Origin of the sequence: Acidovorax sp. Root70, assembly GCF_001428225.1 — a bacterium.
In the GTDB taxonomy this organism is placed as follows: Bacteria; Pseudomonadota; Gammaproteobacteria; order Burkholderiales; family Burkholderiaceae_C; genus Acidovorax.
Window position 1 is genome coordinate 55,807 of the sequence record NZ_LMHQ01000032.1, and the last position, 109,647, is coordinate 165,453.

At 65.0% G+C, this 109,647-nt stretch carries 114 protein-coding genes, 1 tRNA gene and 1 riboswitch (1 of these 116 only partly in view); of the genes, 67 read left to right on the forward strand and 48 right to left on the reverse strand.

The window, feature by feature from the left end; all coding sequences use genetic code 11:
* From ASD94_RS21870 to ASD94_RS21885, 4 genes are all read right to left on the reverse strand, one after another.
* Positions 1 to 293: the 5' portion of an RNA polymerase sigma factor gene (locus ASD94_RS21870; protein WP_056647829.1), read on the reverse strand. It extends 259 nt beyond the left edge of the window; 293 of the gene's 552 nt are visible here — the first part of the coding sequence; its start codon is at positions 291 to 293; its stop codon lies beyond the left edge, outside the window.
* 10 nt (positions 294 to 303) lie between these two features.
* On the reverse strand, positions 304 to 507 hold the full coding sequence (locus tag ASD94_RS21875; RefSeq protein ID WP_056648342.1) for a DUF2892 domain-containing protein: 204 nt from the start codon (positions 505 to 507) through the stop codon (positions 304 to 306).
* A gap of 119 nt (positions 508 to 626) precedes the next feature.
* Positions 627 to 1,601, reverse strand: a complete 975-nt coding sequence (thiL, locus tag ASD94_RS21880; RefSeq protein WP_056647832.1) for a thiamine-phosphate kinase — start codon at positions 1,599 to 1,601, stop codon at positions 627 to 629.
* 36 nt (positions 1,602 to 1,637) lie between these two features.
* A complete protein-coding gene (locus ASD94_RS21885; protein ID WP_056647835.1) occupies positions 1,638 to 2,555 on the reverse strand; it encodes a LysR family transcriptional regulator in 918 nt (305 codons plus the stop codon).
* A gap of 112 nt (positions 2,556 to 2,667) precedes the next feature.
* Here ASD94_RS21885 and ASD94_RS23805 point away from each other — a divergent pair, with 112 nt between their 5' ends.
* Together ASD94_RS23805 and ASD94_RS23810 are read left to right on the forward strand one after the other, a co-directional pair.
* On the forward strand, positions 2,668 to 2,889 hold the full coding sequence (locus ASD94_RS23805; RefSeq protein WP_158274169.1) for a hypothetical protein: 222 nt from the start codon (positions 2,668 to 2,670) through the stop codon (positions 2,887 to 2,889).
* Positions 2,871 to 3,269 (forward strand): tautomerase family protein, encoded by a 399-nt coding sequence (locus tag ASD94_RS23810; RefSeq protein ID WP_056647838.1) that lies wholly within the window; start codon positions 2,871 to 2,873, stop codon positions 3,267 to 3,269. Before ASD94_RS23805 ends, ASD94_RS23810 begins: the two co-directional genes overlap by 19 nt.
* 40 nt (positions 3,270 to 3,309) lie before the next feature.
* On the opposite strand, the gene ASD94_RS21895 is transcribed toward ASD94_RS23810, so the two are convergent.
* The 4 genes from ASD94_RS21895 to apaG form a co-directional block, all read right to left on the reverse strand.
* Entirely contained in the window at positions 3,310 to 4,434 is a 1,125-nt protein-coding gene (locus tag ASD94_RS21895; protein ID WP_056647842.1) for a YbdK family carboxylate-amine ligase, read from the reverse strand.
* Positions 4,424 to 5,683, reverse strand: coding sequence for a cation:proton antiporter (locus ASD94_RS21900; protein ID WP_056647845.1), 1,260 nt, complete (start codon positions 5,681 to 5,683; stop codon positions 4,424 to 4,426). The genes ASD94_RS21895 and ASD94_RS21900 overlap by 11 nt, the downstream gene beginning before the upstream one ends.
* Positions 5,684 to 5,842: 159 nt before the next feature.
* Positions 5,843 to 7,861 carry a site-specific recombinase gene (locus tag ASD94_RS21905; protein ID WP_056647850.1) on the reverse strand — a complete coding sequence of 673 codons (2,019 nt, stop codon included), beginning with the start codon at positions 7,859 to 7,861 and terminating at the stop codon, positions 5,843 to 5,845.
* Positions 7,862 to 7,943: 82 nt separating this feature from the next.
* Complete coding sequence (gene apaG, locus ASD94_RS21910) at positions 7,944 to 8,351, reverse strand: Co2+/Mg2+ efflux protein ApaG (protein WP_056648345.1); 408 nt, start codon at positions 8,349 to 8,351, stop codon at positions 7,944 to 7,946.
* 89 nt (positions 8,352 to 8,440) lie between these two features.
* On the opposite strand from apaG, the gene rpe reads away from it, so the two are divergent.
* Positions 8,441 to 9,124: a ribulose-phosphate 3-epimerase gene (gene rpe / locus ASD94_RS21915; RefSeq protein ID WP_056647855.1), complete on the forward strand. Its 684-nt coding sequence runs from the start codon at positions 8,441 to 8,443 to the stop codon at positions 9,122 to 9,124.
* 71 nt (positions 9,125 to 9,195) lie between these two features.
* On the opposite strand, the gene ASD94_RS23410 is transcribed toward rpe, so the two are convergent.
* Genes ASD94_RS23410 through ASD94_RS21940 form a run of 6 tightly spaced genes read right to left on the reverse strand, consistent with a single transcriptional unit; the run spans position 9,196 to position 15,303 of the window.
* Positions 9,196 to 12,216: a pilus assembly protein gene (locus ASD94_RS23410; protein WP_158274168.1), complete on the reverse strand. Its 3,021-nt coding sequence runs from the start codon at positions 12,214 to 12,216 to the stop codon at positions 9,196 to 9,198.
* 20 nt (positions 12,217 to 12,236) lie between these two features.
* Positions 12,237 to 12,758 carry a PilX N-terminal domain-containing pilus assembly protein gene (locus ASD94_RS23415; protein ID WP_082576976.1) on the reverse strand — a complete coding sequence of 174 codons (522 nt, stop codon included), beginning with the start codon at positions 12,756 to 12,758 and terminating at the stop codon, positions 12,237 to 12,239.
* Positions 12,759 to 12,764: 6 nt separating this feature from the next.
* Positions 12,765 to 13,859: a PilW family protein gene (locus tag ASD94_RS21925; protein WP_233247217.1), complete on the reverse strand. Its 1,095-nt coding sequence runs from the start codon at positions 13,857 to 13,859 to the stop codon at positions 12,765 to 12,767.
* Complete coding sequence (gene pilV, locus ASD94_RS21930; protein ID WP_056647861.1) at positions 13,856 to 14,398, reverse strand: type IV pilus modification protein PilV; 543 nt, start codon at positions 14,396 to 14,398, stop codon at positions 13,856 to 13,858. Before pilV ends, ASD94_RS21925 begins: the two co-directional genes overlap by 4 nt.
* On the reverse strand, positions 14,395 to 14,886 hold the full coding sequence (locus ASD94_RS21935; RefSeq protein WP_056647863.1) for a GspH/FimT family pseudopilin: 492 nt from the start codon (positions 14,884 to 14,886) through the stop codon (positions 14,395 to 14,397). Before ASD94_RS21935 ends, pilV begins: the two co-directional genes overlap by 4 nt.
* Before the next feature lie 9 nt (positions 14,887 to 14,895).
* Positions 14,896 to 15,303, reverse strand: a complete 408-nt coding sequence (locus ASD94_RS21940; protein WP_056647866.1) for a type IV pilin protein — start codon at positions 15,301 to 15,303, stop codon at positions 14,896 to 14,898.
* Between the two features lie 238 nt (positions 15,304 to 15,541).
* Between ASD94_RS21940 and ASD94_RS21945 the strand changes: the two genes are divergently transcribed.
* The 3 genes from ASD94_RS21945 to ASD94_RS21955 all read left to right on the forward strand — a co-directional run bounded on the left by ASD94_RS21945 (position 15,542) and on the right by ASD94_RS21955 (position 17,952).
* A complete protein-coding gene (locus tag ASD94_RS21945) occupies positions 15,542 to 16,417 on the forward strand; it encodes a DUF6502 family protein (RefSeq protein ID WP_056647868.1) in 876 nt (291 codons plus the stop codon).
* Between the two features lie 186 nt (positions 16,418 to 16,603).
* Positions 16,604 to 16,888, forward strand: a complete 285-nt coding sequence (locus ASD94_RS23900) for a hypothetical protein (protein WP_056647870.1) — start codon at positions 16,604 to 16,606, stop codon at positions 16,886 to 16,888.
* On the forward strand, positions 16,885 to 17,952 hold the full coding sequence (locus ASD94_RS21955; protein WP_156391498.1) for a DUF5666 domain-containing protein: 1,068 nt from the start codon (positions 16,885 to 16,887) through the stop codon (positions 17,950 to 17,952). Before ASD94_RS23900 ends, ASD94_RS21955 begins: the two co-directional genes overlap by 4 nt.
* A 260-nt stretch (positions 17,953 to 18,212) precedes the next feature.
* On the opposite strand, the gene ASD94_RS21960 is transcribed toward ASD94_RS21955, so the two are convergent.
* Both ASD94_RS21960 and ASD94_RS21965 read right to left on the reverse strand, forming a co-directional pair.
* A complete protein-coding gene (locus tag ASD94_RS21960; RefSeq protein WP_056647876.1) occupies positions 18,213 to 20,411 on the reverse strand; it encodes a HAMP domain-containing sensor histidine kinase in 2,199 nt (732 codons plus the stop codon).
* Positions 20,408 to 21,106, reverse strand: coding sequence for a response regulator transcription factor (locus ASD94_RS21965; RefSeq protein ID WP_056647878.1), 699 nt, complete (start codon positions 21,104 to 21,106; stop codon positions 20,408 to 20,410). The genes ASD94_RS21960 and ASD94_RS21965 overlap by 4 nt, the downstream gene beginning before the upstream one ends.
* A 228-nt stretch (positions 21,107 to 21,334) precedes the next feature.
* Between ASD94_RS21965 and ASD94_RS21970 the strand changes: the two genes are divergently transcribed.
* From ASD94_RS21970 to ASD94_RS21980, 3 genes are all read left to right on the forward strand, one after another.
* Positions 21,335 to 22,681: an SPFH domain-containing protein gene (locus ASD94_RS21970; protein WP_056647879.1), complete on the forward strand. Its 1,347-nt coding sequence runs from the start codon at positions 21,335 to 21,337 to the stop codon at positions 22,679 to 22,681.
* 2 nt (positions 22,682 to 22,683) lie between these two features.
* Positions 22,684 to 24,204: a hypothetical protein gene (locus ASD94_RS21975; protein ID WP_056647880.1), complete on the forward strand. Its 1,521-nt coding sequence runs from the start codon at positions 22,684 to 22,686 to the stop codon at positions 24,202 to 24,204.
* Positions 24,205 to 24,282: 78 nt separating this feature from the next.
* A complete protein-coding gene (locus ASD94_RS21980) occupies positions 24,283 to 24,993 on the forward strand; it encodes a phosphoglycolate phosphatase (RefSeq protein ID WP_056647881.1) in 711 nt (236 codons plus the stop codon).
* Positions 24,994 to 25,039: 46 nt separating this feature from the next.
* Here the strand turns inward: ASD94_RS21980 and ASD94_RS21985 are convergent, their stop codons facing one another.
* Together ASD94_RS21985 and ASD94_RS21990 are read right to left on the reverse strand one after the other, a co-directional pair.
* A complete protein-coding gene (locus ASD94_RS21985) occupies positions 25,040 to 26,689 on the reverse strand; it encodes a methyl-accepting chemotaxis protein (RefSeq protein ID WP_056647883.1) in 1,650 nt (549 codons plus the stop codon).
* Positions 26,690 to 26,976: 287 nt separating this feature from the next.
* Positions 26,977 to 27,564, reverse strand: coding sequence for a chalcone isomerase family protein (locus ASD94_RS21990; RefSeq protein ID WP_056647886.1), 588 nt, complete (start codon positions 27,562 to 27,564; stop codon positions 26,977 to 26,979).
* Positions 27,565 to 27,926: 362 nt separating this feature from the next.
* Between ASD94_RS21990 and trpE the strand changes: the two genes are divergently transcribed.
* The 8 genes from trpE (at position 27,927) to ASD94_RS22025 (ending at position 33,830) form a co-directional block, all read left to right on the forward strand.
* Complete coding sequence (trpE, locus tag ASD94_RS21995; protein WP_056647889.1) at positions 27,927 to 29,426, forward strand: anthranilate synthase component I; 1,500 nt, start codon at positions 27,927 to 27,929, stop codon at positions 29,424 to 29,426.
* Positions 29,423 to 29,770, forward strand: coding sequence for a chorismate mutase (locus ASD94_RS22000; RefSeq protein WP_056647892.1), 348 nt, complete (start codon positions 29,423 to 29,425; stop codon positions 29,768 to 29,770). Before trpE ends, ASD94_RS22000 begins: the two co-directional genes overlap by 4 nt.
* A complete protein-coding gene (locus ASD94_RS22005; protein WP_056647895.1) occupies positions 29,767 to 30,354 on the forward strand; it encodes an aminodeoxychorismate/anthranilate synthase component II in 588 nt (195 codons plus the stop codon). Before ASD94_RS22000 ends, ASD94_RS22005 begins: the two co-directional genes overlap by 4 nt.
* On the forward strand, positions 30,351 to 31,022 hold the full coding sequence (locus ASD94_RS22010; RefSeq protein ID WP_056647898.1) for a LysE family translocator: 672 nt from the start codon (positions 30,351 to 30,353) through the stop codon (positions 31,020 to 31,022). Before ASD94_RS22005 ends, ASD94_RS22010 begins: the two co-directional genes overlap by 4 nt.
* 17 nt (positions 31,023 to 31,039) lie before the next feature.
* Complete coding sequence (gene trpD, locus ASD94_RS22015; protein WP_056647900.1) at positions 31,040 to 32,077, forward strand: anthranilate phosphoribosyltransferase; 1,038 nt, start codon at positions 31,040 to 31,042, stop codon at positions 32,075 to 32,077.
* A gap of 20 nt (positions 32,078 to 32,097) precedes the next feature.
* Positions 32,098 to 32,250: a hypothetical protein gene (locus ASD94_RS23905; protein ID WP_200954264.1), complete on the forward strand. Its 153-nt coding sequence runs from the start codon at positions 32,098 to 32,100 to the stop codon at positions 32,248 to 32,250.
* Positions 32,240 to 33,043, forward strand: coding sequence for an indole-3-glycerol phosphate synthase TrpC (gene trpC / locus ASD94_RS22020; RefSeq protein ID WP_056647904.1), 804 nt, complete (start codon positions 32,240 to 32,242; stop codon positions 33,041 to 33,043). The genes ASD94_RS23905 and trpC overlap by 11 nt, the downstream gene beginning before the upstream one ends.
* Positions 33,044 to 33,113: 70 nt before the next feature.
* Entirely contained in the window at positions 33,114 to 33,830 is a 717-nt protein-coding gene (locus ASD94_RS22025; RefSeq protein WP_056647906.1) for a uracil-DNA glycosylase, read from the forward strand.
* Between the two features lie 16 nt (positions 33,831 to 33,846).
* On the opposite strand, the gene ASD94_RS22030 is transcribed toward ASD94_RS22025, so the two are convergent.
* On the reverse strand, positions 33,847 to 34,758 hold the full coding sequence (locus ASD94_RS22030) for a LysR family transcriptional regulator (RefSeq protein WP_056647909.1): 912 nt from the start codon (positions 34,756 to 34,758) through the stop codon (positions 33,847 to 33,849).
* Between the two features lie 150 nt (positions 34,759 to 34,908).
* Between ASD94_RS22030 and ASD94_RS22035 the strand changes: the two genes are divergently transcribed.
* A complete protein-coding gene (locus tag ASD94_RS22035; protein WP_056647910.1) occupies positions 34,909 to 35,892 on the forward strand; it encodes a tripartite tricarboxylate transporter substrate binding protein in 984 nt (327 codons plus the stop codon).
* 147 nt (positions 35,893 to 36,039) lie between these two features.
* A complete protein-coding gene (locus ASD94_RS22040; protein WP_056647912.1) occupies positions 36,040 to 37,641 on the forward strand; it encodes a gamma-glutamyltransferase family protein in 1,602 nt (533 codons plus the stop codon).
* A gap of 84 nt (positions 37,642 to 37,725) precedes the next feature.
* Here ASD94_RS22040 and ASD94_RS22045 read toward each other — a convergent pair whose 3' ends face one another.
* From ASD94_RS22045 to ASD94_RS22060, 4 genes are all read right to left on the reverse strand, one after another.
* Entirely contained in the window at positions 37,726 to 38,631 is a 906-nt protein-coding gene (locus ASD94_RS22045) for a DMT family transporter (protein ID WP_235510734.1), read from the reverse strand.
* The gene (gene queA, locus ASD94_RS22050) at positions 38,628 to 39,791 is read right to left on the reverse strand and encodes a tRNA preQ1(34) S-adenosylmethionine ribosyltransferase-isomerase QueA (protein WP_056647913.1); all 1,164 of its coding nucleotides are present in this window, start codon (positions 39,789 to 39,791) and stop codon (positions 38,628 to 38,630) included. The genes ASD94_RS22045 and queA overlap by 4 nt, the downstream gene beginning before the upstream one ends.
* Positions 39,792 to 39,881: 90 nt before the next feature.
* Positions 39,882 to 40,838, reverse strand: a complete 957-nt coding sequence (locus ASD94_RS22055) for a 1-phosphofructokinase family hexose kinase (protein WP_056647921.1) — start codon at positions 40,836 to 40,838, stop codon at positions 39,882 to 39,884.
* Positions 40,839 to 40,841: 3 nt separating this feature from the next.
* Positions 40,842 to 42,122 carry an HD-GYP domain-containing protein gene (locus ASD94_RS22060; RefSeq protein WP_056647923.1) on the reverse strand — a complete coding sequence of 427 codons (1,281 nt, stop codon included), beginning with the start codon at positions 42,120 to 42,122 and terminating at the stop codon, positions 40,842 to 40,844.
* 111 nt (positions 42,123 to 42,233) lie between these two features.
* On the opposite strand from ASD94_RS22060, the gene recG reads away from it, so the two are divergent.
* The 5 genes from recG to ubiA all read left to right on the forward strand — a co-directional run bounded on the left by recG (position 42,234) and on the right by ubiA (position 49,010).
* Positions 42,234 to 44,393 carry an ATP-dependent DNA helicase RecG gene (recG, locus tag ASD94_RS22065; protein ID WP_056647926.1) on the forward strand — a complete coding sequence of 720 codons (2,160 nt, stop codon included), beginning with the start codon at positions 42,234 to 42,236 and terminating at the stop codon, positions 44,391 to 44,393.
* Between the two features lie 38 nt (positions 44,394 to 44,431).
* Positions 44,432 to 45,397, forward strand: coding sequence for a LysR substrate-binding domain-containing protein (locus tag ASD94_RS22070; protein WP_056647929.1), 966 nt, complete (start codon positions 44,432 to 44,434; stop codon positions 45,395 to 45,397).
* Between the two features lie 156 nt (positions 45,398 to 45,553).
* Positions 45,554 to 47,293: a dipeptidase gene (locus ASD94_RS22075; RefSeq protein ID WP_056647932.1), complete on the forward strand. Its 1,740-nt coding sequence runs from the start codon at positions 45,554 to 45,556 to the stop codon at positions 47,291 to 47,293.
* Between the two features lie 184 nt (positions 47,294 to 47,477).
* On the forward strand, positions 47,478 to 47,996 hold the full coding sequence (locus tag ASD94_RS22080) for a Dps family protein (protein WP_056647935.1): 519 nt from the start codon (positions 47,478 to 47,480) through the stop codon (positions 47,994 to 47,996).
* A 120-nt stretch (positions 47,997 to 48,116) separates the two neighbouring features.
* Positions 48,117 to 49,010: a 4-hydroxybenzoate octaprenyltransferase gene (gene ubiA / locus ASD94_RS22085; RefSeq protein WP_056647938.1), complete on the forward strand. Its 894-nt coding sequence runs from the start codon at positions 48,117 to 48,119 to the stop codon at positions 49,008 to 49,010.
* Between the two features lie 43 nt (positions 49,011 to 49,053).
* Here the strand turns inward: ubiA and proC are convergent, their stop codons facing one another.
* From proC to ASD94_RS22100, 3 genes are all read right to left on the reverse strand, one after another.
* A complete protein-coding gene (gene proC, locus ASD94_RS22090) occupies positions 49,054 to 49,899 on the reverse strand; it encodes a pyrroline-5-carboxylate reductase (RefSeq protein WP_056647941.1) in 846 nt (281 codons plus the stop codon).
* A 195-nt stretch (positions 49,900 to 50,094) separates the two neighbouring features.
* Positions 50,095 to 51,588 carry a glycerol kinase GlpK gene (gene glpK / locus ASD94_RS22095; protein WP_056647943.1) on the reverse strand — a complete coding sequence of 498 codons (1,494 nt, stop codon included), beginning with the start codon at positions 51,586 to 51,588 and terminating at the stop codon, positions 50,095 to 50,097.
* 20 nt (positions 51,589 to 51,608) lie between these two features.
* Positions 51,609 to 52,373, reverse strand: coding sequence for a DeoR/GlpR family DNA-binding transcription regulator (locus ASD94_RS22100; protein WP_056648352.1), 765 nt, complete (start codon positions 52,371 to 52,373; stop codon positions 51,609 to 51,611).
* A 235-nt stretch (positions 52,374 to 52,608) separates the two neighbouring features.
* On the opposite strand from ASD94_RS22100, the gene ASD94_RS22105 reads away from it, so the two are divergent.
* The 25 genes from ASD94_RS22105 to ASD94_RS22225 all read left to right on the forward strand — a co-directional run bounded on the left by ASD94_RS22105 (position 52,609) and on the right by ASD94_RS22225 (position 69,577).
* On the forward strand, positions 52,609 to 53,700 hold the full coding sequence (locus ASD94_RS22105; RefSeq protein WP_056647945.1) for an ABC transporter ATP-binding protein: 1,092 nt from the start codon (positions 52,609 to 52,611) through the stop codon (positions 53,698 to 53,700).
* Between the two features lies 1 nt (position 53,701).
* The gene (locus tag ASD94_RS22110) at positions 53,702 to 54,778 is read left to right on the forward strand and encodes an ABC transporter ATP-binding protein (RefSeq protein WP_056647948.1); all 1,077 of its coding nucleotides are present in this window, start codon (positions 53,702 to 53,704) and stop codon (positions 54,776 to 54,778) included.
* The gene (locus ASD94_RS22115; protein WP_056647951.1) at positions 54,775 to 55,671 is read left to right on the forward strand and encodes a carbohydrate ABC transporter permease; all 897 of its coding nucleotides are present in this window, start codon (positions 54,775 to 54,777) and stop codon (positions 55,669 to 55,671) included. The genes ASD94_RS22110 and ASD94_RS22115 overlap by 4 nt, the downstream gene beginning before the upstream one ends.
* Positions 55,664 to 56,476 (forward strand): carbohydrate ABC transporter permease, encoded by an 813-nt coding sequence (locus ASD94_RS22120; RefSeq protein ID WP_056647953.1) that lies wholly within the window; start codon positions 55,664 to 55,666, stop codon positions 56,474 to 56,476. Before ASD94_RS22115 ends, ASD94_RS22120 begins: the two co-directional genes overlap by 8 nt.
* Before the next feature lie 12 nt (positions 56,477 to 56,488).
* Entirely contained in the window at positions 56,489 to 56,797 is a 309-nt protein-coding gene (locus ASD94_RS22125) for a DUF2160 domain-containing protein (RefSeq protein WP_056647956.1), read from the forward strand.
* A 113-nt stretch (positions 56,798 to 56,910) separates the two neighbouring features.
* Entirely contained in the window at positions 56,911 to 58,641 is a 1,731-nt protein-coding gene (locus ASD94_RS22130; RefSeq protein WP_056647959.1) for an ABC transporter substrate-binding protein, read from the forward strand.
* Between the two features lie 186 nt (positions 58,642 to 58,827).
* The gene (locus ASD94_RS22135) at positions 58,828 to 60,420 is read left to right on the forward strand and encodes a glycerol-3-phosphate dehydrogenase/oxidase (protein ID WP_056648356.1); all 1,593 of its coding nucleotides are present in this window, start codon (positions 58,828 to 58,830) and stop codon (positions 60,418 to 60,420) included.
* 194 nt (positions 60,421 to 60,614) lie between these two features.
* Positions 60,615 to 60,983, forward strand: a complete 369-nt coding sequence (gene rplN, locus ASD94_RS22140; protein WP_007861702.1) for a 50S ribosomal protein L14 — start codon at positions 60,615 to 60,617, stop codon at positions 60,981 to 60,983.
* A 9-nt stretch (positions 60,984 to 60,992) separates the two neighbouring features.
* Positions 60,993 to 61,313, forward strand: a complete 321-nt coding sequence (gene rplX / locus ASD94_RS22145; protein WP_008906524.1) for a 50S ribosomal protein L24 — start codon at positions 60,993 to 60,995, stop codon at positions 61,311 to 61,313.
* Between the two features lie 9 nt (positions 61,314 to 61,322).
* Positions 61,323 to 61,862, forward strand: a complete 540-nt coding sequence (rplE, locus tag ASD94_RS22150; protein WP_005793632.1) for a 50S ribosomal protein L5 — start codon at positions 61,323 to 61,325, stop codon at positions 61,860 to 61,862.
* A gap of 8 nt (positions 61,863 to 61,870) precedes the next feature.
* On the forward strand, positions 61,871 to 62,176 hold the full coding sequence (gene rpsN / locus ASD94_RS22155) for a 30S ribosomal protein S14 (protein WP_015016017.1): 306 nt from the start codon (positions 61,871 to 61,873) through the stop codon (positions 62,174 to 62,176).
* 20 nt (positions 62,177 to 62,196) lie between these two features.
* Complete coding sequence (rpsH, locus tag ASD94_RS22160) at positions 62,197 to 62,592, forward strand: 30S ribosomal protein S8 (RefSeq protein ID WP_005793636.1); 396 nt, start codon at positions 62,197 to 62,199, stop codon at positions 62,590 to 62,592.
* 25 nt (positions 62,593 to 62,617) lie between these two features.
* Complete coding sequence (gene rplF, locus ASD94_RS22165; protein WP_056647962.1) at positions 62,618 to 63,151, forward strand: 50S ribosomal protein L6; 534 nt, start codon at positions 62,618 to 62,620, stop codon at positions 63,149 to 63,151.
* Positions 63,152 to 63,162: 11 nt separating this feature from the next.
* On the forward strand, positions 63,163 to 63,528 hold the full coding sequence (gene rplR / locus ASD94_RS22170; RefSeq protein WP_005793639.1) for a 50S ribosomal protein L18: 366 nt from the start codon (positions 63,163 to 63,165) through the stop codon (positions 63,526 to 63,528).
* 17 nt (positions 63,529 to 63,545) lie between these two features.
* On the forward strand, positions 63,546 to 64,064 hold the full coding sequence (rpsE, locus tag ASD94_RS22175; protein WP_015016014.1) for a 30S ribosomal protein S5: 519 nt from the start codon (positions 63,546 to 63,548) through the stop codon (positions 64,062 to 64,064).
* A gap of 14 nt (positions 64,065 to 64,078) precedes the next feature.
* Positions 64,079 to 64,261 carry a 50S ribosomal protein L30 gene (gene rpmD, locus ASD94_RS22180; RefSeq protein WP_005793644.1) on the forward strand — a complete coding sequence of 61 codons (183 nt, stop codon included), beginning with the start codon at positions 64,079 to 64,081 and terminating at the stop codon, positions 64,259 to 64,261.
* 10 nt (positions 64,262 to 64,271) lie between these two features.
* Positions 64,272 to 64,703: a 50S ribosomal protein L15 gene (gene rplO / locus ASD94_RS22185; RefSeq protein ID WP_015016013.1), complete on the forward strand. Its 432-nt coding sequence runs from the start codon at positions 64,272 to 64,274 to the stop codon at positions 64,701 to 64,703.
* A 24-nt stretch (positions 64,704 to 64,727) separates the two neighbouring features.
* On the forward strand, positions 64,728 to 66,047 hold the full coding sequence (gene secY, locus ASD94_RS22190) for a preprotein translocase subunit SecY (protein WP_056065391.1): 1,320 nt from the start codon (positions 64,728 to 64,730) through the stop codon (positions 66,045 to 66,047).
* Positions 66,048 to 66,185: 138 nt separating this feature from the next.
* Positions 66,186 to 66,299 (forward strand): 50S ribosomal protein L36, encoded by a 114-nt coding sequence (gene rpmJ / locus ASD94_RS22195; protein ID WP_005793651.1) that lies wholly within the window; start codon positions 66,186 to 66,188, stop codon positions 66,297 to 66,299.
* A 23-nt stretch (positions 66,300 to 66,322) separates the two neighbouring features.
* Entirely contained in the window at positions 66,323 to 66,688 is a 366-nt protein-coding gene (gene rpsM, locus ASD94_RS22200; protein WP_008906516.1) for a 30S ribosomal protein S13, read from the forward strand.
* Positions 66,689 to 66,704: 16 nt separating this feature from the next.
* Complete coding sequence (rpsK, locus tag ASD94_RS22205) at positions 66,705 to 67,109, forward strand: 30S ribosomal protein S11 (protein ID WP_005793662.1); 405 nt, start codon at positions 66,705 to 66,707, stop codon at positions 67,107 to 67,109.
* Between the two features lie 92 nt (positions 67,110 to 67,201).
* Positions 67,202 to 67,825, forward strand: a complete 624-nt coding sequence (rpsD, locus tag ASD94_RS22210) for a 30S ribosomal protein S4 (protein ID WP_008906515.1) — start codon at positions 67,202 to 67,204, stop codon at positions 67,823 to 67,825.
* 113 nt (positions 67,826 to 67,938) lie between these two features.
* The gene (gene rpoA, locus ASD94_RS22215; protein ID WP_056647971.1) at positions 67,939 to 68,931 is read left to right on the forward strand and encodes a DNA-directed RNA polymerase subunit alpha; all 993 of its coding nucleotides are present in this window, start codon (positions 67,939 to 67,941) and stop codon (positions 68,929 to 68,931) included.
* Positions 68,932 to 69,085: 154 nt separating this feature from the next.
* Complete coding sequence (gene rplQ, locus ASD94_RS22220) at positions 69,086 to 69,478, forward strand: 50S ribosomal protein L17 (protein WP_008906513.1); 393 nt, start codon at positions 69,086 to 69,088, stop codon at positions 69,476 to 69,478.
* A gap of 22 nt (positions 69,479 to 69,500) precedes the next feature.
* Positions 69,501 to 69,577: transfer RNA gene (locus ASD94_RS22225), tRNA-Met, on the forward strand.
* A 144-nt stretch (positions 69,578 to 69,721) separates the two neighbouring features.
* On the opposite strand, the gene nhaR is transcribed toward ASD94_RS22225, so the two are convergent.
* On the reverse strand, positions 69,722 to 70,618 hold the full coding sequence (gene nhaR, locus ASD94_RS22230; protein WP_056647978.1) for a transcriptional activator NhaR: 897 nt from the start codon (positions 70,616 to 70,618) through the stop codon (positions 69,722 to 69,724).
* A gap of 151 nt (positions 70,619 to 70,769) precedes the next feature.
* Here nhaR and ASD94_RS22235 point away from each other — a divergent pair, with 151 nt between their 5' ends.
* Entirely contained in the window at positions 70,770 to 71,318 is a 549-nt protein-coding gene (locus tag ASD94_RS22235; RefSeq protein WP_056647979.1) for an Rrf2 family transcriptional regulator, read from the forward strand.
* A 90-nt stretch (positions 71,319 to 71,408) separates the two neighbouring features.
* Here the strand turns inward: ASD94_RS22235 and ASD94_RS22240 are convergent, their stop codons facing one another.
* The 5 genes from ASD94_RS22240 to ASD94_RS22260 all read right to left on the reverse strand — a co-directional run bounded on the left by ASD94_RS22240 (position 71,409) and on the right by ASD94_RS22260 (position 74,044).
* A complete protein-coding gene (locus ASD94_RS22240; RefSeq protein WP_015016008.1) occupies positions 71,409 to 72,002 on the reverse strand; it encodes a MarC family protein in 594 nt (197 codons plus the stop codon).
* Positions 71,999 to 72,412 (reverse strand): VOC family protein, encoded by a 414-nt coding sequence (locus ASD94_RS22245; protein ID WP_056647980.1) that lies wholly within the window; start codon positions 72,410 to 72,412, stop codon positions 71,999 to 72,001. Before ASD94_RS22245 ends, ASD94_RS22240 begins: the two co-directional genes overlap by 4 nt.
* Positions 72,413 to 72,463: 51 nt before the next feature.
* Positions 72,464 to 72,838: a hypothetical protein gene (locus ASD94_RS22250; RefSeq protein ID WP_056647982.1), complete on the reverse strand. Its 375-nt coding sequence runs from the start codon at positions 72,836 to 72,838 to the stop codon at positions 72,464 to 72,466.
* A gap of 63 nt (positions 72,839 to 72,901) precedes the next feature.
* Positions 72,902 to 73,273: a TraR/DksA family transcriptional regulator gene (locus ASD94_RS22255; RefSeq protein WP_056647985.1), complete on the reverse strand. Its 372-nt coding sequence runs from the start codon at positions 73,271 to 73,273 to the stop codon at positions 72,902 to 72,904.
* Between the two features lie 123 nt (positions 73,274 to 73,396).
* Positions 73,397 to 74,044 carry a glutathione S-transferase gene (locus ASD94_RS22260; RefSeq protein WP_056647988.1) on the reverse strand — a complete coding sequence of 216 codons (648 nt, stop codon included), beginning with the start codon at positions 74,042 to 74,044 and terminating at the stop codon, positions 73,397 to 73,399.
* Positions 74,045 to 74,166: 122 nt separating this feature from the next.
* On the opposite strand from ASD94_RS22260, the gene ASD94_RS22265 reads away from it, so the two are divergent.
* The 6 genes from ASD94_RS22265 to ASD94_RS22290 all read left to right on the forward strand — a co-directional run bounded on the left by ASD94_RS22265 (position 74,167) and on the right by ASD94_RS22290 (position 80,445).
* Positions 74,167 to 74,532: a DUF2946 family protein gene (locus ASD94_RS22265; protein ID WP_056647991.1), complete on the forward strand. Its 366-nt coding sequence runs from the start codon at positions 74,167 to 74,169 to the stop codon at positions 74,530 to 74,532.
* Between the two features lie 80 nt (positions 74,533 to 74,612).
* A complete protein-coding gene (locus ASD94_RS22270) occupies positions 74,613 to 76,943 on the forward strand; it encodes a TonB-dependent receptor (RefSeq protein ID WP_056647992.1) in 2,331 nt (776 codons plus the stop codon).
* Between the two features lie 14 nt (positions 76,944 to 76,957).
* Positions 76,958 to 77,518: a YcnI family protein gene (locus ASD94_RS22275; protein ID WP_056647996.1), complete on the forward strand. Its 561-nt coding sequence runs from the start codon at positions 76,958 to 76,960 to the stop codon at positions 77,516 to 77,518.
* A gap of 56 nt (positions 77,519 to 77,574) precedes the next feature.
* Positions 77,575 to 78,060: a copper chaperone PCu(A)C gene (locus tag ASD94_RS22280; RefSeq protein ID WP_056647999.1), complete on the forward strand. Its 486-nt coding sequence runs from the start codon at positions 77,575 to 77,577 to the stop codon at positions 78,058 to 78,060.
* Between the two features lie 105 nt (positions 78,061 to 78,165).
* A complete protein-coding gene (locus ASD94_RS22285) occupies positions 78,166 to 79,035 on the forward strand; it encodes a PhaM family polyhydroxyalkanoate granule multifunctional regulatory protein (protein ID WP_056648000.1) in 870 nt (289 codons plus the stop codon).
* A 75-nt stretch (positions 79,036 to 79,110) separates the two neighbouring features.
* Positions 79,111 to 80,445, forward strand: coding sequence for an FIST N-terminal domain-containing protein (locus tag ASD94_RS22290; protein ID WP_056648359.1), 1,335 nt, complete (start codon positions 79,111 to 79,113; stop codon positions 80,443 to 80,445).
* A 54-nt stretch (positions 80,446 to 80,499) separates the two neighbouring features.
* Here ASD94_RS22290 and ASD94_RS22295 read toward each other — a convergent pair whose 3' ends face one another.
* Positions 80,500 to 81,825, reverse strand: a complete 1,326-nt coding sequence (locus ASD94_RS22295; protein ID WP_056648001.1) for a hemolysin family protein — start codon at positions 81,823 to 81,825, stop codon at positions 80,500 to 80,502.
* Positions 81,826 to 81,906: 81 nt separating this feature from the next.
* Positions 81,907 to 83,082: a rhodanese-like domain-containing protein gene (locus ASD94_RS22300; RefSeq protein ID WP_056648002.1), complete on the reverse strand. Its 1,176-nt coding sequence runs from the start codon at positions 83,080 to 83,082 to the stop codon at positions 81,907 to 81,909.
* 222 nt (positions 83,083 to 83,304) lie between these two features.
* Here ASD94_RS22300 and ASD94_RS22305 point away from each other — a divergent pair, with 222 nt between their 5' ends.
* Together ASD94_RS22305 and ASD94_RS22310 are read left to right on the forward strand one after the other, a co-directional pair.
* Positions 83,305 to 84,519 (forward strand): sulfite oxidase, encoded by a 1,215-nt coding sequence (locus ASD94_RS22305; RefSeq protein ID WP_056648007.1) that lies wholly within the window; start codon positions 83,305 to 83,307, stop codon positions 84,517 to 84,519.
* Position 84,520: 1 nt separating this feature from the next.
* Positions 84,521 to 84,859, forward strand: a complete 339-nt coding sequence (locus ASD94_RS22310; RefSeq protein WP_056648010.1) for a cytochrome c — start codon at positions 84,521 to 84,523, stop codon at positions 84,857 to 84,859.
* 53 nt (positions 84,860 to 84,912) lie between these two features.
* Here ASD94_RS22310 and ASD94_RS22315 read toward each other — a convergent pair whose 3' ends face one another.
* Positions 84,913 to 86,232: a D-amino acid dehydrogenase gene (locus ASD94_RS22315; RefSeq protein WP_056648011.1), complete on the reverse strand. Its 1,320-nt coding sequence runs from the start codon at positions 86,230 to 86,232 to the stop codon at positions 84,913 to 84,915.
* Between the two features lie 95 nt (positions 86,233 to 86,327).
* Positions 86,328 to 86,439, reverse strand: a riboswitch (glycine riboswitch).
* A gap of 228 nt (positions 86,440 to 86,667) precedes the next feature.
* Here ASD94_RS22315 and ASD94_RS22320 point away from each other — a divergent pair.
* Positions 86,668 to 87,450 carry a 2-keto-4-pentenoate hydratase gene (locus ASD94_RS22320; RefSeq protein WP_056648013.1) on the forward strand — a complete coding sequence of 261 codons (783 nt, stop codon included), beginning with the start codon at positions 86,668 to 86,670 and terminating at the stop codon, positions 87,448 to 87,450.
* Positions 87,451 to 87,492: 42 nt separating this feature from the next.
* On the opposite strand, the gene ASD94_RS22325 is transcribed toward ASD94_RS22320, so the two are convergent.
* The 7 genes from ASD94_RS22325 to ASD94_RS22355 form a co-directional block, all read right to left on the reverse strand.
* Entirely contained in the window at positions 87,493 to 87,936 is a 444-nt protein-coding gene (locus tag ASD94_RS22325; RefSeq protein ID WP_056648016.1) for a YXWGXW repeat-containing protein, read from the reverse strand.
* A gap of 194 nt (positions 87,937 to 88,130) precedes the next feature.
* Positions 88,131 to 88,583 (reverse strand): YXWGXW repeat-containing protein, encoded by a 453-nt coding sequence (locus tag ASD94_RS22330; protein ID WP_056648019.1) that lies wholly within the window; start codon positions 88,581 to 88,583, stop codon positions 88,131 to 88,133.
* Between the two features lie 174 nt (positions 88,584 to 88,757).
* On the reverse strand, positions 88,758 to 89,147 hold the full coding sequence (locus ASD94_RS22335) for a hypothetical protein (RefSeq protein WP_056648022.1): 390 nt from the start codon (positions 89,145 to 89,147) through the stop codon (positions 88,758 to 88,760).
* Entirely contained in the window at positions 89,144 to 90,469 is a 1,326-nt protein-coding gene (locus ASD94_RS22340; RefSeq protein WP_056648025.1) for an AarF/ABC1/UbiB kinase family protein, read from the reverse strand. The genes ASD94_RS22335 and ASD94_RS22340 overlap by 4 nt, the downstream gene beginning before the upstream one ends.
* Positions 90,456 to 91,013, reverse strand: coding sequence for a DUF2867 domain-containing protein (locus tag ASD94_RS22345; RefSeq protein WP_056648028.1), 558 nt, complete (start codon positions 91,011 to 91,013; stop codon positions 90,456 to 90,458). The genes ASD94_RS22340 and ASD94_RS22345 overlap by 14 nt, the downstream gene beginning before the upstream one ends.
* Complete coding sequence (locus ASD94_RS22350; RefSeq protein WP_056648031.1) at positions 91,010 to 91,921, reverse strand: TetR/AcrR family transcriptional regulator; 912 nt, start codon at positions 91,919 to 91,921, stop codon at positions 91,010 to 91,012. The genes ASD94_RS22345 and ASD94_RS22350 overlap by 4 nt, the downstream gene beginning before the upstream one ends.
* Positions 91,922 to 92,209: 288 nt before the next feature.
* Positions 92,210 to 92,941 (reverse strand): helix-turn-helix transcriptional regulator, encoded by a 732-nt coding sequence (locus ASD94_RS22355; protein ID WP_056648036.1) that lies wholly within the window; start codon positions 92,939 to 92,941, stop codon positions 92,210 to 92,212.
* 133 nt (positions 92,942 to 93,074) lie between these two features.
* Between ASD94_RS22355 and ASD94_RS22360 the strand changes: the two genes are divergently transcribed.
* Genes ASD94_RS22360 through ASD94_RS23420 form a run of 3 tightly spaced genes read left to right on the forward strand, consistent with a single transcriptional unit; the run spans position 93,075 to position 99,384 of the window.
* Positions 93,075 to 93,962 carry a hypothetical protein gene (locus ASD94_RS22360; protein ID WP_056648361.1) on the forward strand — a complete coding sequence of 296 codons (888 nt, stop codon included), beginning with the start codon at positions 93,075 to 93,077 and terminating at the stop codon, positions 93,960 to 93,962.
* Positions 93,963 to 94,017: 55 nt separating this feature from the next.
* On the forward strand, positions 94,018 to 95,973 hold the full coding sequence (locus ASD94_RS22365; RefSeq protein WP_056648039.1) for an MFS transporter: 1,956 nt from the start codon (positions 94,018 to 94,020) through the stop codon (positions 95,971 to 95,973).
* Between the two features lie 39 nt (positions 95,974 to 96,012).
* A complete protein-coding gene (locus ASD94_RS23420; RefSeq protein WP_082576977.1) occupies positions 96,013 to 99,384 on the forward strand; it encodes an IPTL-CTERM sorting domain-containing protein in 3,372 nt (1,123 codons plus the stop codon).
* A 267-nt stretch (positions 99,385 to 99,651) separates the two neighbouring features.
* Here the strand turns inward: ASD94_RS23420 and ASD94_RS22385 are convergent, their stop codons facing one another.
* Positions 99,652 to 100,668: a 1-aminocyclopropane-1-carboxylate deaminase gene (locus tag ASD94_RS22385; RefSeq protein WP_056648366.1), complete on the reverse strand. Its 1,017-nt coding sequence runs from the start codon at positions 100,666 to 100,668 to the stop codon at positions 99,652 to 99,654.
* Between the two features lie 162 nt (positions 100,669 to 100,830).
* On the opposite strand from ASD94_RS22385, the gene ASD94_RS22390 reads away from it, so the two are divergent.
* On the forward strand, positions 100,831 to 101,346 hold the full coding sequence (locus tag ASD94_RS22390) for an Lrp/AsnC family transcriptional regulator (protein WP_056648055.1): 516 nt from the start codon (positions 100,831 to 100,833) through the stop codon (positions 101,344 to 101,346).
* An 18-nt stretch (positions 101,347 to 101,364) separates the two neighbouring features.
* Here ASD94_RS22390 and ASD94_RS22395 read toward each other — a convergent pair whose 3' ends face one another.
* Together ASD94_RS22395 and ASD94_RS22400 are read right to left on the reverse strand one after the other, a co-directional pair.
* Entirely contained in the window at positions 101,365 to 102,279 is a 915-nt protein-coding gene (locus ASD94_RS22395) for an EamA family transporter (protein WP_056648368.1), read from the reverse strand.
* A gap of 97 nt (positions 102,280 to 102,376) precedes the next feature.
* Positions 102,377 to 103,570, reverse strand: a complete 1,194-nt coding sequence (locus ASD94_RS22400) for a trans-acting enoyl reductase family protein (RefSeq protein WP_056648058.1) — start codon at positions 103,568 to 103,570, stop codon at positions 102,377 to 102,379.
* Between the two features lie 292 nt (positions 103,571 to 103,862).
* Between ASD94_RS22400 and ASD94_RS22405 the strand changes: the two genes are divergently transcribed.
* The 4 genes from ASD94_RS22405 (at position 103,863) to ASD94_RS22420 (ending at position 107,007) form a co-directional block, all read left to right on the forward strand.
* Positions 103,863 to 104,351 carry a YiaA/YiaB family inner membrane protein gene (locus ASD94_RS22405; protein WP_056648063.1) on the forward strand — a complete coding sequence of 163 codons (489 nt, stop codon included), beginning with the start codon at positions 103,863 to 103,865 and terminating at the stop codon, positions 104,349 to 104,351.
* Between the two features lie 132 nt (positions 104,352 to 104,483).
* Positions 104,484 to 104,969: a hypothetical protein gene (locus ASD94_RS22410; protein ID WP_369818085.1), complete on the forward strand. Its 486-nt coding sequence runs from the start codon at positions 104,484 to 104,486 to the stop codon at positions 104,967 to 104,969.
* A gap of 14 nt (positions 104,970 to 104,983) precedes the next feature.
* Entirely contained in the window at positions 104,984 to 105,835 is an 852-nt protein-coding gene (locus ASD94_RS22415; RefSeq protein WP_082576982.1) for a DUF2145 domain-containing protein, read from the forward strand.
* A gap of 119 nt (positions 105,836 to 105,954) precedes the next feature.
* A complete protein-coding gene (locus ASD94_RS22420) occupies positions 105,955 to 107,007 on the forward strand; it encodes a zinc ribbon domain-containing protein (protein ID WP_056648374.1) in 1,053 nt (350 codons plus the stop codon).
* Between the two features lie 29 nt (positions 107,008 to 107,036).
* Here the strand turns inward: ASD94_RS22420 and ASD94_RS22425 are convergent, their stop codons facing one another.
* The 3 genes from ASD94_RS22425 to ASD94_RS22435 are packed head-to-tail and all read right to left on the reverse strand — an operon-like array spanning position 107,037 to position 109,454.
* On the reverse strand, positions 107,037 to 108,446 hold the full coding sequence (locus tag ASD94_RS22425) for a diguanylate cyclase (protein WP_056648068.1): 1,410 nt from the start codon (positions 108,444 to 108,446) through the stop codon (positions 107,037 to 107,039).
* Positions 108,447 to 108,494: 48 nt separating this feature from the next.
* On the reverse strand, positions 108,495 to 109,064 hold the full coding sequence (locus ASD94_RS22430) for a PAS and helix-turn-helix domain-containing protein (RefSeq protein WP_056648071.1): 570 nt from the start codon (positions 109,062 to 109,064) through the stop codon (positions 108,495 to 108,497).
* Between the two features lie 51 nt (positions 109,065 to 109,115).
* On the reverse strand, positions 109,116 to 109,454 hold the full coding sequence (locus tag ASD94_RS22435) for a hypothetical protein (protein WP_235510736.1): 339 nt from the start codon (positions 109,452 to 109,454) through the stop codon (positions 109,116 to 109,118).
* Between the last annotated feature and the right edge of the window lie 193 nt (positions 109,455 to 109,647).

The following is a 109,647-nucleotide window of genomic DNA, read 5'->3' on the forward strand; positions in this document are numbered from 1 at the left end:
GGCTCGCCCTTGAGCCAGGCCAGCATGGGCCGCATGCACAGCCGCTGCACGATGCGCACCACCCAGCCGCCAAACGCCGCCACCTCGCGCAGTGCGCCCACGCGGCGGTAGACGATGATCAGCGCTTCCTGAACCACGTCATCGGTGGCTGTGGTGGCTGCGCAGTGGCGCAGCGCATAGCGGCGGATGTCAGGACGGGTGAGGCGCAGCAGCTGCTCCATCGCCACGGCATCGCCGCTGCGCGCGGCGGGCAGCAGCTGGGCCACGGTGAGGGACGGGGACGTTGCTGTCATGGGGCGCCGCTCACTCGACGGGTTTGCGACCCACCATGGCGCAGGCGGGACAGTAGCCGAAAGCGCCGCTCAGAATGCTGCCGACGCCCGAGGCGGCCAGGACCAAGCCTAGGGGCGAGGCGGACAGCCACCAGAGCCCCGCGGCGATGAGGGCGACCCCACCGACAGCGCGCAGCAGGCTTTCGGGGCGGGTGATGTTCTTGCGGTACAGCATGGTGAAAAGCTCCTTGGTGTGGTGACGAAGGTGCCAGCACAGGGCGCCTTCACCACCAAGAGCCGCTGTTTGCGCAAAAGGATTCATGGGTTGAAAAAATTTTTGCCGTCCACCACCCATCACCCGAAATGGTCGAACGAGGCATAGCGGTTCTCCACCACCTGCCCCAGTGCATCCACCAACTGCAGGCCGGGCTCGGCCAGCACCGTGCCAATGCGGGTGACGGGCGTGCCGCTGGCTTGCGACGCGGCAGCCACGGCATCGCGCTGCGCGGGTGGGGCGGTGAAGGCCAGTTCGTAGTCGTCACCGCCTGCCAACGTGCATTGGTGGAGCAGTTTAGCGTCGAATACGCCGGATGCGCTGGTCGAATATGCCTTTTCTGCTATCAAATCAGTAGTTAATGAGGTGTCGATTCGGGCCCCCACGCCAGAGGCTTTCAGGATGTGCGACAGGTCGCCCAGCAGGCCATCGCTCACATCCATGGCACTGCTGGCCACACCGCGCAGCGCCAGGCCCAGGGCCACGCGCGGGGTGGGGCGCTCCAGCCGCTGGCGAGCGCGGGTCAGCACCTCGGCGGGCAGGGCAATGTGGCCCAGCAGCGCCTCCAGCGCCAGCCTGGCATCGCCCAGCGTGCCGCTCACATAGAGGTCGTCGCCCGGCCGCGCACCGCTGCGCAGCAGGGCCTGGCCGGTGGGAACCTCGCCAAACACGGTGATGCAAATGTTGAGCGGGCCTTGCGTGGTATCGCCGCCCACCAGCTCGCAGCCATGCGCATCGGCCAGCGCCAGCAGCCCGCGCGAGAAGCCTGCAAGCCAAGTTTCATCCACCCGGGGCAGCGACAGGGCCAGGGTGAAAGCGAGCGGCTTGGCGCCGCAGGCCGCCAGGTCCGAAAGGTTGACGGCCAGCGCCTTGTGGCCCAGGGCTTCGGGGTCCACGTCGGCAAAGAAGTGGCGACCCTCCACCAGCATGTCGCTGGAGATGGCCAGTTGCGTGCCGGGTGCGGGCGCCAGCAGTGCGCAGTCGTCGCCCACACCCAGGGCCGCCTTGCGCACGGGGCGGGTGAAATAACGCGCAATTAGGTCGAATTCACCCATGGCAGTGGTTGGTAATCCAGAAAAGGTCAAAAGGCGTCATGGGTGTCCAGCACCGCTGGCTTGCTTAGAGAACCACGTCGCCCAGTGGTCGATACAGGCCTGGATCTTGGGCAGCCGGTGTCTGCGAGTGAGGGTGATGGCGTGGATGGGCGTGGGCTGCAGGTCCACGCAGTGGGCCAGCACGGGCGCGAGCAGGCCCTGGCGTACCAGGGGATCGGCCACCACGGTGGCCAGGCGCGCGATGCCCAGGCCCTGCAACGCCAGGCGCGCGGTGATGGCTGTGCTGCCCGAGCGCCAGTGACCCTCGGCCACCAGTACCTCGTGCACGCCATCGATCAGAAAGGGCCAGTGGTTCAGAAAGGCCACCGCGCTGTTGGTGATGAGTCGGTGCTGGCGCAGGTCGCCCGGCCGCTGCGGCACACCGTGGGCTTGCAGGTAGCCGGGTGTGGCATACAGCGCGCGGGCCAGCGTGCCCAGCGGGCGCGCCACCACGGTGTCGGTCAGCGGCGGGCCGGTGCGGATGGCGATGTCGATGCCGTCGCGCGCCATATCGGCCATGCGGTCGTCCACCACCAGCTCCACACGCAGCTGCGGGTGCTGTTGCTGCAGGCTCTCAAAGCTGGGGATGAGCAGGTATTCGGCCACCACCGAGCTGGAGGCCACGCGCACCCAGCCGCTGGGCTGGCTGCTTTGCTGGGCGAACTCGCCTTCGAGCTCGTCGAGTGCGCCGGTGATGCGGCGGCAGTAGTCCAGAAAGGTCTGCCCCTCGGCCGTGAGCGTGAGCCCGTGCGTGCTCCGATGGACCAGCCGCGCGTCGCAGGATTGCTCTATGCGCGCCAGCGCGCGCGAGACCTGGCTTACCGGCGCATCGCGCTCGCGCGCCACGGCCGACAGCGAGCCCAGATCGGCCACGCGGGCAAACAGGTGCATGTCTTCAAAGCGGATGTCGCGCATCGGGCAATGGTAACGGGGGGGCTTTGCAGCAGGCGCAAAGCCGTCTTGCACAACCCGCCGTTTCCGCCGCGCCCTGTGCTGCCTACAGTGGCTCCACCCCGAAAGGAATGCCATGAACCCCCACCTGCACCCCGACGACTACCAGCGCCTGCGCGATGCCGCCAAGCGCCACGCGCTGCAGTTGCGCCAGGAGGCGATCCGCGATGCCCATGCCTGGGTAGCGCGGGGGCTTGTGCGCCTTTACCGACGGGTTCTTCATGCGATGCAGACCCAGTCCGCACCCTCCCACCCATCCACACTGGAAGCCACGACACCATGCCCACCCTTGTCCTGAAACTGACCCCGCTGCACAACCCCGAGCGCTACCAGGCGCTGGCCAGCGCGCTGACCGACCTCACGGTTCAGCTATTGGGCAAGCGCCGCGAGGTCACGGCCGTGGTCATTGACGACTTGCCCGCCGCGCGCTGGCATATCGGCGGTGCGCCTGTGGCGCAGCCCACGGCCTTGCTGGAGATCAGCATCACCCAAGGCACGAACACCGAAGAGGAGAAGGCCGCCTTCATCACCGCTGCGTTTGCCGAGCTGCAGCGCCGGCTGGCGGGTGATGGCGCATTGGCGGCGGCCAGCTACGTGGTGGTGCGGGAGCTGCCCGCCAGCGACTGGGGCTATGGCGGGCGTACGCAGCAAGCGCGCAGATTGGCGCTGGCTGCATGAGATAGCCAGCGCGTGATGTGGCCGGCTTCGAGAGTGCGGATCAGGCCGCCGCGCCGCGAAAGCGCTGTGCCGCCTGGCGGCTCACCTCGGCCAGCAGCTGCTCTTCGCTCTGGCGCTGGCGCAGCCAGCGGGCATCGTTCTGCCCCGCCTCGACCTCGGTGCGCAGCATGTGCATGGCGCTCGATGCGCCCTGCACGGCCGCGTGGCCGGCGATCTTGTCCATGGTGCGCAGGATGTGTTCGCGCAGCGGCATGTGGTCACCCGTGGCGGGGTCCACATACACCGCGTCCATGCCAAAGCGGCAGGCCTGAAAGCGGTTGTAGGTGTAGACCAGGTAATCGTCCTCTTCGGGCATGAAGGGCTGGTCGGCCAGGAACCATGCGCCCAGCGATTGCACGTAACCCGCGAGGGCCGCAGCGCGCTCGATGGTCAGTGGCGTGTCGAACACGCGGATCTCGATGGTGCCGAACTCGGGCTTGGGGCGAATGTCCCAGTAGAAGTCCTTCATGCTCTTGACCACGCCCGTGCGGGTCATCTTGTTGAAGTAGGTGGTGAAGTCGTCCCAGGTCAGCGCCATGGGGGCGCGGCCCGACAAGGGGAACGCAAACACCGAGTTGAGTCGGGCCGAATCAAACGCCGTGTCCTGCCCCTGCACATAGGGGCTCGACGCCGACAGCGCAATGAAGTGCGGGATGTAGCGCGACATGCGGTGCAGCATCAGCAGCGCGGCATCGGCATCCGGGCAGCCAATGTGCACGTGCTGGCCGAAGATGGTGAACTGCTTGGACAGATAGCCATACAGCTCGGACAGCTCGCGAAAGCGTGGCTTGTCGTAGATGCGGCGCTCGTGCCATTGCTGGAAAGGGTGCGTACCGCCGCCCACCACCGCAATGTTGAGCTTGTCTGCGCTTTTGACCAGCGCATCGCGGATCGGCGTGAGCTGGCCCAGCACCTCGCTGGCCGAGTGGCAGATGCCGGTGGAGATTTCGATCATGCTGTTCGTCATCTCGGGCACCACGCTGCCGGGCAGCGGGGTTTTCTGCATGAGGCGCAGCATGTCCTCCGCGTAGGGCGCGAGGTCGTAGTCGTTGGTGTTGACGAGCTGCAGCTCCAGCTCGACGCCCAGCGTCAGCGGCTCGGAATGGTTGAAGGCTTCAAGACTCACGGTGGTTTTCTCCGTTGTTGCTGCGCGTCAGGGGCGCCCAGGGTTTGGAGCTTTCGCCCGCACGGTAAATGGCCACGGTGGCAATGACGGCGCCGAACACCTCCATCAACAAGATGGCGGGCAGCGCCACGCCGGCAATCACATGGCCGGTCGAAGGCGATGCAAGCACGAACTGCGAGGCAATCAGCAGGGCGATGGACGACATGGGTGTCATCGCGCAGCCCACCCAGAAGGCCTGCTTCCAGCTGGCGCCGCTGCCCACATTGCCCAGTGCCACGCCTAGTGCCTTGGCCAGCAGGCGCACGGCGATCAGGGCCAGCACCACGCCGGCCACAGGGGCGCTCCAGTCGGCCTGCGCAGCCACGGTGGACACCAGTACGAACATCAACATGGTGAGCAAGGATGACGCGTTGCCCAGCTGGCGCGGCCAGGCCCAGGGGCGGGGGTTGAGCTGCTTGAGCAGCATGCCGCCCAACAGCGCAGCCAGAGGCGCCGACCCGCCCATGTGCGCGGCCACCGCTGTGCCAGCGGCCACCAGGGCCAGGAACAGCATGGAGGTGTTTTCGCTGGTGGGGCTCATGAAGCGCAGCGCCATGCGCAGCACCAGGGCCAGTACAGCGGCCACCACAATCGATACGCCCAGCACCACCACCACGGGCGAGATGGTTTCGAGCAGCGTGAGGCTCTGGCGGTTGATGAGTTCTGCCTTGGCGCTGCCCAGCGTCAGCGCGTACAACGTGGACAGCGTGGTGAGCACAATGGCGCGTTCGGTCACCGGGCCTGCTGCGCGGGTATCGGCCACCACGCGGGTCAGCACCGCAGGCGAGGCCGCCAGTGCCACCAGAGCGAGCGGGCCCGCTGCCTGCACGGGCAAGTGCAGCCACACCAGGACCCAGTACACGGCAAAGTAGGTCAGCACCGATTCGGCAATGCTTTGCACCAGCACCATAGGGTTGTGGCGGAACCAGCGCAGCGGAATGCGCCCGCCACATTCAAACAGCACAATGGCCACGCCCAGCTCCAGCAGGAACAGGCCAATGCCCTGCAGAGGCCAGACCGCGCCACTGAAGCCTGCCAGGCCGGCCGCCGTGCCCACCAGCGAATAGCCCACTACCTTGGGAAGACCTGTGTGGCGCTGGGTTAGATAGCCCGCCATGGCCGCCACTGCCAGCAGCAGTGACCATTGCACCGTGGGCAGCCCGGCCGAGGGGCGCAGCCACTGCGCCCAAAAGCTCAGGATTTCATTCATGTCATCAAACCTCTGCGTCAGACGGGCGGTGCCCGTCGGTAGGGAGACTCCAGCACACGGGCCGTCCGCAGGCGGGACGGGGCGGGTCGGAGCATAGGTGCACCGAATTTACAGGCGGAAACACTCCACCGGTGTAGGACAGAGGCGGCGGTTGCCGCTTCACCCCTGCGCCGGCGTGCGCACCGGCTGGTGCCGTTCGGGCACAAAAAAACTCAGGGGCGCAGTGCGCAGGCGGGCGCGGATGGCCGCATAAATGCGTGCGCGGTCCACGCCGCTCACGTTCTGCGCGCGCAGTGCCAGGCTGAAGGCCAGGTAAAAGCTGACCGACACGTTCAACGCTCCCAGGAAGGGCAGTGACGCCATGGCCCACCAGAACGCGGGCAGCTGCAGCACCTGCAGACCCAGCGTAGCGCTGGCGGCGGCCATCTGGCCGGTGGAGAGAGTGACATGCCGTACGTCCAGCCCCAGCCCGAAAAACGCAGCAAACGCAGGCACCAGGCCGAGCATGAAGCCCAACGAAATGTTGGCCGCGAAGCCCGACAGGTTCTCGCGCAGGAAGCGCGCCCAGCGCGCGGCACGCTCGGCGCCCAGCAGCCTGGTGATGCGTGGGTTGTAGTGCAGGGCCGAGTCCATGCGGTGCAGCACAAACCAGTTCTCCGTCCAGCCCGCGATGATGCTGGAGGCAAACAGCAGCACCCCGGTGAAGGCGGCAAAAAACAGCGAAGGTCCCAGCAGGTGCAGGGACTCGAACACATGCTCTGCCTGTTTCTCGCTGATCGCCGGGTGGCCCGTGGCCAGCGCAATCAGCGCGGCCAATGCAAGTACCGCCGGGAACACCACCAACACGTTGCCCAGCACAGCGGCCACCTGCGAGCGCACCAGGTGCGTGATCTCGTTCACGAACGACTCGATGGCATCACCGGTGCCCAGCTCCTTGAGCTTGGCCGCCATGGCGGGCGCGGTCATGGCCGGTTGTTTGGTGGCCACTGTGAAGTGCAGCAACTGGATCAGCACAAAGCTCACGGCATAGTTGATGCCCGCCATGAAGCCGCCCCAGAAGGCCGAGAGCGCGAGCGCATACAGGCCAAACTTGATCAGGGTCGTGAAGGCCATCAGCGCCCCGCCCCCCGCTGCCTTGCGCAGCATGGAGCGGTATTCGGCGCTGGTGCGGGTGATGTAGTGCTCGCCCGTCTCGGCGCTGCGCTCGGCCACCTTGGCCGCCAGCAGCGAGGAGTTGGAAGCCAGCAGCGCGCGCAGGCTGCGCCGCTCCTGCCCCACCATCACCAGCTGTGCCATGAGCTGCGCCGCAGTGACGGCGGGCTGCGCGGACAGCAGGCAGTCGAGCAGCACCCGCACGCGCAAGATGCGCTCGCGCAACTGGCGCAAGCGGAACACCAGCCCTACCGAGATGCCGTTGTCTTCGAAATGGGTATACACCGTGGCCGCCGCCGCGCGGCAAGACTCCAGCCGCTCGCGCAGGCGTTGGGCGGTCTCGTTGAGCCGGTCGGGGGTGCGCAGCGCGTGCAGCACCTCGACCCGCAGGCTTTCCACGTCGCGGATGAGGGCGTGGAAGGGTTGTGCCTCCCGTGCAGATTCGCTCATGCGCAGCCGCAGTTCGGGTGCGAAACCGGTCGAGAGGATTTGCCCTGCGCAATAAGTGATGGCGTCCAGCAAAGCCTTGTGCCAGCGCGTGGCGCCCCCAGGGCTTTCGTTCGTGTCGTTCTCGGCCAGCAGTGTTACCAGCTGGTTCAGGGTGCTCTCGTCCAGCGCTGCCAGCCATTGGGCGTCAAAGGCGCTGGGCAGGGCCAGCATGAAGAGTTCTGACGCGTCAATGGTCTCGGGGCTGCCGGGTAAAAGCTTGGTGCGCAGGCGCTCTGCGACCTCGCTGACCAGTGCCGTGCGGGGTGCAAAGCCAAAGTCTGCGAGCAAGGTGGTGATGTCCACCTGGTCCACCAGCGTGGCCCACCAGTCCTTTAGCCGCTGCCGGATGTCGGGCCGCGCCGCGACGGCCTCCATGAAGAGCTGCACCCGCCCCACGGAGGCAGGGACGGAATCTCGCTTGCCGCGCACCCAATCCAGCAGGTGGATCAGCCACAGATGGCGATGGGCCAGGTCGGCGGCAGGGTCCAGTGCGGCCAGCAGGCTGGCCAGATCTTTGGGCTCGGCGGTCTTTTTCATCGCCGGGGGCCCCCAAGATGAACAGCGGCCCCTTCGGGGGGCAGCAACCGCACGGAGCGGGGAGAGGGGGGGCGATGGATCTTCAATGCAGGACCCGGCCGCTCAAGGGTTCGCCCGACGGGCCGTGGCTGATCGCCTCCAGCACAAACAGGGGCACTGGCGTGTTGAAAGGTTCGCCGTCTTCGGCCACGCAGTGGAAGGTGCCGTGCATGGTGCCGCTGGAGGTGCGCAGCCGGCAGCCGCTGGTGTACTGGAACGACTCGCCGGGCTTGAGCAGCGGCTGCTGCCCCACCACGCCCAGCCCCTTGACTTCTTCGGTGTGGCCGCGCGCGTCGCTGATGATCCAGTGTCGGGAGATCAGCTGCGCAGGTGTATCACCTGCGTTGGTGATGGTGATGGTGTAGGCGAAGCTGAACACCCCCGTGTCCGGGGCTGACTGCTCGGGCAGGTATTCGGGCAGCACTTCCACGTCAAACTGGTGCTTTGGCATGGGCCGCATGGTAACCGTGCCGACCGGTGTGTGGACAACTCCTCGGCGTCAAAAACCCCAGTGGCCCTGCGCTTTGCGACAATCGAGGGATGAGCCGCACATTCCAAATCGCCCCCTCCATCCTTTCTGCCGACTTTGCCCGCCTGGGCGAAGAAGTGCGCAACGTCATTGCCGCTGGCGCCGACTGGATCCACTTCGATGTGATGGACAACCATTACGTCCCCAACCTGACCTTTGGCCCCATGGTCTGCCAGGCCTTGAAACCCCACGCAAAAACGCCTGCGGGCGTGGCCGTGCCGATTGACGTGCACCTGATGATCCAGCCCGTGGACGCCCTGGCCGTCGCTTTTGCCGATGCGGGTGCGGACTACATCAGCTTTCACCCCGATGCCTCGGGCCATGTGCACCGCAGCATCCAGGCCATCCGGTCGAAGGGCGTCAAGCCCGGGCTCGTGTTCAATCCCGCTGAGCCGCTGGATGTGTTGGACTGGGTCATCGACGACATCGACCTCATCCTCATCATGAGCGTGAACCCCGGCTTTGGCGGCCAGAGCTTCATCGACTCCGCCTTGCGCAAGATCGAAGCCGTGCGCAAGCGCATCGACGCGTCCGGCAAGGACATTCGTCTGGAAGTCGATGGCGGCATCAAGACCGACAACATCCGCCGCGTGGCCGATGCGGGGGCCGATACGTTTGTGGCGGGCAGTGCCATTTTTGGCAAGCCGGATTACCGCGCTGTCATCCAAGCGATGCGTGGGCAGTTGGACGGCTGAAAGGCTTTTCCGACTTCTATGAAAAAGGGCCGACGCATGCGTCGGCCCTTTTTTCGTTGGTGCTCGCTGGATCAGCGTGCCTTCTCCTGGTACCAGTACGTGCGCTTGCGGGGCATATTAAGGTTAAGTTTTGGATTGTCGAACTCGATAGCGGCAGGCTTATTCTTTGCCGTCCCAGAGATGAATGGTGTCTGGACCTTCACCTCTGTGCTGGTTCCATCTCCATTGGGCTTGCTATAGGTCACGGTCGTAAACCCAGCAATAGGGCTGGGCGGCAATCCTCCACCAATGAACTTATTAACGGTGGGGGTCTGGCATAACAGCGGGACAGAGTAGGACTTTGCTTCGCCAAGATTTGCACTGCAGATGCCGCTTTTGGGTGGCGCGGGCATGTTGGTTCCGAAATAGGTGGTGCCAAGGAAGGTGAGTGGGGCATTGACGATTTTTTCGCCCGCTGTGCTCATGTTGATAAAGCAGCCATTGACTTTGCTGTCAGTAGTTCCCACCAGCCCCAGGTTTGACGGCACCACCGGGGTGAAGCCGCTCAAGGTTCCCTTGGTTGGGTTTTTGTCAAGCACAGTGAAGAACGCATCAGATGAGGTTTTATCCAGGGGCTTCTCGCGGTCGCCCGAGCCTGCCTGCACTGCTGCAAAGGCTTTGTACATTACGACATCGGGTGCATAGAAGAACTTGCGGGTGCCCGAGCCCTTGAGAGCTGCCAGCTTGTAGATGCCCCATTCGCTGATTGCTGTGGATGTACTGGTTTCGAAGTCAATCCGGTAGATGTTCCCACCCAGATCCACGGCATAGGCCCGATCTATATAACCGTCTGAGTCTGAATCTACCAGGGTGACATCGGCTGGTACGCTGCGGTCCGTATTGAACTGCGCAATCTTGTCACCCGTAAGTGCGTTCAACACCAAAATCGCATTCCCCATGCTGGTAGTGCCCACCGGCGTCACATCTTCTGCACTGGCATCATAGCCAGCGCCCATTACGATAACGGGGTCGGTCGATCCTTTGATTTTGGCAATGCGGGGCTCCGACCATGTTTGGCCAAGACTGCCAAATCCTGTATCGGTGTTGGCTTTTTTCCAGAGGAATTTAGGCTGTGCCGGGTCCGTGACATCCAGCGCGTACAGAAAACGTCCTCCACGTCGCATGGCAAAGTACAAATAGACTTTGGAGCTGGTTTGATATACAGAAATGGGGCCATCCACAAAGTAATCACGAGTAGTGGGCGGATTGGTTGCCGAGGAAAGTACCGTTGTGGTAGAGAGGCGTACTTCCGGGCTGTTGTTTCTCAACCGCTGGAGTTTTCCGAAATGCTCCTGCGGGATGAATCCCCACAATTCCTGACCAGCCCCGGTGCCGGATTGATTGCCATTGACTGCGCGAAGCGTGCCGTCATTGGATCCATAAAACACCACAATATTCGGAGATGCGTCGGTACCGTAGTTCACCACGGCAGGGCGGGAGTGCAGCACATCGCCATGAGCGCTGGGGCGAATGGTGGTGGTGCCTCCAGGGCCTTTTTCATCGCCGGCATTGTCGGTACCACGCACCCAGTTGATGATCAAATCACGCTGCGTACTATCGGTCGAAATGCCCGCCATGCTGCTGCTGTTGGCTGTGGTGAACTGGGTGGATGTATTTGTGGCCAAATTGGTATTGGTGCTGCAGCCGATGCAGGTATACAACTTGCGTGCAGACTGGCTAGTGGCATAAGTGGTACGAATTTGCTGCGCAATGCCGCCTTTCTCCACAATGTCCCCATCAGGCGAGTCGGACGTTTTGTCTGCCACATTGGGTGGCGTACCGAGTGGCTGATTAACCCAGAAGCTGCTGGGGGCGGTCCAATATGACACGGCCGAGGGTTTGATAAAGCCAGTGGCACTGCTGATCGCGCCGTCTCCGTTTGCGTCGGCCAAGGCAATACTGTCCGTTGTGGGGTCGTAGGTGAATTTGTACTGTTTGAGATTGCCTCTCCAACGCGGCTTGGCATCACCATCTGGGCGGAACATGCCCATAAAGATCTGATTCAAGTAGCTGCCACGTGCATTCGCGCTAACAGGCAAGCTGGCGGAAGAAAATACGCTGTTTGCCGCCTGCAACTGGCTGAACACCTCGCCCAGAGCGATGGAGAGCGCCGTTGAGTTTGAGGCCGTGTAGAAGTCTCCACCACCGACCTTGGCAATGCCTCTGAAGATTTCTGGATAGGTGGCCTTGTCACTGGGAGCACCCGTGACCGCGATGGTGTGGGTGGTTGCATAAGCTCCGTCGGCCACTGCGGTGCGATCCACGCCATTGACGAATCGCGCATATTCATCGGTCCAGTTGGCCGCATCTTTGGGGTCTACCGTGCCTGCCGCGTAGGTGATGGGTGCAACGCTGCCCCCCGCTGTGGCCAGCATCGCCTTCATGACGTCATTGGACATCTGATCGCCCTGCGGCGGTCCGTTCGCGATAATTATGAGGTAATTTCTGCCGCAATCAGAACCAGCGGGCAGCACATATTTTCCACCGCTGAATGCATTGGGGTCGTAGGGAAGTGTGCCAGCCCGTTGACCCGAGAATGGGGTTTTTTGCGAAAAATAGAGATATGCCTCGTGCATAGCCAAGGCATACGATGTGGGCGAGGGAGACTGATTCTGATCCAACGTCTTGAGGAAGTTTTTTAATTCAGTTTTCCCTGCGGAGGTTAGAGGGGTGAGCGCCTTAATGACTCGGGCACCCGTATCCACATTGGTTTCATTAAAAATCATGAAGCCAATATTGAACGGTGCAGAACCATCGGCATTCGGTTGTAACCCCTCAATGGCGTTATATATGGCGCATTGCTCCATCCCCCCTTTAGTTTGACCTTTGCTGGGAGCGCCAGTGCCGTCGCTGTAGACGCACGTGTGCTTTAGACTGGCGTTCCAGTTGGCAGAACTATCCAAAACAAAAAGTACGTTGGACGTTGACCCGGAGCCGGTGCCCGAGTAAATGTCAATATCGCTGCTGTATTGCGCCAGGGCAGGAAGTGCAACTAGTGCTGCCGTGGCGGTGATGGCCCAGCGATACAGGTTCTGTGTGATCGAATAGGACATATTGATATTTCTCCGATATTTCATTTGCACGATTCAGGCAAGAGCAATGCGGGAACACGGACACTGACACCTTGATTAACGGCTAGCTGGGCATTGCTGCGCGAGTCAGCGACTGCGGCCCGGATATTCCACTCAGTGGTAAGGCAACCCGGAATGAGGGTGGTACTTGACCGGCAGGCTGCAAGGGGGTCGGGTTCGCCTGGTACTGGGTCCGGTATGTCCGTGAGAGGGCGAACGCGTGTGCATTCAGGTGGTGGAGTCAATGTGGCTGTGTAGTCCGTAGTGCCATTTCCATCCACATCGACTTGCAGGGGTGATGCCGCCACCTTGGCTGGATTGGTGGCAAAGTCTGCGGAACTGATCGTTGCCTCCACCGCCACCTGGGCCGTTGCCAGGCTCTCCTGGCGAGCCTGGGTATTTCCCACTATGCGCAGGTTGCTGCTGGAGCTGTTGAAGGCGCTGAGGGCGAACAGGCTCATCAGGACCAGAAAGATCAGGGCCACCACCAGTGTCGCGCCGCGTTGGGAGGAAGGGGTTTTCATGGAGTGTCAGGGTGTGGAAGGAACTTCCCGGGGGCCGGCCACGTTGATCAGGCGGGCGGTGGTGGTGTACACCCGGCGTTTGAAGCCGGTGGTGTCACCACTAACCGAGGTAGGGCCCAAGGTGTAGGTTTTGCCCGAGTCGTTGTAGCCGGAGCTGGGCTCCACGGTGCGGGACAGCAGATGCAAGCGCACGGCCACCACGTTGCTCCAGTCGTTATCTCTTGCGCCTGCCGTACCGCTCAGGCCGGTGCGGAACACATCGGGCCGCCCTTTGTCGGCCGCGGATGCGGTCGCGGACGCCGGGTCGGTGGTGTCAAACCCGTATTCGAGCACCATGCTCTCAATGCCCTCTGCCAAGGGGACGGTGATCATGGCCGTGCCGCGCAGCTCAGCCATCTTGAGGGTGGGGGTGGCGTCCCCGCCGCTACCGCACTCGTTGCAGCTGGCGATGTAGTAAACGCGCGACAGGTAGGGCCGCACGGTATTGAAGCTCGTGCTTCCGCAACTGAAAGTTTTGAGATTCAGGTTACTGGCGACCCCGGACAGGATGAAGGGGTCGGCTACTGGGTCGCTGTTGCAGCGCGAGGTTTGCGCATAGGGTACATCGGTGGTACTCACAGTGGCTGGCGCCACGGCTTCCGTACCGAGCCGGTGTACAGCAAAGGCCACCGTACCGGGTTTGTAGTTGGGGATGCAGGTGGTTGGCAGCGCTGCGGCTTCCGTGGTCGACAGACCACGCACCGGTTGCGGCAAGCGGGGAGTCGAGGGTGTGGTTTTATCCCATCCCAGGTCTGCCAGCGCAGTGGCGCAGACGTCAGGGCTGGAATAGTTGGAAAGATCCCCGGGCACCTCGCCATAAAAGCCGGCCAGGGTAAGTTCGTCATGTAGCAGCTCGATCGCGTACCGACCGTTTTCGATCTGGCGAATGCTTTTTTCGAGTTCGTTGCCAGAACGACTTGTATTGGCAAACAGCACGGCTAATCCGGCGACTAGCACCATGCCAATGGTCAGGCCGACCATCAGCTCCATCAGCGAAAAACCTCGTTGCAACTGGGCACCGCGGTGCCAGCTGCGGGCACGTAAGATGGGGGATGAGCTCATGGTGCGGGAGTGTTGGCCAGGGTGCCGATTTGGATGACGACCGACGCAACGCGGCGCATGTCTTCGCTGCTGTAGGCGTTTTGGCCGCAGGTATTGGCGGGCGCGCCGGTGGCCTGCAGCCCTTGCCAGGCTAGCGCGATGAGGTACTGGTTGGCAGCGGGGGATGTGATGCAGCCTCGCGCATTGATCATGGCCCCCACCTTGGTGGTGCCTTGCGTCTCACCGGCGCCCTGGATGGCTTTGGACCACTCGCAAACATCTTTTTGGGCGATGGTCAGGGAGGGCTGGGTGCAATCACCAGGATCGGTCAGGCCGATGTTGTTGGCTACGTAGTCGGCGGCACTGGCACGGTTGAGGTTGATTCGCTCGGCCATGTCGCTGACCAGGATGAGCGCCTGGGAGCGTTGATAGCCCTCGAGATTGGCCAGAGTGGTCTTGGCTTGCAGGCCCGCGAAGCCCAGCACCCCGAAGGCCACGATTAGCATGGCGATCAGGGCCTCGATCAGCAGGACGCCTTGTTGGTGAGATCTGGCTTTCATGGGGACGGACAATTGGTGGTGGAGCTCTTGGGGCGACCGGAGGGGTCCAGGGAGATGCAGCGGCTGCGACTGGCGTTGCTATTGGCCAGTGCAAATCTCGCTACCGAGGTGGTGTTGGACACACGACCACTGGCGTCGAAGGTGACGGTTGCGGGGCCGGTGAACGTTACGCCACCACCGACGGCACTTTTGCGGCTCACGACTTCGGTGCCTACCATCACGCTCCAGCCCGACTCCCAATGGTCTTGGTTGCCCGACGTTGGGCTGAGGGTGACGGGAGACGCAAGCACACCGCGCTTGACGGCCTCGTTACGGGCTAGCGTCAGATCTGCCATCAGGTCAAAGGCTGCTGCCCGCATCCGCTGCGTTTCCAACAGAGCGCGGAACGATGGGGCCGCCAATGACACCACCACCGCCAGCAAAGCCACAGTGACCATGAGCTCTATCAGCGTGAAGCCGCGGGCCGGCGTGCGTATTGCGATGCGCATGATGCTTCCCTACCAGCAGCCCGTTTGGGCGCTTCCGCTTTTGACTGCGGTCTTTGTGCCGGTGCTATCAATCGCTAGCGTTCCGCACTTGTCCTTTGCCTGGTCACCCTGAGGGGTGGCTGTCGCCGTGAATGATGGAGGGGTGCTGGCTGGTGCAGACACGCTAATGGCGTAGTAAGTGGTGACCTGGGGAGGAACGGTGACGTTCAATGCCGCGGTGGTCGCGGCATAGGTGCGTGTATCCAGCAGCCTCTGTTGCTGGCGGGTGCCAATGTCCATGAGCGCGGACTGCGCCTCCGCACGGCGCGATTTGCGTACCTGATCCTGATAGGAGGGGTAGGCCACCGCCGCCAGAATGCCAATCACGGCCACCGTGATCATCAGTTCAATCAAGGAGAAACCCTTGCTGCGCTCCATGCTGTTTCTCCTTTGCGGGGCTCGGTGTTGTTTGTGTATGTGAAATTATCACATTTCAATTATTGCAAGTTGTTTCGTGGAGGCGCTGGAGATGAGCGGTATTGCATTGCCGATGAGCGGCAGCTTTTGAGGTTGCTCCTTGCCGTTGGATTGGCAACACGCTTTGCGCGCCAAACGTGGCCGACACGCGTCAATGTGCTGAAACTCGCGGAAAATCGCCGGTTACCCATCCATACCCATGCAAGATCGACTCTCCTGGACCCAAGCTGCTTTGGCACGCATCCTGCGGCCAGCGGTGCGTCTGGCGTTGGCCATGGGGCTGAAACATCCGCAGCTTGAAGAAGTGCTGCGTGATCTCCTGGTGGATGAAGCGCGAAATCTCTGGAACAAAAAAGACGGCTCCAAGCCCAATCTGAGTCAGCTTGCGACTACCACCGGGCTCAATCGCAAGGACGTGACAGCCCGAGTGCGCGACACCCGAACTGTTCTGCCTGCCACCGAAAGTTCAGCGGCAGCCAAGGCGTATACCGCTTGGCTTCAGGTCGTTGCTGAAGATACGTCGCAGCGCACGCTGCCGTTGGCGGATTCAGGGGACGGTCATTCCTTTGAGTTGCTGTCCCGGTTTGCGACCCGAGGAAATGTGCACCATCGCACCGTATTGGAGGAGCTGCAACGGCTCAACTTGGTTACGCTCTCGGACGGAGAGGTCCACTTGCTCGGAGACAGCTTTACTCCCACCGCGAGCGTGCGGGACATGCTGGCCTTTCTGGGAGATAACGTGCGTGATCATCTTCAAGCGGCCGTGTCCAACACCCTGGGCCAACAGCCTCGCATGCTGGAGCGCGCAGTTTTTGCCTCAGGCTTGTCCCTGGAAGACTGTGAGCGCATTCAGCAGCTTTCGCGTCAGCAATGGGAGAAGGTTCACCATCTTCTTGTGCGTGAGATGACGGATGCCGTGGAGCAGAGCGACGGTCAAGGTGCCGGACGCATGCGTGTCGGCATCTACGCTTACTACGAAAAGGAGCGTGATACGTCGGAAGGCGTTGACGTTCCTGCAGAACCTGCGCAACGAAATGTCGACGAGTTGGATGCATCTCGTCCTGTGAAAGATTAGCGATGAAAAGCCCCATTCACGTATTGATCCGATCCGTCTTGCTGACGGTGTGGGTCACATTGGCCGCTTGCGGTGGCTCTGCAGATTCATCTGTGTCGGGTGGAGGTAGCGATACCGCTGGACCTGGAACGGGTACATCCCCTGGCACTGGGGTAGGTACTGGCATTGGTACTGGTACTGGCTCGGATGCTGGCACAGGCACAGGCACAGGCACAGGCACAGGCACAGGCACAGGCACAGGCACAGGCACAGGCACAGGCACAGGCACAGGCACAGGCACAGGCACAGGCACAGGCACAGGCACAGGCACAGGCACAGGCACAGGTACAGGTACAGGTACAGGTACAGGTACAGGTACAGGTACAGGTACAGGTACAGGTACAGGTACAGGTACAGGCGATGGTTCTGGAGATGGCGTGGCAGCAGGTCCCGGCGATGGCGGCGGAGTGGGCTCTGGTGGCACGGGGGTGACTGCTTCCGCGGTGGGTGTCGGCGTCGCAGACGGCTTTGGCAGTGTGATCGTGAACGGGGTACGTTTCGCTACGGATTCGGCCCAGATCACCACAGAAGATTCAGATGCATTGCGTCTCGGGATGACCGTTTTGGTCGGCGGCTCCATTCAGCCAGACCTTCTGACGGGTACTGCAACGACAGTGCTCTCGGTCCCCGAATTCCGGGGTGCTGCCACAGCGGTAGATGCTGCTGCAGGCGCGCTGGAGGTGTCAGGAACCCGCGTTTTGGTAGATGAGGCCACCATTTACGACGGCGTCACGTCTTTGTCGTCCATCAAAGTGGGCACCACTGTGCAGGTGTATGCGTTGCCCATTGGCGATGGCAGTTGGCGCGCCAGCCGGATCGAGAGCAAGAGTTCCAGCTTGCCTCTCATCTTGTCCGGGGCGGTGGGGCAACTCGATACAGCTTCCAAGACCTTCAGCCTGGGAGGATTGTTGGTCAACTATGGCGCCGCGTCGTTCAGCGGAACGTTGGTTGGCAGCTCATTGGCTAACGGGATGGTGGTGTACGTGCGAGCAACGGCCTTGCCTGTCAATGGGGTTCTCAACGCACAACAGATTCGGCGAGGACACACCCTGCCAACCACGGGGAGTTTCGCCGCGAATTTGCTGGGTATCGTTTCTAGCTTCGGGGGGCTGAATTCGGATTTCCTGTTGTACGGTCAGCGCGTGAATATCGCTTCTGCCCTGGTCACAGGAGGGCCTGCATCGAGCATCGGGAACGGCGTCCGGCTCGAAGTTGCGGGCACCATGGTGGGTGGCGTGTTGGTGGCCAAGCGGGCGCGCATCCGATACGCGCCCGGGGTTGGTGGCCCTGCAAGTTTCCAGCTCATCGGCACGGTGGGGCAGTACCGATCCGTAGCGGACTTTCGCGTCAATGGGCAGCCGGTGGATGCATCGAACAGTTCGGTTGTGTTCACCAACGGTACCGCGAAAGATTTGCGCAATGGTGCACGCGTATCGGTGAGTGGCAGCCAAGTGGTTTCGGGCGTGCTCCAGGCGACAACGGTCCAGTTCGAGTAGAGCGCTGCAGCACAATCGCCGTCCATCGCAGCGCCCCAGGGGCTAATGACGAGTGCTGTGCAAATCCTGGGCTGCGATAGCGCTGCTGCGGGTTCTCGGGACCCTCCGCACGAATTACCGCGCCGTGTGCACCTGCGATCTCGGGTGGTATGCGACGTTTCAAATACTCGCAATAGCTATGGCTATTGCTGCGCCTTGCAGCCCGTCTCTATCCGCAGCGCATCCTTTGCGCTCGATTCGTGCAGAAGACCCCTGGGGTCTCAGCCTAGCCGCTGAAAAGTCAGCGTAAATGCCACGCCCCCCTCGGTGTTGCGGGCGTTGATGGTGCCGCCCATCTTGGCCATGTAGGTCTTGGCCACGAACAGGCCCTGGCCCCGGTGTTCGCCCTCGCCCAACGGGGTGGGGCTGCCGGGGTCGGACACACCCAGTTCAAAAATCCGCTCCAGCAGGTCTTCGGCAATCGTCGATCCCTGGTTGTGCAGCGTGGCGCTAGCGGTGGATTCTGACGCAGTGAGCGTCAGCGTGATAGGGCTGCCCGTGGGGCGGTAGCGGTCGGCGTTGCGCAGGATGTGGGTCACCACGTCTTCCAGCGCAAACTCGTCGGCGCGAACGATGACCGGGCCTGAGTCGCTTGAACCCGGGGCATACACCACGTCCAGGATGCCCGCAAAGTGCGCGTTATCGGCCACGTTGCGCAAGAAGGCGTCCAGGTCCAGTCGCCCCTCGGGCACATCGGCGGCCTGCAGTGCTTCGGCGGGCGATGCCGTTCCATAGAGCACATGGATGGCCTGCTGCATGCGCTGCACATAGCGGTGGCCGGGGTCTTGCGGGCCGTTCAGCGCCATCAGCGACTGCAGGGGCGACATGATCTCGTGCCCCACGGCGTGCCACATGTCGCGCTCTTGCTGGGCACGCAGTTGTTCGCGTTGCAGGTCGTCCTTCACGCGCTGCAGCAGGTCGGCCAGGCCGCCCGCCAGAATGCCCAGCTCGTCCGATCCGCGCAGGTCGGACACGTCCAGGTCGCCCAGCCTGGGGCCGGTGTGGCCGGGCTGCACGTTGTATGACACCGCAGCGGCGCGGCGGGTGAGGGCCGTCACGCGGCGGATCAGGCCCACTTCCACCACCAGCCAGGCCAGTGCAATCGCCCCCAGCATGGCGCCCAGGTACCACGACAGGCGCGTGGCCACGGCCGCCAGGCCCTGCTCCACACCGCGCAGATGGCCGGTGAAGTTGACCACGTAGTTGCCGGTAGGCGTGTCCAGAATATCCAGCCCCGTGGGCGCTACGGGTGTTACCGCCGCCGGGCCCACGCCTGCGGCATCCAGCGGCAGCCAGCGGATCAGGCGCAGCAGCCAGGGCGCTGAGGGCTCGGCCTGCACTTCGACGCCCTTGAGGGTGATGGCGCTGGCCTCGTCGCTGCCCATTTTGCGGATCTGCACACGCTCGCCCGGCAGCAGGCTGCGCGAGAGGTCGTTCAGCGAGGCGGCCAACTGCGCGCCAGGCGCGTTGCTGTCAAACAGCGGCCTGGAGTCTTCGCCCGGCGCCAGCATCTCCACGCGCACACGCATTTGCCCCAGGTCTTCGGGCGGCCAGACCAGGCGTTCGTCCTTGCGGAACAGCGCTTCGCGAAACAGCTCGACGGGCAGACGGATCGAGTAGTGGGTGCGGCGCACGCAGTCTGTCGCTGCAGCATCGCCAGTGAGGGCGCCAGCAGAGGTGCCAGTGGAGGTTTGGTTGGTGGGCTTTGGCGGCAGGTCGCGGCACTGGCCGTTTTGCCACAGCCAGCCGCGAAAGTCGCGCACCGGCCGTGCATGGGCATCGAGCTGCGGCGCGCCGTTGTCCACAAACCCCGTGAGCCGCCCGCGCACCGCCGCGCTGCCTTGCGGCGGCATGGCCTCGTACGGCGCAATCCAGCGGTAGGTGGCGCCGCGCATGTCCAGGCTGATGCGCGCACGGTGTGATTCTGCAGGCACCAGCGCACCGCGCTCGCGGGGCGTCAGCTCGCCCGCATAAAAGCTGCCCACCAGGTAAATGAAGCCGCCCGCGTACGGGTTGTTGCCAATCGCCGCGCACACCGAGGCCCCGTCGGGATACTGCACCGAGCAGCCCGCCATCTCCACCGCCTGCTGCGATTTTTGCGGGTCGTCAAAGTCGATGGCGGCGTAGGGCAGCAGCAGCGGCGCCAGCGGCGTCACGCCCTGGCCGAGGTGGCTCGCATTGAGCAGCGCCAACTGGCCCGAGGGATGGCGCAGCCGCGCCATGACCTCGGCCTGACTGCGCACAAAGCCGTGCTGGTAGGCCTGCCAGGCGCGCTCCTTTTCGTCCTTGAGCACCACCACGCTCAGCGCCACCGTGGCCAAGGCCAGCAGCACAAACACACTGCGCACCAGAATGCGCAGGCGGAACGCCGGCAGGCCCAGGCGGGGGATGTCGAGTGCGGGGCGCAGCAGGCGTTTCATTTGCCAACCCAGCGGAAGCCGCGCATGGGCACGTTTTCAATGCCTTCAAAACTGGGGTCCACTTCACGCAGCGCCTCGCGGATGGTGCTCACATGCTTGCGCACGTTGTCGCGGTTGCGGCCGCTTTTCACCACCTCAAACAGTTCGTCGTAAGACACGACCTCGCCACTGCGCTGGTGCAGCGTGGCCAGGATGCGCTGGGCCGTGAGCGGCAGGTTGATGCGCTCGCCGCGCCAGGTGGGGGTGCGTTGCCACAGCGGGTCCAGCACCAGGGCGTCGCCCACGGGCGCAGGGGCTGCGCTGGCCGGGGCCTGTGCCTGTGTGGTGCGCAGGATGTCGAGAAAGGTCTCGATGAAGTCTGCCTCTTCAAACGTGGTTTTCTGCAGGTAGTCCCACGCGTCCAGCGCCTTCATGATGCTGCGGTAAATGGCCGCTGGCATGGCCGACACCACCAGCACCGGCGTGCCCTGGCGCAGCTTGTTGATGGCGTTGATCAGGGCTACGCCCGCATGGCGCTCGCGGCCCAGTTCGATGTCGAGCACCACCGCGTCGTAGTGCTCGCGGGCCAGCGCGGCTTCGGCCTCGTCGCGGGTGAACCACTGGTCGATGACGATGCCGCTCTTGGCGCTGCGTATCCACCCGGCCAACTGGTTGCTGGTGGGCAGGTCGTCTTCGATCACGGCAATGCGAGTCATGGGCAGGGCGGGCAGTAAGGGGTGGTCGGATTATCCCGGCGGCCCGCGCCGGGCTGTGTGAGTTTTTCTTCCGGGGCCGGAAGGTTCGTGCGGGCGGTGTGAGCGCATTGGGGGCTGCGCTGCATTGTTGCTTCCGGGGTGAATTCGAACAATCGGTCCTCAATGAGTCAGCCACTTTGACTGCTCAGAAGCGACAACAACATCGAAACCACCTGAGAGAGAAACACCATGAAAGCCACCTGGAACCGCATCGTGCAGACCCTGAAGGGCCGCCGCTCTACCCCCTTGCCCGAAGCGGGCACGGAACCCGTGCTGGACGCTGATCTGCAAGGCCCCACCCCCACGACGGCTCCCGCGTCGGCAGCCCCGTTGAACTGGGCCTACCTGCTGCCCACCGCCCGCACGGTGCGCTGGCTGGCCGCTGGTGCCGTGGTGGCTGCAGCGGGCCTGATGGTGTACCGCAATCCGCCCGTGCAACACCTGGCGCAAGGCGACCTGGGTGTGCGCCTGAACCAGTTCACCGGCGCGGTGAGCTTGTGGCGTGATGGCAGCGTGTGGGTGGTGCCCGGCCTGCACACGGTGCGCGTGTTCTCGCTGCGCGACCAAAGCTACCGCCCCGAAGCCATGCGCCAGGCCACGGGCAGCGCGCCGCTGCAGTCGGTCGAAGGCCTGTCGCTGGGGCTGGATCTGAGCGTGCGCTATGCGCTGGACCCCAACTCGCCCGCTGTGAAGGCTGGCAACCTGCCCGACAACGTGGGCGCCGACATCGTCGAGCCCGCTGTGCAAGGCCTGGTCTACAAGGTGTTTGCCCGCTACACCGTGCGTGAAATCTTCTCGTCCAAGCGTGCCGAGATTGCGCAGATAATCGAAACCGAGCTGCGCGCTCGCTTGGCGGCCGATGGCGTCACGCTGCGCAGCATCCAGATCGGCAAGGTGGATTTGCCCGCCGAGTACCGCCGGGGCATGGACAGCCTGTTGGCCGAAGAGCTGGCCTCCGAAAAAATGCGCTACACGCTGGAGCTGAAAGACAAGCGCGTGAAGGAAACCGAGCTGGACGCCAACGCCGACAAGGTGCGCCGCGAAGTGGCCGCCGAAGCCGCCGCCCGCGAGCAGGTCATTGCCGCCAAGGCGCAGGAAGAGGCCATGAAGCATGTGCTGCCCTTCAAGCAGCGCCAGATCGAGCAGCGCCAGCTAGAGGCCGAAGCCGAGCGCGTGGCCCGCGTCAAAGCCGCCGAAGGTGCCGCCCAGGCCCGCCGCATCGAAGCCAACGGCGAGGCCGACGCCCGCCAGAAGCTGGCCGAGGCCGAGGCCTACCGCATGGACCGCGTGGGCAAAGTCAACGCCGAGCAAATGGCCCGCGAAGGCGCGCTGGTGACCAAGCACCCGCTGCTCATCCAGAAGACGCTGGCCGACAAGCTCTCGGACAAGATCCAGGTCATCATCGCGTCCCCGCCCACCAACGGCGACTTCATCGGTGCCGCGCTGCTGGGCGGCCACCGCAATGCCCAGGCCGGTGCAGCCCAGGCTGCGGCCGTGGCCGACGACGCCACCACCACACAAGCCGTGGAGCAGTGAACATGAACGCCACCCTCGCCACCTTGCTGGCAGCCGTCGCCAGCGCCGCAGTGACCGTGGCGGCTGAGGCCGCCCCACAGCCATCTTCCAACGCCCAGGGCAGCGCCATCGTGGTGCAAGACCAGGCCAGCCTGCGCGCCGCACCCCGCGACGGCGCCCAGCAGCAGGCCAGCCTGTGGCAGGGCGAAGTGCTCGAAGTGCGCGGCGAGCGCCTCGACTATTTGCAGGTGTGGGACCACAAGCGCGAGCGCGGTGGCTTCATCCGCGCCAGCGATGTGCGCCGCGTGGCCCTGACCGAGACCGAAGGCCCCGCGCTGCTGGCCGTCATGCGCTTTGTGCAGGACACGCCGGGCGCCGAGGCGCTGGGCATTGGCCTGACAGCCGCCTACCTGCAAGCCGCGCCTGCCAAGGCTTTGGCTGGCGTGGAGGGCGCGCAGGCCTTTGATGCGCTGGGCACTTTTGCCGATCGGCTGGCCCGCCGCGCCTCGGTGGCCGCGCCGGGCAAGGCGTCAGGCGCCACGCTGTCCGCGCACCTGGATGTGGTCAACGGCTACGGCGTGCGCTTTGCCACCTACGAGGTCGAAGGCCGCATGCAGGTCTGCTACGAGGGCGAGGCCTTTCGCCGCCTGCTGGCCATGCCCGTGGCCGATGCTGAGCAGCGCGCCCGCGCCGCCCTGGCGCTGACCCGCCCCGAGTGCATCAACCCCGACCTGCCTGCGCACGAGCGCGCCAAGGTCACCACCTGGCAGGCTGACGTGCTGGAGCGCGTGGACGTGGCCAATCTGCCCGGCTACCTGCGCAACCGCGTGCAAATGCGCCGCGCCAGCGTGTGGGGTGCTGCCGCCTTTCAGCAGGCACGCAAGAACGCTGCCGACCCAGCGGTGGCCGCTGCCGCTGCGCGTGCCCTGACGGAACTCAGTGGCGTGAGCAAGGCCGAGCTGCCCGACGAAGACCTGGCCGCTTACAACGACGCCGCCATGCGCGTGAGCGCCGTGCGTTGGGCCTTGGTGCCGGCGGTGGCCCCTGTGGCAGCCGTAGGTGCCCGCCCCACACTGCTGACCGAACCCGGCGCCCCTGGCGAAACCTGTGTGCTGCTGGTGGACGCGCAGCACAGCGCCCAGGCCCCGCTGCTGCGCCGCTGCACCTACGGCGTGGTATGGGCCGCATCAGCCAGCACCAACCGCGAAGGCACGGCCGTGGCCCTGGCGGCGCAGCCGATGGAAGGCTGGCGCGAGCTGTGGGTGCTACGCAAAACCGAAGGCGGTTGGCTGGCCGATGTGCTGCCACCCGCCGCCGCCACGCCCGAGACCGGCGTGGCCGAATGGGCCGGCTGGGTGCCTGGCGGCCAGCAAATGCTGGTGGCCCGCGAAGCCCGGGGCCAGGGCCGCTACCGCAAGAGCTTTGAAGTGGTGCGGCTGGAGGGCCTGACCACCGAGCGCGTGACCGGCGATGTGGCCGCGCTGCCCCTGTTCCAGCGCTGGCAAGACCCGGCATGGAAGCGCGAAACGCTCAGCTTGCGTTGAATGAAGCGAGGTAGGCAGGGGGAGGATTTGACGGGGTCCGTAAACTTGGCCCCGTCTCTTTCACTGAATGCCTGTTTCATGCCCGCTGCCGTTACGCCTTTGCTGTCCACCTTGCTCGCCCGTGTGGACGCCGCCATCATCGACCTGGACGGAACCATGGTGGACACCATGGGTGACTTCAATGAGGCCTTGAACCGCATGCTGCGTGAACTGGAGCTGCCGTCGATTGCGGCCCAGACGATCGAGCACATGGTGGGCAAAGGGTCGGAACATCTGTTGCGCTCAGTGCTGCATCACGTGCTGGTGCAGGTCAACCATGCCTCCATTGCTACGGAAATTGAAGCGCTCTACCCTTCTGCCTGGGCCAGCTACCAGCGCCACTATCTCGCCATCAATGGTCAGTACGCCGGGGTGTATGACGGCGTGAAGGCGGGGCTGCAGGCTTTGCAGGGCCGGGGCCTGCGGCTGGCGTGTCTGACCAACAAGCCCCGGGACTTCGCGCTGCCCCTGCTGCAGTTGAAAGGCCTTGACGGGTATTTCGAGAAGGTCTTCGGTGGCGACTCGTTCGAGCGCAAAAAGCCAGACCCGTTGCCACTGCTCAAGACCTGCGAAGCCTTGGGCATAGACCCCGCGCGCACGCTCATGGTGGGCGACTCCAGCAATGATGCGCAGGCCGCGCGGGCTGCCGGGTGTCCGGTGGTGCTGGTCACCTACGGCTACAACCACGGCCAGCCCGTGCGGGCTGTGAATGCCGATGGTTTTGTGGATTCGCTGGCGCAGCTGACCTGAGCTTGCCTGGTCGGATTGCGGATTGCGGATTGCGGGGTGCTGGCGTTCAGGCGGTCAGCTGGCGCGGCGCCACGTTGCGATAGTCCAGACGCGATGCTGCGGGGGCGCTGCTGCGCACTGGGGCGGGTGCGGAGCTGTTGTGGCGCGTGGCGTTGTCCGAAAGGCGGAACACCGCCACGGCATCCACCAGCTGGCCGGCCTGGGTTTTGAGGCTGTCGGCGGCTGCGGCGCTTTGTTCCACCAAGGCAGCGTTTTGCTGCGTGGCCTGGTCCATCTGCGTGATGGCCTCGCCGACCTGTGAGACGCCCTGGCTCTGTTCGCTGCTGGCGGCGCTGATCTCGCCCATGATGTCGGTCACGCGGCGGATGGCGCTGACCACCTCGGTCATGGTGGCGCCGGCTTTGTCCACCAGGGCGGTGCCACGCTCCACGCGTTCCACGCTGGTTCCTATCAGCCCCTTGATCTCCTTGGCGGCCTCGGCGCTGCGCTGCGCCAGGCTGCGCACCTCGCCCGCCACCACGGCAAAGCCCCGACCCTGTTCGCCCGCGCGCGCAGCCTCGACGGCTGCGTTCAGCGCCAGGATGTTGGTCTGGAAGGCGATGCCGTCGATCACGCTGATGATGTCGGCGATCTTGCGGCTGCTGTCGTTAATGCCCTTCATGGTGTCCACCACCTCTGCTACCACGTCGCCGCCTTGCTGGGCGACGGTGGATGCGCTCATGGCCAGCTGGTTGGCGGTGCGGGCGTTGTCGGCGTTCTGGCGCACGGTGGAACCCAGTTCTTCCATCGATGCGGCCGTTTCTTCCAGCGCGCTGGCCTGCTGTTCGGTGCGGGCACTCAGGTCGTTGTTGCCTGTCGCGATCTCGGCGCTGGCCGTGGCCACGCCTTCGGCGCTGTAGCGTACGTTGCCCACGATGGTGGCCAGGCGTGATTGCATGGTGGCCAGCGCCTGCAGCAACTGGCCGGTCTCGTCGTTGCCGCTGGCGGCGATAGGGTGCGTCAGGTCGCCATCGGCAATGCTTTCGGCGGCGTGCTGGCCCTGCTGCAAGGGGCGCACGATGGAACGGGTGACCGTAAGGCCCATCAATGCGCCGAGCGCCACGGCCACCAGTGTGCCCACGCCCAGCAGCACCTGGCTGGCCTTGGCCAGGGTGGAGGTGTCGGCCTGGCTTTCGGCCAGCTGGGCGGCCATGGTCTTGCGCAGATCGTCCAGCGACTGCAGGTATTTGTCGGCCAGTGGGCGCAGGTCCTTGTCTACCAGAGCGGGCACGTTGGGTTCGCCACCGCGGTGCAGTTCCCGGATTTCGTTGAGCTTGTCGTTGTAGGCCTGCCGGGCCGTGGCAATCACGGCCAAAAGACCCTTGGCCCGGTCGCCTTGCACCAGGGCTTCAATGCGCTTGACCTTGGCTTCCATGCCCTTGGCCGTCGCCTGGGTGTCGGTGGTGAGCTTGTCCATGTAGTCGCGGTCGATGGCCTTGAGGAAGGCCTCGGTGCGCACCCAGTTCAGGCGAATGTCTGACGCCCAATCTTCCACCAGGGTCTGCTGCTCGATCTCTTGCGTGGCGACGCGCTCGCTGGCGCTTTGCAGGCTGGCAATGCGCCACATACCCGTGGCGGCGATAAGGGCCGTGATGAGCAGGATGGCGCCAAACGATGCGCCCAGGCGCAGGCCGACGGAGAGGTGGCTGAGTTTCATGGTGGTGTCTGGCGCGAAAGGTGTCTGGGGCGGAGGAGGATGTGTGACAGACGGCTCGCAGCGGTGCGCGGATAGCGCGAAAAGCTCGGTTCAGCCGTGACCTCGCATGCCGCGGATGGCGCGCAGTGCAAGGTCCGTTGTTACGTCAAGAGAACAAGGGGTGAAAAAAGGGGCGATCAGAAAGGTGCCATGGATCGGGCAAAGGCTACTCCCCGGTAGGAGGGGCGTCTGTCGGGCGTGCGACAGCGCCGAGCCGGTGAGCGTCGGGGTTTGCCCGGTGTCCAGAATCAGGCGGGCTTGCCGAGCAAGGCGTCCTTGAGCTTCCAGTCCGCCGGTGCGTTGCCCAGCCAGATGCCCAGCAGTGCATTGAAGAACTCAGGCTCCTTGAAGGGCTCTCCCTGCGGCTTGCCCTTGACGGTGATGATGGTGCCCGTGCCGGGAATCCAGTCGATCTGGAACTGGTCTCCCGCCACCAGCTTCTTGTGGTCCGAGAAGATCTGGCTCATGCGCAGCACGCCGGGGATGAGTTTGGAGAACGCCGCGCGGTCCATGTTGTCCTCCATACCGCGCGAGAACAGTTTGCCCAGTTCGGTGGAGTCGATTTCGCGCAGCATGGTGATGCTCAGGCGCTTGGGGCCCTTCTGGGCCATGATTTCGGCGGGTGTGCTGGCTTTCTTTTCGAGGTACAGGCCGGCCGTGTACACCTTGAACACGGCTTTGTAACGAACCCCGGCGCCATTGAGCTGAAGGCTGCTGCCACTCAGGCTCGCCGTCTCTTCATACTTGATGTCGGCCACGGTGATGGGCTGGGCAATGGCACTGGTCGCCAACAGGCATGCCACTGTTGCTGCGGCACATCGCTGGAGAAACTTCATGTGCAACTCCTAAAAAAAGAACGATCGTTCGTTTCAAATTGTTGCAGTGCTCCTGGGGGCACGCAACAGGGTTTTCGAGTGGTTGTGTGATCTCGCGTTGCGGGGCGTCAAATCGGGTCGCCAAAAAAGCTTTGCTACACTTTGGCCCATGTTCATTCACCACGTGTTCATCACAGGTTGCAGCGACCGGGGAGCCTGGCCCTGGCGTCAGCCTGTCGCTTTGAACGCCTGATGGCACCTGGGCAGCCGCCCCAGCGTGCACCCGTGGCCTCCGCCCCGATGCGGTGAGGCCGATTGAATGGACCGCAGCGCCCCGCTTTCATGCACAGGGACACGCGCTGCGACAGCTGGGAGCTTTCCCCGTGATCACAGAACTTGAATTCAAAAGCCTGGCCAGCGAAGGCTACAACCGCATTCCGCTCATGGCTGAGGCCTTTGCGGACCTGGAAACCCCGCTCTCGCTCTACCTGAAGCTGGCGCACACCAAGGACGGCGGCAAGCACAGCTTCCTGCTCGAATCGGTGGTGGGCGGCGAGCGCTTCGGGCGCTACAGCTTCATCGGCCTGCCCGCACGCACCTTGCTGCGCGCCAGCGGCTTTGGCGACCAGGCCAAGACCGAGGTGGTGACCGACGGCCAGGTGGTCGAGACTGCCCAAGGCAACCCGCTCGATTTCATCGAGGCCTACCAAAAGCGCTTCAAGGTGGCCCTGCGCCCCGGCTTGCCGCGCTTTTGTGGCGGTCTGGCGGGCTACTTTGGCTACGACGCGGTGCGCTACATCGAGAAAAAGCTCGAAACCACCTGCCCGCCCGACACACTGGGCTGCCCCGACATCCTGCTGCTGCAGTGCGAGGAGCTGGCGGTCATCGACAACCTCTCGGGCAAGCTTTACCTCATCGTGTATGCCGACCCGGCCCAGCCCGAGGCCTACGCCAAGGCCAAGAAGCGCCTGCGCGACCTCAAGGAGCAGCTCAAATATTCGGTGAGCGCCCCCGTGGTCAAGGCCACCGAAAGCCACCCCGCCCAGCGCGACTTTGCCAAGGCCGACTACCTAGCCGCCGTGGAGCGCGCCAAGGAGCTGATTGCCGCCGGTGACTTCATGCAGGTGCAGGTCGGCCAGCGCATCCACAAGCGCTACACCGAGTCGCCTTTGTCGCTGTACCGCGCCCTGCGTTCGCTGAACCCGTCGCCGTACATGTACTTCTACGACTTTGGCGACTTCCACGTGGTGGGCGCCAGCCCTGAGATCCTGGTGCGGCAGGAAAAGACCGATGAAGGCACCAAGGTCACCATCCGCCCCCTGGCGGGCACCCGCCCACGCGGCGCCACGCCCGAGAAGGACAAGGCCACCGAGGTCGAACTCATCAACGACCCCAAGGAACGCGCTGAGCACGTGATGCTCATCGATCTGGCACGCAACGACATCGGCCGCATCGCCAAAACCGGCACCGTGAAGGTGACCGAGGCCTTTGCGGTGGAGCGCTACAGCCACGTGATGCACATCGTGAGCAACGTGGAGGGCATCCTGCACGACGGCATGACCAGCATGGATGTGCTCAAGGCCACCTTCCCCGCCGGCACACTCACCGGCGCGCCCAAGGTGCACGCCATGGAGCTCATCGACCACCTCGAACCCACCAAGCGCGGCCTGTATGGTGGCGCCTGTGGCTACCTGAGCTACGCGGGCGATATGGATGTGGCCATTGCCATCCGCACCGGCATCATCAAGAACGGCACACTCTACGTGCAGGCGGCTGCGGGTGTGGTGGCCGACTCGGTGCCCGAGCTGGAGTGGAAAGAAACCGAGCACAAGGCCCGCGCACTGCTGCGCGCTGCCGAACTGGTCGAGGAGGGCCTGGAATGACGACCCGCACCCCCCAAGCCATCGAGAAGGTCAAACCCTGCGCCTCCATGCAGGACGTGCGCCGCGAAGTGAACGCGCTGGACGACGTGCTGGTGCCCCTGTTGGTGGAGCGCGTGGGCTACATGACCCAGGCCGCCCGCATCAAGCAAGGCGTGGAACAAGTGCGCGACGAAGCCCGCATCGAAGCCATCGTGGCTCGCGTGCGCGAACGTGTCCAGGCCGAAGGCGGCGACGCCGATGTGATGGAAGCCATCTACCGCAGCCTCATGGAAGCCTGCATTGCCTATGAACACCGCGAGTTCGTCCGTCTGCGCGAGCCCGCCCTTGCTGGGAGCGCCGCATGACAAAACTCTTGATGGTCGATAACTACGACAGCTTCACCTACAACATCGTCCAGTATTTTGGTGAACTGGGCGCCGAGGTAGAGGTGTTCCGCAACGACGAGATCACCGTGGCTGAGATCGAGGCGCGACTGAATGCTGGGCAGCTTGACCGCCTGGTGATTTCGCCCGGTCCATGTTCCCCCGCCGAGGCCGGCATCTCGGTCGCCGCGATTCAGCACTTTGCCGGCAAGCTGCCCATCCTGGGCGTGTGCCTGGGCCACCAGGCCATTGGCGCAGCCTTCGGCGGCACCATCGTCCGCGCTCAGGAGTTGATGCACGGCAAAACCAGCGTCATCACCACCACGCAAAAGGGCGTGTTTGCCGGGCTACCCGAGCAGTTCACCGTCAACCGCTACCACTCGCTGGCCATTGAGCGCGCCACCTGCCCCGATGTGCTGGAGGTGACGGCCTGGACGGATGACGGCGAGATCATGGGCGTGCGCCACAAGACCCTGGCGATCGAAGGCGTGCAGTTCCACCCCGAAAGCATCCTGACCGAACATGGCCACGCCATGCTGAAGAACTTTCTGGAGCAGCGCGCATGAACTTCATCGACGCCCACCAGCTGGTGATGTTCATCGCCGCAGGCTGGTTGCTCAACCTCACGCCCGGGCCTGATGTGCTCTACATCGTGACCAACGCGCTCAAGTCCGGCACGCGCGCGGGCATCGTGGCGGGGCTGGGCATCACGGCCGGGTGCTTTGTGCACATCTTTGCGGCTGCCGTGGGCGTGGGCGCACTGCTGGCCGCATCGGCCACCGCGTTCACCGTGCTCAAGTGGATTGGTGCGGCGTACCTGATGTGGATGGGCGTGCGCATGCTGTTGTCCAAGCCCGGGGCCGATGGGGGCAACAGTGCAGCGCTGGCGGCAGCTCAGGTGGCCCCTGCGCAGCACACGCCGCTTTCCAAGGTGTTCCTCGGCGGCTTCTGGACCAATGTGCTCAACCCCAAGGTAGCGATTTTCTTCCTGGCCTTTGTGCCGCAGTTCATCGCGCCGGGCGCGGACAACAAGGCGCTGGCCTTTGTGCTGCTGGGCGTGCTGTTCAACCTCAACGCCATCCCCGTCAACGTGGGCTGGGCGCTGGCCGCGTCGTGGATGGCGCGCCGCGCCGGGGTGATCCAGCGCGGCATGCACTGGCTGGACCGCGTGGCGGGAGCCATGTTCATCGGCTTCGGGCTCAAGCTGGCCTTCACAGACCAGCCCTCTGCTTAAATACCAGGAGACATTCCATGCCCATTACCCCCCAGGAAGCGCTGCAGCGCACCATCGAGCACCGCGAAATCTTCCACGATGAGATGCTGCACCTGATGCGGCTCATCATGAACGGCGAGCTCTCGCCCGTCATGACGGCGTCCATCATCACCGGCCTGCGCGTGAAGAAGGAGACCATCGGCGAGATCACCGCCGCCGCGCAGGTGATGCGCGAGTTCAGCACCAAGGTGCACGTCAAGGACGCGACCCACATGGTGGACATCGTGGGCACGGGCGGCGACGGTGCCAACACCTTCAACATCTCCACCTGCTCGATGTTCGTGGCCGCCGCTGCGGGCGCCAAGGTCAGCAAACATGGCGGGCGCGGCGTGTCCAGCAAAAGCGGCAGCGCCGACGTGATGGAAGCCCTGGGCATCCATATCAACCTGAAACCCGAGCAGATCGCCCAGTGCATTGCTGAAGTCGGCATCGGCTTCATGTTCGCGCCCAACCACCACCCGGCCATGAAGAACGTGGCCCCGGTGCGCAAGGAACTGGGTGTGCGCACCATCTTCAACATCCTGGGCCCGCTCACCAACCCGGCGAGTGCGCCCAACATCCTGATGGGCGTGTTCCACCCCGACCTCGTCGGTATCCAGGTGCGCGCGCTGCAGCGCCTGGGCGCCGAGCATGCGCTGGTGGTGTATGGCCGCGACGGCATGGACGAAGTGAGCCTGGGTGCCGCCACACTGGTGGGTGAGCTGAAAAACGGCCAGATCACCGAGTACGAAATCCACCCCGAGGACTTTGGCCTGCCGATGGCGAGCAACCGAGCGCTCAAGGTCGAAACGCCCGAGCAGTCGCGTGAGATGCTGATCGGCGTGCTCAAGGGCGAGCCCGGCGCCGCGCAGGACATCGTCTGCCTGAACGCTGGCGTGGCCCTGTACGCCGCCAATGTGGCCGACTCCATCCAGGCCGGCATTGCCAAGGCACGTGCCGCGATTGCCTCCGGCGCCGCGCTGGCCAAGCTGGAGCAGGTGGTCACGCGCACGCACGCGCTGGCGGCAGAGGTCTGATACGACGGCCTGACGTAGCCATGTGGCACGACCCTGGCACCTGGATCGCACTGGGCGTCTCTGCCCTGTTCATCGTGGCAGGGGTCGTGCTGCACCGCGTGTTCACCCGTATTCTGAAACAGGGCTCCGCCGAGCCCATTGAAACCGACAAGGCAGCCCACCATGAGCAGTGACATCCTCAACAAGATCGTGGCCGTCAAGCACGAAGAAGTGGCCGCCGCCAAAAAGCGCCTGCCGTTCGATGCCATGCGCGCCGATGCCGAGAGCCGTGTGCTCACCCGTGATTTCGAAGGCGCGCTGCGCGCCAAGATCGCCAAGGGCCAGGCGGCCGTGATTGCCGAGATCAAGAAGGCCAGTCCCAGCAAGGGCGTGCTGCGCGCCGACTTCGAGCCGGCCGAGATCGCCCAGAGCTACATGGAAGGCGATGGCAAGGTCAGCGCGGCCTGCCTGTCGGTGCTGACCGACCGGCAGTTCTTCCAGGGCCAGCCCGACTACCTGAAGCAAGCCCGCGCCAGCACCTTGCTGCCCGTGCTGCGCAAGGACTTCATGGTGGACGCATACCAGATCTACGAATCGCGCGCCATGGGCGCCGACGCCATCTTGCTGATCGCGGCCAGCCTCGACGACGCGCAGATGAAAGACTTTGAAGCCATTGCCCGCAGCCTGGACATGGCGGTGCTGGTGGAGGTGCATGACCGCGCCGAGCTGGAGCGCGCGCTGAAGCTCAAGACCCCGCTGGTCGGCATCAACAACCGCAACCTGCGCACGTTCGAAGTCACGCTGGACACGACCTTGGGCATGCTCAAGGACGTGCCCGCCGACCGCCTGCTGGTCACCGAGTCGGGCATCCTGAAGCCTGCCGACGTGAAGACCATGCGCGACGCGGGCGTTCACGCCTTCCTGGTGGGCGAGGCCTTCATGCGCGCCGACGACCCCGGCCTGGCGCTGGCCAAGCTGTTTGCTTGACAGTGGGTAATCACTATGTTTTTGATAGCTGCTGGCGCATATATCACCTGCGCTATCAGCCCATTTCGCCATGAATCCCTCTGAAATGCCCGTCACGCAACTCCAGACGGCCCAACCCGCCGACTGGCCGGTGGCCCCTGGCTGGCAGCCCTTGGTGGACGTTTTTTTTGCCGGCGTGCGTGGGCAGGCACTGCTCGCGTTTTTGCAGGCGCGGCTGCAGGCGGGGGCTGCGATCTTTCCGCCCCAGCCGCTGCGCGCGCTGGAGCTGACGCCGCCCGAGGAGGTGCGTGTGGTCATCCTGGGGCAGGACCCGTACCACGGTCGGGACCAGGCCGAGGGGCTGGCGTTTTCCGTCGCGCCGGGCGTGCGCCTGCCGCCCTCGCTGCAGAACATCTTCAAGGAAATGCAGCGCGACCTGGGGGTGGCGTTTCCCCCGTTCCCCAACCCCGGCGGCAGCCTGGTCAAGTGGGCCAAAAACGGCGTGCTGCTGCTCAACACCTGCCTCACGGTCGAAGAGGGCCAGGCCGCCAGCCACGCAGGCAAGGGCTGGGAGGAGTTGACCGACACCGTCATCCGCCATGTGGCCGAGGGCCCGCGCCCGGTGGTGTTCATGCTCTGGGGCGCGCACGCCCAATCCAAGCGCGCGTGGATTCCCACCGATCGGGGGCACCTGGTGCTCACCTCCAACCACCCCTCGCCCCTGTCGGCACTGCGCCCGCCGGTGCCTTTCATCGGCAACGGGCATTTCAGCCAGGCGCGGGATTTCCGCCAGCAGCACGGCTACTGAGCGGCCTTGCTTCCCCTCACCAGGGGCTGGGCAGCCGCTCCTTGAGCAACTCCAGAAACGCCTGCGCCGCCACCGGCAGGCTGCGCCCGGCCAGGGTCTGGATTTCGATGTCGCGCAGGTCCATGCCGGGGTCGCTGATGGGCAGGGCCACGATGGCGCCTTCGGCCACCAGGTGGCGCACGGCGATCTCGCTGGCCACGGACAGTCCGCCGCCCAGCTGCACAAAGTTGACCACCGTCTTGGCGTGGTTGCTGATGAGCACGGCTTCGAGCTGCAGGCCCTGGCGGCTGCAGACGATGTCGATCATCTGGCGCACCGTGGTTTCGGCCGGAGGCAGGGCCAGCGGGTAAGCGGCCATCTGCGCCAGGGTCACGCTGCCTGCGCTGGCCAGCGGGTGGCCGGGCGGCAGCAGGGCCAGCACCGGGGCGCTCTGGCGGTAGGCCACGTCGATGTCCTTGTGCGGCGCGCGGCTGAAGCACAGGCCGATGTCGGCCACGCCGCTGCGCACGGCGTCAGGCACCTGGGCCGTGGGCAGGGCGATCACGCTGAACTGCACCCCGGCGTAGGTGCGCTGGAACTCCACACACAGGCGCGGCACCAGCTCGTTGGCAAACGCGTCGGACGTGGCCAGGCGCACCTGCCCGGCCCGCAGGCCCTGCAGCGCACCGATCTCGCCCAGCGCGCGTTCGGCGTCCAGCACCGTGCGGCGGGCGTGCACCGCCAGGATCTCGCCCGCCGCCGTCAGCACCATGCCGCGCGGGTGGCGCTCGAACAGGGGCGTGCCCAGCTGGGCCTCCAGCCCCGCGATCTGGCGGCTCAGTGCCGAGGCGGCCACATGCAGACGGGCCGAGGCTTCGGTCAGCGAGCCGCTCTGCGCCACGGCCAGAAAGTAGCGCAGGGTGGTGTCTTGCAGCAGGTGGGGGCGCATGGGGGAAGGGGCAGGGGGAAGCCCGCAGTATGCGTCGGTTTGCCGTGGTGGCAAAGCCGGTTGCTGAAATGCTGGTGGTCAAGCAAGGCGTAGCTTCCTAAGATGGTTCCATCCTTTGTTGTGTCCGATGTCTTTGCGGGAGTGCTCTGTATGCGTCTACTTTCCTGGGGCCGTGGTGTCTGGGGCCTGGCCGGCCTTTTGGTGCTGGCATCTGCCGCGCACGCTCAAGCGAATTGGCCGGACCGCCCTGTGCGGGTGATCGTGCCCTTCCCGGCCAGCGGCGCGACCGACCTGGTGGCGCGCGTGGTCACGCAGCGCGTGGCGGCCGACCTGGGCCAGCAGCTGGTGGTGGACAACAAGCCCGGCGCGGGCGGCACCCTGGGCACGGCCGAGGCGGCCAAGGCCGCACCCGACGGCTACACCCTGCTGCTGACCACCAGCAGCACGCACGCCATCTCGCCCCACCTGATGCCCAAGCTGGCCTACGACCCGCGCAAGGACTTCACGCCCGTGGCCCATGTGGCCGACGCACCCAGCGTGCTGCTGGTCACCAACTCGCTGCCGGTCAAGACCGTGGGCGAGCTGATTGCCTACGCCAAGGCCCACCCTGGCAAGCTCAACTACGCCACCAGCGGCAACGGCACCATCGTGCACCTGAACACGGCCGCCTTCAGCGCGCAGGCGGGTGTGGAGATGACCCACATTCCTTACAAGGGCACGGCGCTGGCCATCCCTGATCTGATCGCCGGGCAGACGCACGTGCTGTTTGACTCGCTGCCCACCGGCATGCCCCATGCCAAGGCCGGACGCCTGCGCGCCATCGCGGTGACCAGCGAAAAGCGCAGCACCCTGGCGCCCGAGCTGCCCACGCTGGCTGAGTCCGGCCTGCCCGGCTACTCGTCGGTGACCTGGTTTGGTGTGTACCTGCCCGCTGGTGCACCACCCGCGCTGGTCGAGAAGGTGCACAAGGCCTTTGCCAAGGCCGTGCAGGCGCCCGAAGTGGCCGAGAGCCTGGCCAAGCTGGGCGTGGAGCCCGCTGCGCCGCGCACGCCCGCGCAGTTCGCCAGCATGGTGCAGGCCGACAGCAACCGCTGGGCGGCGGTGATTCGCCAGCACAAAATAAATATTGATTAACCCCCCCTGAGTTGCCTTCGGCGCCTTCCCCCCAGGGGGACGATGCCCTCGGTGCGGGGCGGCCCTTCCTCGGCGTCTCTCGCCTGCGGCATGCCTGATCTACCCATGTCTGGCCCACCGGACATGGGCCCTGGAGACACACGCTTTATGAATTCCAATTCCCTCGACTGGTCCCTTCCCTACGCCTCCAACCGCAGCGCGGTCATGGGTCGCAACGTGGTCTCCACCTCGCAGCCGCTGGCGGCGCAGGCGGGCCTGCGCATGCTGCTGGCGGGTGGCAATGCGGTGGATGCCGCCATTGCCGCCGCCATGGCGCTCACGGTGGTGGAGCCCACGGGCTGTGGGCTGGGCAGCGACGGGTTTGCCATCGTGTGGGATGGCAAGGAGCTGCACGGCCTGAACGCCTCGGGCCGCTCGCCGGCAGCATGGACGCCTGAATACTTCGAGAAGCTGGGCGGCATCCCTGAAACCGGCTGGAACGCCGTCACCGTGCCGGGCGCCGTGTCGGCCTGGGTGGCGCTGTCCAAGCGCCTGGGCAAGCTGCCGTTTGCGCAGCTGGCGCAGCCCGCCATCGACTACGCGCGCAATGGCTTTCCGGTGTCGCCCACCATCGCCCGCCTGTGGGCGCTGGGCGCGGCCAAGCTGGGCACGCAGCCCGGGTTTGCCGAGTGCTTCATGCCGAATGGTCGGGTACCTCAGGCAGGTGAAATCTTCCGCAGCGAAGCCCATGCGCGCACGCTGGAGCTGATCGCCGAGACCGAGGGCGAGGCCTTCTACCGTGGCGTGATTGCCGAGCGCATCGCCGCGCATGCGCAAGCCAACGGCGGCGCCATGACGATGGCCGACCTGGCCGCACACCAGGCCGACTGGGTGGGCACCATCCAGCAGCGGTTTGGTGAGTCGGTCATCCACGAGATACCGCCCAACGGCCAAGGCATTGCCGCGCTGATGGCGCTGGGCATGCTCGATGCACATGGCATTGGCAAGCACCCGCTGGACGATGTGGAAACCGTGCACGCCAGCATCGAGGCCATGAAGCTCGCGTTTGCCGACCTGCACCAGTACAACGCCGACATCGACGCCATGCTGGTGAAGCCCGAAGTCCTGCTGAACCCCGACTACCTGCGCAGCCGCGCGGCGCTGATCGACACCACCCGCGCGGGCGACCCCGGCTACGGCGCCCCGCGTCCCGGCGGCACGGTGTACCTGGCGGCAGCCGATGCATCCGGCATGATGGTCTCGTTCATCCAGTCCAACTACATGGGCTTTGGCTCGGGCGTGGTGGTGCCCGGTACGGGCATCAGCCTGCAGAACCGGGGCCACGGCTTTAACCTGACTCCGGGCCATGCCAACCAGGTGGCGCCGCGCAAGCGCCCCTCGCACACCATCATCCCGGCCTTTGCGATGCATGCCGACGGCACGCCGCAGATGGCGTTTGGCGTGATGGGCGGCCCCATGCAGAGCCAGGGCCACACCCAGATGGCGCTGCGCGTGCTGCGCTACGGCCAGAACCCGCAGGCGGCGGCCGATGCGCCCCGCTGGCGCGTGACGGGCGGCAAGGGCGTGGCGGTGGAGCCGGGCTTTGACCCCGCCGTGGTCGCCGCGCTGCGCGCACGTGGGCACGAGGTGACGGTGGAAGAGGGCAACGGCGTGTTCGCCTTTGGCGGCGCCCAGCTGGTGCTGCGCAACGGCAACAGCTACATCGCAGGTTCGGACCCGCGCAAGGACGGACACGCGGTGGCGTTCTGATCCATCCTCAGATGGCGAGTGTGGTGCTATTGAATGGATAGCTGCTCAGGCATATTGCACTAGCGCTATCGGCTGTTTTGGTGCTTAACGTGTCTCGCGCACGGTCAGCCAGGCGCTGGCTGCGCCGCTGAGCACGATGGCCGCCATGCCCGCCAGCGACCATGCGTCCGGCACATGGCGGTACACCAGCCAGCCCGCCAGCATGGCAAACCCGATCTGTGAATACAGAAACGGCGCAATCGTCACCGGCGTGGTGCGCGCATAGGCGTTGAGCAGCAGCATGTGGCCCACCGCACTCGACAGGCCCATGGTGAACATGCCCGCCCACATCCACGGGTCGCTCACTGGCTGCCAGAAGAACGGCACGCCCAGCGACACCAGCGCGGTGGCGATCCAGCTGGTGTAGAGCTGCGTGGTGGCGGGGCTCTCGTGCCCGGCCATCTTGCTGCTCAGCACCTGGTAGCCCGTGCCCGCAGCCAGCATGCACAGCGGCCACAGCAGCGCCCAGGTAAAGGCCTCGCCGCCTGGCCGGATGATGGCGAGCGTGCCCGCCAGGCCAGCCACCACCAGCAACCAGCGCAAAGGGCTCACAGGCTGGTGCAGCCACAGAGCCGCCACCACCGTCACGCACAGCGGCACCGTCGCCACGATGGCCGTGAACTCCGCCAGCGGCAGGGCCGTGAGGCTGATGAAGCCGAACAGGCTGGTCATGGCGAACAGCGCACCGCGCAGGGCCTGGAAGCGGGGTTGTGTGGTGCGCAGCGCAGAGCGCCCCGCGCGCTGCAGCACAAAGGCCGTGGTCAGCAGCGACTGGAACACATAGCGCATCCACAGCGCCATGACGATGGGCACGCCCGCGCTGACCAGCTTGCTGGCGGTGTCCAGCAGCGCAAAGAACGCGCAGGCCACCACGGCCAGCGCGATGCCTGCCAGCGCCGCACGCCGGCGGGCTGCAGGGCTGGTGGACAACGCAGGGCCTGGGGGGCTCACGGCGTGCTGCGTGCGCGCTCCAGCAGCATCGCGTCCCCATAGCTGAAGAAGCGGTACTGCTGTGCAATAGCGTGCCGGTACAGGCCCATGATGTGGGCGTAGCCCGCAAACGCGCTCACCAGCATCATCAGCGTGCTCTTGGGCAGGTGAAAGTTGGTGATGAGCACATCCACCACCTGGAACGCAAAGCCCGGCGTGATGAAGATGTTGGTGTCGCCCGAGGCCTGACCGGTCTTGGCCCACGACTCCAGCGTGCGCACGGTGGTGGTGCCCACGGCCACCACGCGGCCGCCGCGCTGGCGGCAGCGCTCCAGCGCAGCCAGCGTGGCCAACGGAATCTCGTACCACTCGCTGTGCATCTGGTGCTCGGCCAGGTTCTCGGTCTTGCAGGGCTGGAAGGTACCTGCGCCCACATGCAGCGTGACGCTGGCGCGCTCGATGCCGCGCGCGGCCAGGTCGGCCAGCACGCCATCGTCAAAGTGCAGCGCGGCCGTGGGCGCGGCCACGGCGCCGGGGTTGCGGGCAAACACGGTCTGGTAGCGCTGGCTGTCTTCGGCCTCGTCGGGGTCGTGGTCGCCGTTCTGGTGGCGCTCGATGTAGGGCGGCAGCGGCAGGTGGCCGTGGCGGTCCATCAGTTCCCACGGCGATTCGCCCGCCGGGCCGTGCAGCGCAAAGCGGAACAGCGGGCCGTCCTCGGTGGGCCAGCGGCCCAGCAGCTGCGCGTCAAAGCCGCCCGCCTGGCGGCCTCCGGCCATGTGCACCACGCTGCCGGGCAGGGGCTTCTTGCTGACCTTCATGTGGGCCACGACTTCGTTACCCGGGTTGCCCGCCTCGGCGGGTAGCACGCGTTCGATCAGCAACTCCAGCTTGCCGCCGCTGGCCTTCTCGCCAAAGATGCGCGCCTTGACCACGCGCGTGTCGTTGAACACGAGCAGATCCCCTTCGCGCAGCAGGCCGGGCAGCTCGCGGAAGATGCGGTCCACGGGCTGCATGGCGCGGCCGTCCAGCAGGCGCGAGGCGCTGCGCTCGGGCGCTGGGTGCTGGGCAATGAGTTCGGGGGGCAGCGAGAAGTCGAAGTCGCTGAGGGTGAACACGCGGGGTGTGGAAGGGCTGCCGGAGGCGAGGGGCGCATTGGCTGCGCCGCTGGAGAGATCAGTCATCGTGCTTGAGGGCCGAACGGGCCCGTGCCAAGGTAAAAATTGCGGAAGGCGCGATTGTCCCACGGGGCTGCAGGCCCTGCAGGCGCGGTGCTAGGGCGGGGTGGAGAACGCCACCGGCGCGGGCACGCTGCGCACCAGCCGCTGCACGTCATCGGCCTGGGCCAGTGTGGTGCCCGGGTGCAGCAGCGCGGCGGCGCCCGCCGCCACGCCCCAGCGCAGCGCCTCGGCAGGCGCATCGCCCCGGTCCAGCGCCCAGACCAGCGCGGCCAGAAAGCAGTCGCCCGCACCCGTGGTGCCGGTGGTGGCGGACACGTTGAGGGCGGGGGCTTGCCATACCCCCTCCCGTGTGGCCAGCACGGCGCCTTGCTCGCCCACCGACAGGGCCACGGTATCGGCCGCGCCGCTGCGCACCAGCGATTGGGCGGCCGTGCACCAGTCGGCGGCGTGCTCCAGCGGCTGTTGCAACAGGTCGCGCAGCTCGCGCAGGCTGGGTTTGACCAGCGCCACCCCGGCTTGCAATGCCGCCGCCAGCGGCGAGCCCGACGTGTCAACGGCTACCCGCACGCCTTGGCCGGATACAGCGCGTACCAGCTGGGCATAGAAGTCGTCCGGCGTGCCGGGTGGCAGGCTGCCGCTGGCAATGAGCCAGCGGGGTGGTGGGGTGTGCGCCGCCAGCGCGTCCAGGCAGGTCTGCCACTCGCTGGCCTGCAGCGTGGGGCCGGGCAGCACAAACCGAAACTCCTGGCCCGTGGTGGTTTCGACCACCGAGAAGTTCTCGCGTGTGTCGCCCGCAATGCGCTGCAGCTGCGTGGGCACGCCCTCGTCGGCCAGCAGCTGCTGCACCTGCGTGCCCGCCGCACCGCCCGCCAGGGCCCAGGCGCACACGTCCGCGCCCAGGCGGTGCAGCACCCGCGCCACGTTGATGCCGCCGCCGCCCGCAAACCGCCGCACCGGGCCACAGCGCAGCTTGTGGGTGGGGGCCACGTGGTCGGTGGTGGTCGCCAGGTCGAGGGCGGGATTGAGCGTCAGCGTGATCAGTGCAGGCATGGGCTACCAGACCTTGTCGGAGAAGCCGGACCATAGTTCGTCCAGGTCGGGAAAGCGCCACTTCTCGGGGTCTTCGCGTGCCACGATCTTTTCGGAGCAGTCCGGGGCGGCCAGGTTCACCACCTCGGGTGGGATGCGCAGGTCGGACTTGGTCGAGAAGAACACCTTGACGATGGGGGTGGTGAGTGCGGTGGGCGATTGTTCCGTCACGATCCCGATGCGGCCCGAGGTCAGCCGCACCAGCGAGCCCACGGGGTAGATGCCGATGCTTTTGACAAACGCCTGGAAGATGCGTGCGTCGAAATGGTCCTTGGTCCACTCGGCCATGCGCCGCAGCGACTCGGCCGGGTCCCAGCCGCGCTTGTAGGGCCGGTCGGAGGTGATGGCGTCGTACACGTCGCAGATGGCCGTCATGCGGGCGATCACGCTGATGCCGTCGCCCAGCAGCTTGTCCGGGTAGCCCGAGCCATCCACTTTCTCGTGGTGGTGCAGGCAGGCGTCCAGCACTGCGTCGGGCACGTTGCCGCCCTCCTTGAGCATGTGGTAGCCCTCCACCGGGTGGCTGCGCACCACGGAGAACTCCTGGTCGGTGAGCTTGCCGGGCTTGTTGAGCACGGTCAGCGGGATGGCGGCCTTGCCTAGGTCGTGCAGCAGGCCTGCCATGCCAGCGAGCCGTTGCTGGTCTTCCTTGAGCTTGAGCTGCTTGGCCAGCGCCACCATGAGCGCGCACACGGCCACCGAATGCATGTAGGTGTAGTCATCGGCCGTCTTCAGCCGTGCCAGGCTGATGAGCGCGCCCGGGTTGCGGGTGACGGAGTCCGAAATCTCCTCCACCAGGCTTTGCGCACCTGCCGAGTCCACCGCACGGCCCATGCGGGCCTCGTTGAACATCGAGACCACGGCTTCTTTGGACTTGACGCAGATGGCGGCGGCCATCCTGAGCTCGCTGTGCATGTCCGCCGGTTTGCGGTCTCGCTTGGGCGGGAGGGGCGGGGAGGGCAGCTTCACCTTGATGGGGGGCAGGTCCTCCAGGCGGCTGAAGTCGGTCTCGATCTGTGCGTCCACCTCTTCGCGCGACATCGAGGCGGTGCCCACGGCCACATCCAGGCCCTTGTCGGTATCGATCCATATTTCCTGGATGGCCGTGGCCTGGATGCTGGCCAAGTCCTTGGGGTCCTTGAGCAGGAACTTGGCCCGCCAGAAGGGGTGGTCCATCCACGAGCCGCAGAACTCGTGCAGGTACATGCCCAGGGTAAGGTGTTGGATGTGGATGCGCTTGAGCATGGCAATGGCCTGGGACTCGAAAACACGCCCTGATCAGACGTTAGCAATGGTAACCATGGTAGCCTTTTCAGGCTGCGATTTCCGCACGTTTTCCCTAGCAATTTGCTCCACATGTCCGTCGTCCCCCCAGTCCTCGCCAAAACCAGGGCGCCCGCTGCCGCACCGGCAGCGCGCAGCCCGGGTGCAGCCTCGGTGGCACAAAAGGCGCTGCAAAAGCTTGGCTTGCGCCGTGACATCGATCTGGCGCTGCACCTGCCCCTGCGCTACGAGGACGAAACCCGCATCACCCCGCTGGCCAACGCACGCGACGGGCAGATGGTGCAGATCGAGGCCACGGTCACCGCCAGCGAGGTGCAACTGCGACCCCGCCGCCAGCTGCTGGTGCAGGTGGAGGACGACACGGGCAGCTGCGAGCTGCGGTTTTTCAGCTTCTATCCATCGCACCAGAAGACACTGGCCGTGGGCGCGCGCCTGCGCATCCGGGGCGAGGTCAAGGGGGGCTTCTGGGGGCGGCAGATGTTGCACCCGGCGTTTCGTGTGGCCGGGGGCGAGCTGCCCGCAGCGCTGACGCCGGTGTACCCCACCACGGCCGGGCTGCCCCAGCCCTATCTGCGCCGCGCCGTGGTCAGTGCGTTGACGCGGGTGGACCTGTCGGACACCCTGCCCCCCGGCACCGAGCCACCGATGGCCCGGATTTATGGCCCCAATGGTCTGCAGCGCCGGTTCAGCTTGCGCGAGGCGCTCACTTTTTTGCACCACCCCACCCCCGACGTGGCCTTGTCCACGCTCGAAGACCACAGCCACCCCGCCTGGCAGCGTCTGAAGGCCGAGGAGCTGCTGGCACAGCAGCTCTCGCAATACCAGTCCCGCCGCGAGCGTGACCGCCTGCGTGCCCCGGTGCTGCGCCCGCAGCCCTCCAAGGAGGGCGCGCTGCCCCTGCACGAACAGCTCTTGGCCGTGCTGCCGTTCGACCTGACCGCCGCCCAGCGCCGCGTGGGCGAAGAGATTGCCGCCGATCTGGCCCGCCAGGTGCCCATGCACCGCCTGCTGCAGGGCGATGTGGGCTCGGGCAAGACCGTGGTGTCTGCCCTGGCCGCCTGCCTGGCCATGGATGCGGGCTGGCAATGCGCGTTGATGGCACCCACCGAAATCCTGGCCGAGCAGCACTTCGCCAAGATGATCGGCTGGCTGGAGCCGCTGCTGGCCGCGCGCGGCCGCAAGGTGGCCTGGCTGGTGGGCGGGCAAAAGAAGAAGGACCGCACCGCCATGCTGGCGCTGGTGGCCAGCGGCGAGGCCGCGCTGGTGGTGGGCACCCACGCCGTGATCCAAGAACAGGTGCAGTTCAAGAACCTGGCGCTGGCCATCATCGACGAGCAGCACCGTTTTGGCGTGGCGCAGCGGCTGGCGCTGCGGCAAAAGCTCGCAGCGCACGGCATGGAGCCGCACATGCTCATGATGAGCGCCACGCCCATCCCGCGCACCCTGGCGATGAGCTACTACGCCGACCTGGACGTTTCCGTCATCGACGAGCTACCCCCTGGCCGCACGCCCATCGTCACCAAGCTGATTGCCGATAGCCGCAAGGACGAAGTCATCGAGCGCATCGGCGCGCAGGTGGAATCGGGCCGGCAGGTGTACTGGGTGTGCCCGCTGATTGAAGAAAGCGAGGCGCTCGATCTCTCCAACGCCACCGCCACGCATGCAGACCTGAGCGAGGCCTTGCCGGGCTGCATGGTCGGCCTGCTGCATTCGCGCATGCCCACCGCCGAGAAGAAAGCGGTGATGGCCCTTTTCACCAGCGGCCAGATGGGTGTGCTGGTCAGCACCACCGTGATCGAAGTGGGCGTGGACGTGCCCAATGCCTCGCTCATGGTCATCGAGCATGCCGAACGCTTTGGCCTCTCCCAGCTGCACCAGTTGCGCGGCCGGGTGGGGCGGGGCGCGGCGGCATCGGCCTGTGTGCTGCTGTACGCCACCAACGACAGCGGCCGCGTGGGCGAAACCGCCAAGGAGCGCCTGCGCGCCATGGCCGAGACCAACGACGGGTTCGAGATCGCCCGGCGCGACCTGGAGATTCGAGGCCCCGGCGAGTTTCTGGGCGCGCGCCAGTCGGGCGACGCGCTGCTGCGGTTTGCCGACCTGGCGACCGACACCCATCTGTTGGAGTGGGCGCGCGAGCTGGCCCCTCAGATGCTGGACCGCCACCCGGATTTGGCCGCCAAACACGTGGCGCGCTGGTTGGGTGGAAAATCGGACTATCTCAAGGCGTGAGACGTTCACAACGCTGACGTGGCCCGCAGGAACACACCATGACCCTCACCGAACTCAAGTACATCGTTGCGGTGGCCCGCGAAAAGCACTTTGGCCATGCGGCCGATGCCTGCTATGTGTCGCAACCCACGCTCTCGGTGGCCATCAAGAAGCTCGAAGAAGAGCTGGACGTGAAACTGTTCGAGCGCAGCGCGGGCGAGGTGACCATCACCCCGCTGGGCGAAGACATCGTGCGCCAGGCGCAAAGCGTGCTGGAGCAGGCGGCGGCCATCAAGGAAATTGCCAAGCGCGGCAAGGACCCGCTGGCCGGGCCGCTCACGCTCGGCGTGATCTACACCATCGGGCCCTATCTGTTGCCCGAACTGGTGCGCCAGTCCATCACGCGCACGCCGCAGATGCCGCTGATGCTGCAGGAGAACTTCACCGTCAAGCTGCTGGAGATGCTGCGCACGGGCGAGATCGATTGCGCCATCCTGGCCGAGCCTTTCCCCGACACCGGTCTGGCCATGGCGCCGCTGTACGACGAGCCCTTCATGGCCGCAGTGCCCAGCATGCACCCGCTGGCGGCCAAGAAGTCGGTCACGGCGGCCGAGCTGAAGAACGAAACCATGCTGCTGCTGGGCGCTGGTCACTGCTTTCGCGATCATGTGCTGGAGGTCTGCCCCGAGTTCGCGCGCTTTGCGAGCAATGCCGAGGGCATCCGCAAGTCGTTCGAGGGGTCGTCGCTGGAGACCATCAAGCACATGGTGGCCGCCGGTATGGGCGTGACGCTGGTGCCGCGCCTGTCGGTGCCGCGCGACGCGCTGCTCACGGTGTCGCGCCGCCGCAAGAGCGACGAGACTTACATCCGCTACCTGCCCATCCGTGAGGAAGACGGGGGCCCGCCGCCCATGCGCCGCGTGGTGTTGGCCTGGCGCCGCAGCTTCACGCGCTACGAGGCCATCGCGGCACTGCGCAATGCCATCTATGCGTGCGAGTTGCCGGGCGTGACCCGGCTGACCTGAGCGGGCCGTCTGGCATCGACGGGCTGCAGGGAATCGGCGCTACACTCGCGCCGCCCCTGTGCTGGCCCACCCGGCCTGCGCAAGCCGGGTATGCATGTTCCGCAGCATCCGTTGACCCGCGTCCGGCTGCGGCCCCGCTCCACACAAAAGGTTCCCATGAAGAAGCTTTGGCTCACCGCCACCCTGGCTGCCGCCTTGACGGCATGTTCGTCCATCTCCCCCACCACGGCGCCCACAGCCGCCACACTGAAGAAACCGGCGCTCGACCGCATTGCCGCAGCGCCCGCCGCAGCCGCTGCGGCGGACTTCCGGCAGTTTCTGGCGCTGGCGGCCCAGATGCAGCCCGTGCTGCAACCGGCCGTGGCGGCCTACCTGGCGAAGCAGCCCCTGGCCGGTGACGATCTGGTCAACATCGGCCGCCTGCTGGGCCTGCACAACCGTCTGCGCAACCAGGCCGCTGTGATCGATGCCACCGCGCGCATGGTGGCCATCCCTACCGTGCGCTCCGACAAGGTGCCGCCGCACGAAGACAAACACATCATTGCCTTCGGCACCCTGGTCGAAGGCATGGCCAAAGAGTTCGGCCTGCAGTACCGCAACGTGGACAACCGCATCTTTGAAGTGAAGTTGCCCGGCACTGGCCCCGAAGAGTTCGGCATCCTGACCCATGCGGATGTGGTACCTGTGGTGGCTGATGAATGGGTGCTGGACGACGGCACCAAGCTCGACCCCTTTCAACTGACCCGCGTGGGCGGCAACCTGTACGGCCGGGGCTCAATCGACGACAAGGGCTCCATCGCCACCGTGCTGTTTGCGATGAAGGCCGTGAAGGAAAGCGGCTTGCCGCTGGCCCGCACCATCCGCCTCATGATCGAGACCACCGAAGAAACCGGCGGCGACGCGATGAAGTACTACCGCGCCAAGACGTCGCTGCCTGAGTACAACATCGTGCTCGACAGCAAGTACCCCGCCGTGGTGGCCGAGAAGGGCTCGGGCGCGCTGCGCACCACCTTTGCACTGGGCGCCGCTGCTGGCAGCCAGCCCACCATCGTGGCCATGGCTGGCGCCGCATCGGCCAATGCAGTGCCCCAGACCGCTACGGCCCGCCTGCGTGGCGGCAACGCCGATGCCACTGCCCGCCAGCTCAGCGCTGCCAAGGACGCCTTTGTTGGCAAGTACACCGGCCAGGGCGGCCAATTCAGCATCGACGTGACGCGTGAAGGCGCAGACGTGCTGGTCAAGGTGACAGGTGTCTCGGCCCACGGCTCGCGCCCCGAAGAAGGCGTGAACCCGCTGCCGCGCCTGGCGCTGTTCCTGCAGCAATCCGGGGTGGCCGTGGCAGCCAATGGCTATGCCCAGGCTGTGAAGTACATCGGCGACCTGTATGGCGTGGACTACCTGGGCCGCACCATGGGCCTGGCTTACAGCGACGACTTCATGGGTCCGCTGACCATGTCGCCCAATCTGATCCGCGAGAAGGACGGCAAGGTCGATGTGCTGGTGAACGTGCGCATGCCCCGTGGCAACACGCCCGAGGCCCTGGCCAAGGCCACCACCGAACGCATCAAGGCCTGGGGCACCCAGGCTGGCGTAGCGGTGGAGGTGGACCACAACCAAGGCAACTGGATGGCGCGCGACCCCAAGGGTGCCTGGCTGGCCACGCTGCTCAACACCTTTGGCGACACCACCGGCCTGCCCGCGCAGCCCGTGCCAACGGCCGGCAGCACTACTGCCAAGCTGATGCCCAATGCCATCAACTTTGGCCCGGCCATGCCCGGCAAGAAGTACACGGCCCACAACGCCAAGGAGTTCAAGGAAGTGGTGGACCTGGATGCGGACATGCAGATGTTCACCGAGATGCTGGTGCGCATCGGCAACCTGCCGCAGATGCAGTGAGCCTGCGGGTGGTAGCCGCCCGCGTGTTTGCTTGACCCGGTTTCTTGACCCAGGTGCAAGGCATCAGCCTCGGCGAACGGGCGATGTCGGCGCCTTGCGCTACAGTGGCTGCGGACTCCGCGCGCAGCGCTCTCACGGGCCAGCCAGCGCGGGGCGTTTCATCTTTCAGCACGGAAGGACCCCCATGGCCAAAGCTCCTGGCAAAGCCGCACCCGGCAAGACCTCTGCCCCCAGCATCAACATCGGCATCAGCGACAAAGACCGCGCGGCCATCGCGCAGGGCCTGTCGCGCCTGCTGGCCGACACCTACACCCTGTACCTCACCACCCACAACTTCCACTGGAACGTGACGGGCCCGATGTTCAACACCCTGCACACCATGTTCATGGCGCAGTACACCGAGCTGTGGAACGCGGTGGACCCGATTGCCGAGCGCATCCGCTCGCTGGGCCATGTGGCCCCCGGCTCGTATGCCGAGTTTGGCAAGCTGGCCACCGTGCCCGACGCACCCGCCAAGCCGCCGAAGGCGCTGGACATGGTGCGTGTGCTGGTCGAAGGCCACGAGGCCGTGGCCCGCACCGCGCGCAGTCTGTTCCCCCTGGCCGACAAGGCCAGCGACGAACCCACGGCTGACCTGCTGACCCAGCGCCTGACGGTGCACGAGCAAACGGCCTGGATGCTGCGCTCTCTGCTGGAAGAGTAGTAAGAACGTCACCATGTGGTGAACCGAACGCCCGGTGGCTGCAAAGCTCCCGGGCGTTTTCAATGGGGTGCCATGGAGCAACCGGCGCCGGGTACCGGGCATCTGGGAAAATCCCGCGCCATGACCGCAGCATCCACCGCCCCCCGCAGCCGCTTCTCGCTCTACCTCGACCTCATCCGCTGGGACCGCCCCGCTGGCTGGCTGGTGTGTCTGTGGCCCACGCTGAGCGCGCTGTGGATTGCGGCCGATGGGTTTCCGGGCTGGCACCTGCTGGTGGTGTTTGTGCTGGGCACCATCCTGATGCGCAGCGCGGGCTGCTGCGTGAACGATGTGGCCGATCGCGACTTTGACAAGCACGTCAAGCGCACCGCGCAGCGGCCCGTGACCACGGGGGCTGTGTCGGTGAAAGAGGCGCTGGGCCTCGGCGCAGTGCTCGCGCTGGTGTCGTTTGGCCTAGTGCTCACCACCAACACCGCCGCCATCGCCTGGTCGGTGCCCGCCGTGCTGGTGGCCATTGCCTACCCGTTCACCAAACGCATCATCTCGATGCCGCAAGCGGTGCTGGGCATTGCGTTCAACTTTGGCATCGTCATCGCGTTTGCCGCTGTGCAGGGCAGCGTGCCGGCGGTGGCGTGGTGGATGTGGCTGGGCAATATGTTCTGGGTGCTGGCCTACGACACCGAATACGCGATGGTGGATCGCGACGACGACCTGAAGATTGGCATCAAGACCTCGGCCATCACCCTGGGGCGGCTGGATGTGGCCGCCATCGTGGTGTTCTATCTGCTTTTCTTGGGAATTTGGGCGGTAGCGCTACAACCATATACCCTGGGTGCTATTTTTTATGTAGCGCTTGCGGTGGCGTTGGCCCAGGCCGTATGGCACTTCACGCTCATCCGCACCCGCAACCGTGAGGGCTGCTTCAAGGCGTTCCGCATCAACCACTGGCTGGGCGCCACGGTGTTTGCGGGCATTGCGGGCAGTTACTTTGTGCGCGCAATGCTCACTAATTGATAGCATACAGCGCTTGATCGACTAGCGCTACCGCCCTAAAACATCAAGATCCGAACTCGTTGCCCAATTCGTTGGCGCGTTTTTCGGCAGCGCGCATGGCGGCCTCGAACGCCTGCGATACGCTGCTGGCTTCCATCGACTGCAGGGCCGCGTAGGTGGTGCCGCCCTTGGAGGTGACGCGTTCGCGCAGCACGGCGGGGGATTCGTCGGAACGGCGGGCCAGCTCGGACGCGCCCACAAACGTGCCCACGGCCAGCTGGTGCGCCTGCGCTTCGGTCAGGCCCATGCCCACGCCGGCGCGTGTCATGGCTTCGAGGAAGTAGAAAACATAGGCCGGGCCCGAGCCCGACAGGGCGGTGACGGCGTCGAGCTGGGTCTCGCTCTCCACCCACAGGAATTCGCCGGTGGACGCCATGATGGCTTCCACGCTCTGGCGCTCGGCGCTGGTCACGGCGGGGCGCGCGTAGATAGCGCTCATGCCCTTGCCCACCAGCGCGGGCGTGTTGGGCATGGTGCGCACGATGCGCTCGGTGCCCAGCCACTGGGCGATGCTGTCCGAGCGAATGCCTGCGGCCACGCTCAGGTGCAGGGCTTGCGGGGTGTGCGCCTTGGCCTGCGCGGCGGCGTCCTTGAAGGTCTGGGGCTTGACTGCCCAGACCACGATACTGGCGCGCTGCAACGCGGCGCCCGCCTCGGGCTGCGCGGTGAGGCCGAAGTTCTTGAGCAGCGCCTCGCGCGTGGGGGCATAGGGCTCGACCACCTCGATCTGGCTGGCCGGGTGGCCCTGGCGGATCAGCCCGCCAATGATGGCGCTGGCCATGTTGCCGCCGCCAATGAAGGCGATGGTGGGGAGTTGGGAATTTGCTGCGGCGGAAGCGGAGGAGGTCATGCTACGGTCAGGCGAGAAAGGGAGGCGCCATGGTAGCGCCGGAGACCTGTGATTGTCCGAATGGCCTGCGCAACTGGCGCGGCCCATGCCAGTGCTCCCGCGCAAGGGCCGCCCCGCCGCGCTGGGAGCGTCCCCCGCCCGCAACGCGCAGCGATGCGAGAGCGGGGGGAAGGCGCCGAAGGCGACTCAGGGGGGCTACTCTGCAACAGTTTGGCGCACGGCGTGTTCCCAGTTCGCCATCAGCTCCTGCGCGCGGCTGTTGCTCAGCGTGGGCACAAAACGCCGGTCGACGCGCCACAGGTGCGAGAGTTCATCCGTGCTGCGGTACACGCCGCTCGACAGCCCGGCCAGGTAGGCGGCGCCCAAAGCGGTGGTCTCGATGACCGCGGGCCGCACCACCGGAATGCCCAGCAGGTCGGCCTGGAACTGCATCAGCAAGTCGTTGATGCACGCGCCGCCGTCCACGCGCAGCTCGCTCACCGGGGCGCCACCGGCAGCCACGGCGTCGCGGCTCATGGCCAGCAGCAGGGCGGCGCTCTGGTAGGCAATGCTTTCGAGCGCCGCGCGCGCAATGTGGCCCAGCGTGGTGCCGCGTGTGAGTCCGGTGATGGTGCCGCGTGCGTCGGGCTTCCAGTACGGGGCGCCCAGGCCGGTGAAGGCGGGCACCATCATCACGCCGCCCGAATCGGGCACGCTTTGGGCCAGCGACTCGACCTCGTTGCTGGTGGAGATGGCGCGCAGGCCATCGCGCAGCCACTGCACCACCGCGCCGCCCACAAAGACACTGCCTTCCATCGCAAATTCAGGTTGCGCCGTCGCCTGCGCTGCGCTGGTGGTGAGCAGGCCGTTCTGCGAGGTTTGGAACGTGCCGCCCGTGTGCATGAGCATGAAGCAGCCTGTGCCATAGGTGTTCTTGGCCATGCCCGCCGTGAAGCAGGCCTGGCCGAACAGCGCGCTTTGCTGGTCGCCCGCCACGCCGTCGATGCGGATGGCGTGGCCCAGCAGGTCGGCGGCGATGTCGCCAAAGTGGGCGCTGGACGGCAACACCTCGGGCATCAGCGCCTTCGGGATGCGCAGCAGCGCCAGCAGCTCGTCGTCCCACTGGTTGGTGTGCACATTGAACAGCATGGTGCGTGATGCATTGCTCACATCCGTCACGTGCACCTTGCCGTGGGTCAGCTTCCACATCAGCCAGCTGTCCACCGTGCCAAAGGCCAGCTCACCGCGCTCGGCCGCGTCGCGGGCGCCGGGCACGTGGTCCAGCATCCACTGCAGCTTCGTGCCGGAGAAGTACGCATCCACCAGCAGGCCGGTCTTGGCCTGGATGGTGGCGGCATGGCCTTGCTCGCGCAGCTGGGCGCAGGCGGGTTCGGCGCGCCGGTCCTGCCACACGATGGCGTGGTGCACGGGCTGGCCGGTTTTGCGGTTCCACAGCACCGTGGTTTCGCGCTGGTTGGTGATGCCGACGGCACGGATGTCGCTGGCCGCAATGCCCGCTTTGGCCAGCGCATCGCGCGCGGTGGCGAGCTGGGTGCGCCAGATCTCCAGCGGGTCGTGCTCCACCCAGCCGGGCTGGGGGTAGATCTGAGGCAGCTCCAGCTGCGCCTGCGCCACGATGTGGCCGCCTTCGTCAAAAACGATGCTGCGGGAGCTGGAGGTGCCTTGGTCGAGGGCGAGCAAGTAGGTCATGGTGAGGAAGATTCAGGAATTCAGGCGGCGACTGTGCAGAGGACTTCGGCGTCTTGCAATAGGGCAGGAAACGGCTCAGGCGGCGGTGCATCGGTAAACAGGCGGTCGATCTGCGCCAGAGTGGCCAGTTGCACCATGGCCGGGCGGTTGAACTTGCTGAAGTCGGCCGCCAGCCAGACCTCGCGCGCGTGCTCGATGATGGTTTGCGCCACCTTCACCTCGCGGTAGTCAAAGTCGCGCAGCGACCCGTCCGGCTCGATGCCCGAAATGCCGATGAGCGCAATGTCCACCTTGAACTGGCGGATGAAGTCCACCGCCGCTTCGCCCACGATGCCCCGGTCGCGCGCGCGCACCACGCCGCCGGCCACGATGACCTCGCATTCGGGGTTGCCGCTCAGGATGGCGGCCACATTCAGGTTGTTGGTGATCACGCGCAGGCCCCGGTGGTGCAGCAGCGCCTTGGCAATGGCCTCGGTGGTGGTGCCGATGTTCAGGATCAGCGAGCAGTCGTTGGGCACCTGTTCGGCCACGGCGCGCGCAATGCGCGCTTTGCCTTCGGCATGCAGGTTTTCGCGCTGGGTGTGCGCCAGGTTCTCCACCGTGGAGCTGGGCACGCGCACGCCGCCATGAAAGCGCGTGAGCAGTCCCGACTCCGCGAGGCGCTGCACGTCGCGGCGCACCGTCTGCAGCGTGACCCCCAGGGTGTCGGCAAGTTGTTCCACCGTGGCGGACTTGCGCGCGCGCACTTCTTCGAGGAGTTGGAGTTGGCGGGGATTGGTGTTCACGGTGGGGTGTGGTGCGCAGTGGTTTGTCACCGAATCGTAACGAATATGAAACATTCGCTTTGGTGCCCGGTGACACGCCAAAGACTGTAAATCGAACAAAAACGAATTGATTAAGGGTAAACCTTGATTCGATTCGAACAAAAAGGAACAAAAATGAAAAAGATCGAAATTTGAGGGCTGCCGTGCGTGTGTGCAGCCCTTTCACACAGGCCGCAGGGCCGGAAGAGGATGCTTCATGCAGCTGGCGTTGGACAGCATCAGCAAAAAAGTCGGGGCGCAGACCTGGCTGTACGACATGAACCTGTCGCTGCAGCCCAATGCCGTGACGGTGCTGCTGGGGGCGACCCAGGCGGGCAAGACCAGCCTGATGCGCATCATGGCGGGGTTGGATGTGCCCACCCACGGGCGTGTGTTGGTGGATGGCAAGGACGTGACGGGCACCCCGGTGCGCGACCGCAATGTGGCCATGGTGTACCAGCAGTTCATCAATTACCCCTCGATGAAGGTGGCGGCCAACATCGCGTCGCCCCTGAAGCTGCGCGGCGAAAAGAACATCGACGCCCGCATGCGTGAAATTGCCAGCCGCCTGCACATCGACATGTTCCTGGACCGCTACCCGGCCGAGCTGTCGGGCGGCCAGCAGCAGCGCGTGGCGCTGGCCCGTGCCCTGGCCAAGGGCGCGCCCCTGATGCTGCTGGACGAGCCCCTGGTCAACCTGGACTACAAGCTGCGCGAAGAACTGCGCGAGGAGCTGACCCAGCTGTTTGCCGCCGGCCAGTCCACCGTGGTCTACGCCACCACCGAGCCGGGCGAGGCCCTGCTGCTGGGCGGCTACACGGCGGTGCTGGACGAAGGCCAGCTGCTGCAGTACGGCCCCACGGCCGAGGTGTTCCATGCGCCCAATTCGCTGCGCGTGGCGCGCGCTTTCAGCGACCCGCCGATGAACCTGATTGCCGCCTCGGCCACGCCTGCCGGTGTGCGCCTGCAGGGCGGCTTGGAGCTGAGCGTGCCGCTCCCACAAGGCGTGGCGGCAGCTGCCGGCCTCACGGTGGGCGTGCGCGCCAGTGCGCTGCGCGTGGCGGCCCGCCCGGGCGACGTCAGTGTGGCAGGGGTGGTGGAGCTGGCCGAGATTTCGGGCTCCGACACCTTTGTGCACGCGGCCACGCCCTGGGGTGACCTGGTGGCGCAGCTGACCGGCGTGCATTACTTTGAACTGGGCACGCCCATCACGCTGCACCTGGACCCCGCCCAGGCCTACGTGTTTGGTGCCGACGGCCGACTGGCCTGGGCGCCCGCCCGGCCTGCTACCGCACAAGGAGGGCGCTGACATGGCCCGCATCAGCCTGGACTTGGCGCATTCGTACAAGCCCAACCCGCAGCAGGACAGCGACTACGCGCTGCTGCCGCTCAAGATGGAGTTCGAGGACGGCGGCGCGTATGCGCTGCTCGGCCCTTCGGGCTGTGGCAAGACCACCATGCTCAACATCATGTCGGGGCTGCTCGTGCCCTCGCATGGCAAGGTGCTGTTTGACGGCCGCGACGTGACGCGCGCCAGCCCGCAGGAGCGCAACATCGCCCAGGTGTTCCAGTTCCCCGTGATCTACGACACCATGACGGTGGCCGAGAACCTGGCCTTCCCGTTGCGTAACCGCAAGGTGCCTGAGGACCAGATCAAGCAGCGCGTGGGTGTGATTGCCGAGATGCTGGAGATGAGTGGGCAGCTCAACCAGCGCGCCGCAGGCCTGGCGGCCGATGCCAAGCAGAAGATCTCGCTTGGCCGTGGCTTGGTGCGCGCCGATGTGGCCGCCGTACTGTTCGACGAGCCGCTCACGGTGATCGACCCCCATCTCAAGTGGCAGTTGCGGCGCAAACTCAAGCAGATTCACCACGAACTCAAGCTCACGCTGATCTACGTCACGCACGACCAGGTGGAGGCACTGACCTTTGCCGACCAGGTGGTGGTGATGACGCGCGGCAAGGCCGTGCAGGTAGGCTCGGCCGACGCCTTGTTCGAGCGGCCCGCACACACCTTCGTGGGCCACTTCATTGGTTCGCCGGGCATGAACTTCTTGCCAGCGCACAGCGAGGGCGGCAGCCTCACCGTGGCCGGCAACCGCCTGGCCAGCCCCGTGGGCCGCACGCTGCCCGCTGGCGCCCTGCAGGTCGGCATCCGCCCCGAATACCTGGCGCTGGCCCAGCCGCAACAGGCAGGTGCACTGCCCGGCACGGTGGTGCAGGTGCAGGACATTGGCACCTATCAGATGCTGACCGCCAAGGTGGGTGAGCACACCGTCAAGGCGCGTTTCACGCCCGAGACGCGACTGCCATCGGCCGGTGACACGGCCTGGCTGCAGGTGCTGGGTGAGCACACCTGCTTCTACCAAAATGAGGAGCTCCTGGGATGAGCACAACGACCAAGCCCGTCAACCAGAAAGCCTGGTTCCTGATCCTGCCCGTGATTCTGTGTGTGGCCTTCTCGGCCATCCTGCCGCTGATGACGGTGGTGAACTACTCGGTGCAGGACATCATCAGCCCCGAGCGCCGCGTGTTCGTGGGCACCGAGTGGTTCGTGCAGGTGATGCGCGACGAGGAGCTGCACGCCGCGCTGCTGCGCCAGCTCACCTTCTCGCTGGCCGTGCTGGCGGTGGAGATTCCGCTGGGCATCCTGCTCGCGCTCTCCATGCCCGCGCAGGGCTGGAAGTCGTCCGCCGTGCTGGTGGTGGTGGCGCTGTCGCTGCTGATTCCGTGGAACGTGGTGGGCACCATCTGGCAGATCTATGGCCGTGCCGACATCGGCCTCATGGGCCGGCTGCTGCAGCAGATGGGCATCGAATACAGCTACACCGGCAACGCCACGCAGGCCTGGCTCACGGTGCTGCTGATGGATGTGTGGCACTGGACGCCGCTGGTCGCGCTGCTGGCGTTTGCCGGGCTGCGCTCCATCCCGGACGCGTACTACCAGGCCGCGCGCATTGACGGCGCCAGCAAGTTCGCGGTGTTCCGCTACATCCAGCTGCCCAAGATGCGCGGCGTGCTGATGATTGCCGTGCTGCTGCGCTTCATGGACAGTTTCATGATCTACACCGAGCCCTTTGTGCTCACGGGCGGCGGGCCAGGCAATGCCACCACCTTCCTGAGCCAGTACCTCACGACCAAGGCCGTGGGCCAGTTTGATCTGGGCCCTGCCGCAGCGTTCTCGCTGATCTATTTCTTCATCATCCTGCTGCTGTGCTTCATCCTCTACAACTGGATGCAGCGCGTGGGCACCGCCAGCAACGAAGGGGCCGGCCATGAATGAAAAGCGCTTCCAGAAGCGGTCGATCTTCCTTGTCGTCTACCTCATCTTCGCCGTGCTGCCCATCTACTGGATGGTCAACATGAGCTTCAAGACGAACGCGGAGATCCTGTCGACGTTCTCGTTCTTCCCCCAGCATTTCACCTGGGATAACTACAAGACCATCTTCACGGACGAGTCCTGGTATTCGGGCTACATCAACAGCCTGATCTACGTGGGCATCAACACGGTGATCTCGCTCACCGTGGCGCTGCCTGCGGCTTATGCGTTCAGCCGCTACCAGTTCCTGGGCGACAAGCATGTGTTCTTCTGGCTGCTGACCAACCGCATGACGCCGCCGGCCGTGTTTTTGCTGCCGTTCTTCCAGCTGTACACGACCGTGGGGCTGATGGACACGCACATCGCCGTAGCGCTGGCGCACCTCTTGTTCAACGTGCCGCTGGCGGTGTGGATTCTCGAAGGTTTCATGAGCGGCATCCCTCGTGAAATTGACGAGACGGCCTACATCGACGGCTACAGCTTTTCGCGCTTTTTCATGACCATCTTCCTGCCGCTCATCAAGGCGGGCGTGGGTGTGGCGGCGTTCTTCTGCTTCATGTTCAGCTGGGTGGAGCTACTGCTGGCGCGCACGCTGACCAGCGTGAATGCCAAGCCCATCGTGGCCACGATGACACGCACCGTCAGCGCCTCGGGCATGGACTGGGCCACGCTCGCGGCTGCTGGGGTGCTGACCATCGTGCCGGGTGCCATCGTGATCTGGTTTGTTCGCCACTACATCGCAAAAGGCTTTGCGATGGGGCGTGTTTGAGGAGGCAGCGACATGTTTGACTGGATGGCCTGGACGCTGCCTGTGGCGGTGTTCTTCGTTTGCATCGTGCTGATGCTGATTGGCATGACGGTGTGGGAGATCAAGTCCCCCACAGTGATGCGCAGGGGCTTTTTGCCGCTGGAGACCACGCGCGGCGACCGGCTGTTTATCGGCCTGTTGTCAGCGGCTTATGTGAATCTGATTTTTGTGGGCATCAGCGGCAAGCTGGCCCAGTGGTTCAGCCTGCAAGGCGATCCGTCGATCTGGATCAGCTTTGTGCTGTCGATGGCGCTGCTGGTGTTCATCCTGCGCAAAGGGTGAGATGCCTCCGGGCAGCTTTGATTTCAATGGTTCCCGTCGTGCGGCTCAACCCTTCCCCGGAGCTGCGCGACCCTTGTATCCAAAGGGGAGATGACTATGAGGAGACAGGCACTATGAAGACGCGGTACACAGCGCTGGCACTGGCAGTGGCGGTCATGACGGGTCAGGCCGCCATGGCGGGCGAGGCGGAGGCCAAGAAATGGATCGACAGCGAGTTTCAGCCCTCCACGCTGAGCAAAGACCAGCAGATGGCCGAGATGAAGTGGTTCATGGACGCGGCCAAGAAACTGCAGGCCAAGGGTGTGAAGGAGATCTCGGTGGTGTCGGAAACCATCACCACCCACGAATATGAGTCCAAGACGCTCGCCAAGGCGTTCGAAGAAATCACGGGCATCAAGGTCAAGCACGACCTGATCCAGGAAGGTGATGTGGTCGAGAAGCTGCAGACCTCCATGCAGTCGGGCAAGTCGATCTATGACGGCTGGATCTCGGACTCTGACCTGATCGGTACGCACTACCGTTACGGCAAGATCATGAACCTGACCGACTACATGGGCGGCGCGGGCAAGGAGTGGACCAACCCCGGCATCGACATCAAGGACTACATCGGCACCAAGTTCACGACCGCGCCCGATGGCAAGCTGTACCAGTTGCCCGACCAGCAGTTCGCCAACCTGTACTGGTTCCGCGCCGATCTGTTCGACCGCAAGGATATCAAGGACAAGTTCAAAGCCAAGTACGGCTACGACCTGGGCGTGCCGCTGAACTGGAGCGCCTACGAGGACATCGCCGAGTTCTTCACCAACGACGTGAAGAACATCGACGGCAAGCCGATCTATGGCCACATGGACTACGGCAAGAAGGACCCGTCGCTGGGCTGGCGTTTCACCGACGCCTGGCTGTCCATGGCAGGTGCTGCCGACATTGGCGCCCCCAACGGCCTGCCGATCGACGAGTGGGGCATCCGTGTGGCTGACGACAAGTGCACACCGGTAGGTGCCAGCGTGGCCCGTGGCGGTGCGACCAACTCGCCCGCCGCCGTCTACGCCCTCACCAAGTACGTGGACTGGATGAAGAAGTACGCGCCCAAGGAAGCCACGGGCATGACCTTCGGCGAAGCCGGCCCCGTGCCCGCCCAGGGCCAGATCGCGCAGCAGATCTTCTGGTACACCGCGTTCACGGCCGACATGACCAAGCCTGGCCTGCCTGTGATGAACGCCGACGGCACGCCCAAGTGGCGCATGGCCCCTGGCCCCAACGGCCCGTACTGGAAGCAGGGCATGCAGAACGGCTACCAGGACGTGGGTTCGTGGACTTTCTTCAAGGACCATGATGCCAACAAAACGGCTGCCGCCTGGCTGTACGCCCAGTTTGTGACCGCCAAGACCACGTCGCTCAAGAAGACGCTGACAGGCCTGACCCCGATCCGCGAGAGCGACATCCAGTCCAAGGCCATGACCGATGCCGCACCCAAGCTCGGCGGACTGGTGGAGTTCTACCGCAGCCCTGCCCGCGTGGCATGGTCGCCCACCGGTACCAACGTGCCCGACTACCCCAAGCTGGCGCAGCTCTGGTGGAAGAACGTAGCCCAGGCTGTGACGGGTGAAAAGACCCCCCAGGGCGCCATGGACACGCTGGCCGACGAGATGGACCAGGTGATGGCCCGTCTGGAACGGGCTGGCATGGCGCATTGCGCACCCAAGCTGAACCCCAAGAGCGACCCCGCGAAGTGGCTGAGCGACAAGCAGGCGCCTTGGGCCAAGCTGGCCAATGAGAAGCCAAAGGGCCAGACGATTGCCTACGGCACGCTCCTGCAAGCGTGGAAGGACGGCAAGACGCGCTGATCCACAGATCAAGGGGTTCATGTAACCACCATTGATCGGCAGCCAGGGCTCACAAGGTCTCTGGCTGCCTTTTTTGCTCCATACCGCCCCGGCCTCCATTGGGCTTGGGGCGGGTTCTCACCCCGGGAGTGTCAGGAATTCAAGGGTAAACCCTTGGTTTTTGCTCCGCCCATGGACAATCACCCCATGACCATTGCCACCGCTCCCCTCCCCACACGGCGCGCCGACCTCCTGGCCCGCCTTGCCCAGCCGCACCACTATGACCTCGCCGTGATCGGCGGGGGCGCGACGGGCCTGGGGGTGGCGCTGGATGCTGCGGCGCGCGGCTTCAGCGTGGTCCTGGTGGATTCCCACGATTTCGCCAAAGGGACGTCGTCCCGCGCCACGAAGCTGGTGCATGGCGGAGTCCGTTATCTGGCGCAGGGCAACATCGCCCTGGTGCGCGAGGCGCTGCATGAGCGCACCACGCTGCTGCACAACGCGCCCCACCTCGCGCAGCCATTGCCCTTCGTAATGCCGTCGTACCGTTTTTGGGAAACCCCCTTTTATGGTGTCGGGCTGATGATGTACGACGCGCTGGCGGGTAAGGCGGGCCTGGGCGCCACGCAGTTCCTGGGGCGCGAGAGCACCCTGCGGTGCCTGCCCACCGCCCGGACCGAGGGCCTCAAAGGCGGGGTCAAATACTGGGATGGCCAGTTCGACGATGCGCGCCTGGCGCTGGCGCTGGCGCGCACGGCGGCCAGCCTGGGCGCCTTGGTGGTCAATTACTGCCCAGCCAAATCTTTGGTCCATGAGGCCGGCAAGGTCGTGGGCTTTGTCTGCGAGGACGCGGACAGCGGCCAGCAGTTCTCCGTGCGCGCCCGGTCGGTGGTCAACGCCACGGGCGTGTGGGTGGACACCTTGCGCCAGATGGATGGTGAAGCCATCGGTCGGCCCGTCAAGCCCATGGTGGCGCCCAGCCAAGGCGTGCACATCGTGGTGGACCGGGAATTCTTGCCGTCTGACCACGCCTTGATGGTGCCCAAGACGGCCGATGGCCGCGTGCTGTTTGCGGTGCCTTGGCTGGGCAAACTCATTCTGGGCACCACCGACAGCCCACGCCAGGACGTAGTGCGTGAGCCCGAGCCCTTCCGGGAGGAAGTGCGGTTCATCCTGGAGGAATCCGCCCGCTACCTGACCCGCGCGCCCCGCGTCGAGGACATCCGCAGCATCTGGGTGGGCTTGCGCCCGCTGGTCAAGCCGCAGGACGACGACGGCGATAACACCAAGAAAATCAGCCGGGAGCACACGGTGCTGGCGAGCCGCAGTGGTCTGATCACCGTGACCGGTGGCAAATGGACCACGTACCGCGCCATGGCCGAAGATGTGTTGCAAAAATGCTTCACCACGGGACTGCTGCCAGAAAAGCCTGCAGGCGTGACCAATCACCTGCCCCTGGTGGGAACGCCGCGGGAGCCGGTGCGGCACCGTATCAGCGATGCCCAGGGTCTGCATTCGTACGGCAGTGAGGCGGCTGAGGTGCTGCGAACCCCGGGCGCCGAGAGGAGTCTGGGCGAAGGCCTCACGGAAGCGATGGTGCGCTTTGCTGCCCGCCACGAATACGCCTGCACCGTGGAAGACGTGCTGGCTCGCCGCTCGCGCCTGCTGTTCCTGGACGCCCGCAAGGCCATTGAGCTGGCCCCCCTCGTTGCGGACATTCTGCGTGAGGAGTTGGGTGCAGACCCGCAGCTGGCGGCCTTTCTGACCCTGGCGCAACAGTATCTGCATGTGCCTGCGTAGCACACGCTTGACTTCCTGAAAGTCCTTTGCAATAATCGAGGGCTTCGCGTTTAAAGCGTGAAGTTTCTGCCCAGCGGGAAGTGCTGCAAATGGTTTGCGGTGCGGACGACGGGCCCAAGACTGACTGGCTGATCTGCAGCCCTTGAGAAGTTCTCTGGGGCTGTTGTCTTCTGGTGCAAGTTGGGAATATTGAAATGATCCAGACAGAATCTCGGTTAGAGGTTGCCGATAATACCGGCGCCAAGTCCGTCCTTTGCATTAAGGTGCTGGGTGGCTCGAAGCGTCGCTATGCAAGCGTTGGCGACATCATCAAGGTGAGCATCAAAGAAGCCGCTCCACGTGGCCGCGTCAAAAAAGGCGAGGTTTACAGCGCAGTGGTGGTTCGCACGGCGAAGGGTATTCGTCGCGGCGATGGTTCGCTCGTGAAATTCGACGGCAATGCTGCAGTGTTGCTGAATGCAAAGTTGGAGCCCATCGGCACCCGCATCTTTGGACCCGTGACGCGTGAACTGCGTACCGAGAAGTTCATGAAGATCGTGTCCCTGGCTCCTGAAGTTCTCTAAGGACGCGCCATGAATAAGATTCGCAAGGGCGACGAAGTCATCGTGCTGACCGGCCGTGACAAGGGTAAGCGCGGCACTGTGTCGCTGCGCAAGGATGACTCCCACCTCGTCATCGACGGCATCAACCTCGTCAAGAAGCACGCCAAGCCAAACCCCATGAAGGGCACGACCGGCGGCATCATCGAAAAGGCCATGCCGATTCACCAGTCCAACGTCGCTATCTTCAATGCCGCCACCGGCAAGGCGGATCGCGTGGGCATCAAGGTGCAGGCTGACGGCACGCGCGTTCGCGTGTTCAAGTCCAGCGGCGCTGAAATCAAGGCGGCCTAAGGGGTAAACATGGCACGACTCCAAGAAATTTACCGCGACAAGATCGCTCCCGAGCTGACCAAGCAGTTCGGTTACACCTCGCCGATGCAGGTTCCCCGTCTGACCAAGATCACCCTGAACATGGGCGTGAGCGAAGCAGTCTCGGACAAGAAGGTGATGGACAACGCCGTGGCTGACCTGACCAAGATTGCTGGTCAGAAGCCTGTGGTGACCAAGGCCAAGAAGGCTATCGCCGGTTTCAAGATCCGCGAAGGCCAGGCCATCGGTTGCATGGTCACGCTGCGTGGCGTGCAGATGTATGAGTTCCTGGACCGTTTCGTGACCGTGGCTCTGCCCCGCGTTCGTGACTTCCGTGGTATCTCCGGTCGCGCTTTCGATGGCCGTGGCAACTACAACATCGGCGTCAAAGAACAGATCATCTTCCCTGAAATTGAGTACGACAAGGTTGACGCTTTGCGCGGTCTCAATATCAGCATCACCACGACGGCCAAGTCCGACGAAGAAGCCAAGGCGCTTCTCGCTGGTTTCCGTTTCCCGTTCAAGAACTGAGGCGAAGCATGGCTAAAGTAGCTTTGATCCAGCGCGAACTGAAGCGCGAAAAACTGGCAGCCAAGTACGCAACCAAGTATGCGGAACTGAAGGCAATCGCTGGCGATGCCAAGCGTAGCGACGAAGAGCGTGATGCAGCCCGCCTGGGCCTGCAAAAGCTCCCACGCAACGCCAATCCCACACGTCAGCGCAACCGTTGTGAAATCACCGGTCGTCCACGTGGCACCTTCCGTCAATTCGGTCTGGCTCGCGCCAAGATCCGCGAACTGGCTTTCAATGGCGACATCCCTGGTGTCACCAAGGCCAGCTGGTAAGCAGGCAGGAGAGATTAAACATGAGCATGAGTGATCCCATCGCTGACTTGCTGACCCGCATCCGTAATGCACAGATGGTCTCCAAGGCCACGGTTCTGGTGCCTTCTTCCAAAGTGAAGATCGCCATCGCCCAAGTGCTGAAGGACGAAGGTTATATCGACGGCTTCCAGGTCAAGACCGAAGCTGGCAAGTCCGAACTCGAAATTGCCCTGAAGTATTACGCAGGCCGTCCCGTGATTGAGCGCATCGAGCGTGTCAGCCGCCCTGGTCTGCGTGTCTACAAAGGCCGTGATTCCATTCCACAAGTCATGAACGGTCTGGGTGTGGCAATTGTCACGACGCCCAAGGGCGTGATGACCGATCGCAAGGCGCGCGCTACCGGTGTTGGTGGCGAAGTGCTCTGCTACGTGGCCTAACCCGCGGCATTGAGGAGAAACTGAAATGTCCCGAGTAGGAAAAATGCCCGTGACCATCCCCGCAGGTGTGGATGTGTCCGTGAAAAGCGACCAGATCTCTGTCAAGGGTTCTGGTGGTACCTTGTCGCTGGCGCAAAACGCGCTGGTGAAGGTGTCCAGCAATGAAGGCAAGCTCAGCTTTGAGCCTGCCAATGATTCCCGCGAAGCCAATGCCATGAGCGGCACGATTCGCCAGTTGGTCAACAACATGGTGGTCGGTGTCAGCAAGGGCTTTGAGAAGAAGCTGAGCTTGGTTGGTGTGGGTTACAAGGCTGCTGCAGCCGGTTCCAAGCTGAACCTGGCCGTAGGTTATTCGCACCCGGTCAACATCGACATGCCTGCTGGCATCACGGTTGCCACCCCGACCCCTACTGAAGTGGTGATCAAGGGTGCCGATCGTCAGCGCGTCGGTCAGATCGCTGCTGAGATCCGTGCTGTTCGTCCACCCGAGCCCTACAAGGGCAAGGGCATCCGCTATGCGGACGAAAAGATCACGATCAAAGAGACCAAGAAGAAATAAGGAGCTGCAACATGTTGACCAAGAAAGAGCAGCGTCTTCGTCGTTCGCGCCAGACCCGCATCCGCATTGCACAGCAAGGCGTGGCGCGTCTCACCGTGAACCGCACGAACCTCCATATCTACGCCAGTGTGATCTCCGGCGACGGCAGCAAGGTGCTGGCAAGCGCTTCGACGGCAGAAGCCGACGTGCGCAAGTCGCTCGGCGGCTCGGGCAAGGGTGGCAATGCCGCTGCAGCCCAGATCATCGGCAAGCGTATCGCTGAAAAGGCGAAGGCTGCAGGTGTCGAGAAGGTTGCATTTGATCGCGCAGGCTTTGCCTACCACGGTCGCGTCAAGGCCCTGGCCGACGCAGCCCGTGAAGCCGGCCTGCAGTTCTAAGCGGAGCGGAATAAAAAATGGCTAAATTTCAACCCAAAGTGCAAGACGAAGGTCGTGACGACGGTCTGCGCGAAAAAATGATCGCGGTCAACCGCGTGACCAAAGTCGTGAAGGGTGGCCGTATTCTCGGTTTCGCCGCACTGACGGTGGTCGGCGACGGTGATGGCCGCGTGGGCATGGGTAAGGGCAAGTCGAAGGAAGTGCCTGCTGCCGTGCAAAAAGCGATGGAAGAAGCCCGCCGCAACATGGTCAAGGTTTCTCTGAAGAACGGCACCATCTATCACAACGTGACCGGCCATCATGGCGCGGCCGTGGTGATGATGGCTCCGGCTCCCAAGGGTACCGGTATCATCGCTGGCGGTCCAATGCGCGCAGTCTTTGAAGTGCTGGGTGTGACCGATATTGTGGCCAAGAGCCACGGCTCGTCCAATCCCTACAACATGGTCCGTGCCACCTTTGACGCACTTGTCAATTCGACCACCCCGTCGAATGTGGCAGCCAAGCGCGGCAAGACAGTCGAAGACATCTTCGCCTGAACCGGAGCCTGAATATGACAACGCAACAAACCGTCAAGATTCAACTGGTGCGCAGCCCGATCGGCACCAAGGAATCGCACCGCGCCACAGTCCGTGGCCTGGGTCTGCGCAAGCTGAACAGCGTCAGCGAATTGAAGGATTCGCCCGAAGTTCGCGGCATGATTAACAAGATCAGCTACCTGGTCAAAATCGTCTGAGAGATAGATCATGGAACTCAATAGCATCAAGCCCGCTGACGGCGCCAAGCATGCCAAGCGCCGCGTAGGCCGTGGTATCGGCTCCGGCCTGGGCAAGACCGCTGGCCGTGGTCACAAAGGCCAAAAGTCCCGCTCCGGTGGCTACCACAAGGTGGGCTTCGAAGGCGGTCAAATGCCTCTGCAACGTCGCTTGCCCAAGCGCGGCTTCAAGTCGCACCTGCTCAAGTTCAATGCAGAAGTCACGCTGACGGCTCTGGACCAACTCGGCTTGGCCGAAGTGGACGTGCTGGCACTCAAGCAGGCAGGTCTGGTGGGTGAGCTGGCCAAGGTGGTCAAGGTCATCAAGAGCGGCTCACTGACCAAGGCAGTCAAGCTGTCTGGCGTGGGTGCTACGGCTGGTGCCAAGGCAGCGATTGAAGCTGCTGGCGGCAGCGTCGCCTGAGTGTGGCACTGAAGGAAGGCATCTGTGGCTACTAGCGCGGCTCAAATTGCAAAGACCGGAAAATTCGGCGACCTGCGTCGGCGTCTGGTTTTTCTGTTGCTGGCGCTGGTCGTGTACCGCATCGGGGCTCACATTCCTGTGCCTGGTATCGATCCAGCCCAACTTCAGCAGCTGTTCAGTGGCCAGCAGGGTGGCATCCTGAACCTGTTCAACATGTTCTCGGGTGGCGCGCTGTCGCGCTTCACGGTGTTTGCTCTGGGGATCATGCCGTACATCTCGGCATCGATCATCATGCAGCTGATGACCTATGTGCTACCCGCGTTTGAGCAGTTGAAGAAGGAAGGCGAAGCTGGTCGCCGGAAGATCACGCAATACACGCGCTATGGAACCTTGGGCCTGGCCCTGTTTCAGTCGCTGGGTATCGCTGTGGCCTTGGAAAGCTCAGCTGGTCTCGTGTTGAGCCCCGGTTTTGGCTTTCGACTGACTGCAGTCGTCAGCCTGACGGCAGGCACGATGTTCCTGATGTGGCTGGGTGAGCAGATTACTGAGCGTGGGCTCGGCAACGGGATCTCGATCCTGATTTTCGGTGGTATTGCTGCCGGATTGCCTAGTTCGATTGGTGGTCTTCTGGAGTTGGTTCGTACCGGTGCGATGAGCATTCTGGCAGCGATCTTTATCGTCATCGTGGTCGGTCTCGTGACCTACTTCGTGGTGTTCGTGGAGCGTGGTCAGCGCAAGATTCTGGTGAACTATGCACGGCGGCAGGTCGGCAACAAGGTGTATGGCGGTCAATCGTCGCACTTGCCGCTGAAGCTGAACATGGCTGGTGTGATTCCACCGATCTTTGCATCGTCGATCATCTTGCTGCCTGCTACGGTGGTGAACTGGTTCAGCGCGGGTGAATCGATGCGCTGGCTCAAGGACATCTCCGGCGCACTGACCCCTGGTCAGCCGATCTATGTGATGTTTTATGCTGCTGCGATCATCTTCTTCTGCTTCTTCTACACGGCCTTGGTGTTCAACAGCCGTGAAACAGCAGACAACCTGAAGAAGAGTGGCGCGTTCATTCCGGGCATTCGTCCAGGTGAGCAAACGGCACGCTACATCGACAAGATCCTGGTTCGCTTGACCTTGGCTGGTGCTGTGTACATCACCTTCGTGTGTCTGCTGCCGGAGTTTCTGATCCTGAAGTACAACGTACCGTTTTACTTTGGTGGAACTTCGCTGCTGATCATAGTGGTGGTGACCATGGACTTCATGGCCCAGGTCCAGAACTACATGATGTCTCAGCAATACGAGTCGCTGCTCAAGAAGGCGAACTTCAAGGGCAGTGCGGGCGGTTGATGGCGACAAAGGCAGCGTTCAGCGCTGACTGCGAAGAGTTGGATATCGGTTGAGTTGGCGCCCCACGATTTTTCGCGGGCACAAATTGTGTTCCGTGCGAAGCAGCCGGGACGGATGGAAAAGTTTTAGGAGAATGCAATGAGAGTTTCGGCTTCGGTCAAAAAAATCTGCCGCAACTGCAAGATCATCCGCCGCAAGGGTGTGGTGCGCGTGATCTGCACGGATCTGCGTCACAAGCAGCGCCAAGGTTGATTGGAAAGTATTAGAGGACGCATATGGCACGTATCGCTGGCATTAACATTCCGCCGCACAAGCACGCGGAAATCGGTTTGACCGCCATTTTTGGCATTGGTCGCACCCGCGCTCGCAAGATCTGCGAAGCAACTGGTATCGCTTACTCCAAGAAGATCAAGGATCTGACGGACGGCGACCTGGAAAAAATTCGCGAGCAAATCGAGCAGTTCACCATTGAAGGTGACCTGCGCCGCGAAACCACGATGAACATCAAGCGTTTGATGGACATCGGCTGCTATCGTGGCTTCCGCCATCGCCGCGGTCTGCCAATGCGTGGTCAGCGCACCCGTACCAATGCACGCACTCGCAAGGGTCCGCGCAAGGGTGCTGCTGCACTGAAGAAATAAAGATTGAAAGATCATCATGGCTAAGTCTCCTGCCAATAACGCAGCTCAGCGCGTCCGCAAGAAGGTCCGGAAGAATGTTTCGGACGGCATTGCACACGTGCACGCCTCGTTCAATAACACCATCATCACGATCACCGACCGCCAGGGCAATGCCCTGTCGTGGGCCTCGTCCGGTGGCCAAGGTTTCAAGGGCTCGCGCAAGTCCACTCCATTCGCAGCCCAAGTGGCTTCGGAAGTGGCTGGCCGCGCTGCCATCGATCAAGGTATTAAGAACCTTGACGTTGAAATCAAGGGCCCAGGTCCTGGCCGTGAGTCGTCGGTGCGCGCACTGGGCGCACTGGGCATCCGTATCACGTCGATCTCCGATGTGACCCCGGTGCCTCACAACGGCTGCCGCCCTCAAAAGCGTCGTCGTATCTAATCTCTCTCTAAGCCCACCGCCGCCTGTGAACGCGCAAGCGCCTCAGGCGGCTCCCGCAATGGTTTGCGGTAGATGACACAAAGGAAGCTCAAGTGGCACGTTACCTCGGCCCCAAGGCCAAACTCTCCCGCCGTGAAGGCACGGACCTGTTCCTGAAGAGCGCTCGCCGCTCGATCGCTGACAAGTCCAAATTCGACTCCAAGCCTGGTCAGCACGGCCGCACCTCCGGTGCCCGTACTTCGGACTACGGTCTGCAACTGCGTGAAAAGCAGAAGGTCAAGCGCATGTACGGCGTGCTGGAAAAGCAATTCCGCCGTTACTTCGAAGCCGCTGAAGGCAAGAAGGGCAACACCGGCGCCAACCTGCTGTTCCTGCTGGAATCGCGTCTGGACAACGTGGTGTACCGCATGGGTTTCGGTTCCACCCGCGCCGAAGCACGTCAGCTGGTGTCGCACAAGGCGATCACCGTGAATGGCAAGTCCGTGAACATCGCTTCGTACCTCGTGAAGACGGGCGACGTGGTGGCTGTGCGCGAAAAGTCGAAGAAGCAAAACCGTGTGGTGGAAGCCCTGCAACTGGCAGCCCAAGTGGGTATGCCTGCGTGGGTGGAAGTGAATGCCGAGAAGGCAGAAGGCATCTTCAAGAAGGTGCCGGACCGCGATGAGTTTGGCGCCGACATCAACGAATCGCTGATCGTTGAGTTGTACTCGCGCTAATCGGTCGAGTACGTAATTCAAGAAAACCGTCCCTGAACCGCGAGGCATCGCGGTTTAGGCGCTTCACCAGCCTTACCGGTGTAACGAGCTGGGGGTATTGAGAGGAAGTCTGAATGCAAACCAATTTGCTGAAACCCAAGGCGATCAATGTCGAACAGCTTGGCCACAATCGTGCCAAGGTCGCGCTGGAGCCGTTCGAGCGTGGCTACGGCCACACGCTGGGCAATGCCATCCGGCGCGTCCTGCTCTCGTCCATGGTGGGTTACGCAGCGACGGAAGTCACGATTGCAGGGGTACTGCACGAGTATTCGTCCATTGACGGCGTTCAAGAAGATGTGGTCAACATCCTGTTGAACCTCAAGGGTGTGGTGTTCAAGCTGCACAACCGTGATGAAGTGACGTTGAGCCTGCGCAAAGATGGCGAAGGCGTGGTCACGGCCCGTGACATCCAGACCCCTCACGACGTGGAAATCGTCAATCCTGATCACCTGATTGCGAACCTGTCTGCCGGCGGTAAGCTGGACATGCAGATCAAGGTCGAGAAGGGCCGTGGCTACGTGCCAGGTAATCTGCGCCGCTATGCCGACGAATCGACCAAGTCCATTGGCCGTATCGTGTTGGACGCGTCGTTCTCCCCCGTGAAGCGCGTGAGCTACACCGTGGAAAGCGCCCGTGTGGAGCAGCGCACCGATCTGGATAAGCTGGTGGTTGAGATCGAGACCAACGGTGCCATCACTGCCGAAGACGCAGTGCGTGCCTCGGCCAAGATTCTGGTGGAGCAGCTGGCTGTGTTTGCACAGCTGGAAGGTGGCGAGTTGGCTGCGTTTGACGCACCGGCAGGCCCACGCGGCAACGCCACGTTCGATCCGATCCTGCTGCGTCCTGTGGATGAGCTGGAACTGACCGTGCGTTCCGCCAACTGCTTGAAGGCCGAGAACATCTATTACATCGGTGACCTGATCCAGCGTACCGAGAACGAGTTGCTCAAGACCCCTAACCTGGGCCGCAAGTCGCTCAACGAAATCAAGGAAGTGCTGGCCTCGCGTGGTCTCACCCTGGGCATGAAGCTCGAGAACTGGCCGCCAGCTGGTCTGGACAAGCGTTAAGCCAAAGCTATAATCGAAGGCTGCCCAAAGTTTGGGCGCCCGATTTGATGTCCTCCGCAAGGGGGACTTTTCGTTCCCCACAGGGAACAGTGCCTCGGACAGTACCTGATCCGGCTGCCCGATTTAATTACATAGACAGTAGAAGGAAAGCACCATGCGCCACGGACACGGCCTCCGCAAACTCAACCGCACCAGCTCGCACCGCCTCGCGATGCTGCAGAACATGATGAACTCGCTCATCGAGCACGAAGTCATCAAGACCACCGTTCCCAAGGCCAAGGAACTGCGCCGCGTGATCGAACCCATGATCACCCTGGCCAAGGAAGACTCTGTAGCCAACCGCCGTCTGGCATTCAACCGCCTGCGCGACCGTGACAGCGTGACCAAGCTGTTCAATGACCTGGGCCCCCGTTTCAAGGTGCGTCCTGGCGGCTACACCCGCATTCTGAAGATGGGCTTCCGCGTGGGCGACAATGCTCCTATGGCGCTGGTCGAACTGGTGGATCGCGCTGCAGAAACCGAAAATAATTCGGCAGCAGCCGAATAATAGGGTATAATTTATTTCTTACCGCGCGATGGAGCAGTCTGGTAGCTCGTTGGGCTCATAACCCAAAGGTCGGAGGTTCAAATCCTTCTCGCGCAACCAAAAAAGCAGCAACTGCTGCAGCAAAACGCCCACTTCACAGTGGGCGTTTTTGTTTGTGCGCGAAGATCCGCGCCATCCGGTGTGGCGTGAAGCTTGACTCCGGGGCGGCCCTTGGCCCGCCGCGGTCCTGGGCTCCAAGCACCGTCAACGCGCAAACAGATCTGCCTTGGCGGCTTTGGTGATGGCTACCACGCAAGGGTGGGTGATGCGCCGTTCGATGGAGATGGCGAAAAACTCCTCGACCAAGTCTGCAGAGCGTCCAATCACCTCCACGCCGAATTGGGCCGTCGTCTCGTCGTCCAGCACAGACGGGGACGTAAAGATCCCCCGGCCTTCCCGGCCAAAAGCGTTCATCAGGGCGCTATCGTCGAATTCACCGACCAGACGGGGTTGCAGGTGATGCTTGTTGAGCCAGTGGTCGAGTTGCTGGCGCACGGACGACATGGGGCCTTGGATGAGCATGGGCGCGCCATGCAGGCATTGGGGAAAGGGCCCCTCCAGATGCGCCCGCAGGGCAGGAGCACACAGAAAACTCATGCTGCTGGTGCCCAGCGGATGGTTGAAGGCCTTGACACCGATTTTCTTGGACACCGGCTCATCGGCCAGCACCAGGTCCAGCCGGTGCAGGCTCAGCTGCGCAATCAGTTCGGGAAACTTGCCCTCATGGCAGGTCATGTGCACGCGCTGGGGCATGCCCAGCGCGGGCTCCAGCAGGTGGTAGGCTACTGACTTGGCAATCGAGTCGGCCACGCCTACGCGGAACTCCAGCGGTTTCTCCTGGCCGCGGGCCAGCCGAATGGATTTTTCGAGCTCGTCACCCAGCGCAAAGATCTGCTCGGCATACCCCAGGGCCACGCGCCCCTCGCTGGTTAGTTCCAGACCCCGCCCCCGCTTGCGGAACAGGTCATGGCCGAGCCATTCCTCCAGCTGCTTGATCTGGCCCGACAGGGTTTGCGGCGTAGTGTTGAGCTGCTCACCCGCACGCATGACACCCCCCGCCTTGGCTACTGTCCAGAAATAACGCAGGTGCTTGAAGTTCATGGTGCTCTCAATACTTCGATTAAAGCGAAGAATAAAACGCAATAAAACGAATATACGCGAAGTATGAAAATCCCTACATTGACGTTTGGCAGCTTCCGTGGCGATCTGCGCTGCGGCCTGGAGCTGCCTGTGTTCACAAGGAGTAGCAACGATGCGTATCACGACCCGAGGACAGCTGGCGGTATCCGCCATGACCGACCTGGCCCTGCGCCAGAAGATGCGGCCTGTGCCCTTGTCCACCATCAGCGCGCGGCAGGGGATTTCTTTGTCCTATCTGGAACAGCTGTTCAGCGCGCTGCGCCGTGCCGGCCTCGTGGACAGCACCCGCGGGCCAGGCGGCGGCTACACGCTGGCGCGGCACGCGGAGCAGGTATCGGTGGCTGAAATCATCCTGGCGGTGGAGAACCTCAAGAACGACGAGCTGCAGAATCTGGGCGCCGGCCAGGCCGCGCAGGTCAAATCCATGACGGGCGAACTGTGGACCAGCTTTAACTCCCAAGTGATGGAATACCTGCAGTCGGTAACGCTGCAGGACCTGGTCACCCAGGCACTGAAGCAAGGCACGGTCGTGGAGGACAAGGCGCCCCCTGCGCGGACCAAGCTGCCCCTGGCGCCCAAGCCCCGTCCGCTGATGGCGCGGGTCAACGTGCCCAATTCGGTGTTTGCCTTGGGGAGCATGCCGATCCTGCAGCGCCGCTGAGGCGAATGGATCAGGCGGTGGTGCGAGGTGTCGGATGCGGCGCCAAGCCCACCTAGGCTGGCGCAGCGGCGGCCGCCAGTTCGCCGACGGCTACAGCTGGTGCGCGAGCTGCTTGATCCCCCGGATCAGCATCTCCACCGAGATGGCGACCAGGATCAGCCCCATCAGGCGTTCAAACGCCATCACCACGCGTTCGCCCACCAGGCGCTGGATGCGTTCGGCCAGCAGCAACACCACGGCGCACACCGCCATGGTGACGCACAGCGCGCCCACCCATTCCCATCGCCGCTCCGGCGCCTGGGCCACCAGCAGCATGACGGTGGCGAGGGCCGAAGGGCCTGCCAGTGCCGGAATGGCCAGCGGCACGATCAGCGGCTCGCCGGGCAACTCCGCCTGTGGCCCGTCTGCCGACGGAAAGATCATGCGCAGCGCGATCAGAAACAGCACCACCGCACCTGCAATCTGCAGCGACAGGTCGCTCAGGTTCATCACCCGCAGGAACTCCGCCCCGAAGAACAAAAACACCAGCAGCAGGGCAAACGCAATCAGCACCTCGCGCAGGATCACCCGCGCGCGGCGCTCGGGCGCCACGCCACGCAGGGCGTTGGCAAAGATGGGGATGTTGCCCAGCGGATCGGTGATCAGCAAAAGCAGGATGGTGGCTGACGCGAAGGTGTAGCTCACGCCGCGTACACCGCGTCCAGAGAGCGAAAGCCCTTGATCTCGATCGGGTTGCCGCTGGGGTCGTGAAAGAACATCGTCCACTGCTCGCCGGGCTGGCCCTCAAAACGGACTTGCGGTTCCAGTACGAAGGCGGTGCCGGCGGACTTCAGCCGTGCAGCCAGTGCATGCCAGTCGGGCAACTCCAGAATGGCGCCGAAGTGCGGCATGGGGACCAAGTGGTCCCCCACATGCCCGGTGCGGGTGCTGGCAAAGGGGGTGCCCAGGTGCAACGAGATCTGGTGGCCAAAAAAGTCGAAGTCCACCCAGGTGTCGGTGCTTCGGCCCTCCCGGCAACCCAGCACGCCGCCATAAAAGCGGCGCGCTGCGTCCAGGTCGGTGACGTGAAAGGCAAGGTGAAACAGGCTGCGCATCCTGCAAAGGATAGCAGCCAGGGCCGCGCTATGGGCGCGACATGGGGCAGGTCAGGCGGCTGATGGATCGGCAGCCATGTTGTCAAACTTCTTGAAATACTGGCGCGCCATGGCCACCAGCTGTGCGTCGGTCGGGTGGTCGGCCGCCACGGAGTCCACCACCACATCCGCCACCGCGGCATGGTGCTTGGCGGCCCAGTCGCGGAACTGGTTGCGCACCAAGCCTGGCCCTGCCAGCAGCACCTCGCGGGTGTGCGTGAGCGTCTGGGCAATGTCTGCAAAGAACGGGGCCAGGTCGTCGGCCTTGCCCTGGTGCTTGTGGTGGCTGCGGGACTTGATGCGCTGGGCTTCGGCGTGTTCGCGGTCGAACATCACCACGTGGGCTTCGGACTGGTCCATCCAGACAACGGCGTGAAAAGTGCTCATGAATCGACTTTCTTGAAGTGAGGACATAACGGGGAAACGAGGTGCCTGACTGCGCGAGCCAGCTCACGCAGCGTGGTGGTGTTGCTCGGCCTTCTCCTGGCAGTGCACGCAGCGCGCAGCTTCGGGGGTGGCGTGCAGGCGGGCGGCAGTGATGTGGGCGCCGCAGTCGGTGCACTCTCCGTAGGTGCCTGTTTCGATGCGGGCCAGGGCGGCCTCGACGGCTGCGAGGTGTTCGGTTTCGCGTTCACCCAGGGCAAATTCCAGTTCGCGCTCGGTGGCCACTTGGGCGCGTGGGTCTTCGGGCTGCCCAAAGTGATCGGCCGCAGCCTCGGCGCGGCCGATGACACCACCGCGCTGCGCGGCCAGTTGGGCCAGCAACTCGGATTGCTGGGCCAGTAACTGCTGGCGGAAAGGTGCGGCTTGGGTCTTGTCCATGCGGGGTCTCCTCGGGGTGATCGGATACCTGCATGGTGCGCCTGCGCGCGGCGCGCTGGGTTGACCAAGGTCAAGGGATGGCGCGCGGTGTCACTGCCCAGGTGACACCGCTGCGGGGCGGGCTCAGCGCTTGGGCGGGCGCGCCAGCATTTCGGCGGTGTTGGTCTTGCGGTCTGCGTTCACGCGCTGCACATGGGGGCGCTCGGCCATGCGGGCCAGGTAGTCGCGCACGGGCAGGTCGGCCAGGTAGTCGCGGCCGTAGATGATTTTGGTGGCAGAGCTGACCAGCGGCAGGTGCACGATGGCGGCGCAGTCGGCCATCGTGAACGTGTCGCCAGCGACATAGGGGCTGAACCTTGCCAGCTGGCCGAAGGCAGCGATGTTCTTCTGCAGCTGTGCGCCGACCTTCTCGCGGGCGGTGTCGCTCACCGTGCCGCCGAAGAACGCCTGGGGGTACAGGTTACGTGCCACCAGCTCCAGGTGCAGCTCCAGAAAGGTGATCAGCTCGCGCACCTTGGCGGCCTGGAAGGGGTCGGCCGGGATCAGCGGGTGCTCGGGGTGGGCGGTCTCGATGTAGTCGGCCATCACGGCCGACTCGCACAGTGCCCCTTGCGGCGTGCGCAGGTAGGGCACCTTGCCCAGCGGGCTGGCGCTGCGGTCGGTCTCGCCCACCCAGGCCAGTTCTTCAGTGAACGGCAGGCCCTTTTCGAGCAGGGCCAGCTTGACCTTGTTGTAGTAATTGCTGGCCGAAAAGCCGCAGAGTGTGAGCATGACGGTGTCTCCGATGGGGTGGTGAATGCAGCCCGCATCCTAGGTGCGGGCGAGGCCGCAGGCCGTCGCGCAGATGACCTCGGTCAAGGAGTGCGCGCTCCGGCCCCCTACAATCCGCACCCATGTCCCCCCTGCAAACCATCCGCAGCCTTCGCTGGCTCGCCCGCCTTGTGCTGGCGTGGTTTGTGTTGTCGATCGGCGTGGCCGTGGCGTCGCCCCTGGTGCATCCGCAGTCCATGGAGCTGATCTGCTCGGGTTCGGGCGCGATCAAGGTGCTGGTCAAGACCGACGACGGCGCCAAGGAGCTGTCCAGCCACACGCTGGACTGCCCGCTGTGTGCGCACGTGGGCGCCCCCCCTCCCGTGTCGCAGGCCCAGTTGCCTGTGGTTCACCCCCTGGCGCATGCCTTGCGCCCCATCCCTGCCGCGCACATTGCTGCGCGCACCGCCGCGCCGCTGCCGCCGCGCGGGCCCCCATCGCTCTCCTGAAATCGCTATTGATTCGATAGCTGCTTGCGCATTGTTCACCTGCGCTTGCGGCCTATTTGGCTTGATTTTCAGGAGTCCCTATGCGCAAAAGCCGCATGGCGCTGGCCGTGGCCAGTGCCTTTCCCCTCGCCCTTACCTTCACGTTCGCCGGGGCCGTGCCCGCATTCGCACAGACCACCGACAGCGTCCCTGCCAGCTCCAATGCCCCGGTCAAGGAGCTGGGCGTGGTCACCATCAGTGGCGGCCAGCCCACCTCGCTGCCCACGCAGATACCCACCACCATCGAGGGCGTGACGCGCGAGCAGATCGAACATGCGATCAATGCCACCGACAGCGAAGACGCCCTCAAGTACCTGCCCAGCCTGCTGGTGCGCAAGCGCTACATCGGCGACTACAACCACGCCGTGCTGTCCACCCGCGCTTCGGGCACCGGCAACCCGGCGCGGTCCATGGTGTTTGCCGACGGCATCTTGCTGAGCAACTACCTGGGCAACGGCCCCACCAACGCGCCGCGCTGGATGCTGGTTACGCCCGAGGAGATCGAGCGGGTGGACGTGCTCTACGGTCCGTTCTCTGCCGCGTATGCAGGCAACTCGGTGGGCGCGGTGGTGGACTACGTCACCCGCATGCCGACAAAGTTTGAGGCGCACGGGCAGGTCAGCTACCAGCACCAGCCGTTCGACCTGTACAACACCAGCGGCACCTACGGGGGCAAGCAAGTCAGCGCATCGGTGGGCAACAGGAACGGTGACTGGTCCTGGTTCCTCAACTTCAACAAGACCGACAGCGAAGGCCAGCCGCTCACCTTCCCAACGCGCCTGGTGTCCGCAGGCACTGTGGGCAGTGCAGGCACACCCGTGACTGGCGCTGTGCTGGGCAAAAACCGCAGCAACCAGCCCTGGTACCTGCTGGGCGCCGCCACGCAGTACCACACGCAGCAAGACCACATCAAGGCCAAGATCGCCTACGACTTCTCGCCCACCGTGCGGGCCGCCTACACCTTCGGCTGGTGGCACAACGAATCTGAAGGCCGCCCCGCCAGCTACCTGCGCGATGCCAACGGCAATGCGGTCTACAGCGGCACGGTCAATATCAATGGCCGCTCGTTTGCGCTCACGCCCACCGACTTCAATGTGTCCAACGAAGACCTCACGCATTTCATGCACGGCCTGTCGGTCAAGAGCCACACCCAAGGCACGTTCGACTGGGAGGTGACCGCCAGCCTGTATGACTACCAGACTGACACCCTGCGCGCCGCCACCGTGGCGCTGCCCGCTGCGCTCAATGGCGGGGCCGGGCGCATCGTCAACAGCAAGGGCACGGGCTGGAACACCATGGCCGCCAAGGGCACCTGGCGGCCCGATGGGGTGCTGGGCGCGCACATTGTGGACTTTGGTCTGCAGCGCGACAGCTACCAGTTGCGCACCATCGAGAACGCCACCACGAACTGGATCAACGGCGCCGCAGGCGCACGCAACCAGGCCTTCAACGGCGACACGCAACTCATCGGCCTGTGGGCGCAAGACACCTGGAAGATCGCGCCCCAATGGAAGGCCGTACTGGGTGCCCGCGCCGAGCGCTGGAGTGCCAGCAACGGCCAGACGGGCAACGCCACCACCACGGTGAGCCACCCTGAGCGCAACGAGACCTACTTCTCACCCAAGGCTGCGGTGGCCTACCAGGCCAATGATCTGTGGGTGCTCAAGGCCTCCACCGGCCGCGCCGTGCGCATGCCCACCGTGGCCGAGCTGTACCAGGGCGGCATCAGCGGCAGCGGCACGCTCATCAACAACGACCCCAACCTGCGGCCCGAAAAGAGTTGGACCACCGAGCTGACCGCCGAGCGGGACATGGGCAATGGTCTACTGCGCCTCACGGCCTTTTTTGAACGCACCAAAGACGCGCTGTACTCACAGACCAATGTGCTCGTCACCCCCAACGTCACCAACGTGCAGAACGTTGACGCGATCCGCACCAAGGGCATCGAGCTGGCGTACCAGGCCACCAACGTATTCGTGCGTGGGCTGGAGCTGGGCAGCAGCCTGACCTGGACGGATTCCAAGATCACGCGCAACGACAAGTTTCCCGCCAGCGTCGGCCAATGGCAGCCGCGCATCCCCGAGTGGCGCGCCACCGCCGTGGCCACGTACCGGCCCGATGACAAATGGTCGTACACCCTGGGCGCGCGCTACAGCGGCAAGCAATACAGCACGCTCGACAACACCGACCCCAACGGCTTTGCCTACCAGGGCGCAAGCCGCTACTTCACCACCGACGTGCGCGTGCGCTACCAGATCAGCAAGCAGGTCAGCGCTGCCGTGGGCATCGACAACCTCAACAACTACCAGTTCTGGAACTTCCACCCCTACCCGCAGCGCAGCTACATGGCTGAGTTGAAGGTCTCCCTTTGAAAGGAAAACATCCCATGTCTCTGAATACTATGAAAAAGATAGCTGCTGCCGTATTGCTGACTAGCACTTGCGGCCTGTTGGTACCTGCATCTGCCCATGTGGTGCTCGAATACCAGGTGGCCCCGGCTGGCGCTAGCTACAAGGCCGCCTTCAAGGTGGGCCATGGCTGCGGCGCGGCGCCCACGCGGCAGGTGGTGGTGGACATCCCCGCAGGCATGCGCGGCGCGCGCCCCATGCCCAAGCCGGGCTGGACGCTCGACGTGCAGCGCGACAAACTGGCCCAGCCGTACACCAGCCACGGCCGCAGCATCACCGAAGACGTGGTGCGCATCACCTGGACAGCCAAGACGCCGGACGACATGCTGCAGAGCGCCCATTACGACGAGTTTGTGCTGGTCGCTCAGGCGCCCGAGCAGGCCGGCACCGTGTACTGGCCGGTGCGCCAGGTATGCACCGAGGGCCGCAACGACTGGACCGAGGTGCCGACGGCGGGGCAGAAACTGTCGGACCTGAAGTCCCCTGCGGCCGCGCTGGAGATTCTGCCCACCGGTGGCGCCGCTGCGCACAATCATTGACAGTCGGGCCTGCTCTCGCATCCCTTTCCCTTCTTGCCAACCGAAAGACATTCCTCATGAAAAAACTGCTCCACACCGCTGCCGTCGTTGCCGCACTGCTCGGCACCCCCGCATGGGCACAGACAGCACCCGTCAAGGTCGAAGGCGCCTGGGCACGCGCCAGCGTGCAGGGCCAGAAGGCCACGGGCGCGTTCATGCGCCTGACCGCCAAGGACGGTGCCCGCCTGGTGCGTGCCGAGTCGCCTGCGGCCGGCCTTACCGAAGTGCACGAGATGAAGATGGAAGGCGACATCATGAAGATGCGCGCCGTGCCCACGCTGGACCTGCCGGCAGGCAAGACGGTGGAACTCAAACCCGGCGGCTACCACGTCATGCTACTGGACCTGAAGGCGCCTTTGGCCAAGGACAGTTCGGTGCCAATCACCCTGGTGTTCCAGGACGCCCAGGGCGTGGAAAGCAAGCTGAACCTGACAGTGCCTGTGGGGACATCCGCGCCCGGTGGCGCCACAGCAGGCAGCATGATGGATGGGCATAAACACTGAGATCCCGGCCGCCGCAGCGCCTTCGCGGATGCAGTGCATTGGAGTAAGCTGTGCCTCCTCAGAACCTTCCCAAGGTTCTAAAGACCCACCTCTTGCGGAGCGGCCATGAGCGACACATCCAACTTCGGTTTCGGCAAATTCGTCCCCGGTTTTGACTTTCTGCAAAGCCTGGCCAAGGGGGCGTCCAGCAGCATTCCGCAGTTGCCCAACCTCTCCAACTGGGTGGCCCCCACCATCAGCGTGGAAGAGCTGGAAAAGCGCATCGAAGAACTGAAGGCCGTGCAGTTCTGGCTGGAGCAGAACTCGCGCGCGCTGGCCGCCACCATCCAGGCGCTGGAGGTGCAGAAGATGACCTTGGCCACGCTCAAGGGCATGAACTTCAGCATGGGCGATGTGGCCAATGCCTTCAAGCTCAAGACCGCCGACACCGTGATGAGTGGTGTGCAGAAGGCCGCTGACACCGTCACCGGCGCTGCCGAAGCAGTGGCTGGCGCGGCGGCCCGCGTCACGGGCCGCGCCGCCGTTGAAGAGGAAACCTCGGACGAGGCCGACGCCGAGTCCGCACCCGCTGCAAAAGCCAAGCCCAAAGCCAAGGGCAAGACCTCGGCTGCGGCCGAGCCCGCCGTGGTGGACCCTATGCAATGGTGGGGTGCGCTCACCAGCCAGTTCCAGCAGATTGCGGCCAACGCCATGAAGGATGCGGCCAAGCAGACCGCCATCGACACCACCAAGAACATGGCCACGGGCCTGGCCAAGGAAGCCCTAAAGACGGCCACCGGCATGGCCAGCCAGTTTGCCGCCAAGGGCATGCAGACCATGCAGGGCGGTGCCAAGCGCGCGGCGGCATCATCCGCAGGCGCCGCCAAAAAGGCCGCTGCAGCCAAAAAGCCCGCAGCCCGCAAAACCACCACGAAGCCCGCCGCCAAGAAGACCAGCAGCACCCGCAGCCCGGCAGCCCGCAAGCGAGCGGGCTGACGCCCGCGGGCGGGTGTGGCAACCCGCAGGTGCGCCCTACTGGCCTACCCCCGCCCAGGCATGGAGACCACCACCATGAAACTATTTCCCACCGGCCACGCCACCCACCCGCAGTGGCGCATGGCTGCTGCCCTGGTGCTGGCGCAGCTGCGCGCCCAGATGGCGCTGCCCGGTTACGCACCCGCCCCCACGCTGGGCCTGCTCTACATCACCGACCACTATGCGAGCGACGCCCAGTCGCTGCTCGACTACCTGAGCGCGGAGCTGCCTGAGGTGACCGACTGGAGCGGCACCGTGGGCGTGGGCGTGTCGGCCAACAACGCTGAGTACTTTGACGAGCCTGCGCTGTCGGTGATGCTGCTCGATGTGCCAGCGGACCAATACCGCGTGTTCTCGGGTGTGGCACCGCTGCCCACCCATGCGCCGCACCCAGGCGCCGGCTTTGCAGCCCATACCGCACTGGTGCATGCAGACGGCCACACGCCTGAGCTGGCCGAGCTGCTGACCGAGATGGCCGCACGCACCGAAACGGGCTACCTGTTTGGCGGTCTCTCTGCCAGCCGCACGGCCAGCGTGCAGTTTGCCGTGGGCGGCGACGGCAACATGGCCGGGCAGGGCGGTGCCGGTGGGGTGTTTGACGGTGGCTTGTCGGGCGTGGCATTTGGCGCCGGGGTGGCGATGGTGTCGCGTGTCACGCAAGGTTGCCAGCCCGTCGGGGCGCTCCACACCATCACCGCAGCGCAGGACAACGTGGTGCTCACGCTCGATGGCGAGCCCGCGCTCGATGTGTTGCTCGACACGCTGCAGGTGTCGCTCGATGGCAGCGACCCGCAGCCCGCATTGCGCAAGGTGCGTGCCACGCTGGCCGGGCTGGTCAATGCCGGTGAACAGCCCCAGGGCCAGCGCCGCACGGGCCACTTTGGCACCGACACGCGTGTGCGCCACATCGTGGGGCTGGACGGCAGCCGCCGGGGCGTGGCCCTGGCCGACCATGTGGAGCCGGGCATGCACCTCGCGTTCTGCCAGCGCAACGTGGCGGCCGCGCGGGCCGACCTCATGCGCATCTGTGCAGAGATTCGGGAGGAGCTGGAACCCGAGGAGCTGGAGCCCGCGCCACCTTTGGCGTCCTCCGCGCAGGGCAGCGGGTTGGCGCCCGCGCCCGGCATGGCCGCACTGGGTGTGCAGCCGCAGGCGGGACGGCGCATTTGCGGCGCGATCTACGTGAGCTGCTCGGGCCGGGGCGGCCCGCATTTTGGTGGGCCCAGCGCCGAGCTGCAGATCGTGCGACATGCGTTGGGCGACGTACCACTGGCCGGTTTCTTTGCGGGCGGTGAGATCGCGCACCACCACCTGTACGGCTACACCGGGGTGCTCACGGTGTTTGTGGACGGCGAGCCCTCACCGCCCTGATCTGAAGAAGAGGGGGCTGGCTGGCACAGCCGCCCCCGCAATCCCCAATACCGGTCAGCCCGCGCCGTTCTCGTCGGACTCGGCTTTTTCCTCGGGCGTCAGCTGTGTGGCCAGGATCTTGTCGATGGTCTTGCCATCCATGTCCACCACTTCGAGCTTCCAGTCCTCCCACTGCACCGTATCGGTCACCTTGGGCAGGCGGCCGGTCAGCAGCATGATCATCCCGCTGAGCGTGTGGTAGCGGCCGCGTTCTTCCTCGGGCACAGCGTCCAGGTTCAGGCGGTCTTTCAGCTCGGGCACGGGGATGTGGCCGTCCAGCAACCAGCTGCCGTCCTCGCGCTGCAGCGCCCACGAGGTCTCGGGGTCGCGCGGCTGGAACTCGCCCGTGATGGCCTCGATCAGGTCCTGCAGCGTGACGATGCCCTGCACCTCGCCATACTCGTCGATCACAAACGCCATGTGCACGTCCGACAGGCGGAAGTTGTCCAGCAGCTCCATGCCCGTGATGGTCTCGGGCACATACAGCGCGGTCTGCAGCGGCTGGTCGGCCAGGCTGCCCCGTGCCTTGTCGCGCAGGGTGCGGGACAGCCATTGGCGCGCGTTGATCACGCCCAGGATGTTGTCCATGCCGCCGCGCACCACCGGAAAGCGCGCGTGGTCGGACTCTTCGATGCACTTCAGGTTTTCTTCAAACGACGCATCGACATCCAGGCACACCACGTCACCACGCGGCACCATCAGCGAGCCGATCTGGCGGTCGTCCAAACGGAACACGTTGCGCACCATGGTGTGCTCGTGCGATTCGATGACCCCTGCGGTGGTGCCTTCGACCAACATGGCGTGGATCTCTTCTTCGGTCACCGGGCTGCCACTGGTTTCCTTCACGCCCAAAAGGCGCAGCAGCGTGCGCGTGGAGGTGGATAGCAGCAACACAAACGGCTTGGTGGCCAGTGCCAGGAAGTTGATGGGCCGCGCCACCAGGCGTGCAAAGGTCTCGGGGTAGGACTGGCCGATGCGCTTGGGCACCAGCTCGCCCACCACGATGGAGAAGTACGTGATCAGCACCACCACCAGGCCGGTGGCCGCGTAGCCACCGTAGGGCAGGGGCACGCCCATGCGATCCAGCCAGGCGGCCAGCGGGGCGGCCAGAGCGGCCTCACCCACAATACCGTTCAGCACCCCGATCGACGTGATGCCGATCTGGATGGTGGAGAGAAAGCGCGTGGGGTCTTCGCCCAGCTTCACGGCAGCGGCGGCACCGCTATCGCCCTCATCAATCAGCTTTTGCAACCGCACCTTGCGGGCCGTAACCAGAGCGATCTCTGACATGGCAAACAGGCCGTTGAGACAGATGAGGGCGAACAGTATTGCTATTTCCATACAAAGGGCGCCTTGCACGCCCTTGGGTAGTTGAGAAGCGACCAATTGTAAGGACAGGGGCCAGAGACCCTGCGCAGGCTCCTAGCCGCCCTCTGTGGGCAGGCCGGTTTCGTCCCATTCGGGCAGCCCCCCGCGCAGCCAGTACACCGACTGGAAGCCCTTGGTGGTGGCCACCTTGGCGGCCTTGTACGACTTCCAGCATTCGGCGCCGTTGCACGCAAATATCACCGGCTTGGCCTTGTCCAGACCCTTGAGCTTGTCCAGTGCCTGGAAATCATCCTGGGCCGCATTGAAGGCCACATCCTTGAGGCTCTTTTCGACGTACGCGGCGAACACGGCGCCACGGATGCGCTTGGTCTTGAATTCCTTTTCGGTGCGGGTGTCCACCAGCGTGGCGCCTTGCGTCAGCAGGGTCTGGGCTTCGCGCGCACTGACGCGGTTCACGCCGGGCAGGCTGGTGGGGGTGAACAGCCCCAGCTCGGCCACGCGGCGGTATTCCACAGCCTCCGGGCGCACCGAGACCAACGGCAGGCCGCTGGCGGAGGACGATGAGCCGAACCACTGGGCCAGCTTGCTGCGGGCATCCGTCGGCAGGTCCTTCTTCACCACGATGGAGAAACCCCCCGGCACGGGCTGCGACGTGGCCAGCACCCGCGCGATGCCGGGGTGCGCCGCCGACCATTCGGCCCAGTCGTCCTCGCGCACCACGGTGGCGTCCGCCGTGCCCAGGGTCAGGGCCGTGAGGCCCGCCTGCGGGAATTTCTCGTACTGCACGGCCCGCAGGTCCTGGAGAGACAGTCCCGCCTCGTTGAGCATGCCGCGTGCCATGTAGGTGTAGACCGAGTCCTGCTGGGGCAGGTACAGCCTTTTCCCTTTCATCGCGGGCACCGCCGCGATCTGCTGCAGCCCGACCAGCAGGTATTTGTCTGATTTGTGCGTCGCGCCCACCAGTTCATAACCGCGTTGCAGTGCAGACGCCGCTACCTGGGCCGGGCCAATGAAGATGTCGTAGCCCGCACTGCGGGTGGCGCGCATCACGTCGGCCAGGTCGTCGCTGGTGGTCAGTGCCACAGGCTGGCCGGCGGCCTTGGACAGGCCCGACTCGGCCGATGTGCGCAGGATGGAGTGTGCCGCCTTGCGGGCGGTGGGCTCCACCGCCACCATGGCCGTCAGCTGGGCCTGCGCAGCGCTGCAGCCCAGGCCCCAGAGCAGGAGCAGCCCGAGTGGTCGCCAGGATCGTTTTTTGATGATGTTCATAGCGCTTTTTCTTCTCCCCACAACAAAGCGCGAATATGCCCACGGCCTCCGCACCTGCGTACGAATGTTTCCGATGTTTTGTTTTTGTTACTTCTGCTAACGACGCCGAACGTGCGGTGAGAGGGGCTGCCGCACAGAATGCGGGCTGGCCCGATGCCCTGCGCTTGCGAGGGGAATCGGGGGCGAAAGGTTTTGTCCACCCCACTCTTTGGAGACGTTCGCATGAAAGATTCGATGACCCTGCCGCGCCGCCACATGCTGGCCGGAAGTGCTGCCGCCTTGAGCGCGCTGGGCCTGGCCGGATGGACGGGCAGTGCGCGCGCCCAGCAAGCCGCCGCCCCCGCAGCCAAGCCGCTGCCCGCCTATGCAGGGTGGAAGTCGCCGGACGCACTGATCGTGCACAGCAGCAGCACCCTGGAAACCCGGCGCTCCGCTTTCGGCACCAGCGTCATCACGCCGTCCAACCAGCTGTACGTGCGCAACAACCTGCCTGCGCCCGATGCCGCCATCCTCGACAACCGTGACGCATGGATGGTCTCCGTCGAAGGGGTGAAGAGCCCGCGCAGCCTCACGCTGGCTGAGCTCAAGACGCTGGGCGTGGAGACCGTGGCCACCGTGCTGCAGTGCTCGGGCAACGGCCGGGGCTTCTTTCCCAGCAAGCCCAGCGGCACGCCCTGGTCGGTGGGCGCCGCGGGCTGCGTGGTTTGGAGCGGCGTGCCGCTGCGCAACGTGGTGGCGGCCCTGGGCGGGCTGGCCGACGGCGCAACCTACCTGACCGGCACAGGCGGCGAGAAGCTGCCCGAGGGGGTGGACCCGCTCACGGTGCTGGTGGAGCGCTCGGTGCCCGTGAAGGCGATGGACGACGCGCTGCTCGCCTGGGAGATGAATGGCGAGCCGCTGTCGCTGGCACATGGTGGCCCGCTGCGGCTGGTGGTGCCTGGCTACCAGGGTGTGAACAACATCAAGTACGTCAAGCGTGTGGCCTTCGGCAGCGCTCAGTCGCAGGCACGCATCATGTCGCACGGCTATCGCATGTCGCCGCCCGGCAGCAAGGCCAGCCCCGACCAGCCTTCGGTGTGGGAGATGGGCGTGAAGTCGTGGATCAACGGCCCCTTGGCCGACAAGGGCGCGCTCAAGCCCGGCCAGGTGCTGGTGCATGGCGTGGCCTTCGGGGGCACGCGCGCCATCAAGGGCGTGGAGGTGTCGGCCGACGGCGGCAAGACCTGGCAGGCGGCCAAGCTCATCGGCCCCGACCTGGGGCCGTTTGCCTGGCGGCAGTTTGCGCTGCCCATGCGCCTGGAGGCGGGCTCCCATGTGCTGGCGAGCCGCGCCACCGACACGGCAGGCAATGTGCAGGCCGAGCAGCGCGAAGAAAACCTGGGCGGCTACAACAACGCCAGCTGGCGCGACCACGCTGTCACCGTGACCGTCGCCTGACATGGGTAGATTGAACCGAGCGCGCCGCGTCGCAGCGGCGTTGTGGGCCGCTGGCGCCTGTGTGTCGGCCTGGGCCGCCGACCCGGCCGAACTGGCGCGCGGCAAGGAGCTGTTTACCAAGACCCAGCCCGCCTGCGCCGTGTGCCACACGCTGCAGGCTGCCGGTGCCGAGGGCCAGGTGGGCCCGGTGCTGGATGAGCTGAAGCCCGACGCCGGCCGCGTTCTACGAGCGCTCAAGGCGGGCATCGGCGTGATGCCGTCCTATGCCGAGCGCATGAGCGAGAAGGACATGCAAGCTGTGGCGCAGTTTGTGGCGCACGCCACGGGCGCGGCCAAGTAGGCGCAGGCTTTCGCGTCGGTTGCAGCGCTCCCTCGCTACAACCGCGCGATGCTTCAGGCCGCTGTGCGCGAAGGCACCAGCGTTGCTCCCGCCGCACGCCCTAGCAAACCCTGGAACGCAAAGTCCACCTCGGGCACGCGGCCGCTCACGATGTCGGCCAGCGCCTTGCCAGAGCCGCAGGCGTGGGTCCAGCCCAGCGTGCCGTGGCCGGTGTTGAGGAACAGGTTGCCCACTTTCGTCTTGCCGATCAGCGGCACATTGCTGGGCGTGGCGGGTCGCAGGCCGCTCCAGAACTGCGCCTGGGTGGTGTCGCCCGCACCGGGGAAGAGTTGCTCCACGCGCCGCACGATGGCCTCGCAGCGCACCTGGTTCAGGTGGCGGTCATAGCCGTTCAGCTCGGCGGTACCTGCGATGCGCAGACGGTCATCGCCCCGTTCGCTGGTGTAGCGCGAGAACACGAGCTTGAACTCGTCGTCCGTCAGGCTCACCTGGTGCGCCTTGGACGCGTCCTTCACCGGCATGGTCACCGAGTAGCCTTTGGCCGGGTAGATGGGCAACTGGATGCCCAGCGGCTGCGCCAGCAGCGGGCTGAACGAACCCATGGCCAGCACAAACGCATCGCCGCGCACGCGCTCGAAGCGGCCTTCGGCATTGGTCACTTCCACATGGTCGATACGGCCTGCCACCTCGCGCAGCGCGGTGATGTGGTGGCCCATGCGGAACTGCACGCCCGCCGCTTCGCACAGCTTGGCCAACTCGCGCGTGAACTGGTTGGCGTCGCCGGATTCGTCTTCTGCCGTGTAGGTGGCACCGGTCAGCTGCGGGCGGATGTGGGCCAGCGCAGGCTCGATGCGCACGGCCTCGTCAGCGCTGATGACCTGGCGCTCGCAGCCCAGCGCGCGCATCTGCTCGGCCGGGGCCAGCGCGCCGTCAAACTCCTTTTGGTTGGTATAGAAGTGCAGGATGCCTTGTGTGCGCTGGTCGTAGTGGATGCCGGTGGCCGTGCGCAGCTGCTGCAGCGTGTCGCGGCTGTAGGTGCCCAGGCGCACGATCTGCTCGATGTTATGGCGCGTGCGCGCGGGCGTGCAGTTGCGCAGGAAGGACAGGCCCCACAGCCACTGCCGCATGTCGGCGCGCAGACGGAAGAGCAGGGGCGCATCTTCCTTGCCCAGCCATTGCAGCACCTTGAGCGGTGCGCTGGGGTTGGCCCAGGGCTCGGCGTGGCTCACCGAGATCTGGCCGCCGTTGGCAAAGCTGGTCTCGGCGCCGGGGGAGCCCTGGCGGTCGATGACGGTCACCTCGTGACCCAGTTGAGAGAGGAAATAAGCCGAAGTCACGCCGAGCAAGCCGGCGCCCAAAACGATCACGCGCATGATTTTCAAAGCCTTTCTGGGCTCTGGCGCTAGAACAATATGCGCTGACAGCTATGAATTCGATAGCGTGCAGCTGGCGCATGAATGCCCTAGCTGCCGCTCCCCCTGTCCTTGGTACCTGAGAGATTCACCGCCACCCACCCGGGCTGCGGCTTGCTCCTTCGGTGCGCTTCGCGTTGCGCGAGGCGGCTCTCCAGACGGCTTTGATGAATGGTGCAGTACGGGACCTGAGCGTGTATGGGAGTTTGCGCCTTCGGTGCAGCGGCGGCCGGTGGCTGCCGTGCTCTCCTGCGAGGCCGATTCTAGGGGGCAAGCCTGTGCGCAGGATCGACTCCGGCGGCTAATGGGGCGCAATCGTTGCTGATGCAGCGGGGCGTGGCACCGTGGAAGGTGCCGATAATCCCGCCGACCCCTTGCACCACGGAGAGTTTTGCCATGTCCCCCACCGCTTTGGACCCAGTCGCCAGCGCCGCCGTCATCACCCAAGCCCGGGAAGGGCGCACTCCCCGCCCGCTGGATTTCCCTGCTGCCCTGCGTCCGCGCGATGCGGCCGAGGCCTACGCCGTGCAGGACGCCGTGGTGCGCGCGCGCGGTGAGATCGCCGGCTGGAAGGTGGGCGCCGCATCGCCCCTGGCCCCGCCCGCGCGCGCGGCGCTCACCCGCGATTCGGTGTGGGTGGCGCAGGCCGAGCAGCCCGTGTCTGTGTCTGCCGCAGACTTTGCGGTGATGGGGGTGGAGGCAGAGTGGGTCTATGCACTGGGCGCCGATCTGCCTGTCCGCACAGAGCCCTACAGCGCTGCCGAAGTGCTGGCGGCCGTGGTGTCGGTGCGTGCCGCCATCGAGGTCTGCGACACACGCTTTGCCGCTTGGGCGCAGCAGGGCGAGTGGAGTCGCCTGGCCGACCAGGCCTGCCATGGGGCGCTGATCGTGGGGTCCGGCACAGACGCTGTGGGAGCGGTCCAGCCCCTGGTGCAAGGAGTGACGCTGTCCGTGAACGGGTCGGCGGCCGTGCAGCATGCCGCCTGGGGCAACCCGGCGGGCGACCCGCTGCGCCTGCTGGTGTGGCTGGCCAACGAAGGCGCACGCAGCCTGGGGGGGCTGCGTGCGGGGCAGTGGGTGACCACAGGCTCGTGCACAGGCACGGTGCTGGTGGCGCCGGGTTCCGAGGTGGTGGCCGAGTTTCCGGGCCTGGGGCGGGCGGTGTTGCACCTGCGCTAAGTGCGCAGGGCCTTGCGCCCTGCCTCGCCAGCGGTGCGTCGATCAGTTGCGGCGCGGATTGTCAGGCTGGTGGTCGCGGCGGTTGGGCACGCCGTCGCCATCGCGGTCCCGGTCGTTGCGGTTGACGATGCCATCGCCATCGCGGTCCCAGCCACCCCGATGCAGCTCCCAGCGACCATCGCGCTGGTCCCACTGAGGGGCACGGTAGCGGTAGCCGGGCCGTACTTTTTCAAAGTGGCCTTGCACCCACACGTGGCGGTGGCCCCGCCAGTCCCAGTAGCCGGGCACCCACACCTGGCCCCTGCGGGCGTGCGGGACGGCCTCGCGGCGGGGCGGTGGCGGAGCTGGGATGACGACGCCCGGCTGAACGATGACGGTGGTCTGGGTGGCGACCTGTGCCTGTGCCGGGGCCGTGGTGCCCAGCAGGGCCGCCAGGGCAAGTGCCGAGGCGGTGAGGGTCTGGCTAAAAAGGGAAGTGGTGGTCATGGTGAAACTCCTGGTGGTAGGGGCCCTGGCTCAGGCGGTAAGGGGGGTGCCCGTGGAGCCAGAGGGGGCCGGGTATTGCGCCTTGGGGCCCATCGTTGCCGATGGGCGCGTGGGCATTTGTCAGCGGGTCTGCGCCGGTGGGGCCGTGCGGTGGCGCAGGCCCCCACCTTGCGCAGCGGGGTGACCGAGGGGGCTTAGCGGCGGTACGGGTTGTCCGGGCGCTGGTCATAGCGGTTGGGCACACCGTCTCCGTCGCGGTCACGGTCGTGGCGGTTCGGTACACCGTCGCCATCGCGGTCCCAGCCGCCGCGCTGCATGTCCCAGCGGCCGCCGTTCTCGACCCAGCGGGGCTCGCGGTAGTGGTAGCCCGGGCGGGCCTTCACCCAGTAGCCCTGCATCCACACATGGCGGTGGCCGCGCCACTCCCAGTGGCCGGGCACCCACACCATGCCGCGGCGCGGGTGGGGCGCCACCTCGTAGCGGGGTGGGGGCGGTGCCTGGTACTGCACGAGCACCGGAGCGGGTTGCTGATAGACGGGCGTGCCAGCCTGGATGACGACGGTGGCGCTGGTCTGCGCCTGCGCCGCGCTTGCGGCGCCCAACGACAGCAGGGCGATGGACACAGCGGCAAGTGCTTTGCGGGCCATAGGGTTCTCCTCAGAAGTGATTCCTTGCGGAACCGGAGACTTCATGGTGCGCAGGCTGCGTCAAGCCCGTGTAGTCCAATTGCGAAGCTTTGTGAAGGTGTGTTGCCGATCTCGCAGACACGCGGCCGCCGCGTGACTTTTGTCACACCTGCGGCAGGCAACCTGTGGCCCGCATCATCGCCACCACACCAGCGCCGCAATCACCAGCAGCGCACACCAGGCCGGGTGTCTGCCGCGGGTGGCGCCAAACACCAGCAGGCCGCTGGCCAGGGTGGCGATACCCGCTACATCGGCCACCCAGGCGCCCAGTGCTGCGTCCCAGGGCGCGGTACCCAGGCGCCAGAGCAGGGCGCTCAGTGCCCAGCACAGCACCGAGGCCACATGCCAGGTGCCCCAGAGGATGCGCAGATGGGAAGTGCGCAGCACCAGCCGCGTCGCGGTGGGCGACCTGGGGCCGGCACGCGAACGCAGGCTACGAAACAGCAGGGCTTCTCCGAGCACGGAATGGGCCATGCCCACCAGGGCCAGCCCGGAGGCGGCAAGGGTCAGTGCGGTATTGGTCATGGGTGAATGGTCAGTACATCGTGGGCCCGGGTATGCACCCGCGCACCCAGCTGCGTCAGCAGGTGCATCAGCCCCATCCACATGCGCTCGAACGCGGGCATCTCGCCGGGTATCTGGGCCAGGTGCTGGCCCAGCACGCGCTGGTGCTGGCTGGGTGTGATGGGCGGCGGTGTTTTGGTGCCAAAGTCAAACACCGGCTGGGTGAAGGGCTCGATCTGCCATGCCTGCATCTCGGCGAGGGCAGGGGCGAGTTCGGTGGCGTAGGCCTGCACGGTCAGGTCCTTGCTCAAGAGCCCCAGCGCCTGGTAGGCCTGCAGCACCTGCGCGTTGCGCGTGGGGTCGGTGGGGTTGCGCAGCAGGGCAGACCACGCGTGCACCACCTGCGCCCTGAATGCGCTGGGCAGGGCGCGCGTGCAGCCAAAGTCCAGCACGCCCACCGTGCCATCGGGCGCGAACAGAAAGTTGCCCGGGTGCGGGTCGGCATGCACCCGCCCCAGCACAAAGATGCAGTGCATGAACCAGTCCCACAGGTGCTGCCCGGCCTGGTCGCGCAGCGCCTGCGGTGGCTGTGTGGCCAGCCAGGCCTGCAACGGTAGCCCGGGCAAGAATTGCTGCGTGAGCACCTGGGCCCGCGTGTGCGAGAGGATGGGCTGCGCCATCACCACGCCCGGCTGCGCGGCATGCTGGGCAAACCATTGCAGCTGCTCGGCCTCCTGCAGGTAGTCCACCTCGCGCAGCAGGGTGGCCTCGATCTCGGTCATCACGCTGTTCAGCACGGCATCGGTGGGCAGCGGCATGTCGGTGTGGGCCAGTGCGCGCAGCGCGGCGCGCATCAGCTGCACGTCGCTGGCGATGGTGGCGGCAATGCCGGGGTACTGCACCTTCACGGCCACCGTGCCGTGGCCTGCGAGCTGTGCGCGGTGCACCTGGCCCAGGCTGGCGGCGGCAAACGCGGTGGGCTCGAACTGGTCGAACAGCGCCTCCGGCTCCTGCCCGAAGGCCTGGCGGAACACGCGGCCCACCAGTGCGCGGTTGAGCGGCGGGGCCTGGTGGTGGGCGCGTGCCAGCTCGCTGCGCACCCGGTCGGGCAGCAGGCCCGGGTGCATGCTGAGCAACTGCGACACCTTGAGCGCCGAGCCGCGCAGCTGCCCCAGCGCGCCAAACAGGATGCGGCCCATCGCAGCTTCGTGCTTGGCCTGCGCCTGGGCCGTGGGTGTGCGCACACGGTGCCCCAGCTCGGCCATGCCAATGCGCGCCGCTGCCAGCCCCGTGATGGCGCTGCGGGCCAGCTTGCTGGTGCGCGGGGCGTCAGTGCGGGCCATGGTCTGCCAGGCGCTGCATCATGGCTCGCACGATGCGGCGGTGAAAGGGCGTGATGACGGCCATGTAAGCGTGGCCCAGGGCGTTGTGGATGTGCACCACGGTACTGACCACGACGGTGGCTGGGGCCGTGCCTTGCTGCCCCTGTTTGGTCAGCGACACCTGTACGTCCAGGTGCTTGTCGTCCTGGCCCATCACGACTTCGGTATCGCTCAGGTGCCGGATCAGGAAGATGCCCACACGGTCGCCCACGCGGTAGCTGCGGGCATCGCGTGGAGAGCGGCCGCTGGCGGGCGGATGGCCGTCGTGCAGTTGCCCCAGGTCCTTCAGGCCCACCAGCCGCACCAGCTTGTTGCGCACGGCCATGAGCTGCTGCGTCCAGCGCGGGGTGCGGGCTACAACGTCCAGCCAAGTTTGCAGGGCGTTCTGTGCGGGGTGGTCGTCAGCCACTTCGTAAGCGTCAAAAAACTGGGCGCCGGGCAGGGTGGCGTGGATGGCAGTGCCCGCGGGCACAGGGATCTCGCGCACAGTGGGGGCGGCGGTCATGCGGACTTCCTCTTGCGTGGCGTGGCTGCGGGCTTTGCGGCGGGTGCGGGGCTGGCGGCTTTGGGTGTTGCACGTGGTTGGCGTGGCTTACCGGTTTTGCTGGGCTTGCGGGGCGACTCAGAAGGCTGTGATGCAGTGGATGAGGCGGCGGCTGCGGTGTGCGCAGGGGCGCGATCCATAGGCGCGCTGGCCATGGCCTGCTGGGCCATGTGCAGCATGCCCATCAGGCCGCTGCCGTGTTGCACCATGCGGGCCATCTGGCTGCGCAGCACAAAGCCGCCCAGTTGCAGCACGCGGTTGACCAGCCCGCCGCGCAGCGCCTGCACCAGTACGCCCAGCGACAGGTCCACCAGCTGGGTGGTGTCGGCAAATTCGTCGGAGGTGTCGGCCAGCCAATACGTCACCACCCCGGCCAGGTAGTCGGTGTACAGCCCGCCCGCCAGGCCCTTGAAGTCGCAGGGCTCGATCTCGCCGCTGGCCTCGGCCGCTTCCAGAAAGCTTGCCACCGCCTCGCGCAGGCTCTGGCGCGCGGCCAGCGGCTCGGCCAGCATCGACAGCGGCGAGCGCCGCGCCAGGCCGCGTACCTGGGCCACAAACTCGCGGTCGGCCAGCAGGCGCTCCAGCACGGCATCGGTCAGGCGCTGCAGCTTTTCTTGCAGGGCGTAGCCCGCAAAGCCCGGCGTCTGCAGCGTGTCGGCCAGCGCCTGGTGGGCCACGTCGTCCAGGTAGCCCAGCACGATGCGATCCTTGGTGGGGAAGTATTTGTAGATCGTGGCGTCGCCAATGCCGGCGGCGCGCGCGATGTCTTTCATCGTCGTGCCGTCAAAGCCCTGGCGGGTCATGAGGTCCACCGCGCTGGCCACGATCTGGCGGCGCGTGGCGTCTTGCTGCTGGCGGGTGGTTTTCATTTGACTATTCTTAAATTGGTTGAATTTGCAATTTAAAGAATAGTTATTTCTGTTTGTGGCGTCAAGCCACCTCTTGGCAGGCGCAAGCAGGGGTTTTGAGGCGTTTTTAGCCCCAAGCGCATGTATTTCATGCGCTGGTAGCTATCAAAAAGATAGTGATTGAATGCGATCCCATGGGTCTGCGGCCTGCTCCCGCATCTGTGGAAAGGCCACTGCGGGCGATCCCCGGCCGCCGTTGACTCGCGGCGACGGCCGCCGATTGCAGGGGCTGCGAAATCGGCGGGAGGCTTACCGCCGCATGCTGGCAAACGCCTCGAACTCCCAGCTGCGCATCGCCAGCAGCAGGGTGTAGCCCTCGCGCTCGCGGTCGGGCAGCTTCTGGTCGGCCAGGTGCTGCTGGGCAAAGTCCTGCGCCACGCGCTGCATGCGCTCCATGAACGCGGGCGCCAGGCTGCGGCTGATGTTGCCGTGCACCAGCAGCACGCCTTCGCCCGAGCCATCAAAGCCGCCTGCAAAGTAATCCAGCAGCGCGTGGTCGCGGAAGTAGTTCATCACCGGGCCATGTGGGCGCCAGCGAAAGGTCTTGGCCAGCTTGAGGCGGTAGCGGTTCAGCGGCCGCAGCTCGATGATGCCGATGCGGTCCAGCTGCGCCAGGTATTTGATGCCTTCGGCCTCGGTCAGGCGGTAGTAGCCGGTCACCTGCTCCAGCGTCCACTGGCTCAGCACACAGATCGCCATCAGCAGCAGCTTCTTGTCGGCCACCACAGCTTTTTCCTGCTCGTGGGTCAGCTCTTTCAGCAAGGGCTGCTCGTCCGCCACGCGCCGCGCCAGGTCGGCAAAGTCCAGCGCCAGCGCGCGGCAGATGGCGTCGATGCGCGACAGCGGCATGTCGCCCTTGGCCAGCATGCGCTTGACGCTGGACTCGGCCATGCCCAGCGCCTGCGCCAGGTCGGCGTAGGTCATCTGCGCGGTCTTGAGTTCTTTTTTCAGGGCGGTGACGAGGTCGGCGGTCGTGCTCATGGTGAGGGGGCTCCTGGGTATCGATTATCAATACCCGAAGGTGCATGGGTAGCCCCTTGCGCGACTTTTTGGGGCGGCCGATGGGGCCGCTGCCCACACTGCGCGGCATCGTTCACTTTCCATGGTGTGTGTGATGTCTTCTTCCCCTGTGACTCTCCTTCGTTCGCGCGCCCTGGCAGGGCTGCCGCGCCTGTCGGGTGCCGAAACCGGCTTGCTGCTGGGCGCGGCCGCGCTGCTCGCCCTGGCGCTGTTCGGCCCGGTGCTGCCCGCCAGTGCGCACCAGCATGACTTTGCCGACCAGCGCACGTTGTGGGGCATTCCCTGTGCGCTGGATGTGTTGAGCAACCTGGCCTTTGCCTTCGCGGGTGCATGGGGTTGGTGGGTGCTGCGCCGTGTGCCGTCGGCCACGCTGGACGCCACCTCCCGTGCACTGGCGGCCCTGTTCTTTGGCGGGCTGCTGTGCACCGCTGCAGGTTCGGTGCTCTACCACTGGCAACCACAGGATGCGGGCCTGCTGTGGGACCGCCTGGGCATGGTGCTGCCCTTTGCGGGACTGCTGGGCCTGGCGGCGGCCAGCCGGGTGAGCGCGCGGGCAGGCGTGGCCGCTGCAGGCGCGGTGCTGCTGGCGGGGCCACTGGCCGTATGGGCGTGGATGCACAACGGCAACCTGCTGCCGTGGGCCGTGGTGCAACTGGGTGGTCTGCTGGTGGTACTGGTGCTGGCATGCCTGCCGCGCCGCGTCGGCGGGCTGGCTCTGCACCTGGGCGTGGTGGTGGTGCTGTATGCCCTGGCCAAGCTGCTGGAGGCGGCAGACCACTCGGTGTTCGAGGCCACAGGTGGATGGGTGTCGGGCCACAGCCTCAAGCATGTGCTGGCGGCAGGCGCGGCTTGGCCCGTGATGGCGGCATTGGGCTCGCTGGTGGCTTTGCGCCACAGTGACGCGGCGGTGATGCCGCGGGTCATGCCGTCCGGGCAGAATGGCGCCCACGCCGTGGGTGTCGCCCGCAGATCCGGCGCATGAAGCGCAGGTCCGGAAAATTCCAACAAGCCAACCCATCGGAAACGAGGAGAAACGCATGAGCCCCGACACCGCCTCCACCAGCGTGGCCCCCGCACCCACGCACGAGGACCCGAACCAGTTTGCCCTCCTGCGCCAGCGGCGCTTTGCACCGTTTTTCTGGACGCAGTTTTCGGGTGCGGCCAACGACAACCTCTTCAAGTTCGCCTTCACGGTGATGGTGACCTACCAGCTCAGTGTGGACTGGCTGCCGCCCGCGATGGCGGGGCTGGTGATCGGCGCGCTGTTCATCCTGCCGTTCCTGCTGTTCTCGGCCACATCGGGCCAGCTCACCGACAAGTACGACAAGACGAAGATGATCCGCTTCGTGAAGAACCTGGAGATCGCCATCATGCTGGTGGCGGCCGTGGGCTTCATCGCAGGCAACATTCCCATCTTGCTGCTGTGCACCTTCTTGATGGGCGTGCACTCCACGCTATTCGGCCCCGTCAAGTTTGCGTACATGCCCCAGGTGCTCAACGAGCGCGAGCTCACAGGCGGCAATGGCATGGTCGAGATGGGCACGTTTGTGGCCATCTTGCTGGGCAATGTGGCCGGTGGTTTGCTGGTGGCCATCCCGGGCATCGGTCACACCACCGTGGCCGTGGCCTGTGTGGTGGCTGCACTGATTGGGCGCGCCGTGGCGCAGTTCATTCCGTCCGTGCCCGCCACTGATCCAGGCCTCACCATCAACTGGAATCCCTTCACCGAAACCTGGCGCAACCTCAAGCTGGCACACGAGAACGTGGTGGTGTTCCGCTCGCTGCTGGGCATCAGCTGGATGTGGTTCTTTGGCGCGGTGTTCCTGAGCCAGTTCCCCAGCCTGGCCAAGAACGTGCTGCATGGCAACGAGCAGGTGGCCTCGCTGCTGCTGGTGGTGTTCTCCATCGGCATTGGTGTGGGCTCGCTGCTGTGCGAGGTGCTGTCGCGCCGCCATGTCGAGATCGGCCTGGTGCCGCTGGGCGCCATCGGCATGAGCGTGTTCTCCATCGACCTGTATTTCGCGTCGCGCAGCCTGCCGCCGTCCGAGATCATGGGCCTGGCCGCCTTCGTGGCCCAGGGCGCCCACTGGCGCGTGATGCTGGACCTAGCGCTGCTCAGCCTGTTCGCGGGCCTGTACAGCGTACCCATGTACGCGCTGATCCAGATGCGCAGCCAGCCCACACACCGCGCACGCATCATCGCGGCCAACAATATTCTGAACGCGCTGTTCATGATCGGCAGCTCGCTCATCGCCGGCGCCTTGCTGGGCGCGGGCTTCACGGTGCCGCAGATCTTCCTGTTCACCGGCCTGGCCAACGCCGTGGTGGCGTTCTACATCTTCATGCTGGTGCCTGAATACCTGCTGCGCTTCATCGCGTGGGTGTCTTCCCGGTTCGTGTACCGCTTCAAGGTGCAGGGCGATGAAAACCTGCCGTCCACCGGCGCGGCCATCCTGGCGTGCAACCACGTGAGCTTTGTGGATGCCGTGCTGCTCATGGCCGCCAGCCCGCGCCCCATCTACTTCGTGATGGATCACCGCATCTTCCGCGTGCCGGTGCTGGGCTGGCTCTTCCGCCTGGCCAAGGCCATCCCGATTGCGCCGTACAAGGAAGACCCGAAGACCTATGAAGCGGCTTTCGACCGTGCTGCCCAGGTGCTGCGCGAGGGCGACTTGCTTGCCATCTTCCCCGAGGGTGGAATCACCAAGGACGGGCAGCTGCAGGAGTTCAAGGGCGGCATCATGAAGATCATCGAACGGGCGAAGGCCGAGGGTGTCGAGGCGCCGGTGATCCCCATGGCGTTGACCAACCTGTGGGGCTCGTACTTCAGCCGCATTGAAAAAGGCGGCGCGATGGTGCGGCCGTTCCGCCGGGGCTTCTACAGCCGCGTGGGGCTGAATGTGGGGGCGCCTGTTCAGTCACTCCTCGTCACCCCGGAGAGCTTGCATGGTCGAGTCGCTGGACTGCTGCAACAGGACATATCATGCGCATAAAAAATTCTTTCAACAGCCGGTAGGCAGTTCGGGGGGGCTATGGCGATTTCATTCTTTGGCGCAGTAGGTTTAGTCTTTCTTGTGTGCGGTATCTCATGGGCACGGCGTTCGCAGGCGGCTTTGCGGTGGTTAGCCGTGTTGGGGTTGGGCTTGGGATGCATCGCTGGTGCACAAGCCGCTTGCAACTACACGTCGGGTTCCACCACTGGTACTAGCGTTGCCATTGCGGGAACCGGGGCCCCTAACGCGGTTGGCCTCTGTCTGACAAATGATGTAGTCCGCTGGGGCCTATACGGACAGGCGGCAGGGGGAGGCAATCCGAATGTCATTGCCTCCACTTACTTCCCAATAGCAGGAACATCTGCTGCGTCGCCGACGAATCTGAGCATTTCCACTAGCAAGGCAACATACACCCTACTTCCAGTTGGCAGTGGGGTTGACTTCCCTGAGTACACCATCCGCCTTGATTCCCAGACAAGTCCGGGAAGCGACACCATCACGCTCTGGTATGCGAGCGATTGCAGTAGTTCTCTAGGGAGTTGCACTTCTTCTGGAACAACGAATACTTCTTTCGCCATCACAATTGCGTTGCCTGGACCGACGATTACGTCCATCTCACCGACGAGTGGACCAACTTCTGGCGGAACTCCGGTAGTCCTTACCGGAACGAACTTCACTGGGGTAACCGCTGTGACTTTTGGTGCCGCGGCAGCGAGCTTCACCGTCAACTCGGCCACACAGATTACGGCCACGGCGCCGGCAGGCAGTGCGGGCACGGTGGACGTGCGCGTGACAACAGCTGGTGGTACCAGCGCGACCAGTGCAGCGGACCAGTTCACTTACGTGGCAGCGCCCACAGTGACATCCATTTCGCCTACGGCGGGCCCAGTAGCTGGCGGGACCACTGTGGTTATCACTGGGAGTGGCTTCTCGGGCACGACATCCGTGGTCTTTGGTGGTGCGGCGGCCACGGGCTTCACCGTCAACTCGGCCACGCAGATTACGGCCACGGCGCCGGCAGGCAGTGCGGGCACGGTGGACGTGCGCGTGACAACAGCTGGGGGTACCAGTGCGACCAGCGCAGCGGACCAGTACACCTATGTCGCAGCGCCTGCGGTCACGTCGATCTCGCCGACAGCAGGTCCAACAGGAGGCGGCACGTCAGTGACCATCACGGGCACGAGCTTCACGGGTGCGACGGCGGTGAGTTTTGGTGCGGCAGCAGCCACGGGCTTTACTGTGAACTCAGCCACCTCGATCGCCGCCACTGCCCCCGCAGGGACGGGCACGGTGGATGTGCGCGTGACGACCACGGGCGGCACCAGCGCGACCAGCGCAGCGGATCAATTCACTTACGTGCCAGCGCCCACGGTCACGTCGATCTCGCCGACAGCAGGTCCAACAGGAGGCGGCACGTCGGTGACCATCACGGGCACGAACTTCACGGGTGCGACGGCGGTGACCTTTGGCGCGACGGCGGCCACGGGCTTCACCATCAACTCGGCCACGCAGATTACGGCCACGGCGCCAGCGGGAACGGGCACAGTGGACGTGCGGGTAACAACAGTTGGTGGTACCAGCGCGACCAGTGCAGCGGACCAGTTCACTTACGTGGCAGCGCCCACAGTGACATCGATATCACCCACGGCGGGTCCCGCAATTGGCGGAACCACGGTCACGATCACGGGCACGAACCTGAGTGCTGCGACGGCAGTGACCTTTGGCGCGACGGCGGCCACGGGCTTCACCGTCAACTCGGCCACGCAAGTGACTGCGACAGCGCCGGCGGGAACGGGCACGGTGGACGTGCGCGTGACAACAGTTGGTGGCACCAGCGCGACCAGTGCAGCGGACCAGTTCACTTACGTGCCTGCGCCCACGGTCACGTCGATCTCGCCGACGAGTGGCCTGAGCGTGGGCGGGACCACGGTCACGATCACGGGCACGAACCTGAGTGGTACGACGGCGGTGACCTTTGGCGCGACGGCGGCCACGGGCTTCACCGTCAACTCGGCCACGCAGATTACGGCCACGGCGCCGGCAGGCAGTGCGGGCACGGTGGACGTGCGAGTGACAACAGTTGGTGGTACCAGCGCGACCAGCGCAGCGGATCAGTTCACTTACGTGGCAGCGCCCACGGTCACGTCGATCTCGCCTACGGCGGGGCCAATCACAGGTGGGACGTCGGTGATTGTCACGGGGACAAACCTCGCTGGGACAACGGCGGTGACCTTTGGCGCGACGGCGGCCACAGGCTTCACCGTCAACTCGGCCACGCAGATTACGGCCACGGCGCCGGCAGGCAGTGCGGGCACGGTGGACGTGCGGGTGACAACAGTTGGTGGTACCAGCGCGACCAGCGCAGCGGACCAGTACACCTATGTCGCAGCGCCTACGGTCACGTCGATCTCGCCGACAGCAGGTCCAACAGGAGGCGGCACGTCGGTGACCGTCATGGGCACGAACTTCACGGGTGCGACGGCGGTGAGTTTTGGTGCGGCACCAGCCACGGGCTTTACTGTGAACTCAGCCACGCAGATCGCCGCCACAGTCCCTGCGGGGACGGGCACGGTGGATGTGCGCGTGACAACAGTTGGTGGTACCAGCGCGACCAGCGCAGCGGACCAGTTCACCTATGTCGCAGCGCCTGCGGTCACGTCGATCTCGCCGACAGCAGGTCCAACAGGAGGCGGCACGTCAGTGACCATCACGGGCACGAACTTCACGGGTGCGACGGCGGTGAGTTTTGGTGCGGCACCAGCCACGGGCTTTACTGTGAACTCAGCCACGCAGATCACCGCCACAGCCCCTGCAGGGACGGGCACGGTGGATGTGCGCGTGACGACCACCGGCGGCACCAGCGCCACGAGCGCGTCAGACCAATTCACCTATGTGGTCCGGCAAACAGGGGCAATCACAACAGCGGTTGGCGGTGGCACGGTATCCGCTCAAATCGTGAGCGGGAGTGCGAGCTGCGCTATTGATACGACCAATACGGTTGCGTTTACCCCTCCTTTATTTGACGGAGGTGTTGCTCCATATGGCGGTCTCAAAATCAGACTCACGGGTTGTACCGCAGGTGAAACTGTTCGCGTTGCGGTTACTTGGCCAGATTTAGCGGGGCGCACAGCACGCAAGTATGGAAAGACGCCGACGTCTTCTGGCGCGACAGTCTGGTACACGCCGAACAATATGGTGATCGCTGGCAATACGGTGAGTTACGACATAACCGATAACGGGTTGGGTGACGATACCTTCACTGGAGCGGATGGCGTTATCAACGACCCAGTAGTGCCACTCATTCTTTCCTCGGCGCAAGGCATTCCAACTTTGAGCAACTGGGCGCTGGCAGTGCTTGCGGGGCTTATGCTGTTCGGCTTTTGGGGCGTCAGGCGTGCTCGGTGGGTTTGATCTACCGGGACCGGCAGTCACGCCGGATCCTGCTCAATCTTGCAGCACCCGGGTCTTTCAAGACTTCGTCACTTGAGCGCTTGAGACCCCTCGAAGCTACCGGCTGTAACCCGGAGTGGGGTCGTAGCCGATGCATCGTATTGATATGCCCACCCCTTCGGGGGCTTGAAGAGAGCCACATGGGCCCGTCGCGACGGTCTTACCCCTCCTCAAATCACTGAAAGACCTACAAGGTCTGTGAAGTGCTCGGCTATGAATGAATTGCGCTTAGCCGTTGCGAAAAAGAAAGCTGTAGGCGTTCAACGCCGGCACCCCTCCCAGGTGCGCATACAGCACGCGGGAGCCTTCGGGGAATTCGCCCTTGCGCACCATGTCGATCATGCCGTGCATGGACTTGCCTTCGTACACCGGGTCGGTCAGCATGCCTTCCTGGCGTGCGCACAGGCGGATGGCTTCGAGCGTGCCTTCGTTGGGCAGACCGTACTCGGGGCCGCCGTAGCGGGTGTCCAGGATCACGTCCTCGGCGGTCAGCTCCTGGCCCAGCTCGACGAGTTGGGCGGTGTTCTGGGCAATGCGCAGGATCTGCGCGTGCGTCTTCTCGGGCTTGGCCGAGGCGTCGATGCCAATCACCTTGCGCGCGCGGCCGTCGGCCGCAAAGCCCACCACCATGCCCGCCTGCGTGCTGCCCGTGACCGAGCACACGACGATGTAGTCGAACTGGAAGCCCAGCTCCTTTTCCTGCTGGCGTACTTCTTCGGCAAAGCCCACGAAGCCCAGGCCGCCGTACGGGTGCTCGGAGCAGCCGGCAGGAATGGGGAAGGGCTTGCCACCCGCCTTCTTCACGTCGTCCATGGCCTGCTCCCAGCTGGGGCGGATGCCGATGTCAAAGCCCGCAGCGTCCAGGCGCACATCGGCGCCCATGATGCGGCTCATCTCGATGTTGCCCACGCGGTCGTACACCGCGTCGGAGTAGTTCACCCAGTTCTCCTGCACCAGCACGCACTTCATGCCCAGGTGCGCGGCCACGGCGGCCACCTGGCGCGTCTGGTTGGACTGGATGCCGCCAATCGACACCAGCGTGTCGTAGCCGCCCGCAATCGCCTCGGGGATCAGGTATTCGAGCTTGCGCGTCTTGTTGCCGCCAAAGGCCAGGCCCGAGTTGCAGTCCTCGCGCTTGGCATACAGGTGCACCTTGCCGCCCAGGTGCGCCGACAGGCGGTTGAGGGGCGTGATGGGCGAGGGGCCAAAGGTGAGCGGGTGGCGAGCAAATTTCTGCAGGTTCATGGCGGTGTTCCGGTCGATGAAGAAGGGGCGCAAGCGGGGGGGCTTGCAGTGCCTTCATCGTAGAAAAACACGCGCATCAAGTGGTTGCAAAAATTGTCAAAATTTCGGCGTTTCAGTTTTCTGAAAGAGAATGCAAGCCGAAAATATTTCTTTAGATTGTTTATGTGCGCAACAAAAGTTCGTGCCAAGAATGCACCACAGGCCGATGTCTCTGCCGAGCTGGACCGCACCGACAAAGCCATCCTGCGGCAGTTGCAACGAGATGCGTCGCTGTCCAACGTCGCACTGGCCGAGAAGGTGCATCTGAGTCCCCCCGCTTGCTTGCGCCGCGTGGAGCGCCTGCGGCGCCTGGGGCTCATCGACAAGGTGGTGGCGCTGCTCAACCCCCAGGCCGTGGGGGCGGGCATGCTGGTGATGATTGGCGTGGTGCTGGACCGCTCCACGCCCGAGTCGTTTGCCGAGTTCGAGAAGGCGGCCGCCAAGGTGTCCGGCTGCATGGAATGCCATGTGGTCACCGGCGAGTTCGACTACTTCATGCTGGTGCGCACGCGCGACAACGACAGCTTCAACCGGCTGCACGCCGAGCAACTGCTCTACCTGCCCGGGGTGCGCCAGGTGCGCTCGTTCATGGTGTTGCGCAACGTGCTCTCGACCACCGAGCTGCCGCTGGCGGTGTAGCGGTCGGCCTCTGCCCGTTTACTGCGCGCCGCGCAGCCGCCCCATCATGGCCGCCCAGGCCGGGCCGCCAAACACGTTGACCACCAGCCCTGCCATCAAGAGCCCAGCGCCCGCAAAGTGCACGGGCAGCAACTGCTCGCCAAACGCCACCCACCCCGTGGTCAGGCCCACCACCGGCACCAGCAGCGTGAAGGGCGCCACGCGGTTCACGGGGTAGCGTGACATCAGATAGGTCCACAGCCCGAAGCCCAGCAGGGTCGAGATCCACGCGATGTAAGCGACGGCGGCGATGGATTGGAAGGACAGATGCTGCACGGCGGCCCACACCGTGGCAGGACCGTCCAGCCACATTGACAGTGCCACAAACGGCAGCGGCGCCACCACGCTGGACCAGACGATGAAGGCAAACTGGTTCATCGGCCCATACCGTCCCACCGCACGGGTGACGATATTGCCGCAGCCCCACATCGCCGCTGCTGCCACCGTGAGCGCAAAGCCTGCCAGCGGCATGGAGGCGCCATGCGCGCTGCCGATCAGCACCAGCCCGCAGCCCGCCAGCGCGAGGCCTGCCACCTGGTTGCCCAGCCACTTCTCGCGGAGCCACCACGCGGCCAGCAGCAGGGTGAAGAACGACTGCGACTGCAGCACCAGCGACGCCAGGCCCGAGGGCATGCCGATGTGAATGGCGGTGAACAGCAGCGCAAACTGGCCCACGGCCATGGTCATGCCGTACAGCAGGTACAGCCGCAGCGGCACCTTGGGCGGCTTGACAAACAGGAGCGCCGGAAAGGCTGCCAGCAGGTAGCGCAGCGCCCCCAGCAGCAGGGGGGGCACCCCGGCCACACCCACCTTGATGACAGCAAAGTTGAGGCCCCAGACCACGATGACGAGCAGGGCCAGGGCGAGGTCGCGGGGGCGCAGGGAATTGTTCATGCCCTGCATTCTCTGGGATCGGGGAGGCCGCCAGCCGGTCGTTTCAGGACCAGCAAGGTGCGAAAACGGACCAGACCGTGAAGAAGTTCTGAGAGCGTTACGCCGACTCGACCGCGAAGCTCAGCCCTGCATTGGCTTGCAGGCGTGCGATCAACCGGTCGCCCATCGCCGGGGCGGTGGTCCAGATGCCGCCAGGCGTTTCCGTGGCTTCCTGCAGCAGGCACACGGCCGCCTCGGTGATCATCTTGGAGGTAGAGCCGTAGCCCGGGTCGCGGTCGCCCTTCACGCCCACGCGCAGGGTGTGGCCTGCGTCATCGGTGCCCAAAAACAGCACGTCGTAAAAGCCGTTCTCGCGTTCTTCGCGCGAAGGGCCTTCGCCTGGCTTGGGGCCTTTGTCCGAGCCCAGCGACTTGTCGCCCGCCACCGCGTTGGCGATGGCCTCGCCCTTTTCGCCGGGGCCGGTGATGAGCATTTCGTCGTAGACAAAGTCGGTGCCGTAGGCGTGCTGCAGCAGGAAGTTGGAGCGGTGCACGTTGCGGGTGTTGATGGCGGCCATCACGAACGGGGCGACCCAGACGCTATCGCCACCCATGGTGCCGAGGGCCTCGTCCACCATGGGCTTGTTGCCCGAGGGCTGGCGCGGGCCTTCAAAACCGGGGGTCAGCGAGAAGGGGTTTTTCAGCAGGTCCAGCACGCCGGGCTGACTGGCGGCAGCCGCCATGGTGGCCTTGAGGCTGGCGGCGGTGCCGCCCGAGAAGGTGCCCTTCATCTTGCGCACCCGGCCGCGCACGCGGGGTGCGGGGTGACCGAAGCGGTGGCGGAATTCCTTCTGCAGCAGGAACACGCCCAGGTCGAACGGAATGGAGTCAAACCCGCACGAGAACACGATGCGCGCGCCGCTGGCCTTGGCGGCGGCTTCGTGCGCGTCGATCATCTGGCGCATCCAGGCAGGCTCGCCGCACAGGTCCACATAGTCCACGCCGGCCTTGGCGCAGGCGGCCACCAGTTCGTTGCCATACAGCTGGTAGGGGCCCACGGTGGTCAGCACCAGACGCGTGGCGTCCATCAGCGCCTGCAGGCTGGCGGGGTTGCTGGTGTCGGTCACGACCAGCGGGGTGTCGGCCGGGGCGCCCACTTCGTCGCGCACGGCGGCGAGTTTGTCGGCATTGCGGCCCCCCATGGCCCAGCGCAGGCCGCTGCCGGCGGGGTAGCGTTGCAGCAAGTACTCGACCACCAGGCGGCCGGTGAAGCCGGTGGCGCCGTGGACGACGAGGTCAAAAGGTTTGGTCATGGTGGGGTTCCGTCCGTCAAAAGTGCAAGGTCCGGGGGCAGGCAGAAGTTGCCTTGCCCGGAGAGGCCGCCATTCTCTGTGGCCGTGCCTGCTGCCTCTGTCGCGCAGGTGCATGGCGAGGGCCGCGTAGGGCATGAACAACGGTTTGCACCCCATTTTCTAAGAAAAAGTATCGTAAAACGATACCGGATGGCCTGCAGGTGGCCACTGTTACGGTTCAATGCAGACACGCAAGTTACGTCTGGGCACCATTCGTTCCGTGTTCAACCAACGCCCTCCGGGCACCACAGCAATGTCTTCTTCTCCCATCGTTGTTCAGCGTGACACCAAGGCCTGGCAGCTGCAGGTGTGGGTCTCGTTCGGCATCGCGGTTTTTCTGTGCGCCGTGGGCCTGGCATGGCTGCCGGGCGAGCAGCTGGAGCAGGCGTTCATGGTGATGGGATATGTGTTCTGCCTCTCGGCCGCGTTTGTGCTGGCCAAGTTTGTGCGAGACAGCGAAAGCGCCTCGCGCCGTGGCGGTGGTGACACCCCCATGTGGAAGCTGGTGGTGTGGGGTGGATTTGCGGTGGCCATGGGCCTGACGGGCTGGGGCCTGCTGAGCATGGACATCAACGTGACCTACAAGGCGTTTCTGGGCGTGAGCTGGCTGTACCTCATCACCACCGCCTTTACGCTCGCCAAGATGCTGCGCGACCACCACGAGGCCGACCTGCTCGAAGCCCGCCTGCAAGGCCGCCGCGAAGCGGCCCACGCTGCCGCCCAGAGCAGCAACGTGAACTGATCGCACCCGGTGTGCGCAGGCGGCAATCCGCCGCCCTTCTGGACGAATTTCTTTCTGGTTCTTTCTGGTCTTTCGACCCGGTCTGGTCCGCACCTTGGGGGTGTGGGCGGGCCGTACCCCGAGGAGTGAATGATGATGAATGCCGTGTTTTCTTCGTGGGGCTCTGCCGCCCGCCTGCCCCGCGCCCTGCTGGCGGCTGGGGTGGTGTGTGTGGCCCTGGTGGCCGCTGCACCGGCCCGTGCGCAGAGCGAGGCTTCTGCCGTGCTGTCGATGTTGCCCGTGGCCTCGGTGGTGGGCACGGCGTCGGTGGCCTCGGCGGCCGCCGGTGCGGTCGTGACGGTGCCGGCGGCGTTGTCGGTGGGCGGCGCGGTGCTGACGGTGCGGGCGGTGGAGGCCTCGGCCGTGGGCACGGTGTACTTGCTGGAGCGCGCCTCGGACGGTGCGCAGGTCAGTGTGGAGGTGATCGGCCGCGGTGTGGCGGGCTCGACCTACGCGGTGGGCACGGTGGTCACCTGCAGTGTGATCGGTACGGGCGTGATCCTGTCGGCAGCGGGTGAGGCCATTGCCTTCGTACCCAATGCCATCGGCCGTGCGCTGCTGCACAACGAGCGCCTGTGAGGAGCAGCGCGATGATGAAAGCCCTGAACCTTGGCCGCGACCCCGCACAGCGCATCCCTGCCGTGGTGGGCATGGTGTTCTTCGCTGGGGCCGCGCTGCTGGCAGCCACCCCGGCCCATGCGGGCCGCTCTTGCGAATCGCGCAAGCCTGTACCGCCACAGGTGATCGAGCGCGGCATGAAGCTGGCCGAGCAAACCTCGGCAGCGCTCGATGCCGAGCACGCCAAGTCGGGTGTGCAAGTGGTGGCCCTGGCCCGTGCGGGGCAGGACCTCTCCAAGTACGGCCTGCGCTATTCACACTTTGGCTGGGCCTACAAGACAGCCGAAGGCCCGTGGCGCGTGGCGCACAAGCTCAACGAATGTGGCACTGCGGTGGGCCACTTGTACCGCCAGGGCCTGGGCGAATTCTTTCTGGACGACCTGTGGCGCTACGAGGCCGTGTACGCCGTGCCCACGCCCGAGGTGCAGCAGCGACTGCTGGCGGTGCTGCAGGACAAGGGCCGCACCAAGACGCTGCAGCACCCGCCCTATAGCATGGTCAGCTACGCGTGGGGCCGCAAATACCAGCAGTCCAACCAATGGGCGCTGGAGACCCTGGCGATGGCCATGGAGCCCGCCACCGTGCGCTCGCGCGACCAAGCGCAGGCTTGGCTGCAGTTCAAGGGGTATGAGCCCACCACGCTCAGGCTGGGCCCGCTCACGCGCATGGGCGGGCGGGTCGGGTCGGCCAACATTGCGTTTGACGACCATCCGAACGAAAAACGGTTCTCGGACCGCATCGAGACTGTGACCGTCGACTCGGTGCTGGCCTGGATGCAGCGCACCCAGCTGGCAGCCGCACCGGTGGTGCTGGCGATCAAAAATTGAATCAAAATGCCAGCAGGCGCAATCAATATATGCGCTAGTAGCTATAAAAAGAAGAGCATTTGCCGGTGCGCTACCGCGCGCACCCAAACCCGGCGCACAGCGCCACCGAGGAGAAGAACATGAGCAAGTCCCTGAGACTGTCCGAAAAATGGTTCCGTCGTGGCCTGTGGCTGGTAGCGCTGGTGTTTGCCAGCTTCCTCATCGGGCTGGGCGGCACCATCGTGGGCGATCTGCCCAAGGTCGAGACCCCGCTGCGGGTGGACGACTTTCTGGACAAAACCGCAGCCGACAAGCTGCGCGCCGAGGTCAAAACAGCACGCCAGGCCGAGCAGGACGCGCAGACCGCGCTGGAGCAGGCCCAGCTGCAGCGCAGCAAGGTGCGCAGCGAGGTGCAGGCCGAGCGGGAGAGCTTCAACAACTGGCTGTCCACGCGCAGCGCCACGCAGCGGGCGGACCAGGACCCCGAGGTGATCGCGCGCACCCAGGCGCTCGATGCCCTCAAGCTGGTGGAGCGCAAAGCCCAGCAGGCGGTGGAGACGCAGCAGCAGGCCGCCCTCGATGCCCGCCAGGCGGCAGCCGCCCGGCAGGAGCAGCTCAACCAGATGGAGTCTGACGGCTATGTGAAGCTCGCCGCCGAGCGCCGCAAGGTCGAGCTGCGCGTGTTCCTGTACCGCCTGGCCCTCACGCTGCCGCTGCTGGCCGCCGCCGGCTGGCTGTTCGTCAAGAAGCGCAAGAGCACCTACTGGCCGTTTGTGTGGGGCTTCATCTTCTTTGCGCTGTTTGCCTTCTTTGTGGAGCTGGTGCCCTACCTGCCCAGCTACGGCGGTTACGTGCGCTACGTGGTGGGCATTGCCGTGACCGCTGTGGTGGGGCGCTACGCCATCCAGGCGCTCAACCGCTACCTGGAGCGCCAGAAGCTGGCCGAGGCCCTGCCCGACCAGGAGCGCCGCAAGGAGCTGAGCTATGACGTGGCCCTCGCCCGTCTGGCCAAGAGCGTGTGCCCCGGCTGCGAGCGGCCCGTGGACCTGAAGAACGAGAAGATCGACTTTTGCCCGCACTGCGGCATCGGCCTGTTCGACCACTGCGGCCACTGCAGCACCCGCAAGAGCGCGTTCGCGCGGTTCTGCCACGCCTGCGGCACCGGGGCGGGTGTGAAGCTGGCGCAAGAGTGAAGCAGACCGTGTAGCGGCCCGGGCGGGTCCTAGCCCACCATCACCCGGTTGCGCCCCTCGGCCTTCGCGCGGTACAGGGCCGTGTCGGCGGCCAGCAGCAGGGTGTCCATGTCGGCATCTGCGCCCAGGGTGGCGCTGTGCACCAGGCCAATGCTGACGGTGGCCCGCTGGGGGCCGCCCTGCGTCGCATCCAGCGCCTGTCGTTCCACGGCGCCGCGCACCCGCTCGGCAATGGCCTGGGCCTCGGTGGGGGACACGCCGGGCAACACGGCGGCAAACTCTTCGCCCCCCATGCGGCCCAGCACGTCGTCGGCGCGCAGCGCGCGCGCCATGGTCTGCGCAATGCTGACCAGCAGCCGGTCCCCCGCGCCGTGTCCGTGCTGGTCGTTCACCTGTTTGAAGTGGTCCACGTCCACCATCATCACCGCCAGCCCGGTGGATTCGCGCTGGTAGCGCTCCAGCAGGCGATCGCCCTGTTTGAGCAGTGCGCGGCGGGCCAGCACACCCGTCAGGTCGTCATGGCGCACGGCATGGTGCAGGCGGCGCAGCGCCTCGGCGCGTGCCGCGCTGGCGCAGGCCACGGCCAGCGGCCCCAGCGCCAGCAGCGTGACCCCCACGCGCAGCGAGAACACGTCGCCCGCATGGGCCGGTGTGAAATTGAGGACACCGGTGGCCACACCCGCCATGGTCCACAGGCACACCACCAGGGACAGCAGGCTGGAGGTGAAGGCGCTGTAGCTCAGCGCACACCACAGCAGCCCCGGCACGACAAAAGCCAGCATGCCGGGCCCGCCGATGAGCGTGCGGATGCCCTCGGCCAGCACCAGCGAACTGACGGGGGCGAGGCGCCAGAACAGGGGGGTGTCCTGGGTGTGCGAGGGGGGATCTGCCGCGCGCGGTGCCGCCAGCACCACGGGCACGATGAGCATGTAGTTCATCAGCTCGGTGCTGAACCACAGGGACAACAGGTCCGTCCAGGGGGAGTCGAAATACACCGGCGCCGCGCCACAGCCGACCAGCGCGCCCACCGCGCTGGCGACCAAGGCTGCCAGCAGCAGGTACAGCGCCGCCGACGTGCGCTGCAGCCGCAGGATGTGCTCGTCCAGCCCCCGCAACACCAGCCAGCCGGCCGTGGCGCCCAGCAGGTTGGCGGCATTGAGCCACAGGGCCATGCCCCAGGCGCTGCCGGTGACCAGGTCGGCCGCTACATAGCCCACTGCCGCCGCCACCCAGGCGGGCGGCCGCGCCAGGCGGGGGTAGCGCACCAGCAGCCCCAGCAGCAGCGCATTGGCAGGCCAGAACGCTGACAGAAAGCCGATGGGCCGCGCAAAGATGCCCACCAGGCAGGCGACAAAGATCAGCAGTGCCAGGGCGGCCCAGGCCACGGCCGGAGGAACGGTCCGGGTGGGGGCAAAGAGGCGGGGCAGGGTGGGCGGCATGTCAGTGACAGGGGCGAGGGGGAGGGCGGGTCCCGATTGTCCGTGGTGTCAGGGCGTGCCCAGCAGCAGGGCTACCAACTCGCCCGTGCTGGTGGCACCCAGCTTGCGCATGATCCGCCCCCGGTGGGCCTCCACCGTGCGGTGGCTGATGTTCAGGTGGCGCGCGATCTGCTTGCTGGTGGCGCCGGTCACGATGTGCTGGGCGACCTCGCGCTCGCGCACCGTGAGCGGCGTGCTGACCACGCGGCGGTGCGAGATGTCCTCGAACATCCACACCGCGCGCGCAAATGGGTCTGCACGGTCCAGCGTGCGGCCCACCACATGGCACCAGAACAGAGTGCCGTCGCGGCGTCGCATGACGCGCTCGTCGCCGTAGCTGCCGGTGTCCATCATGGCCGGAAGGCCCAGGTTGCCGGTGTGGGTGAACTCGTCCAGAGACGGGTACAGCGGCGCCAGCGGCTGGCCCAGCAGCTCGGCCTGCTCGTAGCCAAACATGCGGGCAAAAGCGTCGTTGCAGATTTCGATGCGGCGCTCGCGCGTGACGCACATGCCCACGGGGGCGAGGTTGAAGGCCAGTTCCAGCGCTTCATTCAGGGGAGCGGGCGGGGTCGCAGGCATGGGGCGGATTTTGCAGCAGCCCCTGCGGACCACCGGGGCAGGGTCGGGTGGTCAGCGCCTGCGCCAGCGCAGCCGCCACTGCCGCCGGATCACCCGCGCCACGCGCCAGGCCCACGACGCGCGGGCGCGCTCCAGCACGGCGTGCTTGAGCTGCATCCAGTGCGCGTGGGTCCAGGCAAACCAGCGCAGTTGCATGAGCGCAGGCTGGGTGAGGGTGAACAGCCGCGCCACCACCGCCGTGCCCACCACCTTGGCCAGCACGATGACCAGCATGCCCAGCACCACATGCCCACGCCCGATGGCCCAGAGCGCCAGCAGCTTGATGGGCAGCAGCAGGGCGGTAGGCAGCGCAAACAAGGCCACCGCGGCCCAGGGCGGCAGGGAGCGCACCCAGCCTTCGATCCAGCGCAGCCCCGGCCAGCGGCCGACGCGCGCCAGCAGGCGCTGCAGCGGCTCCCAGCCCCATTCCTCGAACAGGATCAGCAGCGCCAGCAGGCCGCTGCCCAGGCCCGTGAGGGCCCGCAGGGGCCAATGCAGCAGGTGACGCAGGAGTTTTGGAATGATGGGGGCCCGATGCGCTAGT

Bases quoted from the DNA above. Each gene is read 5' to 3' on its own strand.
- ASD94_RS21875 (WP_056648342.1), bottom strand. From the start codon at position 507: ATGCTGTACCGCAAGAACATCACCCGCCCCGAAAGCCTGCTGCGCGCT.
- thiL (WP_056647832.1), bottom strand. From the start codon at position 1,601: ATGGGTGAATTCGACCTAATTGCGCGTTATTTCACCCGCCCCGTGCGC.
- ASD94_RS21885 (WP_056647835.1), bottom strand. From the start codon at position 2,555: ATGCGCGACATCCGCTTTGAAGACATGCACCTGTTTGCCCGCGTGGCC.
- ASD94_RS23805 (WP_158274169.1), top strand. From the start codon at position 2,668: ATGAACCCCCACCTGCACCCCGACGACTACCAGCGCCTGCGCGATGCC.
- ASD94_RS23810 (WP_056647838.1), top strand. From the start codon at position 2,871: ATGCCCACCCTTGTCCTGAAACTGACCCCGCTGCACAACCCCGAGCGC.
- ASD94_RS21900 (WP_056647845.1), bottom strand. From the start codon at position 5,683: ATGAATGAAATCCTGAGCTTTTGGGCGCAGTGGCTGCGCCCCTCGGCC.
- ASD94_RS21905 (WP_056647850.1), bottom strand. From the start codon at position 7,861: ATGAAAAAGACCGCCGAGCCCAAAGATCTGGCCAGCCTGCTGGCCGCA.
- apaG (WP_056648345.1), bottom strand. From the start codon at position 8,351: ATGCCAAAGCACCAGTTTGACGTGGAAGTGCTGCCCGAATACCTGCCC.
- rpe (WP_056647855.1), top strand. From the start codon at position 8,441: ATGAGCCGCACATTCCAAATCGCCCCCTCCATCCTTTCTGCCGACTTT.
- ASD94_RS23410 (WP_158274168.1), bottom strand. From the start codon at position 12,216: ATGTCCTATTCGATCACACAGAACCTGTATCGCTGGGCCATCACCGCC.
- ASD94_RS23415 (WP_082576976.1), bottom strand. From the start codon at position 12,758: ATGAAAACCCCTTCCTCCCAACGCGGCGCGACACTGGTGGTGGCCCTG.
- ASD94_RS21925 (WP_233247217.1), bottom strand. From the start codon at position 13,859: ATGAGCTCATCCCCCATCTTACGTGCCCGCAGCTGGCACCGCGGTGCC.
- pilV (WP_056647861.1), bottom strand. From the start codon at position 14,398: ATGAAAGCCAGATCTCACCAACAAGGCGTCCTGCTGATCGAGGCCCTG.
- ASD94_RS21935 (WP_056647863.1), bottom strand. From the start codon at position 14,886: ATGCGCATCGCAATACGCACGCCGGCCCGCGGCTTCACGCTGATAGAG.
- ASD94_RS21940 (WP_056647866.1), bottom strand. From the start codon at position 15,303: ATGGAGCGCAGCAAGGGTTTCTCCTTGATTGAACTGATGATCACGGTG.
- ASD94_RS21945 (WP_056647868.1), top strand. From the start codon at position 15,542: ATGCAAGATCGACTCTCCTGGACCCAAGCTGCTTTGGCACGCATCCTG.
- ASD94_RS23900 (WP_056647870.1), top strand. From the start codon at position 16,604: ATGCTGGCACAGGCACAGGCACAGGCACAGGCACAGGCACAGGCACAG.
- ASD94_RS21960 (WP_056647876.1), bottom strand. From the start codon at position 20,411: ATGAAACGCCTGCTGCGCCCCGCACTCGACATCCCCCGCCTGGGCCTG.
- ASD94_RS21965 (WP_056647878.1), bottom strand. From the start codon at position 21,106: ATGACTCGCATTGCCGTGATCGAAGACGACCTGCCCACCAGCAACCAG.
- ASD94_RS21970 (WP_056647879.1), top strand. From the start codon at position 21,335: ATGAAAGCCACCTGGAACCGCATCGTGCAGACCCTGAAGGGCCGCCGC.
- ASD94_RS21975 (WP_056647880.1), top strand. From the start codon at position 22,684: ATGAACGCCACCCTCGCCACCTTGCTGGCAGCCGTCGCCAGCGCCGCA.
- ASD94_RS21980 (WP_056647881.1), top strand. From the start codon at position 24,283: ATGCCCGCTGCCGTTACGCCTTTGCTGTCCACCTTGCTCGCCCGTGTG.
- ASD94_RS21985 (WP_056647883.1), bottom strand. From the start codon at position 26,689: ATGAAACTCAGCCACCTCTCCGTCGGCCTGCGCCTGGGCGCATCGTTT.
- ASD94_RS21990 (WP_056647886.1), bottom strand. From the start codon at position 27,564: ATGAAGTTTCTCCAGCGATGTGCCGCAGCAACAGTGGCATGCCTGTTG.
- ASD94_RS22000 (WP_056647892.1), top strand. From the start codon at position 29,423: ATGACGACCCGCACCCCCCAAGCCATCGAGAAGGTCAAACCCTGCGCC.
- ASD94_RS22005 (WP_056647895.1), top strand. From the start codon at position 29,767: ATGACAAAACTCTTGATGGTCGATAACTACGACAGCTTCACCTACAAC.
- ASD94_RS22010 (WP_056647898.1), top strand. From the start codon at position 30,351: ATGAACTTCATCGACGCCCACCAGCTGGTGATGTTCATCGCCGCAGGC.
- trpD (WP_056647900.1), top strand. From the start codon at position 31,040: ATGCCCATTACCCCCCAGGAAGCGCTGCAGCGCACCATCGAGCACCGC.
- ASD94_RS23905 (WP_200954264.1), top strand. From the start codon at position 32,098: ATGTGGCACGACCCTGGCACCTGGATCGCACTGGGCGTCTCTGCCCTG.
- trpC (WP_056647904.1), top strand. From the start codon at position 32,240: ATGAGCAGTGACATCCTCAACAAGATCGTGGCCGTCAAGCACGAAGAA.
- ASD94_RS22025 (WP_056647906.1), top strand. From the start codon at position 33,114: ATGAATCCCTCTGAAATGCCCGTCACGCAACTCCAGACGGCCCAACCC.
- ASD94_RS22030 (WP_056647909.1), bottom strand. From the start codon at position 34,758: ATGCGCCCCCACCTGCTGCAAGACACCACCCTGCGCTACTTTCTGGCC.
- ASD94_RS22035 (WP_056647910.1), top strand. From the start codon at position 34,909: ATGCGTCTACTTTCCTGGGGCCGTGGTGTCTGGGGCCTGGCCGGCCTT.
- ASD94_RS22040 (WP_056647912.1), top strand. From the start codon at position 36,040: ATGAATTCCAATTCCCTCGACTGGTCCCTTCCCTACGCCTCCAACCGC.
- queA (WP_056647913.1), bottom strand. From the start codon at position 39,791: ATGACTGATCTCTCCAGCGGCGCAGCCAATGCGCCCCTCGCCTCCGGC.
- ASD94_RS22055 (WP_056647921.1), bottom strand. From the start codon at position 40,838: ATGCCTGCACTGATCACGCTGACGCTCAATCCCGCCCTCGACCTGGCG.
- ASD94_RS22060 (WP_056647923.1), bottom strand. From the start codon at position 42,122: ATGCTCAAGCGCATCCACATCCAACACCTTACCCTGGGCATGTACCTG.
- recG (WP_056647926.1), top strand. From the start codon at position 42,234: ATGTCCGTCGTCCCCCCAGTCCTCGCCAAAACCAGGGCGCCCGCTGCC.
- ASD94_RS22070 (WP_056647929.1), top strand. From the start codon at position 44,432: ATGACCCTCACCGAACTCAAGTACATCGTTGCGGTGGCCCGCGAAAAG.
- ASD94_RS22075 (WP_056647932.1), top strand. From the start codon at position 45,554: ATGAAGAAGCTTTGGCTCACCGCCACCCTGGCTGCCGCCTTGACGGCA.
- ASD94_RS22080 (WP_056647935.1), top strand. From the start codon at position 47,478: ATGGCCAAAGCTCCTGGCAAAGCCGCACCCGGCAAGACCTCTGCCCCC.
- ubiA (WP_056647938.1), top strand. From the start codon at position 48,117: ATGACCGCAGCATCCACCGCCCCCCGCAGCCGCTTCTCGCTCTACCTC.
- proC (WP_056647941.1), bottom strand. From the start codon at position 49,899: ATGACCTCCTCCGCTTCCGCCGCAGCAAATTCCCAACTCCCCACCATC.
- glpK (WP_056647943.1), bottom strand. From the start codon at position 51,588: ATGACCTACTTGCTCGCCCTCGACCAAGGCACCTCCAGCTCCCGCAGC.
- ASD94_RS22105 (WP_056647945.1), top strand. From the start codon at position 52,609: ATGCAGCTGGCGTTGGACAGCATCAGCAAAAAAGTCGGGGCGCAGACC.
- ASD94_RS22110 (WP_056647948.1), top strand. From the start codon at position 53,702: ATGGCCCGCATCAGCCTGGACTTGGCGCATTCGTACAAGCCCAACCCG.
- ASD94_RS22115 (WP_056647951.1), top strand. From the start codon at position 54,775: ATGAGCACAACGACCAAGCCCGTCAACCAGAAAGCCTGGTTCCTGATC.
- ASD94_RS22120 (WP_056647953.1), top strand. From the start codon at position 55,664: ATGAATGAAAAGCGCTTCCAGAAGCGGTCGATCTTCCTTGTCGTCTAC.
- ASD94_RS22125 (WP_056647956.1), top strand. From the start codon at position 56,489: ATGTTTGACTGGATGGCCTGGACGCTGCCTGTGGCGGTGTTCTTCGTT.
- ASD94_RS22130 (WP_056647959.1), top strand. From the start codon at position 56,911: ATGAAGACGCGGTACACAGCGCTGGCACTGGCAGTGGCGGTCATGACG.
- ASD94_RS22135 (WP_056648356.1), top strand. From the start codon at position 58,828: ATGACCATTGCCACCGCTCCCCTCCCCACACGGCGCGCCGACCTCCTG.
- rplN (WP_007861702.1), top strand. From the start codon at position 60,615: ATGATCCAGACAGAATCTCGGTTAGAGGTTGCCGATAATACCGGCGCC.
- rplX (WP_008906524.1), top strand. From the start codon at position 60,993: ATGAATAAGATTCGCAAGGGCGACGAAGTCATCGTGCTGACCGGCCGT.
- rplE (WP_005793632.1), top strand. From the start codon at position 61,323: ATGGCACGACTCCAAGAAATTTACCGCGACAAGATCGCTCCCGAGCTG.
- rpsN (WP_015016017.1), top strand. From the start codon at position 61,871: ATGGCTAAAGTAGCTTTGATCCAGCGCGAACTGAAGCGCGAAAAACTG.
- rpsH (WP_005793636.1), top strand. From the start codon at position 62,197: ATGAGCATGAGTGATCCCATCGCTGACTTGCTGACCCGCATCCGTAAT.
- rplF (WP_056647962.1), top strand. From the start codon at position 62,618: ATGTCCCGAGTAGGAAAAATGCCCGTGACCATCCCCGCAGGTGTGGAT.
- rplR (WP_005793639.1), top strand. From the start codon at position 63,163: ATGTTGACCAAGAAAGAGCAGCGTCTTCGTCGTTCGCGCCAGACCCGC.
- rpsE (WP_015016014.1), top strand. From the start codon at position 63,546: ATGGCTAAATTTCAACCCAAAGTGCAAGACGAAGGTCGTGACGACGGT.
- rpmD (WP_005793644.1), top strand. From the start codon at position 64,079: ATGACAACGCAACAAACCGTCAAGATTCAACTGGTGCGCAGCCCGATC.
- rplO (WP_015016013.1), top strand. From the start codon at position 64,272: ATGGAACTCAATAGCATCAAGCCCGCTGACGGCGCCAAGCATGCCAAG.
- rpmJ (WP_005793651.1), top strand. From the start codon at position 66,186: ATGAGAGTTTCGGCTTCGGTCAAAAAAATCTGCCGCAACTGCAAGATC.
- rpsM (WP_008906516.1), top strand. From the start codon at position 66,323: ATGGCACGTATCGCTGGCATTAACATTCCGCCGCACAAGCACGCGGAA.
- rpsK (WP_005793662.1), top strand. From the start codon at position 66,705: ATGGCTAAGTCTCCTGCCAATAACGCAGCTCAGCGCGTCCGCAAGAAG.
- rpoA (WP_056647971.1), top strand. From the start codon at position 67,939: ATGCAAACCAATTTGCTGAAACCCAAGGCGATCAATGTCGAACAGCTT.
- rplQ (WP_008906513.1), top strand. From the start codon at position 69,086: ATGCGCCACGGACACGGCCTCCGCAAACTCAACCGCACCAGCTCGCAC.
- nhaR (WP_056647978.1), bottom strand. From the start codon at position 70,618: ATGAACTTCAAGCACCTGCGTTATTTCTGGACAGTAGCCAAGGCGGGG.
- ASD94_RS22235 (WP_056647979.1), top strand. From the start codon at position 70,770: ATGCGTATCACGACCCGAGGACAGCTGGCGGTATCCGCCATGACCGAC.
- ASD94_RS22245 (WP_056647980.1), bottom strand. From the start codon at position 72,412: ATGCGCAGCCTGTTTCACCTTGCCTTTCACGTCACCGACCTGGACGCA.
- ASD94_RS22250 (WP_056647982.1), bottom strand. From the start codon at position 72,838: ATGAGCACTTTTCACGCCGTTGTCTGGATGGACCAGTCCGAAGCCCAC.
- ASD94_RS22255 (WP_056647985.1), bottom strand. From the start codon at position 73,273: ATGGACAAGACCCAAGCCGCACCTTTCCGCCAGCAGTTACTGGCCCAG.
- ASD94_RS22260 (WP_056647988.1), bottom strand. From the start codon at position 74,044: ATGCTCACACTCTGCGGCTTTTCGGCCAGCAATTACTACAACAAGGTC.
- ASD94_RS22265 (WP_056647991.1), top strand. From the start codon at position 74,167: ATGTCCCCCCTGCAAACCATCCGCAGCCTTCGCTGGCTCGCCCGCCTT.
- ASD94_RS22270 (WP_056647992.1), top strand. From the start codon at position 74,613: ATGCGCAAAAGCCGCATGGCGCTGGCCGTGGCCAGTGCCTTTCCCCTC.
- ASD94_RS22275 (WP_056647996.1), top strand. From the start codon at position 76,958: ATGTCTCTGAATACTATGAAAAAGATAGCTGCTGCCGTATTGCTGACT.
- ASD94_RS22280 (WP_056647999.1), top strand. From the start codon at position 77,575: ATGAAAAAACTGCTCCACACCGCTGCCGTCGTTGCCGCACTGCTCGGC.
- ASD94_RS22285 (WP_056648000.1), top strand. From the start codon at position 78,166: ATGAGCGACACATCCAACTTCGGTTTCGGCAAATTCGTCCCCGGTTTT.
- ASD94_RS22290 (WP_056648359.1), top strand. From the start codon at position 79,111: ATGAAACTATTTCCCACCGGCCACGCCACCCACCCGCAGTGGCGCATG.
- ASD94_RS22295 (WP_056648001.1), bottom strand. From the start codon at position 81,825: ATGGAAATAGCAATACTGTTCGCCCTCATCTGTCTCAACGGCCTGTTT.
- ASD94_RS22300 (WP_056648002.1), bottom strand. From the start codon at position 83,082: ATGAACATCATCAAAAAACGATCCTGGCGACCACTCGGGCTGCTCCTG.
- ASD94_RS22305 (WP_056648007.1), top strand. From the start codon at position 83,305: ATGAAAGATTCGATGACCCTGCCGCGCCGCCACATGCTGGCCGGAAGT.
- ASD94_RS22310 (WP_056648010.1), top strand. From the start codon at position 84,521: ATGGGTAGATTGAACCGAGCGCGCCGCGTCGCAGCGGCGTTGTGGGCC.
- ASD94_RS22315 (WP_056648011.1), bottom strand. From the start codon at position 86,232: ATGCGCGTGATCGTTTTGGGCGCCGGCTTGCTCGGCGTGACTTCGGCT.
- ASD94_RS22320 (WP_056648013.1), top strand. From the start codon at position 86,668: ATGTCCCCCACCGCTTTGGACCCAGTCGCCAGCGCCGCCGTCATCACC.
- ASD94_RS22325 (WP_056648016.1), bottom strand. From the start codon at position 87,936: ATGACCACCACTTCCCTTTTTAGCCAGACCCTCACCGCCTCGGCACTT.
- ASD94_RS22330 (WP_056648019.1), bottom strand. From the start codon at position 88,583: ATGGCCCGCAAAGCACTTGCCGCTGTGTCCATCGCCCTGCTGTCGTTG.
- ASD94_RS22335 (WP_056648022.1), bottom strand. From the start codon at position 89,147: ATGACCAATACCGCACTGACCCTTGCCGCCTCCGGGCTGGCCCTGGTG.
- ASD94_RS22340 (WP_056648025.1), bottom strand. From the start codon at position 90,469: ATGGCCCGCACTGACGCCCCGCGCACCAGCAAGCTGGCCCGCAGCGCC.
- ASD94_RS22345 (WP_056648028.1), bottom strand. From the start codon at position 91,013: ATGACCGCCGCCCCCACTGTGCGCGAGATCCCTGTGCCCGCGGGCACT.
- ASD94_RS22350 (WP_056648031.1), bottom strand. From the start codon at position 91,921: ATGAAAACCACCCGCCAGCAGCAAGACGCCACGCGCCGCCAGATCGTG.
- ASD94_RS22355 (WP_056648036.1), bottom strand. From the start codon at position 92,941: ATGAGCACGACCGCCGACCTCGTCACCGCCCTGAAAAAAGAACTCAAG.
- ASD94_RS22360 (WP_056648361.1), top strand. From the start codon at position 93,075: ATGTCTTCTTCCCCTGTGACTCTCCTTCGTTCGCGCGCCCTGGCAGGG.
- ASD94_RS22365 (WP_056648039.1), top strand. From the start codon at position 94,018: ATGAGCCCCGACACCGCCTCCACCAGCGTGGCCCCCGCACCCACGCAC.
- ASD94_RS23420 (WP_082576977.1), top strand. From the start codon at position 96,013: ATGGCGATTTCATTCTTTGGCGCAGTAGGTTTAGTCTTTCTTGTGTGC.
- ASD94_RS22385 (WP_056648366.1), bottom strand. From the start codon at position 100,668: ATGAACCTGCAGAAATTTGCTCGCCACCCGCTCACCTTTGGCCCCTCG.
- ASD94_RS22390 (WP_056648055.1), top strand. From the start codon at position 100,831: ATGTGCGCAACAAAAGTTCGTGCCAAGAATGCACCACAGGCCGATGTC.
- ASD94_RS22395 (WP_056648368.1), bottom strand. From the start codon at position 102,279: ATGAACAATTCCCTGCGCCCCCGCGACCTCGCCCTGGCCCTGCTCGTC.
- ASD94_RS22400 (WP_056648058.1), bottom strand. From the start codon at position 103,570: ATGACCAAACCTTTTGACCTCGTCGTCCACGGCGCCACCGGCTTCACC.
- ASD94_RS22405 (WP_056648063.1), top strand. From the start codon at position 103,863: ATGTCTTCTTCTCCCATCGTTGTTCAGCGTGACACCAAGGCCTGGCAG.
- ASD94_RS22410 (WP_369818085.1), top strand. From the start codon at position 104,484: ATGATGAATGCCGTGTTTTCTTCGTGGGGCTCTGCCGCCCGCCTGCCC.
- ASD94_RS22415 (WP_082576982.1), top strand. From the start codon at position 104,984: ATGAAAGCCCTGAACCTTGGCCGCGACCCCGCACAGCGCATCCCTGCC.
- ASD94_RS22420 (WP_056648374.1), top strand. From the start codon at position 105,955: ATGAGCAAGTCCCTGAGACTGTCCGAAAAATGGTTCCGTCGTGGCCTG.
- ASD94_RS22425 (WP_056648068.1), bottom strand. From the start codon at position 108,446: ATGCCGCCCACCCTGCCCCGCCTCTTTGCCCCCACCCGGACCGTTCCT.
- ASD94_RS22430 (WP_056648071.1), bottom strand. From the start codon at position 109,064: ATGCCTGCGACCCCGCCCGCTCCCCTGAATGAAGCGCTGGAACTGGCC.